Origin of the sequence: Paludisphaera borealis (genome assembly GCF_001956985.1) — a bacterium.
Taxonomy (GTDB): domain Bacteria; phylum Planctomycetota; class Planctomycetia; order Isosphaerales; family Isosphaeraceae; genus Paludisphaera; species Paludisphaera borealis.
This window is the reverse complement of the sequence record NZ_CP019082.1, coordinates 6,680,574-6,795,916: the sequence shown is the minus strand read 5'-3', so window position 1 is coordinate 6,795,916 and position 115,343 is coordinate 6,680,574. Positions and strand designations below refer to the sequence as shown.

Sequence of the window (115,343 nt, the reverse complement as noted above, 5' to 3'; positions counted from 1 at the left end):
CCAACTGGGAGGGGGCGTTTCGCGTCCCTTGCATGATCCGGTGGCCGGGCAAGATCAAGGCCGGGGCGGTCTCGAACGAGATCGTCAGCGGGCTCGACTGGCTGCCGACGTTCCTGGCCGCCGCCGGCGAACCCGACGTGAAGGAGAAGCTGCTCAAGGGACACGAGGCCGCCGGCAAGACCTTCAAGGTCCACCTGGACGGCTACAATCAGCTCCCGTACCTGACCGGCGAGCAAGAGCGGAGCGCCCGCAAGCAGTTCTTCTACTTCAACGACGACGGCGAACTCGTCGCCATGCGTCACGAGAACTGGAAGGTCGTGTTCCTCGAACAGCGCGCCCCCGGCACGATGCGGATCTGGGCCGAGCCGTTCACGTCGTTGCGACTTCCCAAGCTCTTCGACCTCCGCGCCGATCCCTACGAGCGGGCCGACGTGACGTCCAACACGTATTACGACTGGCTCATCTCCCAGCCGTATCTGATCTTCGTCGCGCAGGAAGAAGTGGCGAAGTTCCTGGCCACGTTCAAGGAGTTCCCCCCCAGACAGAAGGCCGCCACCTTCACCATCGATCAGATGACCGAGAAGCTGAAGCGGAACCTCGACGAGAAATGACGCCCGCGTCGACGTCGTCGCGATCGCCTGGGGCGATTGTTGTGCTCGAAACAGGTCGCGAAAGCGCCGCTTTCTTCCATCGGTCCCGTGAGCGGCGGGGCGTTACGCGTTGACCCGGAATTGTGCAAGCAGTCCTTCTAAGGTGCGTCGCAGAGCCCCGAGATTGCCCTGTCGGCGGCCTCCCAGGCATGCGAATTCGGGCAAAAATTGAAGAGCTATCGCATGTGAGGCCTTGTCTCGACGAGAACTTGACATCGATTCTTAAGCCTGTACAATCTTGGTGTTCTTTAATGAGACGAGGGGGCCGAGGGCTGATGGCGAGCCGAAACGTGCTTAACCGAATTGTCTGCGTTGCGTCCACAGTCGCACTGGTGGCGGCTGTGATCGTTTCGCCGATTCGGTCGACTGGCACGATCGCCTGTTCGCTCCGCCCCGATTGTATCCGTCTCGACTTCGTCCTTCCTGCGTCCGCTTCGAGCCAGACGACTGCGAAGTCGGTTCCGTCGTCGCCGCTCCGGGTCAAGGCGATTTCCTCAGAGGATGAGGGTAAGGACGAACGAAACGGGGTGGCGGATTCGGCCTCCTACTTCGTATTCATCCCATCTCCCGCCGTCTCTTCCGAGCCCGTTCGGGCTTCGGCCGTCTCCGGCCTCATTCGCGCGATTCACCCGCTCCGCTGTTGAGCCCAACCCACGCCCCGCGTCGACGCGCGCCTTGAAGGCGAGTCAGCCTCGCCCATTCCCTTGGCGCGTTGCGCTGAACCGGCCCAGGCGACGCGAATCGACGCTCCGGTAGTAAGCTTTCAACCGTCGCAACGGACGAGAACTTGACCATGGCGAGCCCACGGCTCGCGACATGCGATGGACGTGAATTCCATCACGGTCCCAGGCGTCGCCGTTGTGTATTCGACGTGTCGAGCGCCTCCCCTCGTCCCCGGCTTTGCGCCTGACGGGCGCTTTCGACGCCTCGTCCATTCCCAATTGGTCGGAGCGACTCGGGAGAGAAAGCCGTTCCACGAAACCCCGCCGCGTTACGTGGCGGCGGTTGAAATGATGTTGACATGCGGTAATTGGTGAACCGGAGCTTCGGCGTCCGGCGTCGCGGGTTCAGGGCCGCATCACGGCAGGGAATTAGGTTTTTAAGCGTCTTTGGCCTGGGACTTCCATACGAAGTCTCGATGTCGGGCCCGCCAGGAATCGACCGGAGTATTGGGACATGAATCCAAGCGTATTCGCGATGCGTCGACCCGTCACGACTCTGATGATGGTCGTGGCCCTGATCAGCGGCGGCGCCCTGGCGTTCAACCGGATGCGGGTGGACATCTTCCCCACGATGAACACCCCGAAGATTTACGTGTTTCTCGATTACGTCGGCATGAGCCCCGACCAGATGGAAGGCTTCATCGTCAACCAGCTCGAGCTGTATTTTCAGTACGTCGACGGGATTCGCGACATCAACTCGCGAAACATCCAGCAGGTCGCGTTGTGCGACCTGTCGTTCTTCCCCGGCACCGACATGGGGCAGGCGATGGCGCAGGTCGTGGCGATGTCCGACCGGGCGATGTCGTGGATGCCGAAGGGCACGTTGCCGCCGATGATCATGCGGATGGACGCCGGCAGCGTCCCGGTCGGCTATCTGGTCTTCGAGAGCGAGAAGACCTCGCTCGGCATGATGGGCGACCTGGCGCAGAACATCATCCGGCCGTTGGTTCAGAAATACGTTCCCGGCACCGTCGCGATCTCGCCGTTCGGGCCGAACATGCGGTCGATCCTCGTCAACGTCAACCCCGACAAGCTCCGTGACTACAACCTGACGCCGCAGCAGATCAGCGACGCGCTCGCGGCGGGGAACATCGTCGTTCCATCCGGAAACGTCTATATAAAAGACGCGATGCCGGTCGTCGCCAACAATTCGACAGTGGTCGACATCAAGAAGCTGGGCAACATCCCGCTCCGGCTTGAGAAGAACGTCTATCTGCGCGACGTGGCCACGTTTCAGGACGACGTCGACATCACGTACGGGTACGCGCTCGTCAACGGCAAGAAGTCGGTCTATCTGCCGATCATCAAGAAGGACACGGCGTCGACCTTAAACGTCGTGGCCGACATTCACAAGTCGATGCAGCTGTTTCGCGACGTGGTGCCCAAGGACGTCAAAATCAGTTTCGAGTTCGACGAGTCGCCCACCGTGGTGGCGGCGGTCGAGAGCGTCGCCACCGAAGGCCTGATCGGTGCCGGTCTGACGGGTTTGATGATCCTCTTGTTCCTCGGCGACCTCCGCAGCGTGGTCGTGGTCGTCTCGAACATCCCGCTCGCTTTGCTCGGCTCGTTGTTCGGCCTCTGGATCACGGGAAACACGATCAACATCATGTCGCTGGGCGGCATGGCGCTCGCGATCGGCATTCTCGTCGACGAGGCGACCGTGACGATCGAGAACGTGCACGTGCAGATGGGACACACCGACAAGGTGGCCACGGCGGTGCTGCACGCGAGCAACGCCACGGCGGTGCCGCGACTTCTGGCCCTGCTCTGCATCTTGTCGGTGTTCATACCGGCGTTCATCATGGGCGATCCGCTTCGGTCGCTGTTCATGCCGCTGACCCTGGGCGTCGGTTTCGCGATGATCGCGTCGTATTTGCTGTCGAGCACGTTCGTGCCGATCCTCTGCGTGGCCTTGATCAAGCACTCGGGGCACGCTCACGACGCTAACGCCAAACCGGGGCTGTTCGACCGATTCCTCAAGCATTATACGAAGGGAGTGGGCTGGCTCGTCCACCTGCGGTACCTCGTGGTGCCGATCTACCTCGGTTGCTGCGTATTGGCCCTCTGGCTCCTGGGGATGCAGGTCGGCACCGAGCTGTTCCCGCAGATCGACTCGGGGCAGTTCGTGCTCCGGTTCCGGCCGCCGCCGGGTTCGAGCTTCGAACTGACCCGGGAGATGGCGGTGAAGTGCCTAGAGGAGATCGAGAAGGAGGCGAAGCCCGAGAACATCGACATCAGCATGGGATACGTCGGTCAGGTGGCCCCGAACTTCGGCATCGACAACATGCTTCTGTTCATGCGAGGGCCTGACGACGGCCAGTTGCGGATCGCGCTCAACGAGGAGAGTGGAATCAAGCTCGCCGAGTTCCGTGAGCGGCTCCGGACGATCCTCCCCGAGCGGGTGGTGCCGTGGCTGGCACAGCGGCTGGAGAAAGGCGGGCTCAGCAAGGTGGACGCCGAGCGGCAGGCCAAGACGTCGACTTTCGGCTTCGAGCCGGGCGACATCGTGACCTCGGTCATGAGCTTCGGCGCCATGACGCCGATCTCGGTCCGGGTCGTCGGCACCGACATGAAACTGATCCGCCAGCATGCCGAGAAGATCGCCGGCGAGATGAAGAACATCCCCTCGCTCCGCGACATCCAGTTCGAGCAGACGCTCGACTACCCCACCGTCGAGATCGAGATCGACCGCGAGAAGGCGGGGTTGAGCGGCGTCACGGTCGAGGACGTAGGCAAGGCGCTGGTCATGTCGACGTCGTCGACCCGGTTCACCAACCTCAACTACTGGATCGACGTCAAGACGGGGTTCGACTACCTGGTCGAGGTGCTGATCCCCCCCGCGCGGATGACGAAGGCCGAGGAGCTTGAGAACTTGCCGATCGAGTCGGTCAATCCGCTGGTCAACCTGATGGTCCGCGACGTAGCGACGGTCCGCCAGGGCACGCGGCCGGGCGAGTACGACCGATCAATGTCGCAGCGCTATCTGACCTTGACGGCGAACGTCGAGGGCGAGGACATGGGCCGCGCCTCGAACCACGTTATCGCCGCGATCGCGGCGGCCGGCGAGCCGCCCCGCGGCGTGCGGGTGCTCCCGATGGGCCAGTTGCCGCCCATGGTCGAGATGTTCCAGTCGCTTGGGATCGGGCTGGCGGTCGCCGTGTTCGTGATCCTCGTGCTCCTGACGGCCTACTTCCAGTCGCCTCGCATGGCGTTGATCTCGATCGGCGCCGTGCCGGGGGTGCTCGCCGGCATCGCGACGATCCTGTACACGACCCACACGTCGCTCAACATCGAGTCGTTCATGGGCTCGATCATGTGCCTGGGCGTCTCGGTGTCGAACTCGGTCATGATGGTGACGTTCATGAACGACCACTGGAGGAGCGGGGCGTCCTCGATCGAGTCGGCCGTCGTCGGCGCAAGCGACCGCCTGCGGCCGATCTTGATGACCGCCTGCGCCATGACGGTCGGCATGGTGCCGATGGCGTTGGCCCTTGAGCGAGGCAGCCAGATGCAGGCCCCGCTCGGCCTGGCGGTCATCGGCGGCCTGGTGATGTCGACGTTCGCAACCTTGCTGGTCGTCCCCTCGATCTTCGCGGTCGTCATGGGCCGAAGCGTGCCCCGCTCGCCCTCGATCTATCCCGACGATCCCGAGAGTCTCCATTACGACCCGCTGGTCTTCGCTCCGGTCGACCATACGGGCCACGCGATCGCGGCCGATGAAGAGGTCGCGCATCACAGCGAAAACGGGTCCGCCCACCCTGATGCCGCCGTCGAATCCGACGCACACCAGTCCGACTCATCTCAATCGCATGACGATCCCAACCCAGACGGCGGCCAAGCGCCGGAGTCCGCACCTTTCTTACATGGAGATCGATGATGTCGCTCGAAATTGAAAAGCCCTCCGGGGCGGCGGTTCGCCGGCGTCGTCCCATTACCTGGAGATCACTGATGCCCCGCGTCCTCTGGACTTCGGTTACGGATCGTTTCGCGGGCCGCCTCGTGGCGATCGGAATCCTGGCCTCCGTCGCCTTCGTGGCGTCGGGGTGCCATGGGGAGAAAAAGGCCGAGGTTAAGAGCGTTACAAAGCCTCCGGTCGTCAAGGTCGTCCATCCGGAGAGACGGAACATCGTCCGGGTGGTCGGTCAGCCGAGCTTCATCGAGAGTTTCGAGCGGACGTCGATCTATCCCAAGCTCACCGGCTATATCGAGAAGTGGAACGTCGACATCGGCGACAAGGTGAAGAAGGGCCAGGTCATGGCCACCCTGTTCGTGCCCGAGCTGGTCGAGGATTTCGAGACGAAGAAGGCGACCGTCGGACTTGACGGCCAAAAGGTCGATCTGGCTCTCAAGATCGTCGACGTGGCCGCGGCCGACGTCCAGGCGGCTGAGGCCCGGGTCGTCGAGACCAAGGCGATCCTGGCCAAGTACACGGCCGAGGTCGAGCGTTGGAACTCGGAGGTCAAGCGGCTTGACGACGAGGTCCGTCGAGGCGTCGTCGATCCCCAAGTGCTTCTTGAATCGACCAATCAGTGGAAGTCGGCCGCCGCGTCACGCGAGGCGGCTCGGGCCGACATCATGAAGGCCGAGGCCGAACTGCTCTCGGACAAAGCCACGCTTGCCAAGTCCAAGGTCGCCGTCGAGGTCGCCCGCGCTGATCTGGCCGTCGCCACCAGCGAGGCCAAGCGGATCGAGGCGTGGGTCGGCTACATCACGCTCCCCGCCCCGTACGACGGCGTGGTCGTGGCTCGCAACGCCAACACCGGCGACTTCGTCCTCCCCGCCGCGGGCGACCCCACGGCCATGCAGCGTTCCCCTCACCTCGCACCCGGCGGTAACGCCGCGCCGATCTACGTGGTCGATAAGACCGACGTGGTCCGCATCTTCATCGACATTCCCGAGCAAGACGCCAACTACGTCAAGATCGGGACCAAGGCAAGCGTGCTCGCTCGAGCGTATCGCGATGAGCCGCTTCAGGGCTCCGTCACTCGCACGTCGTGGGCGCTCAACATCAAAAGCCGCACGCTCCGCGCCGAAATCGACCTGCCCAACCCCGGCAGCCAGCTTCTGCCCGGCATGTACGCCTACGCCAACGTGATCATCGAGCGCCCCGGCGTTCGCGCCCTCCCCTTGTCCGCACTGACGCACAGCGGTGAAAAGACCTATTGCTGGAAGCACGAGAACGGCCGCGCGGTCAGGACCGAAGTCCAGACCGGCGTCAGCGACGGCGAGTGGATCGAGGTCACCAACCGCCGCGTTCCGGACCCCAAGACCCTAGCGGCGGGAGCCCACGCCGGCGAACAGTGGACGTCGTTCGACGGTTCGGAGCAACTGATTCTCGACGAGCAGTCGATCCTCACCGACGGTCTCGTCGTGGAGGTTGAGCCGGCGACCGACGGAACGAAAGTCACCAGCCCGACTCCCGACGCCGGCCATCCCACGACGGCCGGCCGGCCCGACAAGCTGGCTCGCGTTCCCTAAGCCTTCCTCGGTCACGGAGGCCGGGCTTTTTCCCGCCCGGCCTCCGTTCAAAATGAGGCGAGGCGTCCGACGTCTCGATTCCCTCGTAACCGGCGAGCGAATCGCCGCGCTGGGGGCGTCGCGCGCCATGGATCGGCGCCGGCGCAGCCCGCGTGCGCCGATGGTCGAGAAATCGAACTTTGACTCTGGTGTCAAGCTTTGCGGATTTGGCAAGAGCCTTGGAATGTCAAGCGAAGATCTTTCAATCCGGACGGCCCTTATATGCCGATGAATTCTTAGACTCGGCACGTCCGGAGTGGTCGGCGCCGTCGTAACGCCGGGACCCATGGATGGAGTAGCTTGTAACATGATGGATCGAACGGCCAGGGCATGGACGCCCCTCATCGCTTTGCTGGTTTGTTGGCTGGAGCCCACGCCGGTCGCGGCCCAGACGTCGCCGTCGTCGCCGGCTTCCGCGACCATGGCGACGCAGGAGGGTCGGAGCACGCTGCCGACTTTGCCTCAGGCGCCGACGCCGACCGACGCTCCCCTTGCAAGGCCGGCGTCGCCTCCCGGTTTGCCTGCCTCGTCGCCGGCCGCGACGCCAGACGGCCGCGGCCTGCCACCGGCCTTGCCCTCGGGGACGCCGGCCCCGCCGGACAGCGGCGGCTCGGCGATGGCGAGCGCGTCGATCCTCGGTAAAGACGTGCACCTGAAGACCGCGCCGTTGGAGCCGACGGATCTTCGGTTCCCAATCAACTTGGCCACGGCGCTACGGCTCTCCGACGCACGGCCGCTGATCGTGGCCGCCGCCCAGGCCAGCGTCTGGGTCGCCGAGGCCCAACTCACCCGCGCCAAGGTCCTTTGGGTGCCGACGCTCAACATCGGCGCCGACTACATCCGTCACGACGGCGGAGGCCCCGACTTCAACAAGGGGATTATGACCGCGCCGAGCGTCAACTTCTTCTACGGCGGCGTCGGCGCCATCCAGAGCGTCGCTGTGACCGACGCCTTCTTCGAGCCCCTGGTCGCGCGGCAAGTTCTGAACTCGCGGCAATGGGACATCCAGGCGGCCAAGAACGACGCCTTGATGATGACCGCGAACGCCTACTTCAGCGTCCACCAGTATCGCGGGATGTACGCCGGCGCCCTTTACACCGTCGAGCGCGGCCACGACCTCGTGGAGCGAATCAACCAGCTCAGCAAGGAGCTGGTTCCCAAGGTCGAAGTCGACCGGGCGCGGAACATGGTCGCCGACCTAGAACAGCAGGCCACCGCCGCTCGCGAGGCCTGGCGCGTCAACAGCGCCGATCTCACGCAGGTGCTTCGGCTCGACCCCCGCGCGGTGATCGTGCCATTGGAACACGACCACCTTCAAATCACCGTGATCGACCCTGGGCGGCGGCTTGACGACCTGATGCCGGTCGCCCTGGTCAACCGTCCTGAACTCGGTTCGCAGCAGGCGCTCGTCAAGGCGGTGGTGGAGCGGATCGGCCGCGAGAAGTTTCGCCCGCTCACGCCCACCATCATGCTCAACGGCTTCCAGACGCCTTACGAGCAGATTCAGGCCGGCATCTTCGGCATCGGATCCAACAGCAAGCTCAACCAGTGGAAGGGACGCGCCGACACGAGCTACCAGGCCCTCTGGCAGCTCGACGCGTTCGGCGTGGGGAACCTCGCGCGGATCAAGGAGCAGCGCGGCGAGCAGTCGCGGGCGATCATCGACTTCTTCCGGTATCAAGACATGATCGCGGGGGACGTGACGCGGGCCCAGGCGCGGCTCCAGTCCGCGGCGGCCCGGGTCAGCCAGGCCGACCGCGCCCTCCGAACGGCCGTCATCACCTTCAACGGCAACTTCGAGGGTCTGCGCCACACCACCCGTTTCGGCGATGTCCTGGTGCTGGTCAACCGGCCGCAGGAGGTGGTCTTCGCGCTCCAGCTCATGAAGCAGGCCTTTGACCAGTATTTCACGACGGTCGCCGAGTACAACCGGGCGCAGTTCGAGCTGTTCCACGCGCTCGGCTACCCGGCTCGCGAACTGGCCGACCTCCGGCCGCCGGGCGAGGTTCTGCCGGTCGACACGACGCGGCCCGCGTACCTGCCCCCGGTTGGCAACGGACCGCCCCCGGCGACTCGCTGAGCGCCGAGGTTCCGTGCCGAGGGTGTAGGTTTCGATTTACTTGGATTCGGAGGGGGGCCTCGTTCATGCGCCATCGCCCGATCGTGAAATTTCATCCCGACCTCGAACTGTTGGAGAAGAAGCAACTGATGAGCGTCCGGGGGCTGGCGCCTCCCTCCGCGGCCCTCAGGCCCGGGGCCCGCGCCGCGGCCCTCCGCCAGGCCAGGGCGGAGGCGGCGGCCGGGAACGTCGTCGACGCCTCGGGGAACCCCGCCGACCAGACTCAGGCCGCTGCGGCCGACCCGACGACCGCGGATCCAAATCAGACGTCATCACAATCCCCGAGGTTCCTCGTCTCCCGTATCACCAACCCGACGCCGATCAACCACGTCTTGACCCCACCGTTCGCCCAGGTCGCCGTCCAAAACATTCCGCCGATCCCCGGCCAGACTTACAACGTCTACGCCGTCAGCATGCGGAACAGCACGAGGCTGACTTTCGACGTGGACAGCGGCTTCAACGTCAAGTTCAGCGGCCAAACCAAGGAACACTCCTACCCCATCCTCACGGGGGACCAGAAGTGGCTGCCGAATCAAGTCATGGTCTTCTACGTCCTGACCAAGTCTTACTATCCGGCGCGTCCGATGGTGTCCGGGGGATTTGAATTCGACCTCGCCGGTTCGCGGGGGATCGCCATCGGGGGCCCGTCGGCCATCTTCCTCAGGATCAAATACGACCCTGCGAAGTTTCCCGGCATGCTCGACTGGATCACAGTCCACGGCCCGGGAGCGTACGGACATCGAACGGGCATCGCCGACACCTCGATCTGGCAGTTCACGAGGGTTCCATGAGCGGTCCAGCGATCGTGTCGCACAGGATGACTCGACGCCGTCCGCACAATCCTACCCGACGCAGAGAGCCGCGGAGCGGCTCGGTCGGGGCGGTCGAGACCGTCGCCACGCCGAGGATCACGTTCTGGGGAGGGGAGGGAATGACGAACCGATACGCATGGCCATGGATGGCCGTCGTGGTCCTGGTGATCGCCTGGGTCGAGCCCGCGCCGTGCTCGGCCCAGACGCCGGCGAAGCCGATCGCCGCGCCTGGGCAGCCTGCAACTCCCTCGACTTCGGCCGCCCCGCGCGTCCGGTCGGTGATGGCGATCCAGCCGAATTCGCCGGGGCTGCCGACGCTGAACAACGAAATCGACAAGTTGAAGCTGAGGACCGCGCCGTTGGAGCCGTCGGATCTTCGGTTCCCGATCAACCTGGCCACGGCGCTGCGGCTCTCCGACGCCCGCCCGCTGATCGTGGCCGCCGCCCAGGCCAGCGTCTGGGTCGCCGAGGCCCAGCTCACCCGCGCGAAGGTCCTCTGGGTGCCGGTCTTCACGTTCGGAGCCGACTACATCCGTCACGACGGCGGCGGCCCCGACTTCAACAAGGGCGTCATGACCTTTCCGAGCGTCAATTTCTTCTACGGCGGCCTCGCTGGCAACCTCTACGTCAGCCTGACCGACGCCTTCTTCGAGCCCCTGGTCGCGCGGCAAGTTTTGAATTCGCGGCAGTGGGACATCCAGACGGCCAAGAACGACGCCTTGATGATGACCGCGAACGCCTACTTCAGCGTCCACCAGTATCGCGGGATGTACGCCGGCGCCCTTTACTCCGTCGAGCGCGGGCACGACCTGGTCGAGCGGATCAACCAACTCAGCCACGAACTGGTCCCCAAGGTCGAGGTCGACCGGGCGCGGAACATGGTCGCCGACCTCGAACAGCAGGCCACCGCCGCTCGCGAGGCCTGGCGCGTCCAGAGCGCCAATCTCACGCAGGTGCTCCGGCTCGACCCCCGCGCGGTGGTTGTGCCGCTGGAGCACGACCACCTTCAGGTCACGCTCATCGACCCCAAGCGACAGCTTGACGACCTGATGCCGATCGCGCTGGCCAACCGCCCCGAGCTGGCCTCGAATCGGGCGCTCATCCAGGCGGCGGAGGCGCGAATCCGTCGCGAGAAGATGCGCCCTTTGCTTCCCGCCGTCCAGATCAACGGGTTCCAGAGCGCCGGCATGTTGATCCAGGCCGGGCTGTTCGGCCTCGGTCCCAACAGCAGCATGGGGCCGTACGCAGGTCGCGTTGACATCAGTTATCAGCTTGTCTGGCAGCTCGACGCGTTCGGCGTGGGGAACCTCGCGCGGGTCAAGAGACAGCGTGGCCAAGAATCGCAGGCCATCGTCGAGCTTCGGCGCACGCAGGACACGGTGGCGGCGGACGTGAATCGAGCCCAGGCGCATCTCCAGTCGGCGACCGCCCGGGTCAGTCAGGCCGACCGCGCCCTCCGAACGGCCGTCATCACCTTCAACGGCCATCTCGAAGGTCTGCGCCACACCACCCGCCTTGACAACGTCCTGGTCCTGATCTTTCGACCGCAGGAGGCGGTCTACTCTCTCGAACTCATGAAGTTGGCCTTCGACGAGTATTTCACGACGGTCGCCGACTATAACCGGTCGCAGTTCGAGCTGTTCCACGCGCTCGGCTACCCGGCTCGCGAGCTGGCCGACCTCCGGCCGGCGGGCGAGGTTCTGCCGGTCGACACGGCGCGGCCGTCTTACCTGCCCCCGGTCGGCAACGGGCCGCCCCGGGCCACGCGGTGACCGCGGTTTTCAACTGATACGCCAAGCGTTGAATTCACATGCCCGATATCTCTTACGGGAATACCCAATATGATCTCGATGGAACGGAGCGGTGGCGGACTCCCCTTGAAGGCGCTGGCCTTGGGATTGGGGCTCTGGGTTTTCTCCGGTTCGTCGGCCCCGGCCTGGGGACAAGCCCCCGGCCCGACGCCCACTGAGCCGAGCATTCTGGGCAGCCTCTTTTCGAGTAAGCTCGGACTCGGAGAGCTAGGGTACGGCAAACCCGGCCTCCTCCCGGGCTTCTCCGGTTTCGGGCTCGGGTTTCATCCGGGTTATGGCTACGGCGGTTCCGGCCTGGGCGTCGGCGCCCACGGCGGCTACCCCTACTACGGCGGCCCCGGCTACCCGCACGGTGAGCCCCGCCTTCGTCGGTTCGGCCCTGCCACGCCGTTCCCCTATTACGGCGGTCCCGGCGATTCCTGCTACGGCCCCACCCACCGCTATGAGGCCACTGGCCCGCTCGTCGTCGACCGACCCGTCGCCCGAGTCGACGACCCCTACGAGCAGGACTTCGGCTCGTACAGCGGCGCAATCCCCTACCCCGAGACGGTTTTCGCCACTTATGCGAGTGCGGCCGCGGCGACCGGATCGTCGGCCGGCGGAGTGGGCTCTCCTTCCCCGACGACCGGTTCCGGCTATGAGCCGGAGACCTTGCTCGACCGACCGTCGACCTCCACCTCTCCCAATGGAGATGGTGCCGGCGGGACGCTCATCCAGGCGGCCGAACTCGGGTTCGAGCAGGAGCCGATTATCGAGGCTGGCGGCGTGCACGTCATGAAGGTCACCAACGTCCATCCCGGAACCGAGGCTCAGAAGGCCGGTCTCAACGTCGGCGATCTGATCCACTCGATCAACGGCTATCACACCGATCAGCCCGGCAACCTGCCGTGGATCACGGCCAACGCGGCGCCCGACCGCGTCCTCAAAATGATCGTCCGCGCCGCTGGAGACGGCAAGGAACGCACTGTTTCGATCCAGCTCCCTTGATGGTTAGAGCACGAAGCGACGGCGAACGGAAAGAGCCGCTGGGGATCGCTCCCAGGCGGCTCTTTTCCCTGTCATCATCTTCCGGCCGTCCGCTCAAGCGGCGGCCGTCCTCTTCAGCATGGCGTCGACGCAGCCCGCGACCAGGTGCTGAGTGAGGTTGTAGACGATGATCGGCAGCATCGCCAGCGGCTGCGAGCCCAGCGCGAGCGAGGCCAGGACGAGTCCCGTGCCGTTGTTGTTCATCCCCAGCCCGAACATCAGCGCGGCCCGCTGGCCATGGTCGGCCCGCAGCAAGCGAGCCAGCACGTAGCCCGCGGCGAACGTCGAGACGCAAAGCCCGGCGACGAACGTCAGGACGATCCCCAGGAAGTCCCAGTCGGGCTGTCCGAGGGCCTGCGGCAGACAGGCCGAGGCATTGGCGTAGCAGAGCACCAGGAGCGTGAGCGGTGCGACGATCCGCAGCCGCCGCTCGACCGCCCCCGCCCTGTCTTCGCCCAAGAGAAAGCGGGCCGCGACGCCCATGAGCGACGGCAACAGCACCCAGGCCGCCAAGAAAGCCCCGGTGTCGCGACCGGCCAGGCGATGCAGTTCCTCGCCATAAGGGCCCGGGGCGATCGACCCGAGAGCGTGCAGCGACGCGGGGGTCGTCAGCGGGCTCAGCAGCGTCGAACCCAGCACCAGGCCGAGGCTCAACGCCATGTCGCCGTCGGCCGCTTGGGCCCAGCCGGTCGACGAGCCGGCGATCGGCATCGCGGTGACGAGGGCCAGCCCGACCAGGACGATCGCCGCCTCGTCGGGGTTGTGCCAGGCCTGCATGGCAGGGACCATCACGGCCAGGAAGATCAACGGCACGGCCAGGTTCGCCGCCAGCCCGGCGAGCATCATGCCGGGGCGGCGGGCGATCTGACCGACCCGCGCGATCTTGACCCGCATGCCGGCGTTGAACAGCAGGAGCGCGAGCAAGAGCTTCGGGAGCGTCATCGTCACCCGTCCGTCCGCCGTTCCAAAATCCACGATCGCCGCGTCCTTGATCCACAATCCCAACGCCGGAAACGCGGCGGCCAGAACGTAGCTCAGGACGATCAGCTTGAGAAGATGGTGATGTAGAAAGTGTGACACGTTCGACGCCAGGCTCATCCGTGCGGTCATCGTTCCGGCCCTCGATTTCCCTGGAAAACACGTCGGGAGCACTGTCACTCCCACGACTCAAAAGCATAGGGAGCGACGCTGAGACCGCCGTGAGGCGAAGATAAGATCGTTCTTATCCTCGCCTCACCGTTTCCTCATGGGCTCGCGGTAGATTGTCGCCGGAGAAGGGGAATGGTGTCGTGCGTACCGGACCATCCGCCTCTCGATCCCGACGCGAAGGAGTTGCTGATGAGATTCGCCGCCGCTGCTGGTGCGTGCGTTCTTCTTGGACTGGCCGCGTTCTCGACCGGCGCTTGCGCCGACGAGGAAAAGATCCCGCTCAAGGACGTGCCCAAAGCCGTGCTTGACGCCGTGAAGGCCAGGTTCCCCAAGGGCGAGATCAAGAGCGCCGAGAAGGAAGACGAGGACGGCAAGACGACCTATGAAGTCGCCCTCAAGGACGACGGCCACACGCTCGACGTGGCGCTGAAGGCCGACGGCACGATCCTCGAGATCGAGAAGAAGGTCGCCGCCAAGGACCTGCCCAAGGCCGTTGCCGCCGCCGTCGAGGCCAAGTACCCCAAGGGGACGGTCAAGAAGGCCGAGGAGATCGTCACGTTCAAGAAGGGCAAGGAGCAGAAAAGCTTCGAGGTCGTCGTGACCGAGACGGGCAAGAAGTCCGTCGAGGTGAAGCTGTCGGCCGACGGCAAGATTCTCAAGCAAGAGGAAGACGACGATGACGATGAGGACGACGACTGACCCCGTCCGCGTCGAACCAGCGAACATCGACTAGAATGGAAATGGTCGGCGTCTCCTGTACGGTCCTCGAATCTCCGGTTGAAATGCCATGGGTATCCGCATACTAGTGATTGAGGACGACGAGGAGATCGCCGATTTCGTTGTGCGCGGTCTGAGAGAGGAAGGCTTCGTCGTGGAACGCGCCGCCGACGGCGACGCGGGCTGGCACGCGCTTCAGAACGGCCCCTGGGACGTGGTGGTGCTCGACTGGTGGCTGCCGGGGCCGGACGGTCTGACGCTCCTGCGCCGGTTCCGGCAATCGGGCGACGAGTCGCCGGTCCTCTTCCTCACGGCCCGGGACGCTGTTTCCGACAAGGTGCGCGGCCTCGATCAGGGGGCCGACGACTACCTCTGCAAGCCGTTCGACTACGAGGAATTCCTGGCCCGCGTCCGGGCCCTGTCGCGTCGTCAGGCGAAGTCGACGGGCACCGTGCTCGCCCATGCCGACGTTCGGATCGACCTGACGACTCACCGCGCCGAGCGCAACGGTCAGAGGCTCGACATGACGGCCAAGGAGCAGGCCCTCCTGGTCTTCTTCCTGCGGCACCCCGACGAGGTGCTTTCACGCACCCGGATCTACGAGCAGGTCTGGGATGAGCGGTACGACGGTATCTCGAACACGCTGGAGTACCACGTGATGGAGGTGCGTCGGAAGCTCGAAGCGCACGGCCCCCGGCTGATCCACACGCTGCGAGGGCGCGGCTACCTCTTCGGCGAGCGGCCCGACGTGGGACCGACCTCATGAGGTTGAGCACCCGTCTGTCGATCTTCTTTCTGGGCACCGTGGCGCTCATCCTCGTGGGCTTCTCGGCGACCCTCTATGCGGCGGCCTCGAAGTACCTTCACCGCCAGGCCGACGAGCGGCTTGACGCCGCGTTGAACACACTGGTCGCCGCCGCCGAGTTCAGCGACCACGGCGTGGAGTGGGAGCCGCAAGAGCGCCGGCTGTCATTCGGCCGCCGCACCGTCGAAGGCCAGTTCCTCTGGATCGTCTGCGATGCGCGGGGCCGTCGCCTCGATGGCTCGTCTCCGACCGATCCGGAGCCTTCTTGGACGGATTCGATCATGACGGCGACGCCCGCCGGGCGACCGAGGAGGGTCGAGGACCGGGGCGGTCAACTCTGGCGCGTCATGGCTCGACGGCTCGAAGCCCCGCGAACCGGCGGTTCGGACGGAGCGGACGAACCGAGCGTTCACGAGGTCCTGATCCTGGGCGCGGCTGTTTCGCTCTCGGGAGTTGGGGAGACGCTTCGCAACCTCGCCTTGATGCTTACCGCCCTGTCGTGTGGGACCTGGACCCTGGCCTTGCTGGTCGGCGGTCGACTCTGCCAGCGGGCCTTGAAACCCGTGTCCGAGATGGCCGAAGCCGCGCGCGCAATCGCCGGTCATGAATTCGACGAGCGGCTTCCGATCGCCGCGACGGGCGACGAGTTGGAAGACCTCGGCCGGGCCTTCAACGGGCTGCTTGACCGCCAGCACGAGTCGCACGACCGCCAGCGCCGATTCACTGGTGATGCTTCGCATCAGCTTCGCACCCCGCTGACGGCGATCCAGGGGCAAGTTGACCTGGCGCTCCGGCAGACGCGCTCGGCCGAGGAGTATCATCGCGTGCTGACGGTCGTTCAAGGGAAGACCCGCCACCTGCGCCAGATCGTCGAGGCGTTGCTGTTCCTGGCTCGCGCTGACGCTGAGTCGCAACAGCCTCCGCTCGAACCCATCAAGCTGACCGACTGGCTGCGTGAACACATGGCGGCCTGGACCGGCCCCCGACCCGACGATGTGCGGTTCGAAGCCGAGGGGGGCGACGCGCCTTGCGTCCTGGCCCATCCGACGTTGCTCGGCGAGCTGCTTGACAACCTGCTCGACAACGCCTGCAAGTACAGTGAGCCCGGCACGCCGATCATCGTCCGCGCCAGCCGCGACGGCGACTCGGTCCGGCTGTCCGTCGAGGACCGAGGCGTCGGGATCGAGGCGGGGGCGGTTTTGCACGTCGCCGACCCGTTCTTCCGCACTCCACAGGCCCGGTCCCGCGACTCCAAGGGGCTTGGCCTGGGCCTTTCGGTGGCCGCGCGGCTGGCGAAGCTGTTCGGCGGCCGGCTCGACGTCGAGAGCCGTCCGGGACGAGGGAGCACGTTCTCTGTCGTCCTGCCGACCGCGACGGCCCGACCGCCGCTCGATCAAAAGTCGGTGAGCATCTGAAGCTGGAAAAGCGTGCCGCTCTCGCCGGCGCGGTAGCCGGTCAACTGGTTGTCGGCCGGCGAATGGTTGATCCGGGTCACGTCGAAGGTCATGCGCCAGCCGCGCGTGCCGAGCACGTACCAGTTGAGGCCGCCGCTCCACTCGTCGCCACCTCCCTGGCCGCCGGTCACGAACGAGTAGCGGCCGTAGCCCTCCAACCGCTTGGGGATAACGAAGTATGACGTCTGGGCGTAGGCCCCGTGGGTGAACAGGCTGCGGACGGACAACGGGCCGCCGGTGTAGCTGAAGTCGCCGAGCCAGCGGAGGTAGTATTCGCCGGAGAGGCTGAACCCCCGGTACTTGGCCGCCGCGTCGATCGCCAGGAGCTGAACGCTGGTCGTGTTGACCTGGATCCCTGGACCCAACGAGCCGAGTAAGGCCAGCGGCGTGCCGTTCGAGAGTCGAAACAGCGTGTCTTCCGGGTTCGTCTGGACCGCGTTGACGGCGAGCGGCTCTCGCGACACCGTCAGGCTCGATCCGATCCGCGCGACCGGCCGCTCGTGCCACTCAACGTCCGACGGCCCTCCGCCGAATTTACCGAGCGGCTCCCACCAGAAGGTGCCCCCGAAGCCCAGGTCGTTGCCGATCCGGTTGTCGGCGAGGTTCAGGCCGTTGAACGAGTTGGCAATCATCGCGACGTAGTGGAAATTGTCGATCGGTTCGCCCGAGGCCCAGACGCCCGGGCTCATGTTGGGCCGGAAGAAGGTGGTCGCCATGGTGCGATCCGCCCCGAGCGTGTAGCGGAACGAGTCGGACCACTCGCGGCTCCCGGGGACCTTGAAGTACCCCCCGGAGAGGGTGAACGCCTTGCTGAATCGATAGTCGAGCCAACCGAGAAACACCGTGGAGTTGGTCGTCGACGAACTGAAGATCACCGCCATGAACTGGAGTTTGGGGTCGAGTGCGTAACCGCTGAACTGGAACCAGTTGCGATTGACCGCGAACATATTGTCATTCCTGACCGGCAGAACCGCGCCGGTGCTGTCGGTCCAGGTGCGGGCCGACCGCGAGAACCCCGTGTAACGCAACTGAGTGATCAGGTCAAAGTTTAACGCGAACGGCATATCCGCCGACGACCGCGGCTTGACGAGTTCGAACTGTCCCTTTTCCTTGTCGTAGCCGCCGACGAGGAACTTCGATTCCGTCGAGCGAGGAGCCTGGAAGGCGTCGACCTGTGGCGGGGACGCGTCGTCCTGGTAGAGAGCGTCCAGCGCCGGCGTGGGGTTGGCGGCATCCGGCAACGGAGCGGCACGCGGGATCGACTCGGCGGCGTTCGTGGTCACGCCGTCGAACCGGCGCTCCAGTTCATCGTGACGGCGGTTCACATCTTGAAGCTGTCGCGTGAGCCCTTGATTTTGCTCAGCCAGACGGCGATTTTGCTCGGTCAGTACGCGGTTCTGCTCGAGCACGGCGGCGCCGAGCCCCTCCAGCTTCCGCAGCCGATCTTCCAGGTCGGAAGGAGACCCACCCGCCCCTGCCGTCGAGGTCGCTGCGGCTGCGGGCTTTCCGGCGTCCGCACCCGGCGGCTGGTCGGCCCACGCCCGGGACGCGAGCAAGAGCGGGACGATCAGAGCGGCCAGCACCCCCCTCGCCCCCGAAGGCAAGCAGGGCCGCCGACTCTTCGGCTCCCAAAGGGTTCGGGCCGCATTGATCATGGTTTCCCGACAGAGGGGGAAGAGAAGCTGACGGGTGCCCGAATCCAGTACGCCTCTTCCGATTATCGGACGCGTAGGGGCTGGTTCGTGAGAAAATGCAAAGAATGGACATCAGTCGGATACGCGAACGCAATCAGCGCGCTCCGAACGCGGGCGGCGGACGTCTTCGGCTGGATCATCAGATTTCTGGCCGAAGCCTCGACTTCCGAGTCCTCGAGCCAAGTAATTGCACAAGTGAAAGATTGACTCTGGTGTTCGTTTCGACTGTCGTGCTGGTGCTGACGTCGAGCCAAGGATGCTCGGTGACGTGCAGGAACTTCCGGAGGACGCCTTGGACGTCGACCGGCGACCAGTCGCCCATCGAATCCGCGCCGGCGAGCTTCCCCTCGGCGGCTTCGAGAAAGCCGCTCAGGACCCGTTCCAGTTCGTCGAGATCAAGGAAGCCCGAGTCCCAGTTGACGACCGCCTCGGTCGCTTGCAGCGCATCCTTGTCGATCGAGACGTAGAGCGGCCGGGCGGACAACTCGCGATGGTGGGGCTCGATGAGCTTCGCGAGCCGGGCGGGATCGACCGGGATTTGCGGCTCGACCCGGAGCGGATCGACGGCGATCCGGTTCCAGCCGCCACCCCGAAAGCGGCGGATCGCCGGGATGACGCGGACCTTGCCGCTCCTGAGCCATGGCCAGGGGGCGAGCGGGCGATAGGCGTTGTCGAAATCAAGATCGCCGCCGACGTGGAAGATCGTCCGGACGTTCGGCAGCCGCCCGGCATGATACAGCCAGGTTCCGCAGTGCAAGACCGGAATTCCGCGCATCCAGTCGGGGTGTTTGTCGATCACCAGCAGGTTGACCGGCTCGGTCAGCCTCCGCAGGAGCGCCAGGCTGACGTGGTGGAAATCGCCCGAGCCGTAGAGTGTCAGGCCGGGGCGCGTGTCGAGCGGGCTTCCTAGCGTCTCGGTCAGGCCGGCTTCGAACCTCGCGAACGAGCGGAACCCGCAGGCCATGCGGATTCGAGGCCCCCACGCTCGCAGGTCGTGAACGACGGCGTCGGGACGGGACGCGATCTTCTCCTGCGCGATCACGCCGCCGTCGAGATCGAGAATCCGAAGCTCCATGGCGTTTCTCTTTCAGCCCGCCAGCCGCTTCGATTGCTCGCGGTCCGATCGGCGGGGAGTCGGGATGACGTCGCGCATGGCGGCGAAGGCCGCGAGCAGGCCGTCGACGGCCTCGGCCGAGTGGTTGGCGTTGCATTGAACGCGGATCACGCCGCCGTGGTAGGGAACGGCTGGGAACAGCACCGACTGGACGTAGTAACCCTGGTCGAACAGGAACTTGCCCGCTCGCAGCGTGTCGGCCTCGTCCCCCACGAGCACGGAGACGATCGGCGTCAGGCCCCCCATCACCACCAGGTCGAGATCGAGGAGTCCTCGGGTCAGTTGGGTGACGCGCTGGTCGAGTCGCCCGCGAATCGCGATGTACTCGTCTGATTCGAGGATGTCGATCACCTTGATGATCGCATCAAAGTACGCTGGGACGACGGGGCCGCCGAAGATATACGTGTTTGAACGAATTTTGAGGAGTTTCTGGAACGTCTTCGAGCAGGCGACGAACCCCCCGGCGCACGAGAAGGCTTTCGAGAGCGAGCCGACGACGAACGCGTTTTCATAGCTGCCGAGCGCGTCGAGCACCGTGCCGCGGCCGTTTTCGCCCAGCACGCCGGTCCCGTGCGCGTCGTCGATGTAGAGGACGGCTTCGTTCGCTCGGGCCACGCGGTCGAGGTCGGCCATCGGCGGGACGACGCCGCTCATGCTGTAGACGCCGTCGATGCAGACCAGAGCGACGCGGTACGGCCGCAAGGTTTCGAGGACTCGGCTGAGGTCGTCCGGGTCGTTGTGCGCGAAGGTCGCCACGCGCGCGCCGCCGGCCAGGGCGAGCTTGGCACCCTCCTGGATCGAGTTGTGGGCGTGCTCGTCGAGAACCACGACGTCGCCGCGGCCGACCAGGCCCGGGATCGCTCCCATGTTCGCCAGCGTGGCCGAGGGGTAGATCAGGGTCGCCTCGACTCCCAGCCAGGCCGCCAGACGCTCCTCGGCCTCGATGTTGGCGGCGACGCTCGCGAACGCCCGCGAAGCGCCGTTGTGCGTTCCCCAACGATCAAGGCCCTGACGCACGGCTTCGATCAAGCGCGGGTCGCGATCGAGCCCGAGAAAGCTGTCCGAGCCGAAGTTCATCACCCGGCGCCCCTGGATCACGATCTCCCGCCCCGGTCCAGCCTCGTCGACCCTCAGGTCCTTGAGATGCACGTCGGCGAAGTCGCGGTCGAACTCTTCGTAGATTCGGACCAGCGTGTTCTTACGCATGGCCTGCATCAGCCTATCCATAGGCGGAGTGGCGGACATGGGCGCTCCTGCACGGTCACGGGTGAAAGCGTCGCGGCGCATCCTGATCGCCGGATCGGGCTGGTCAGACTAGCCGAAAAACCGTAAATCGTCATCATCATGATTGCGAGAAAACCGAGCATGGATGCGGCTTGGGTTGTTGCGATCACTCACGACTTCGAAGATGATCATCGGTGATCTCCTCGGGAAGGGAAAGGCTGGCGACGTGTCGACGAGAGACGGAATGGATTCCGTGAGCCTCCTCCGGCGAGCGGCTGCGCCTCGGGTGCTTCTCGACGCCGCGGTCGTCGCGCACGGCTCGGCGCGGCTGACGCGCGAGGAGATCGCGGTCCAGCGACGCCTGCGGGATCCGTTGGCCGAAGGCTGGAACCCGATCGGGCATGCGACTCTTCGCTCCTCGGACGATCAGACGGTCGCGGCCGTCACGGCGTTGCGAGCGGCCATCGCGCGCGCGGACGTTCCGTCGTCGGCCTACGACGGCTGGGGCGTGTTGGCCGCCCCTCGGTTTCTGGGACGGTCGAAGCTGGTCGTCGTTCTAGACCGCTTCAAGGCTGAAGGGGTCTGGGGCGTCACGCCGCACCTGATCCCGCACTTCGCCCTCCACGCGCAGGCCGGCACGCTCAGCCTCGTTCTGGGCGGCCACGGCCCGAATCTGGGGATCGGCGGCGGTCTGTATTCGGCGAGCGAGGGGGTCCTCTCGGCGCTGACGTGGCTCGCCTCCGGCGTTGCGCCCGGGGTCTGGCTGGTGCTCACCGGCTGGTCGCCCGAATACCAGCCGGACCTGAACGGCGAACCGCGCGCCGTCACCCATTGCGAGGCGCTCGCGCTGGCCCTGACCCCGACTTCGGACGACTGCGCGAGCCCGATCAAGCTGCGCATCGTCGAGGCCGAGACGGCGCGTCCGCCGTTTCCGCCGACGCCCGAAGTTCTCACCGCGCGGCTGGAAAGCTTCGTCGCTCCGTCGGTGGCCAGCCCGCGCCTGATCGGTCACGAGGTGCACGGAGGCCGGGGCTATCCGCGTCCTCACCTGCCTGGCGAACCGAGGCGAGACGGCCGGTTCGCGACGATCGGCACGGACGCGTCGGGCCGCCTCCTGATCGAGCTGGCGGCCCCCCGGACATCCCCTCTCGGAGAAACCTCATGAGCGACAACGACCCGGAGCGCGCCGTCTGGATCACAGGCGTCGGACTCGCCTCGCCGTTGGGCTGCGACCTCTCGACCCTCGAAGCGAACTTTCTCGCCGGCCGCTCGGGCGTGTCGGCCGTGAGCGGGTTTCCGACCGCCGACTACCCGAGCCGAATCGCCGCGAGCCTGGGCGCGGTCCCCTGCCCTCCCAGCCTCGACCCGCAGGCTTTCGCTCGTCTGCCAAGGCTCGAACAGGCGGCCCTCTGGTCGGTTGAATCGGCGCTCCGCGACGCCGGTTGGTGGGAGCGTCGGGGCGACGTCCGCGTCGGCCTGGTTCTGGGGTTGGGCGCGGAGTGGCTGGAACTCTGGGAAGTCGATCGACTCGCTGGGGGCGACCGCGTGCAGGACCCCGCGCGCGACCACGAATCGACGCTCGAACGCGTGCGCCGGGCGTGCGGGCTCGACGGCCCCACGCTGACGCTCTCGGCGGCGTGCGCGTCGAGCAATTTCGCGTTCGAGATCGGCCGGACGTGGCTGCGGCGAGGGTTGGCCGACGTTTGCGTAGTCGGCGGCTGCGAGCTGGCCGTGACTCCCGTCGGCCTGGCGACCTTCGGCAACCTCCGCGCCCTCTCGCGCCGCAACGACGATCCGGCCCGCGCGTCGCGCCCTTTCGACAAAGACCGCGACGGCTTCGTGCTGGGCGAGGGGGGCGTCGCCTGTGTGCTGGAAACGGCGGACCGCGCGTGTCACCGAAGCGCCCGCGTTTACGCCGAGGTCGCCGGCTTCGGGGCCAGCAGCGACGCTCACCATATCGTCATCCCCAGCCCCCACCCCGAGCCCGCCGGCCAGGCCGTTCGCCGCGCCCTGACCGACGCCCGGCTTGATCCTGGGGACGTCGATCACATCAACGCCCACGCGACGAGCACGGCGGTCGGCGACGCTTCCGAGGCGGCCGTCCTGCGACTGATCTTCGGCGACGCCCTCGACCGCATCCCCGCGACCTCGACCAAGAGCATGACGGGCCACATGCTCACCGCCGCCGGCGCGATCGAGGCCCTGGCCTGCATCACCGCCATGAAGCACGGGGCGATCCCGCCGACCGTCAACCTCGACGAACCCGACGTCGACCTCTGCCTCGTCGCCCACGAGAGCCGGCCGCATCGGGTCGCGACCGCCCTCTCGAACTCGTTCGGCTTCGGCGGCGGCAACTCGTGCCTGGTCCTCCGGTCGGTCTGATCGATCCGCATGCGATTATCGATTCGAGAACACCTGTGATGCCCTCGACCTCATCCTCATCGCAATCGAGCCGCCGGACTCGAATCGACGCCCGGCCGATGGTCGTCGTGACGGGGGCCTCCGGTGGCATCGGCCGGGCGCTCGCGATCGAGTTGGGCGCGGGTGGATGCCGTCTGGGCCTGATTGCGCGCCGGGGGCCTGAACTCCAGGAGACGGCGGCTCTGGTTCGATCACAAGGCGGCGAGGCGCATGCGGCGACGGCCGACGTCGGCGACCGCAGGGCGCTGCGCGAAGCGATCGGGGCGCTCGAGGAGGCCCTTGGGCCGACGCAGGTGCTCGTCGCCAACGCGGGCTTCGGTGCGCCGACTCGTCTCGATCCGCTCAACATCGACGACGTCGAACAGACGTTCCGCGTCAACGTGATGGGCGTGATCTACTCGGTCGAGGCTGTCTTGCCTGGCATGCTCGCGCGCGGCGACGGTCATCTGGTGGCCGTTTCGAGCCTCGCCGCGCTCAAGGGGTTGCCCGGCGAATCGGCCTACTGCGCGAGCAAGGCGGCGGTCAACACCTACATGGAAGGGCTGCGGATCGCGCTCCGGAGCCGGGGCGTGGCGGTCGCCACGGTCTGCCCGGGGTTCGTGGATACGTTGATCGAGCCGATGGACACGGCGGCGACGCCGTTCCTGATCTCGGCCGAGGCCGCCGCGAAGAAGATCGCGCGGGTGATCGACGCCCGGAAGTCGGGCGTCTTCGCCTTCCCCTGGAGGATGGCCGCGCTCACCGCCTTGATCGCGCGGCTCCCCGATTTCCTGGTCGCACGCCTCATCGGCGAGGGCGGCGCCGGTCCCTGACGGATCGGCTTGATGCCGTCGAGCGGGGGACGAACCTCCCAGGATCTGAGACCGACGGTCTCCAGACCGACGCACGGAAACGGTCTGCGTTGCATATAGGATATCGGTAGAAACAACAAGGCGCGGAGCAAGTCGCTCTGGAATCGCCGTTTCGCTTTTCATTAATTGTGACTAATCTTCGCATTCTCCGAAGCCTGCCTAACTTGCCCCGGCCGAAACCCGCTTCTCCGAAGTCATTAAGAAATCAGAAGTTAGCTATGGAGGCGTTAGACGCCGGCCTCGCCGCCGCCCATCCTGGCATGGCAAAGGCGTGTGATCATCGATTCCTGAAAGACCGATAAGTGAAAGCCAAGCAGGCGCGTCCTCCCCCAGAAACGCGTTCAGCGATGTGGGGATGAGCATGTCGGCTCAGGATGATGCCTGTTTGCGAGGAGATTTCGGAGAGGACCCAAGGCTCCTTCTCCATAAGCAATCAAGGACGATGAATAATGGGTAAGACTCTGGCGGAAGCCTCGGGCGGCCGTGCAAACAACACTGCTTTTGCTCGGTTCCTCCTGACGAGCACCGTTATTTATTCCCACTCATTCGCCCTTATGTGGGGCTCGAACGAATTCGAACCCGTCGCGATGTTAACGCAGCGGCAAGCGAGCGCAGGTGGATTGGCCGTCGAGGGGTTTCTGATTCTGAGTGGGTTCCTGATCACGCGAAGCTGGTTCTTCTCACGAGGCGTGAAGGATTTTCTGGTTCGTCGGACTTTGCGGATCTATCCGGCGTTTCTAGTTGCGGCGGTTCTGTGCGGGTTGATCGCGGTCCCCTGGCTGGCATGCTTCGATCCCGAACCCGGCTCGCTGGGGTTCTGGAACGATCTGGTGTTTCCAGCTCTCCTGCTGAGATACACGCCGCTCTGGTCGAACGGCTCCGTCTGGATCTTGCCCTTCGAGTTCGCCTGCTACTTGATCGTTACGCTCTTCGGTATATTCGGGGCTTTTTCGAACAGACGACTCATTCTCCTGCTGTGGGTCTTGAATTGTTGCATCATGGTGGGACAGCTCAAGCAAAACATGTTTCCGTCCCATAGTGTGATGCTCTCAAGAATCCTCAACAATTATCTGGCGGGGATGGTTTTCTTCCTCTACCGCGATTCCGTCCGGCTCAGTCGTTCCCGGTTTGTGGGGGCCGTTCTGGGATTGACGCTCATTGGCGCCACCATGGCGTCGTGGCGGCTTTTGCCATTCGTTTCCCCGATTCTTTGGGGATACGTCCTGCTCTTCGCCTGCTACGACTCTGTCGGCCGCCTTCAATACTTCTCGCATTACGGCGACTTTTCCTACGGCACGTTCCTCTACGCTTATCCGACCCAGATGGTCTTGGTCATGTATTTCAGGCCCTGGCTGCACCCCCTCACTCTCTTTGTGGCCGCCTGGCCGGTCGCAATTGCATGCGGCGTCTTGAGCTGGTTCTTCGTCGAACGGCCGTTCCTTGGGCTGAAGCGTTCCTCATCCTCATCCGCGGTTCCTCGGACTGCTCCGGCCGCGACGGCCTTGGTCGCTCCGAACAACGCGTCACTTCATGAGTTGGGGGCCGAACGCTCTTCCCGAGGGTTTCGGATTGGAACGGGGGCGAGCCTTCTGTTCAGAGGACCGATCCGTCCTCGCTCCGTTCAGCGGTCGACGTCCGACTGACCTCGTGCGGCTCAGGCGGATTCGGCGGCGGCGTTGAAGTCGTGCGTCGGTTCGTCGCCTTCCCCGTGAAGATGGCCGTCCACGGTGTGAATCGCGAGATCGCTCGATCTTAAGTTGCGCGCCTTGCCCGGGACGGCGGCGGCTTGATCTCGGCCGTCTCCAAGGGCGGTCAAACCATCCTCTGATCGGACTTACTCGCTCGGCGCCGTGGGCGTCAGCGGCTCGGCCGTCGCGTGCGGCGGCTCGATCGCCAACTCGGGTCGATCTTGGGACGGCCGCGAAGACCGCTTAAGACGCAGAAACGGGCTCTCGACGAAACGCCAGCTTGCGGCGGCGAAGACCGCGGTGACCGCCAAGGCGATCAGGAAAAGCGATAGGGGATTCAGCCAGGGTTGAAACGCTTTGACCAAGAGTAGCTGAATGGGATAGGCGTACAAATACAAGCCGTAGGAGAGGTCTCCGCGACGGGCGACGTGTTGTAGCCTCCCCATCGGCAGGTACGACGCGAAGAAGAGGACGTACCCTCCCAGCACGGGAACAGCCAGCGGCAGCGCCTGAAGCGAGGGAGCCACGACGCCCATGGCCAGCAAGCCCATGACGGCGCCGATGGCGAGCGGCCAAGAGAGGACGATCCGATCGCGGTAGCAGTAGAACAGGACGCCCGCCAGGAAGTCGGACATCAGCCTCGGCCAAGAGTCCGGAGAGCAATAAAGCCAGCTCAACCGACTGCCAGGCAGGCGCAGGTTGAAATAGATCTGTCCCGCATACACCGACATGCACGCCAGGAAGGCGAGCGCCACGAAACGCCGACGGCTCAAGATCCCACAAAGGCCGAGTCCGGCGACGGCCAGATAACACAGGAATTCGTAGCGAATCGACCAGAGTGAAGCGTTGATGGACACCGACTTGATCGGCTCGACGAAGTTCAGATTCGCTCCGCCGATGAGGAATGCGCGCCAGGGGAAATTCTTCCAGTACGCCGCCGGGCTTCTGTGCAGCAAGGGGCCGGCGATTAGTCCACTGACGGCGACCGCCATCAGAAACCCCGGGTAGATCCGCAACGCGCGACGGCGCAGATAATCACCCAGCCCACGCGACGACGTCCAGCTCCTGGCGATCAGGAAGCCGCTGAGAATGAAGAACCCGTCGACGGCCAGATCGCCGCCGGTCCGTTGGCCCCCCGTGGCCAACAAGAACGGTTCTCGATCATTGTTTCCGAACAAGAGAGGGTAAGAGTGAGACCAAATTACTGCTGTCGCCAGGCAAAGTCGCCAGAAATCAATGTTGTTCTCTCGACCTAGAGATACATCGCCCAGCTTCAATCCCATGTTTGTCGAGCCCATCACAAATGGTGAAGCATTGTAAGAGGCTATCCCGTAATGATGTCCTGGTTTTTATGGTACTTGAACGGGATCGCCGGCCTTGAGCGATCGGGCTTCAAGAACTTGAGCATGCGATGAATAGAGCTGATGCGGATCATCGACTCGCTGCTCTCGGCGTGGTGCTCGTAATTCCGACTGTGTCGCCGATGCCGCCCCAGCCAGGCGAACGTCCGCTCCACCACCCAGCGCCTCGGCAGCTTCACAAACCCTTGGCTTCCCGGCGGCCGCTCCACGACCTCGATCCTGTACCCGGCCGAGGCCTCCGCCAGCCAGCCGTCGAGGTGGTGGTTGCGATACTTGCCGTCGCCCCAGACCAACGCCAACCGGCTTCGATGCTCGGCCGTCAGCCGCCCCAGCACCTGGGGGGCGTGCGTCCCGTCGTCGGCGGACGCCGCCGAGACCGCCACGACCAGCAGCAACCCCAGCGTATCCACGATGATATGTCGTTTCACGCCGGTCAGCTTCTTGCCGCCGTCGTAGCCCCGTTCGCCCCCTGTCTCGGTCCCCTTGACCGTCTGGCTGTCGATGCTCCCGGCGCTTGGGGACGGCTCCCGCCCGGCCGTCGTGCGGACCTGGCGGCGCAGGGCGTCCAGGATGAGTTGCCATGTGCCGTCGTCCCGCCACTGGGCGAAGTGGTTGTAGACGGTGCTCTTGGCCGGCAGGTCGTGCGGCAGCATATCCCACTGGCACCCCGAGCGGTTGAGGTAGAGGATGGCATTGAGCACCTCCCGCATGTCGTTGGTCCGGGGCCGTCCGACCTGGGGAACGGGGATCAAGGGCTCGACGATCGCCCACTGTTCGTCGGTCAGGTCGGACGGGTAGGGCTTACGCATCGAACGGTGCTCCTGCGGCGATGAATCCTGCGAACCTCCTGGGAGGACAAGAGTTTACGATCTTCTAGAATTACGGGATAGCCTCTAAGAGCAAGATCTTTGGTCGCATTATGTTTCGATGGAATCCTGGGGCGTCGCGTTCGCGGCCCGACACGCAACCCCAACCCCATGTTCCTTGCTATGGCTGAGGCGACCATGAGTTGAACGTGATAGACATCGTGGTGTGCGCACCCATCGGACGTTGGCGATCGCCAAGCTCCATGACGCGGCCGAGCCGGCTGTCTTCCGAGATTCAGCCGGCGGCCTCGGACGTCGGCTCAGGCCGATTCGACGTCGGCGTCGAAGATGCGGACTTGCTTCCAGTTGTCCTTGTTTTCGGCGATGAACGTCAAGTGGGTGGGGGCGGTCTGGTAGAGGTCGTGCGCGGGCTTGCCGTCGAAGACGACGTGCAGGGCGACGTCGAATGCGCGGTCGTTGACGGCCCGATCCAGCTCCTTGTTGAGCGTCCCCGCGCAGAAGAAGACAACGCCCGGGTGGTCGGCGAGGTATTTCTTGCATGAGGCGACCAGCTTGTCGATCGCGGCGGGAGAATTGTCATGGAGCGAAAAGAAGACGCTGTGTGCCAGCATGGCGAGCCCTGTGGGGAAGAGGTCGAGGAGGACGGATGGTCGGTAGGGATCAGCGAGTCGCGTTGGAATCACCGATGAGCGAGCGGATCGTCTCGGCGTCAACCGGCTGGACGACGCCTCGTTCGGTGATGATGCCGGTGATCAGTTCGGCGGGGGTGACGTCGAACGCGGGGTTGTACACGGCGACCCCTTCGGGCGCGGTCCGGCGTCCGAAACCATGGGTGATTTCGAGCGGATCACGCTCTTCGATCGGGATGCCCGATCCGTCGGCGAGCGACAGATCGAAGGTGCTCGACGGCGCCGCGACGTAAAACGGGATACCGTGCGCCCGAGCGAGCAAGGCCACGCCGTAGGTGCCGATCTTGTTGGCGGTGTCGCCGTTGGCGGCGATCCGATCCGCGCCGACGACGACCTTCTGGATCTTCCGTTCCTTCATGACCTGGGCGGCCATGTTGTCGCAGATGAGGGTGACGGGGACGCCGCGGTTTTGCAGCTCCCAGGCGGTGAGCCGGGCACCCTGGAGCAGCGGCCGGGTCTCGTCGGCGAAGACGTGGACTGACTTGCCTTGCTCATGGGCCGAGAAGATCACGGCGAGCGCCGTGCCGTAGTCGGACGTGGCCAGACCGCCGGCGTTGCAGTGGGTCAAGACGCCGTCGCCGGGCACCAGCAACTCGGCGCCGTGGCGGCCGATGGCCCGGCACATGGCGCGGTCCTCGGCCGCGATCGCCTCCGCCTCGGCCAGGAGTCGTTCAAGCAACGGCGAACCCGGGGCGCGCCCCGGGTCGTCGGCCGCCGCTTCCATCCGATCGAGCGCCCAGAACAGGTTCACGGCGGTCGGTCGGCTGGTTCGAAGGTAGGCCGAGGCCTCCTTCAAGGCGGTCCGGATCGCCTTGGGATCGTCGGTCCCCCGCGCACGCGCGCCGATCACGGCGCCGTACGCGGCGGCGACGCCGATCGCCGGCGCGCCGCGGACGCTCAGCCGCTTGATCGCGTTCCAGACCGCGGCCGAGTCGAGGCAGTCGATTTCGACGCACTCGGTCGGCAGTCGGGTTTGGTCGATCAAGCGGAGGAAGCCGCCGGACGCGTCGCCGATCCATGACACCGTCGGAAATGGGCTGGTCTGATGGATTTCAGGCATCAGCGGTCGACTCCCGTTCGAGAGCCCTCAGCCCAGTTCGTTTCGGTGCTCATTCTTCGTCCTCGTCACCTTCGTCCTCTTCATCGTCGCCCTCGTCCTCTTCCGGGTCGACCCACGAATAGAACTCGGCGAAGACGTCCCAGATGTTCCGCAGCGCGTTGCGGACGTCGCCCGGCTTGAGCGGGCCGTGATTGCCGCCGTAGCCGGCGACCTCCGAGGCGATCCGCAGCAGATCCAGGTTCTGACGCCTCATCTCCAGGAAGATCTGGCTCTGGGTGTCGAGCTCGAGCGCCTCTTCCAGGGCCTCTTCGACGTCGTGCTCGTGGTCGTGATCGTGGTCATGCTCGTGTTCGTCGTGTTCGTGTTCGTCGTGACCCATGGTCGTCTGCTCTCCCTTTAAGGAAAAAAGAAATTGGAAATACCGGTCCGGCGACCGCCTGACTTATGCGTCCCGCGTCGCCGGCCGACGTTGCAAGTGGATCGTGATCGCGACCTCATCCCGTGACGATCGGGGCCGAAGTCGCCGCGGGGGGGCGATCGGTCCATTCTTCGTAGGGAAGGTCGAAAGTCCTGGCGACGGCCCGGTTGGTCACTCGGCCCTGGTCGATGTTGACGCCCTCGGCGACGCCGGGGTCGCGGCTTGCGACGCTTCGCCAGCCGTGCTCCGCGAATTGGAGAACGTAGGGAAGGGTGACGTTGCACAGCGCGTATGTGCTGGTCCGCCCCACCGCGCCGGGCATGTTCGTCACGCAATAGTGGACGATGCCGTCAATGACGTAGGTGGGGCTGTGGTGCGTCGTGGGCCGGCTGGTCTCGACGCAGCCTCCCTGGTCGATGGCGACGTCGACGATCACCGCGCCGGGCTTCATCCGCCGGAGATCGTCGCGACGAACCAGGCGGGGCGCCCGCGCGCCGATGATCAAGACCGCGCCGATGACGAGATCGGCCCGCTCGATGGCCTCGCGAATCGTGTGCCGGTCGGAATAGAGCGTCGTCACGTTCGGGGGCGAGATGTCGTCGAGATACCTGAGCCGATCGAGATTGACGTCGAGGATCGTGACGTTCGCTCCCATGCCGGCGGCGACCTTGGCGGCGTTCGACCCTACCACGCCCCCGCCCAGCACGGCGACGTCGGCCGGTGCCACGCCCGGAACCCCCGAGAGCAAGATCCCTCGCCCTTCCTGAGGCCGTTCGAGGAACTTGGCACCCTCCTGGATGCTCATCCGGCCGGCGACCTCGCTCATCGGCGTCAACAGAGGGAGCCCGCCGCGCGCGTCGCGCAGGGTCTCGTAGGCGATGGCCGTCGCGTCGCTGGCGAGGACCGCGCGAGTCAACGCCTCGTCGGCCGCGAAGTGGAAGTAGGTGAAGAGCACCTGCCCCGGCCGGATGTGCGGCCATTCCGTGGGCAAGGGTTCCTTGACCTTCACGATCAGCTCGGCCTTCGACCAGATCTCGGCCGGTGCGCGAACGATCGACGCCCCCGCGGACTCGTACTGGGCGTCGGCGATGCCGCTCCCCAGCCCCGCGCCGGCTTCGATGAGAACCGAGTGCCCCGCGCCGGTGAGTTCCTCGACGCCGACCGGGAGCATCGCCACCCGGTACTCGTCGGCCTTGATCTCCTTCGGCACCCCAACAATCATCGGCTCGATACCCCCACCCTCGAAACCTCCCCCCGAAATCCGCGCGCCGCCTCCGGACGCATTCCGAGGGCGGTCATAAACATTCGATCAGACCGAGCCTCTCGAATCAAGGGAGAGTCCGCGATTCGGCCGCCCGTGCGACCAGTGAGTGCAGTCAGGCGGCGGTGATTGCTCGTGCGTAATGCGTTTGTGCCACTGGCGTTCCGCGCCAGACGGTTGTGGCCGGGTTTCGGGCGGCCCTACAATGAGGCTCTCTGGGGAGTCGGGCGACGAAGCGCCGGCCCCGCCTCGAAGTCTGCTGGAGGAGACCGTCCGATGTTTGATTCTCGCGCGCGGAAACGGCTTGCGATCGTCGCTTGCCTGGCGACCCTGGTCATGTCGGGCGCTCAGAACGCCAAGGACGTCCCCAGCGCGCTGGAGAGCGACGGCGGCGGCTGGAGCGACTTGCTGGGGGCGACCAGCGCGGGGCTCGACGCCTGGACGCGCGAGCCGATCCCCGCCGGCGGCGAGCTGCCGGAGGATTCGCCCTGGAAGCTCGATTCGGCGTCCGGCGTCCTGTCGTGCGCCCCGGCCGGTGGAGGCCGGGAATGGCTCCGGCTCGACCAGGTGCTGCTCGACTTCATCCTTCATGTCGAGTGGCGGTTCCGACCGGAGCCGGGCGCGACGGCGACGAACGACCGCGCGGGGATCTTCGTTCGCAACTCGAACGACGCCAGGATGTGGCACAAGGCCGAGTGCGGCGACGCGAAGGGCGGATACCTCGTCGGCGAGACGTTTGCGGCCTCCGCCATCAAGCCGTTCAACCTGGAAAAGGAGGTCGCCGAGAACCGGGTCAAGCCGGCCGGCGAGTGGAATACCTACGAGCTGACCTGCAAGGGGCGACTGGTGACCCTCTGGGTGAACGGCGTGGTCGCGAACCAGTGGAAGGGCTGCGGCGTCCCTCGGGGATACCTGGGCCTGGAAGCGGAGCGCGGTCGGATCGAGTTCCGCAACATCAAGCTCAAGGCGCTTTAAGCGACCGGCTGAAGTCGGACGAGTTTTCAAGAAACGTCGATCTCGACGCCCAGCGTTTTCAAGGCGGCCCGGAGCTGATCGACGCAGTCTTCGGGGACGACGGCCGAGACCGGGCCGAGCCGATCTCCCAGCAGCGAGCGCGTGGCCGGATGCTGGAGGACCCCCTCAAGCAGCTCGGCGGTCGGGACGTTGAGCACGAGCCGCCGCTGGGCCTTCCACGGCTTGGCTCCAAGCAAGGCCGGCCGAACCATCAGGCCGACGGCGGGCGGGAGGTCGCCGCCCGTCCGCCTCTGGAACCAGTCGGATAGCAGCGCCGCGGTCATGCCGATGTCGAAGGCCCGCGCCAGCGACGCGGCCGTGACCTGGAACCGCCGCGCCGACGGTCGCGATCCGCCTGGGCGATCGGCGTCCGGGGTCGGTTCTTCGTCGGCGAATCGGGCCAGTTCGGCGTCGATCAGAAGGTCGGACCGCGACGGATCGAGCGCGAGCGTCACGCCGTCGGCCTCGACGGAGACGCAGCGCTCGGGAGGAAGCCGATAGTCGCGCACCGCCGTGGTGCTGATCCGGCTGGTTGGAACGTGCTGAGCGTTCTCGACCAGGAGAAACCGATCGCCGACGGGGATGAACGCCTTGCCCTCGCCGTCTTCGGTCCACGCGGTCGCGGCGCGGTCGCGGTCGGCCTGCGCGCTGAACTCCATGAGGGTGGCGGCCGTGTACATCGTGACGCGCTCGCGGCGGCTGGCCCAGCGGTCGATGGCGTCTTTCACGCTCCCCGGAAGCGCGCGCTGACTGTGCCGTGCCAGGATCTCGAGCATCAGCGAGGGCGAGAGGTTCCATTCGAGGCCGAGCGCGACCGATTCCTGCGTCAGCTTCAACTCCATCGCCGCGCCGATCTTGGTCCACCAGGCGAACCGACTGAGCCGGCCGATCAAGGGCGGGGTGAGCCCCTGCCGGTAGGCGATCACTTCGAGGTTGGGCTGCACGAACAGGAAGTGCTCGAACGTCGGGCGCGGCGGTGGCGGCGGGCCGAGGCCCAGGACGTAACGCCCCAGTGGTGTGAGCTGGACGGCCCTGCGGTCGGTGGATTTTTCTTCTCCCACGCGCACCAGGCCCATCGCGTATCCCCCGCCGAGCAAAACACGGCCGAGCGCGCGACTGGCCGGGGATTCGCGGGGCGCTTGCGGTCCTCGCTTGGCGGCCGACTTCGAGGCGCGGCGGGCGGTCGCCGCGGACGCGCCGGGAGTTTCGGTGAACGCCGTCCGGTCCCATCCGTGGGCGATGGCGGTCAAGTGCTCGGCCAGGTCGTCGAGCGTCACCCAGGTGTCGGGGGCCAGGCTCGCCAGCCAGAGCAAGAGGGCGGGGCGAAGGAACACGAGGGGAAGGCCGGCCGACGGCGCTTCCGCGGACGGTTCGGCCCATTCGAGCCAGGTGCGCAAGCCCAGCCAGCCGGAGGCGATCATCTGCGGCAGGTGGACCGCGTTTTCGGTCCAGAATTCAGCGGACGCGGCCAGGAAGAATTCGCCGCCCGGGTCCAGATGGACGAGGCCCACGCGTCGAGCCAGGCCGAGCCAGAGCGTCGCCATCGCAGGGAGTTCCGCGAGTGCGTCGCTGACGGGGCCGGAGAGGACGGGGTCTTCCTCGATTCGTTCCCGGTCGCGTTTGTAAAGGGTTCCTTGCTGGGTTCGGCGGAGCGGCTCGGCGCCGGTCCGCTGCCACAAGGCGGCCAGTCGCAAGATCGGTTCGAGGCCGTCGGGCTCGCGGATCTGGCCGACCGGACCGGCGGCCGGCAGGACGGCCCGCGACGGCGGCCGGATGCGCACCCCGTGCGACAGCGCCGGATGGACCCAAAGCTCCAACTCGTCCGACCCGACCGAAGCCATGCGGGCGGCGAAATCGAACGGCTGCCCGGGCCCGGCTTCGACTCCGGGGTCAAGCGCGAGCAGCCCGCGCTCGAGGAGCCCGACGACGACGCTCTCGGCCGTCGCCCCCAGGACCGACAGCGCGTGCTTCAGGCCCGACAACGGCCAGCTCGGCGAGTCGGTCAGGCCGAACAGCGACAAGGCCAGCCGGGCGTCGTCGTCCAGATCGGCCCGGATCGCCGAGAGGACGGCCGGCGAATCAAGCTCGTCGGTCAGCTCGCCGGCCAGCGTGCTGGCGCGGACGGCCTCCGATTCGAGGCCCCGACGCGCGGCGATCGCCCGGAGCGTGGCGAACGGGTGTCTGGCCAGCAACGACCGAAACGTGAAACGCGGGTCGGCGTTCGCGTTCGCGTTCGCGTTCGGGGAATTCGGATCGGCCGTCGGCCGGTGGACCGTTGCGTTGATGCTGGAATTCGAGGCCATGACGTCGTTTTCCTCGCCTCAGCGCACGATCCGGGGTGTCTGGCCCATTTTTCTCAGCTCGTCGACGGCCGCGTCGGCCTCGTCGGGCTTGACCAGCAGGATCGTCTCGGAGAGCCTCGCGAGGATTAGCCGCGCGAGCGTCTTCCTGGCCAGTAACTCTTCGGCGAGCACGGGCTCGGACGTGCGTATCAACGTCACGTTCTTATGTAGCTTGACAGGAATCCGGGCGATCGCTCGTGTCATCAGGGCGGGTCCAGGTCGGGGTCAGGGTCCAGTGGTGAGCTTCGCGGCGGTCCGCTCGAGAACACGGTGAGCCGTCATCCGGCCGGTTCCGACGCGGCCAGCAGCCGCGCGGAAAGCTCGGATTCGTCGACGATCTCGTAGCTGTAGCCTTGCTCGGTCAAGAAGAGCTGGCGATGGTGCGCGAAGTCCATCTCGCGGGTGTCGCGCGTTACGAGTGTATAGAAACACGCGGGCCGCTCGCCCTCCTTGGGACGGAGGATTCGGCCCAGCCGCTGCGCCTCCTCCTGTCGGCTCCCGAACGTGCCCGACACCTGGACCATCACGTTGGCGTCGGGCAGGTCGATGGCGAAGTTGCCGACCTTCGACAGCACCAGCCGGCGGATCGCCCCGGCGCGGAACCGGCCGTAAAGGTCTTCACGCTCGGAATTCGTGGTCGAGCCCGTGATGATCGGGATGTCGAACCGCTCGGAGATCCGGCGGAGCTGCTTGATGTACTGGCCGATCACCAGCACGCGATCCTCAGGGTGATTGTGGTGCTCGAGCAGCAGTTCGACGAGGTCGTCCTTGGTCGGGCTCTCGCTGGCCAGCCGGAACTTGTCGCGCCACTCGGCGATGGCGTATTCCATGCGGAGCGCCGGCGGCAGCCCGAGCCGGACTTCGTGGCACTGCGCCTCGGCGATCCAGCCCTTCGATTCGAGCACGCGCCAGGGGACGTCGTACTTCTTGGGGCCGATCAGGCTGAAGACGTCTTCCTCGCGATGGTCTTCGCGGACGAGGGTGGCGGTCAGGCCGAGGCGTCGCCGCGCCTGGATGTCGGCGGTGATCCGGAAGACGGGCGCGGGCAAGAGGTGGACCTCGTCATAAATGATCAGGCCCCAGTCGCGCTGGTTGAAGAGGCCGAAGTGCGGGAAGTCGCCGTCCTTCTTGGGTCGGTAGGTGACGATCTGGTAGGTCGCCAGGGTCACCGGGGCGATCCCCTTGGAGTCGCCGGTGTAGGTGGCGACCTGCGACTCGTCGAGGTCGGTCTTGTCGAGAACCTCGCGCTTCCACTGCTCGACGGCGGTGGTGCTGGTGGTCAGGATGAGGGTCTCGGTCTTGATCGCCGCCAGGGCCGCGATGCCGACGATGGTCTTCCCCGCGCCGCAAGGCAGGACGATCACGCCCGAGCCCCCCTTGACGTCGCCGCCGGCGTGGAACGTGTCGACGGCGCCGCGCTGGTAGTCACGAACCACGAACTTGCCGCCCGATCGCATCGTCTCGCGAAGCTCGACCGCGAGGGCGGCGCCTTGCGCGTAGCCGGCGAGGTCTTCGGCCGGGTAGCCGACGGCGATCAGCCCTTGCTTGAGTACGCCGCGGTCGAGGTCTTCGACGGCGAAACTGACGGCGTCGAGCCGCTCGCCCAGGTACTCGCGAACCCCGCGCTGGCGCGAAAGCTCCTCGATGAGCGGCTGGTCCGTCGTGATCAGCCGAAGCTGGCCGTCGATCCGCTGAAGCTTCACCCGCCCATACCGGCTGACCATGTCGCGGAGGTCGGCCGGAAGGTTGGGCGGAAGCGGAAACTTCGAGTAGGTTTCCAGGCCCGCGATCATCTCGTCGGCGCTGACGCCGGCCGCGGCCGCGTTCCAGAGCGAAAGCGGCGTCAGCCGATACGTGTGGATGTGCTCGGGGCTCTTCTCCAGTTCGGCGAAGGGCGCGATCGTATCGCGGGCCTCGGCGTGCAACGGATTGTCCACTTCCAGGAGGATCGTCCGATCCCCCTGCACGATCAGCGGGTTGGCCGGGTTGTACTGCATGGGCTCCTTGCCGGATCAGGTGGCGTGGCGGACAGGCCGTCGATGTTCCGTCGTTCCGTCGTCCAGAACGCGAACGCTCCATGTTAGACGCCGCCTGATCGACTCGCAAGGTCACGATCGAAGGGGATTGCGTTCGTTATTCCGTCATCCTATCGTTTCATGATGCTCGACGGCGCAGTAATTGCCTGCAACTAAGGGCGCGGCTGACGAACCGAGCGTTCGTCATGTGCAACGAGTGCGTGATCCCGCCATCTGGATTTTGGAACAGCCATGTCTCAGGACGTCACCAACGGCGAATCATCACGCGAGCCCGCGTCTGGAGTCGGGCGGACTCAAGAAGAAACCGCCGCGAGTACCTACGACGACGCGGTCCGCAGCAGCGAAATCTGCCTGAGGTTGGCGGCCGAAGCCGCGGGGGTGGGCGTCTTCGAGTGGGACGCCCGGACAGACACAGTCCACTGGGAAAACGACCAGATCTACCGGATCTTCGGACGCACGCGCGAAGACAGCCCGATCAACGCCGCCGAGTACGCCGCCAAGGTTGCGCATCCTGACGACGCGGCCGCCTATCAGTGGGCCCTGGCGGAGGCGGCTCGCACAGGGCGGTTCTACTACACGGGCCGGTTCCATCGCAGCGACGGCTCGCTTCGTTGGGTGGAGATGATCGGCCGGATGAGCCGTGCGACGGACGGCACGCCGCTGCGGATGGCCGGGATCGTCTCCGACGTCACCGACCGAAAGAACGCCCAGATTGAGAGCCAGACGCTCGCCGCCATCGTCGCCTCCTCGGACGACGCCATCGTCGGCAAGGACCTCAACGGCGTCATCACCAGCTGGAACCGATCGGCGGAGCGGATCTTCGGCTATTCCGCCGACGAGATCATCGGCCGGCATATCACCCTTCTGACGCCGCCCGGTTACGACGACGATATCGCCCGTATCCTGTCGAAGATCCGCCGAGGCGAGCGGGTGGAGCATTTCGAGACCCGACGTCGGACGAAGGACGGCCGGATCCTCGACCTGTCGATCACCGTCTCGCCGATCCGGAACGGCGAGGGCATGATCGTCGGGGCTTCTAAGGTCGCCCGCGACGTCACCGAGCGGAATCGCACGGCGGCGGCGCTGAAGGAGAGCGAGGAGCACCTGCGGCAGCTCACCGACGTCCTGCCTCAGCAGGTCTGGACGGCTCGGCCCGACGGCGCGCTTGATTACGTGAACACCCAGACCCGCGAGTTCGCCGGCGATATCCCCGTGGAAAACGGAGTCGTGCAGTGGACGAACGTCGTCCATCCCGACGATCTACCGAGATCGCTGGAAGCCTGGGCCCGGAGCGTCGACTCCGGCGAACCGTTCGAAGTCGAGCAGCGCGTCATGAACAAGCGTAGCGGCGAGTATTGCTGGCATCTCTCGCGGGCAAGGCCGGTCCGCGACGCAAAGGGACGAGTGACCAAATGGTTCGGGACCAACACCGACATCAACGACCGGAAGCGATCGGAGGTGGCGGAACGGGCGGCCCGCAGCGAGGCCGAGACCGCCAACCGCGTGAAGGACGATTTCCTCGCCACGCTAAGCCATGAGCTTCGTACGCCGCTGAACGCAATCCTGGGTTGGGCCAAGATCCTCCGCTCCGGCCGGGCCGGCGAGGAAGACGTGCGGAACGGGTTGGACGCCATCGTGCGCAACGCGGTCTCACAAGTCCAGATCATCGAGGATCTGCTCGACGTCTCCCGGATCGTCTCCGGCAACCTCAAGTTGGAGGTCCGGAGCGTCGTCATCCAGGAGGTCGTCGAGGCGGCGATCGCCTCCGTGTCGCCCATTGCGGCGGCGAAGAGCGTCTCCATCCGAAAACTCCTCGACTCGCTCGCCGGTCGGGTCTCGGGCGACCCGGCGCGGTTGCAGCAGATCGTCTGGAACCTGCTGTCCAACGCGGTGAAATTCACCCCGGGCGGCGGCAAGGTCCAGGTGCTGCTCGAACGCGTGAACTCTCACCTTGAGATCAGTGTCGTCGACACCGGGGTGGGGATCAGCCCGGAGTTCCTGCCGTACGTCTTCGACCGATTCCTTCAGGCCGATTCCAGCACGACGCGACGTCACGGCGGCCTCGGACTGGGGTTGGCCATCGTCAAGCACCTCGTCGAGTTGCACGGGGGCGCAGTGCGTGCCAAGAGCCAGGGGGAAGGACAAGGGGCGACCTTCATCGTGACCCTGCCGATTACGGTCGTGCACCCGGAGCAGCCCTCACACTCCGAGACCCGGCCGAGGTCCTGGGACCAGGCCGAGGAACTGTGCAAGGATCATATGCTGGAGGGCGTCAAGGTTCTCGTGCTGGACGACGAGCCGGACGCTCGCAACTTGATCCGGAGGGTGCTCTCGGATTGCAAGGCGGAGGTCGCCCTGGCCTCGTCGGCGCAGGAGGCGCTCCAACTCGTCGAGGAGTTCGGCCCGGACGTGATCGTAAGCGACGTCGGCATGCCCGACGAGGACGGCTACGACTTCATCCGCCAGGTCAGGGCGAAGCGGTCGCCCCGGGAACTGCCAGCCGCCGCGCTGACGGCGTTCGCCCGCGCCGACGACCGGAGGCTGGCGCTGTTCGCGGGGTTCCAGACGCACGTGGCAAAACCGGTCGACCCGGAGGAACTCGTGGCGGTGGTCGCGAGCCTTGCGGGGAGAACGGAGACCGCCTGAGGCCGCAGCGCGAACCGCACGCCCGGACTCGCTGCGCAAGGCTGTGACGAAAGCCCCCAGCACGGACGCAATCCGGACGTGAATATCGGCTCAGATCAGATCGCGCAGTTGCCGGGCGTATCGCGGGATCGCGGTGAGGGGGTCTTCCTCGGCCTCGTATTCGAGCACGACGTAGCCCGAGTACTGGGCGCGTTCTAGGATGTTGATGATCCGGCGGAGGTCGGCTTCCTCCTTGGTGGAGGCTCCTTTGCGTAGGATCTCGGTCTTGACCTGGACGTTGACGGCGTAGGGCGCGATCTCGGCGAACTCGGCGTAAGGGTCTTCGCCGTGGAAGTTGCCGGTGTCGAGGTTGACGCCGAAATTCGGGGCGTCGACGGCTTCGACCAGCTTCAAGAGCTGCGCCGGGGTCGCCGTGATTCCGCCGTGGTTTTCGAGCGCCAGGACGACGCCGCGCTCGGCCGCGTACGGCAGCGACGCGCGAATCCCCTCGACGGCCCACCTGAACGCGTCTTCCTCCTTGGCGTCCTTGGGGACGTTGCCGGCGAAGATCCGGATGACCGGGGCGCCGATCGCCGCGGCGCGGTCGACCCAGAGCCGCGTGTGGGCCAGCTCCTTGTCGCGCTTCTCCCCCGGCGGCAGGCAGAAGTTGTTGCCGATCGCCGTTCCCGAGACGTCGAGGCCCGCGAGGAACGCGTGCTGCTTGAACCGGGCGAGGTACGCGGCGTCGACGTCGGCGGGGAAGTAGTACGAGGTCGGCTCGACGGCGTCGAATCCCAGGTCGGCCGCCAGGTCGACGAACCCGAACAGGTCCATCTTCGGCGGCTTGGCGGTCAGGTACTGGCGATACGAGTAGGCGGCGACGCTCAGCTTGAGGTGGCTGGGCCGCCTGTGAGCGATCGGCGGAATCGCCCAGGCGGTGGAAGACCCGGCGAGCGTCGGGCCCGCCGCGGCCAACATCATGCGTCCCAGGAATCCACGTCGGTGAGTCGTGTTCATGGCGGTGAGGTCTCCAGGCGAGAGGCGCCATCGGGACGGCGCGCGAGCGGCGCGGCCGTCTGCCGAAGGCGGGACTTACCGGATCTTAACGCCCCGCAGGTCGTCACGCCATGTTCGGCCCGGTGCAGAACGAAGGAAGCGGGCCACCCCCTCGGCTCCGAGCCGGTCGGCTCAGGAGTCGAGGTCGGAGAGCAGTTCGTTGACTTCGCGGTTGATGTACCGGACGTCCTCGACCTCGCCGCGGGCGCCCCTGCTGGGCGTCGCCATTTCGTCCGTGAAGTCGTCGTCGAAACCGTCCCAATCGTCGTCGCCGCCGACCACGCCTTCCCCGAGTCGGCGCTCGGCCCGCGCGGCCCCTCGCTCGTCCGGCGCGGTCTGCGTTCGGGCGCGCATGTAGAGCTTGATGGGGATGTCGCGGAACGGCAGCTTTTCGCGGAACACGTTCAGGAGGTAGCGCTGGTAAGTCGGATCGAAGAGTCGCGTGCTGTTGACGAAGAGGACAATGGTCGGCGGGGCCGAACCGACCTGGGTGGCGTAGTAGATCCGCGGCGAGCGGTTGTCACGCGTGGCCGGCGGATGGGCCGCCACGGCCTCGCGAAGAATCCGGTTCAGGCTCCCGGTGCTGATTCGACGGTTGGCCTGCTTGAACAGCGATTGCGAGAGGTTGAGCAGCGCCTTGACGTTCCGGCCGGTCTTCGCCGTGATGAACGCCAGGGGCATGTAGCTCATGTTCCGGAACGCGTGCTGGACCACGTGGGCGAACTTGCCCATGTTGCCCTGCGATTCGTCGCTCACGTCGGCGACCATCAGGTCCCACTTGTTGACCACGAAGATGCAGGGCTTGTATTCCTTGGCGATGTAGTCGGCGAGCTGCTTGTCGAGCCGGGTGATCCCCTGGGTCGGGTCGAGGAACAGCAACACGACGTCGGCGCGGCGGATCGACCGCTCGGCCCGGTGGACCGAGTAGAAGTCGAGGTTGTCGTTGATCTTGGCCTTGCGCTTGACGCCCGCCGTGTCGATCGCCAGGAACGGCAGGTCGTCGAGCTCGAAATGGACGTCGACCGAGTCGCGGGTGGTGCCGGGACGTTCCGAGACGATCATCCGCTCGGCGTGGGCCAGCATGTTGATGAACGTCGATTTCCCGGTGTTCGGCCGGCCCACGCAGGCGACCTTCATCACGGCTTCGGCCGGCCGATCGGGCTGCTCCCAGGGGAGCAGTTCCTGGATCAGCTTGAGGAGCTGCTTCTTGTTGCGGTTCTGCTGGGCCGAGACCGCCACCGGCTTGCCGCGGCCGAGTTTGTAGAACTCGCCGCCGCGGTCGTCGATGCCGGGGTAGTCGGCCTTGTTCATGACCAGGATCACCGGCGTCTTCAGGTAGCGGAGCCGCTGGGCGACCTCCTGGTCGAGCGGCATCAGCTCCTCGCGGATGTCGACGACGAAGAGGATCAGGTCGGCCTCGTTCATCGCGGTGTCGATCTGCCGCTCGACGTCCTCGCTGAGGTCGTCGCGGTCGACCATGCCGATGCCGCCGGTGTCGATCAACTCGAAAAACCGCGCGTGGTCGTCGTCGCCGAGCTGCACCAGCGCGCCGACACGGTCGCGGGTGACTCCGGCCACATCGTCCACAATGGCGATCCGGCGTCCTGCCATCCAGTTGAACAGGGACGATTTGCCGACGTTCGGTCGGCCCACGATCACCACTTTGGGCAACGCCATGACAAACACCCCGCGAGAATATTCGAAAGCGGCGCGGCGTGCGTAGTTGCGGAGGGAAAACACCAGGAGAGACCGTCGGAGAGATCAAGCCAAGGCCCGGTCGCGCACGTCGTCCGATTCGCCAGATTCTTACTGTACGTTTTGAAAATCCGAAGTATCAGCTTATTGTACGATATTACGCGCGGTTCCGGCAAATCCAAGGCCGAGTGCAGCCACGTTTCGCATCGAAAAAGATAGGTCGACCGTTGCCGTCGGCACAGGATGAAGTTGCATGGATTCGAGAGAGCAGAGAGGCCGGTTCACCGTGCTGGACGGCGCGGCGCTGGTGATGGGCTCGGCGATCGCCTCGCTTCACGTCCTGCGGGTGATGCGGAGCGGGTTGTCGATCGCCGGCTGGGCGATGATGGTTCTGACCTTCACCTGGCTGGCCGTAACCGCCACGGGGCCGTTCCTGTACGTCGCCCGCCGCTACATCCGCCGGCCCCCCGGCTATCCCGCCATCGGCGACCGCCTGTGGGCGTTGCTGGGGCTCCCCTGGCTGCTGACCGCCGTCCTCCAATCGCTCTCGCTGGGCGACCGCCGCGACGCACTCGTCTCGATCACGCTCATGGGGGGGCTGGCCGTCGCCTCGCTGATCGCCGTCGTCGAAGTCTGGTCGACCTGGGTCATGGTCCCCCCGGAACAGGCCGAGGAGGTCGAGGCCGGCCCATGGACCAGTCGCGTCGGCTTGATCCTGGCGATCGCCTGGCCGATCCAGTGCGGCCTGGGAATGGTGGTCTTGGGCTGATTGACCCGACCTCTCAGTCGCCGGCTGGAATGGCGAGGTCGATCTCCGGCAGATAGGACGGTCCACGGTCGAGCCGGTCGAGCCGGCGCGCGTCGGGCCTGCCGGCCATGAGGCCGCCGGCCAGCTCGTGGAACATCGCGAGGTGCCGTCGCGCACGCTCCAGACCGACGTCGGGTCCGACGCCGCGGCCGAACGGCAGCGACCAGTCGACTTGCTGCGCCCGCAGCAGGCAGCGGATCATCCAGGCGGTCGTCCGCCGCTCCAGGGAGCGGAACGTCCGGCGCTGTTCGAGGATGAAGGTCAAGAGGTCGGCGGCGGTCCGGCAGCGGTCGAACAGGTCCGAATCGGCGGGCCGGGCGGCGAGCATTCCTCCAGGGCTGACCCCGGGACGGCCGAACGGCCCGACCGGGTTTCGCGCCAGGTAGCGATCGAGTGACGACGCGGAGGCGCCCTCGACGGACTTCAGCCGCTCCAGAACCTGCGAAAGCCACTCCCCCGCCCCTCCAGACTGCCAGCCCTGGGCGAGGTCGTGGGCCGAGAACGCGACCACGCGGATCGGCTCGATCGGCGCGTCCTCGCCCGTGGGGGCGGAGAACGCCTGGTCGCGCCAGGCGTCGACGAAGTGTTTCGAATGCTCGAACGCCGCCCGCACCGCCTTGGCCGGATCGACGTAACGGGGATCGCGGCCGTAGCCGGTCTGAGGGTCGAAAGCCTGCGACGTTGGACCTGGCTCGACCCCGAAAGCCGCGACGCCCGGCGGCGTGACGAGCGGGCCGGAGGTTCGTCCCGGCGGCAGAACGGTGCCCCGCACGAAGACGTCGGCCGCGACGCCGAAGAACCGCAAGCCGCTGGCGGCCATCGCCGTTTCCAGCCCCGGCGCGTAGCCGAGGAACGGCAGCCAGACGCCCGTCGGCCGCGCTTCGAGCCGTTGGGCGCAGTCGGCGGCGGCCAGGCCGATTTGAGCCCGTGCGATTATCGGGTCCTGGGCGACGCTCGGCAGCCACGTGTGGCTGGCCGACGTCGGGATCACGTCGATCGCGCCGGCGGCGTTCCAGCGGCGGAGCGACCGCAGCGCGTCCCCCTCGCAGGTCGTCGCGATGAACCGGTGCAGAGACGGATCAACCGTATCGAGCTTTGCCCGGGCATCGAGTTCGACCCGCACCCGCGCCTGGGCCGTCGGATCGGCCGCCAGGGCCATCCAGCTCGGACTCACGGCGAGCGTCAACGACGACCCGCCGGGATTTTCGGCGAACCGATGGAGCGCCCGGAGAATCGGCCAGTAGGTCTCGATCGAGGCCCGCGCCCAGTCGGCGCCGACGGCCGCGCCGGAGTCGGGCAGCGGGTGGTGGAGTTCGAGGACGAGGGCCAGACAGGGCATAGAAAGATCCGTTCCATGAGCGAGGGGCGATCACGATGACGGCGGTCGATCAGGTCCAGGTGCGACGAGGCATGATCCGCAGCCGCCTCCCGTCCGACACCGGCGCCAGCCCCTCGCGCGGCAGGTGGCAGATCCGGGCGTGGGCCAGCGGATGGAAGTAGCCCCACTGCGACCGCGCCCCCAGACAGGCCGCCAGCGACCGACCCTCATAGGGCGCGGCGATCACGCGATGGTTCTCGCTGAGCGACAGGTCGACGTCGAAGACGCTGTGGGCATTCATGCCGTCGTACGCCACGTCGGTCACGTCGAACAGGCGGATCGTCAACACCGCTCGCACCGCTTCGGGGCCCATCCACTGAAGCGCCGACCGCCAGTCGTCCGGGCGCACCGACCACGACGCCAGCACCTCGCGGCTCGAAACCGGAGTCAAAGTCAGCCGCGACCGCAGGTCGGGAAACGCCAGCGTCCGGGGGGCGTCGGATTCATCGGCCGATGTCGGACGGCCGGTCGGCTCGGGCGACGGCGCGGTTCGTTTGCGGTCGAGAAGCATGAGGTAGGCGCGGAGACGGTCCGCGGCGACCGACTCCGGGGAGAGCCTCCGACCGGCCAGCGCGGCGCACGCCCGGACGTCGTGGTCGCGGCGTTCGGGGCAGAAAACGGCGTCGGCCAGGGCGAGCGCGAGGGCGTCGGAGTCGTCGGTGAGCAGCCCGACGACGGGAACACCGGCCAGCCAAGCCGCGTGGGCCGTCGGGTCGTCGACGGGATTGCGCGACGCCACGCCAACCACCGCCGCCTGGGCCACGGCGGCGTTCCAGAGGTCGGGAGTCGGCAGCGCCATCCCTCCCCATCGCGTGGAGGCGAGGCCCGATCGGTCCAGCCACCGCTTGAGCCGGCCGTAACGTCCCGCAGCGTCAAACAGCGCGACGACCAGCCCCGGCACGCGCTCGCGGGCGGCTCGCACAGCCCGGATCAACGTCCGCGACGAAACCCGCGTTCCGGAGCCCAGCGAGAGCACGAGGCACGGACCTGTCGCAAGCGGCTCGGCGTCGGCCTCGGGGGCCGGCGTCTTCTGGGTCGCGAGGGCGTGGGCGGTCGGGACGGTGAAGACGAGGGGTTCGCCGGTGATGCGCGCATGCAGCCTCTCGGCTCCCCACGGGTGGTCGCAGATCCAGGCGTCGGGCGTTTCGCGGGGACCGAACCCGATATGCTCCGCGAGGTCGTCGTCGCCGGCGGCGTGCGAGGCGACGACGATCGAGCCTGGGGCGCGGGCGGACAGCTCGCCGGCCGCAGGGCGGGTCCGCCAGTCGAGGGCGTGGACCACGTCGAAGTCGAAGCCGAGCCCCGACGTGCTCGCCTCGCGAACCACCGCCACGCCGAACGCCAGGGCCTCGTCGCGCGGACTGCCGCCGATGTTATGAGGACAGCGCACTTCCAGCCAGCCGTGATGCGCCTCGCGGGCCGGCAGGTCCGGGAACCATCGCGTGAAGCCGACGACCTCGACCCCGAGCCCGCCCAGTTCGGCGACGGTCTCGTCCTCCAGATCCCACCCCAGCAGGGCGACCCTCATCGACGGCCTCTCCAGTCATCTGATGCAAGACCCATCGGCACCTTCGAGCCCGAGCGCCCAGGCTCTCAGCGACTATATCACGTCCGAGAAGCTGGGAAGGATGATCCCAACCTGCGATCCGCGCATGAAACACGAATTGGCGCGATTGAAGTGATTCCCCCGGTCGGGGGATCGTATCGAAGTCATGCTCTCAGGCGAGGAGGACTTCGACGCGCGCGGCCGGTCGTACATTTAAAGAAGAAAGGAGAAGGCCCCCCGCTCTTTCTCAATTCGGGTCGCAGTGGTATCGCGAAAAGGGGGACGAACGAATCGTCATACCGCCAGTTTTGGCACCCCACTCCATGAAAATGGTGGTTCGGGGTGGCGCGGGTCCGAATACAAGCTCGAAGCGCCAGCGAGTGAATCTCCGTTGGGCCATTGGAAGCATCCACTCGCTGGCGCTTCGAGCTTGTATCGGGGCAGGCCTTCGCGAGGCCATTTTCAGAGCAAACGAACCCAAATCTCGCGGACAGCCGAGGCGAGTGGTGAAGACCACGAAACGCCGTCGTGACGGACTTCGGACCAGCGAAAGGGACGCATAAAAGCGACAAACGAACCCAATCTCGCGGACAGCCGAGGCGAGTGGGTGAAGCCCACGAAACGCCGTTGTGACGGACTTCGGACCAGCGAAGCGGCGGGGGTTTTCGGCCGATCGAAGCCAAATCATCCAGACGGATGAACTCTGTGCGAGGTAAGGACTTGTGTTTCGTATTCGGTTCGTTTGCGGGGAGCGAACGAACCCAATTCGAGAGCCCGGGGCGCGGTCGGAATGGACCGGCCCCGGGTCGTCGTGAGGGGGGGGATCAGCCGTTGGCGGCGAGGTCCTTTTTGGCTTCGTCCGCGGGAACCCAATCGGCGGGGAGGCCGGCTTGCTTGCGGAGCCAGGCCATCCAGTTGTCGTCCTGCCGGCGGCCGGCTTCCTCGGTGGTGAGCATCTTGAACCGGAACTCCTCGCCCTTGATCGGGTCGTAGAGCTGGGTGAAGTTGGCCGGCTCGCGACGGTCGAGGGCGACGACGTAGTAGACCGTCTTGGGGAGGTTCGGCGCGACGTCGGTCTCGCCGGGCTTGACGCCGAAGTAGGCGTCGCGGAAGGCGTCGCCGGCGAGCGGGACTTCGGGGATCGTGGTTTCGACCTGGGGCGTGGGCTCGAACGGCGAGGACGGCATGCCCCCCATCTGGGTCCGGGTGATCGGCGGGATCGAGATCACGCGGTAGCCGTCGACCTTGTCCTCGGCGATCTTGCCCCCCTTGTCCTTGATCTGGGCGGCCAAGGCTTCGGCGGCCTTCTCGGCCAGCGGGCGGGCCTTCGACTGCTTCCAGGCGAGGATCACGTCCGACTTGACCTCGTCGAGCGGCGGCACCCGGGGGGCCTCGTCCTTGACCTTGCGAGCCAGGAACCGGGTCCCGAGGATGTCGGTCAGCTCGACCGGCTCATAGAGGCTGATCTTCGGATCAGTGAACTCGTCGGAGAACTTTCGACCGCCGCTCAGCCGGGTCGTGCCGACCTCGGCCGTGGAAATCTGGCCGTACCGCTCGGCTTCGTCGCGGGAGAGCAGCGGCGTGATCTCGTAGTTGACCCCTGCTTTCTGGGCCACGGCCTTGAGATCCAGGGGATCCGGGAACTTGACATCGACCTTCGCCCCCTGCTTCTTGGCGTCTTCCTGGTCGTCGAGGGCCGAGAGGTATTCGTCGGCGAACGGGATCAAGACCTCGTCGCGAATCCGATTGAAGGTCTCGTTGATCTCGGTCTGAGCCTTTTCGTCGGCGAGCCGAGGGGCCAAAAAGCCCTTGACCTCGGAGAACGGCTGGAGCACCGGCGGGGTCAACGAGGCACCGTCGGCGAACAGGTCGTCGGGCAATTCGGAGGGGACCTTGAACTCGGTCTTATGATTTTCGTAGTACGTCTGCAACTCGGCGTCGGTCAGCTTGTCGCGGTATCCCCGGGCCTTGGCGTTGCCGTCGAGGGAAAGGAACTCGACCTGCACCTGGCGCGGGACCTTGAATCCCGGCGTCTCGCGGCTGGGGTCGGGCAGGACGTCCTTATATTGGTCGTAGAGGGTTTTGATCTCGGCGTCCGAGGGCTCGCCGACCTTGGTCAGGAAGTTCTCGACCGGGACCTCGACGATTTTGTCGGCGACCCGTTCGGTCTGATCGCGATAGGACTCATAGACGTCGTACGGTGTGACCATGGGGTAGCCGAGCAGGCCGCGAACCTTGCGGATGCGGACCTGGTTGGCGATATCGGTGAGGAGCTGCTCTTGGGAGATTTCGCTGCTGAACCGGCTGTAAAGCATCTCGAAGAGGTCGCGGTTCATGCGGCCTTGCGTGATCGTCTTCAGCCATTCGCGGCCGACGGCCGGCGTGGCGGTCATCCCCAGGCGGTCGGCCTCGTGTTCCAGAATCAGGGCGTCGACCAGCTCGCGATCCTTGAGACTGCCGAACTGGTCGCGCATGTAAGGCATCAGTCCATTAAGGAACTGGTTGGCCCGGCTCCGCTGGCGAGCCATCTCGTTCAGCTCGCTCCGATACACCGACTTGCCGTACAACTTCGCCACTTCCTGGTCGCGTCCTCCATTGCCTGCGTTGAGCAATCTTGGGAGGCTGTCAGAGAGGACGAAGCTGATCATGGCCATAATGCCGAAGACGGCGATCAGCACACGCTGGTTGCGACGAAAGACCTCGAAAGGCATGGGGATCCTCGGGTGCTAGCGGAGAGGCTTCGGAAGGGACCTCCTCGGCATCCCCCCCTTGACAGACCCCGAATACCCTAGCTATGCCGCTAATGGGAAGGATGCGGGGTCAAATGATGGCCAACCCAACCCTCATCGTAGCATCTTTGTCTCCCGGAGCAACCTCAAAGAGGCGTGAGCCGGACTCGAGTCGAACGGAGACGGATCGACCGAAGCTGTGCCATGGAAAGACGATAGGATAGGATACCACTGTGCCGCGAAAGTCCTCCTCCACGACGACGCCGAAGAATGGCAAGGCCGCGAAGCCCAAGACCGCCAAACCCGCCGCTCCGCGCTCCAAGGCGGCGACGGGCAAGGGTTCTCGGACGAAAGCGGCCGAAGGTCCGCCGGCGGGCGGTTACGGCCCCGCGCTGGTGATCGTCGAAAGCCCCAAGAAGGCCAAGTCGATCAACAAGTTCCTGGGCTCCAAGTTCATCGTCAAAGCAAGCATGGGCCACGTCCGCGACCTCCCCAAGCGCAAGCTCGGGCTCGACGTCGCCGATGGCTACACGGCCTCTTATGAGATCGTTCCCGCTAAAAAAGACACGATCGGCGACCTCCGCCGCGACGCCGCCCGGTCCGAGATCGTCTATCTGGCGACTGACCCGGACCGCGAGGGGGAGGCCATCGCCTGGCACCTCCAGCAGGCGCTCGACCTTCCGGACGACCGGGTCCGCCGCGTGACCTTCCATGAGATCACCGAGCGGGCCGTGCGCGAGGCGTTCAATAAAGTCGGTCCGATCAACATGGACATGGTCAACGCCCAGCAAGCGAGGCGGTTCCTCGACCGGTTCGTGGGGTATCAGCTCAGCCCCCTGCTCTGGAGCAAGGTGGCCCGCAACCTGAGCGCCGGGCGGGTGCAGTCGGTGGCCGTCCGGCTGATCGTCGACCGCGAGCGGGACATCCGGGCGTTCATCCAGGAGGAGTTCTGGAAGATCACCGCGGCCGTCAGCCCCGCCGGTTCGACCCTTGAGAACGAGCGGTTCGAGGCCGGCCTGACGGAATTCGAGGGCGCCAAGTTCGCGGCCAAGACCGAGGCCGAGGCCCAGAAGATCCGCGACGTGCTCGCCTCCGAGCCGTACGTCGTCTCCAAGGTCGACGAGACCGAGAAGCTTGACAAGGCCGACCCGCCGTTCAAGACGAGCACGCTCCAGCAGCAGGCGGCCATCCGCTTGCGGTTCCCGGGCAAGAAGACGATGAAGGTCGCCCAGGAGCTTTATGAAGGCATCGACGTCGACGGCTCGGGGCCCGTCGGCCTTATCACCTATATGCGTACCGACAGCCTGCGGGTGTCGGAAGAGGCCCTGACCAGCGTCCGCGACCTGATCAAGACCCAGTACGGCGATCGGTACGTGCCCCCCAAGGCCCTTCGCTACTCGGCCGGCAAGAACGCTCAGGAAGCTCACGAGGCGATCCGGCCGACCGAGCTGAGCCTCACGCCCGACAAGGTCCAGAAGCATCTCAGCCACGATCAGAACCGTCTGTACGCGTTCATCTACTGGCGGTTCGTCGCCAGTCAGATGACGGCGGCCGTCTTCACCGTCACCGACGTGGCGATCACGGCCGGGCCGGGGCTGTTCAAGGCCCAGGGCAAGATCCTCCGGTTCGACGGCCACCGCAAGATCTGGCCGCCGGGCGGCAAGCAGGAAGACGCGCTTCTGCCGGCGGTGTCGGTCGGCGGGAAGCTCGACCTCCAGAGTCTCGACGCCACCCAGCACTTCACCCAGCCGCCCCCCCGGTACAGCGAAGCCACGCTGATCAAGGCCCTTGAAAAGGAGAACATCGGCCGCCCCAGCACCTACGCGCCGATCATCCAGACGATCCAGGACCGCAAGTACGTCGAGCACACCGACCGGCGGTTCTTCGCGACCGAACTGGGGATGGTTGTGACCGACGTGCTGGTCAAGCACTTCCCGAAGATCCTCGACCTCAAGTTTACCGCCCACATGGAGGATGAGCTCGACGACGTCGCCCAGGCCAAGGAAGACATGGTCAAGGTGCTCGACGAGTTCTATTACCCATTCCAGGAGGCGCTCAAGGCGGCTGAGACCCAGATGGAGCGGGTGCAGATCGCCACCAACGAGATCTGCCACGTCTGCGGCGCTCCGATGGTGATGAAGTTCGGCCGGACCGGCGAGTTCCTGGGATGCTCCAAGTATCCCGAGTGCAAGGCCACCCGTCCCAAGGACGGCCCGCCCCGGGCCGAGGCCGTCGAGAGCGGCCACGTCTGCGCCAAGTGCGGGAAGCCGCTCTTGATCCGCGAGAACAAGAAGGGGGAGAAGTTCCTCTCGTGCTCGGGCTACCCCGAGTGCAAGGAATCGTTCGACATCGACCCGGAGGGCAACCCGGTCCAGAAGATGGTCGAGACCGAGCACAAGTGCGAGAAGTGCGGCAAGCCGCTGGCCTTGCGGCAAGGCAAGCGGGGGCCGTTCCTGGGCTGCACCGGTTATCCCAAGTGCCGCAACATCGTGGCGGTCGACGTCGAGGGCAACCCGCTGCCGACCATCAAGATCGACAAGAACTGCGAGAAGTGCGGCAAGCCGTTCGCCATCCGGCAAGGCAAGCGAGGGGCCTTTCTGGGATGCACGGGCTACCCCAAGTGCCGCAACGCCGTGCCGGTCCCCGACGAGCTGAAGGACGAGGTCGCCAAGATGGCGCCCCCGCCGGCCGCCGCCGCGGGCCCCGACCTGAAATCGATCCAGATCGACGAGATCTGCGACGACTGCGGCGGTCCGATGATCCCCCGCAAGGGGCGTCGCGGCTACTTCCTCGGCTGTGCGAAATACCCCAAGTGCAAGGGGACCAAAGAGCCCAGCGAAGGCACCCTGGAGAAGATTAACGCCGTCATGGCCAACGCCGCGGACGCCGCGGCCGACGCCGCGACGACCTGATCGACGATGCATCAGCAATCGCCGATCGAATCCAGGCGGGCGAGCCGTGGAGGCTCGCTACGCCTGGTCGGCCGGCGGGGCCGATTTGGGACGACCGACCGCCATGGCGTAGGCCGTGGCGTAGGTCCGACAGTGAGCGATCGAGACCAGGACGTCGCCGACCCCGCGCTCCGTGGCGACGTCCTTGGCCGCCCCGCGGATCATCACCCGGAGGGCCCCCTGGGAACCGTTGCGAACCTCGACGTCGCTCCAGCCGACGCCGTCGCCCCGACCCGTCCCAAGCGCCTTGAGGATCGCCTCCTTGGCCGCCCAGCGACCGGCGAAATGCTCGATCGCGTGCTTGCGAGACTGGCAGTAGCGGATCTCCCGCTCGGTGTAAATCCGCCGCAGGAAGAGTTCGCCGTACTGCTCGATCATCTTGCCGATCCGAGGGCACTCGACGATGTCCGTTCCGATTCCGACGATCTCCATGCGTGCGATTCTCCTGGCGGTATCCGGGTGATTTCCCCCAGTTTATCGTCCGACCCCGCAAGCGAGTAGGATGCGCCCGGTTGCGCGGGGGCGGCCTGCTCGCGGCCTCGAAAACCGATCGCCGCTCGGGGGGCTCGCCGGTATACTTTGGGAGTTGACACGACGACCGCACCAACCCACTCCGTCAGGAGCCGCGAGCCGCCCCAATACGGCCCCGGCGGCTCGGGATGAACCGACCGCGATGGATCTTCTCGCCGACCTCACGACCCCCCAGCGCGAAGCCGTCATGCACGTCGACGGCCCCATGCTCGTCCTCGCCGGCGCGGGCTCCGGGAAGACCCGCGTCATCACCCGCCGGGTGGCCTACCTGCTCAAGCAGGGGATCGCCGCCGACAACATCCTGGCGCTGACCTTCACCAACAAGGCCGCCGGCGAGATGCGCGAGCGGATCGAGGCCCTCACGCCGGGGGCCCGGGTCTGGGTCGGCACGTTCCACGGCTTCTGCGCCCGGCTCCTGCGCACCCACGGCTCGCTCGTGGGCCTCGACAAGGCGTTCACGATCTACGACCAGTCCGACCGCCTGAAGACGGTTCGCGAGGTCCTCGACGCGCTCGGGATCGAAGACCCGCCGATCACCCCCGAAAAGATCGAGTCGGCCATCAGCAAGGCCAAGAACGACCTGGCCAGCCCCAAGTCGCTCGCCTTCCGCGCCCGAGACGACAAGGATCGCCTGGTCGCCAAGGTCTACGCGGCTTACGAAGAACGCCTGAAGGGTGCCTCGGCCGTCGATTTCGACGACCTCCTGGTCCACGTCGTCAGCATTCTCAAGAATCACAAGGACGTCCGGGCGAGCCTCGACGCCCGGTTCCGCTACGTCCTGGTCGACGAGTACCAGGACACGAACATGGCGCAGTACGCCATCGTCCGGGCCCTTTCGGTCGACCACCCCAACCTGTGCGTCACCGGCGACCCCGACCAGTCGATCTACGGCTGGCGCGGGGCGAACCTCTCGAACATCCTCGAATTCGAGAAGGACTACAACTTCGTCAAGGTGGTCAAGCTCGAGCACAACTACCGCAGCACCAAGAACATCCTCAGCGTGGCCGACCACCTGATCCAGTTCAACACCAACCGCAAGCCCAAGGCGCTGATCACCGAGAACTCGCGCGGTGAGCCGGTCGATCTGACCGTCTACGGCCGCGAGAGCGACGAGGCCGAAGGGGTCGCCGGCCGGATCCAATCGCTGGTCCGCGACGGCTCGTACAACTACTCCGACGTTGCGGTCTTCTGCCGAATCACGGCCCTGACCCGCACCTTCGAGCAGGCGTTCCGGTCGGCCCGCATCCCCTACCAGATCATCGGCGGCGTCTCGTTCTACGAACGGCAAGAGGTCAAGGACGTCGTCTCGTATCTCAATCTCATCAACAACCCCAAGGACGACCTGGCCTTCACCCGGGTCGTCAACGTCCCCCCTCGGGGCCTGGGCAAGACGTCGTTCGAGCACCTGATCAGCGCCGCGCGCGAGCGCGGCGAGACGCTGCTGGAGACCGCCCGGAAAGCGAAGAGCGTGCCGGGGCTGAAGGACAAGGCGATCCGCGCGTTTCTCGATTTCACCCAGCTTTACGACGAGTTGGCCGCGCTCCGCGATGACTCGGTCGAGAAGGTGATCCTCCAGCTCATGGAGAAATCGGGCTATCGCCAGCACTTGAAGGACGAGCCGGGCGACAAGGGCGAGGACCGGCTGGCGAACCTTGAAGAGCTGATTACTGCGGCACGCGAGTTCGACGCGGAGCACGCCGGCGCCACGATCCAGGAATTCCTGTCCGACATCACTCTGGCCTCGCCGATCGACCGCTGGGACCAGCAGACCGGGGCCGTGACCTTGATGACGCTGCATGCGGCGAAAGGGCTGGAGTTTCCGGTCGTCTTCATCGTCGCCCTGGAGGCGGGCATCCTGCCTCACAGCCGGGCTTTCGACAACCCCAGCGAGATGGAGGAAGAGCGCCGGCTGCTGTTCGTGGGCATCACCCGGGCGAAGCGGGAACTGTTTCTGAGCCGTTGCCGCATCCGGAGCTTTCGGGGCCAGCAGCAGGCCACAGCGCAGTCGCAATTCCTGACCGAACTTCCCAGGGAGTTCATGGTTTACGAAGACCGCTCGGGCGTCGTCACGAGCGAACGGGGATGGTCGCCCTCGTCGTCTTCGTCCTCGGGCTACGCGTCGCGTCGACCGGAGCCGCGTCCGAATCCGACGCCGTCGCCCGCCGCGTTCCGGCTCACGACCGCGGCGCAGCTCGGGGGCGGGTCGTTTCCAACGACCACCCCGACCAGCGATCTCGACGCCTTCCGGCCGGGGGCGTCGGTGCTTCATCCCGAATACGGCCTGGGACGGATCGTCTCGGTCGACGGCGCCGGGCCCAACCGCAAGGGGAAGATCGCGTTCACGCTCTCGGGCGAGAAGACGTTCGTGCTCGCCAAGTCCCCCTTGAAGGTCGTCGGCAAGGCCGGCGGCCGACCGACCCGCTGAGCGTGCCCGCACACGCGAAGAGATTCGAGAAGGAGGTTCCACAATGCCCCGACTGGGCGTCAACATCGACCACGTCGCCACGCTCCGCCAGGCGCGGAAGGGGCGCGAGCCCGACCCGGTCTGGGCCGCGGCCATCGCCGAACTCGGCGGCGCCGACGGGATCACGATCCACCTGCGCGAGGACCGTCGCCACATCCAGGATCGCGATCTCCGCATCCTCCGCGAGACCGTGCAGGTCGTCCTCAACCTCGAACTCTCCATCGATCCGGCGATGGTCGCGCTGGCTCTGGAGTACCGGCCCGACCAGGTGACGCTCGTTCCCGAGCGCCGCGAGGAGATCACGACCGAGGGGGGGCTGTCGGTCACCGCCCACCGCTCCCGCACCGCCGAGGCCGTGGCGCGGCTGCGTGACGCCGGCATCCACGCGGCGCTCTTCCTCGACGCCGATCCTGCCGAGATCGACGCGGGGATCGAGCTGGGGGTCGTCGCGATCGAGCTGCACACCGGCCGCTACGCCAACGCTCGCGAGGGGTCCGACCGCGACGTCGAACTCGACGCCCTGCGGCGGGCCGGGGCCCGGATCGCGGCCGCGGGCGTCGAGCTGCACGCCGGGCACGGGCTCGACTACCGCAACGTCCAAGCCGTGGCCGCGCTCGATCGGATGGCCGAGCTGAACATCGGCCACAGCATCGTCAGCCGCTCCCTCTTCGTGGGCCTGGAGCGCGCCGTCCGCGAGATGAAAGACTGCATCGAGGTCCGGGCCTGATCCCCCTCCGTCGACTCGACCGCGAGGGAAGCCCATGTTTTCGAGCCGCAACACTCCTGCATGGAGCCATGTCGTATTTCCGGTCGCGACGGAGGTATCCACTTCCCTTGCGGCGAACTGATCACTAATATATTCATTGATCGTATGCAGTGCTGCATAGATTAAAATTTCACATGAAATCGTGATCGAGACGTTTACGCGTGGCCCGGCCTGCGGGTTGGAGTGGAAACTCCGGCGAACGTCGCGGTCCGATAATGGAATCAAGACATGGCGACGAAGGGTCGAATGTTCGCCGGATGCACGGTCGCGCTGGCGACTCCGTTTCGCGACGGCGCGGTCGATGAGCCGGTTCTGCGTGCGTGGGTCGAGTGGCAGATCGCCCAGGGGACGCCGGTGATCAGCCCGGTGGGGACGACGGGCGAGGCGCCGACGCTTTCGCACGCGGAGCACGAGCGGGTCATCGCGATCGTGGTCGAGACGGCCGCGGGGCGGGCGAAGGTGCTGCCGGGGACGGGGTCGAACTCGACGGCCGAGGCGGTCCGGTTGACGAAATTCGCGGCGAATGCTGGGGCCGACGGCGCGCTGCTTGTCGCTCCTTACTATAACCGCCCGAGCCAAGAGGGGATCTACCGGCACTTTGCGGCCGTCGCCGAAAGCGTCGATCTGCCCATCGTGCTGTACAACATCCCGGGACGGACCGGCAGGAACGTCGAGGTCGACACGGTCGAGCGGCTCGCGGGTCTGGGGCCGATCGTTGCGATCAAGGAGGCGTCCGGTTCACTCGACCAGGTGAGCGAGATCCTCGTCCGGACCGACTTGACGGTCCTCTCCGGCGACGACAGCCTGACCTTGCCGATGCTCGCCGTGGGAGCCGAGGGAGTGATATCCGTGGCCGCCAACCTGATTCCCCAAGACATTGCCGCGCTGATCCGCGAATTCAACGCCGGCGACCTTCGCGCCGCCCGGGAACGCCACGCTCGGCTCTTTCCGCTGTGCCGGGAGCTGCTCGGACTGGCGCCCAACCCGGTGCCGCTCAAGGCGGCCCTGGCGCTCTTGGGCCGCGGCAACGGCGAGCTTCGGCTCCCCTTGTGCCCCCTCGATGAGGCGGCTCTCGGTCGGTTGTCTCAGGCGCTGAACCAGTACGGCCTCTTGAACCGCTGATCCCGCTTGCGCATCCCGGCTCGGCTTCCGATTCCATTCCACTTAGATATTGATTATCATGCGTAACGGCCGAGTCTCATCGAGGCTCGCCGATTTTTCCGTCGGTTGCACGCGGTCATCGTTCGACCTCGCCTCGTCCCGCTCGCGCCCGATCTCATCCAGAGATCGAGATCTGCAATTATTAATTCCGTTTCATGATGAGCCGTGGTGGGACTGCGCGCGATCGTCCCACGACGGCCCTTCGGTTCCTCGTTTTTAATCGCTGACATCCCGACCATCACCGTTACTTACTCCGACTTCAAGAAGAAGGATTTCCACTCATGGCTCGCAAAGACGCGAAGCAGTCCACGGAAACCAACGGCAAGGCGGCGGAGGCCGCGCCGGAGGTCTCCGACCAGTCGATCCGCGAGCTCGCCCAGGTCTTCAAGCTCCTGAGCGACGAGACCCGGCTCCGCATCCTGTTCTATCTGGCGCTGTCGGAAGACGGCGAGCTGCACGTCACCGAGCTTTGCCAGCGTCTGGGCCAGAGCCAGCCGGCGGTCAGCCATCATCTGGCCTTGCTTCGCGTCTCCGGCCTGATCGAGTCGCGGCGCGAGGGCAAGCATAATTTCTACAGCGTTCGCACCGACCACTTCGGCGACCTGCTGCTGAGCCTGTTCTCGGCCGCCGGCGAGACGCCCAAGAACAAGAAGTACCGGTTCCACGACTTCGTCCTGACCTACGCCGGCGCCTGATCCGAGCGGGGCTTCGCCGCCGGCTCGATCGGCTTCCCCCCTCCCCCGCGCGTTTCGACGTTGAACCCGCGCAGTTCGCCTTGACCCTCGCCGCGCTTCCGCGCAGAATGCCGACGTTGGCCTGCCGGAGCAGCGGAAAGACCGACGACGACCCTCCTTCGAGGGCTCTCGGTCATTTCCGAGCCGGACTCGATTTCCCCCAGGATGTACGGGAAACGAGTCGGGCCCCGGCGGCCGCTCGACTCGAGCACAAGACAGGCGTACGGCCTGTTACCACCAGCGGTGAAAAGGAGTGAAGCCGATGGTTCTCTCTTCACGTTTGATCGCGGCCCTGGGCCTCGGAGCCGCGGGGATGGCCTTCCTCGCCGCCCCCATCCAGGGACAGGGACAAGGGCAGGCTCAGCAAGACGGCGGCGTCCGCCGCACCGCCGGCAACGCCGGTGCCGCCGCGCCCGCTGGTTTCAAGGCCCCGATCCCGCCGGTCATCGGCACGGTCGACCTGGAAGCCGTCTTCAAGGGCTACGAAAAGGTCAAGGCGCAGGCCGAGGAATTCAACGCCGCCGCCATGGCCAAGAAGAAGGATCTCATGAAGATCCAGGGCGAGATGGCCCAAGAAGCCGAGATGCTTCAGAAGCTCAACCCCGGCAGCGACGACTTCAAGAAGCGCGAGAACCACATCACCGAGCTGAAGGCGAAGATGGAAGCCGGCCGTGAGTCGGCCGAACGCGAGTTTAGCTCTCGCGAGGCCGAATCGATGGCCACGCTGTACAAGGAAATCCAGGTCATGGTTCAGAAGATCGCCGAGCAGCGGCGAATGAACTACGTCGTCCGGGTTTCCAACCAGCCGATCTCGGGGAGCAACCCGAATTCGGTGATGGCCGCGATGTCCAACACGATGATCTACGCCGATCCGCGCAACGACATCACCAACGACGTCGTCCACAACCTCAACAAGTGGTACGCCGCCGTGGGCGGGCACGTTGCCAAGCCCGCCGCCGGAGCCGCCGTTGGTGGCGCCCCCGCCGCCGCTCAACCGGCCGCCGCCGCCGCCGCCCAGCCCGAGGTTCACTGAGTCGGGGCCGAGCCGAGCCGGCGGATCGACCGCCGCGGCGCATCGCGAACCGCCCGGCGAGACCGCCGACCGCCGGGCCGCCGTTCCCGATCACAAGACCGATCGGGACACTTTGAGGTGACATGGCTTGGCTTTCGAGCCGCGACGCCGCGGCTCGAACCGTCATGAGATCAACCGTCGCGCGGCCGACCCTCGCCTCGAGGCCGATCCGCCCGCGCCGGCGAAAGGACCAGGGTAGGAATGCTCATCGCCAAGCGTCCGCAACGAACTCTCGCCCGCGCGGCGGAGGTTCGTGGAGTCGGATTCTTCCACGGCGCCGATGTGACCATGCGGTTTCTCCCGGCCGATCCCGACACGGGGGTTCGGTTCATCCGGACCGACCTGCCCGACCGCCCCTCGGTCGCGGCTCGGGTCAGCCAGGTGATCCCCACCCAGCGGCGGACGGCCGTGCAGGATGGTCCGGCCGTGGTCGAGTTGATCGAGCACGTCATGGCGGCCCTCGCCGGCTTGCAGATCGACAATTGCCTGATCGAGATCGACGCCCCCGAATGTCCGGGGTGCGACGGATCGAGCCGGGTGTTCGTCGAGACCCTCGACGCGGCCGGCGTCGTCGATCAGGATCGGCCGCGCCAGACGCTCACGATCGAACGCTCGTTCACCGTTCGCGAGGGCGACGCCGTGCTTGCGGCGCATCCCAACGCCACCGACGGGCTGACGCTCTCGTACCACCTGGACTACGGCCAGGACTCGCCGATCGGCAACCAGAGCTTCCTGCTCTCGCTATCTCCCGAGTCGTTCCGCTCCGAGGTCGCGGCCAGCCGCACGTTCCTCCTGGAGCACGAAGCTAAGTCACTCCGCGCGGCGGGGATCGGACTTCGCGCCACCGAGAAGGACGTCTTGCTGTTCGGCCCCGACGGCGTGGTCGGCAACACGCTTCGGTTCCCCGACGAGTGCGCCCGCCACAAGGTGCTCGACATGATCGGCGACCTGGCGCTTTTGGGCATGGACCTTCACGGGTTCGTCGTCGCCCACCGCTCGGGGCACCACGCCAACGCCTCGCTGGTGCGCAAACTGCTTCAGTCGATCGAGAAAGAAAAGGAGAAGGAGGCCGATCCCTGGGCTCCTCCCCTGCCCCTCCGGAGCGACGGCACGATCGACATCCAGGGAATTCTCGAGATCCTTCCGCACCGTTACCCGATGCTGCTGCTGGACCGGGTTCTGGAACTCCAGGCCGGCCGGCGCGTGGTCGGGCTCAAGAACGTCAGTTTCAATGAGCCGTTTTTTCAAGGCCACTGGCCGGGACGGCCGATCATGCCTGGCGTCTTGATCATCGAGGCCATGGCCCAGGCGGCCGGGATCTTGATCGCGTCGAGCGTCAATCGGTCAGGGCGAGCCGCGGTCATCGCGTCGATCGACGACGTGAAGCTCCGCCGGCCGGTCGTGCCCGGAGACCAGCTCCGCATCGAGATCGTGGCGCACAAGATCAAGACGACCTCGGCGAGCGTCACCGGAGTCGCCAAGGTCGGCGACGCACTGGCCGCTCAGGCGAAGATCCGGTTCGTGATGATCGACGCCCCGGCGGCCTAGGCGGCTCGCCGCGGCCTCTCGCCCGGCCGATCGCTCGGGCGCCCAAGTCACAGCCACGTCTTTCCCTATCCCGCAAACCGGCTGTAGGAACCGTCACTCATGGCCACGATGATTGCTGACACCGCGTGCATCGACCCTCGCGCCGAGATCGCCGACGACGTGGAGATCGGCCCGTACTGCGTGATCGGACCGGACGCCAGGATCGGCCGGGGAACCCGGCTGATCGCGCACGTCTGCATCCTGGGCCACACGACCCTGGGTGAGAATAACGTCGTCCACCCCAACTCGGTCCTCGGCGGCGATCCCCAAGACTTCAGCTACAAAGGGGAGCCGACGCGCCTCGAGATCGGCGACTCCAACACCTTCCGTGAAGGCGTGACCATCCATCGCGGGAGCTGCAAGGAAGAGAGCCTCACCCGGCTTGGCTCGCACAACTACTTCATGGCGAACGTTCACGTCGGCCATGACTGCGTGCTCGGCGACCGGATCTTGATCGCCAACAACACGATGCTCGCCGGCCACATCCACGTCGACTCCTACGCCACGATCTCGGCCGGCGTCGGCCTGCACCAGTTCGTCTCGGTCGGCAACTACAGCTACATCGGGGCGCTGACGCGAGTCTATCACGACGTGCCGCCGTTCATGCTCGTGGAAGGGAACCCTTCCAAGGTGCGTTGCATCAACATCGTCGGCCTCAAGCGGCACGGCCTGAGCGCCGAGGCGATCGCATCGCTGCACGAGGCCCACAGGTTGATCTACCGCGCCCGGATGATCGCCAAGCAGGCTCGCGAGGTCCTCGACGCGCACGGCCACATCGGCCTGGAAGTCCGGCGACTGCTCGACTTCATCGAGATCCAGCAGCAGGGCCGCCACGGCCGCGGCCGCGACCGCGCCAAGCTGTCGGCTTCGGCCTGACCAGGTCGCGAAACGGCGATGAATGACAACGGAACGTCACGGAGACTTGGATCGATGAAACCGCTGCGCGTCGGAGTCGTCGGGGTCGGCCATCTCGGCCAGCATCACGCCCGGATCTTGGCCTCGCTGCCGAACGTCGAGCTGGTGGCGGTGGCCGATTCGCGCCCCGAGCAGGCCCAGGCGGTCGCCGCCAAAGTCGGGACCCGAGCGGTCGACGATTATCGCGAGTTGATCGATCAGGTCGACGCCGTCTCGGTGGCCGTCCCCACAGTGCTTCACCGCGAAGTCGCCGGCGCGTTCCTCTCGCGAGGGATCGCCGCGATGGTCGAGAAGCCGCTGGCCGGCTCGCTCGCCGAGGCCGAGCAACTCGTCGCCCTCAGCCGGTCGACCGGCGCGGTCCTTCAGGTCGGGCACATCGAGCGGTTCAACCCCGCGCTTTCGGTCCTCCAAGACGCGCCGATCCGTCCCAGGTATCTGACCGCCGAACGGCTCTCGATCTACACGTTCCGCTCGACCGACATAGGCGTCGTCTTCGACCTGATGATCCATGACATCGATATCGTGCTGAGTCTGATCTCGGCCCCTGTGCGGTCGGTCGCCGCCGTCGGTGCCAGTCTGTTCGGCGATCACGAAGACGTGGCCAACGCCCGGATCGAGTTCGAGGACGGCACGGTCGCCAACCTGACGGCCAGCCGGGCGAGCGAAGCGGCGACGCGGAAGATGCGGATCTGGGGTGCCGAGGGCTACGTCTCGCTCGACTTCGCCGCCAAGCAGGCGACCGTGGTCAGGCCCTCGGATGCCTTCCTGGCCGGTCAGCTTGATCTCGAAGGGGTCGACCTTTCCCAGGCCGCTGAGATCAAGGAACACCTGTTCGGTAAGGTCCTCCGCGTCGACAAGCTCCAAACGACCGGCCGCGAGCCCCTGGCCCTCGAACTCGAAGACTTCGTTGCGGCCGTGCGCGGCGACTCCCGCCCCCGCGTCTCTGGCGAGGACGCCCTCCGCGCCGTCCGGGTCGCCGATCAGATCCTCCGCAGCCTCGACGCCCACCGCTGGGACGGCGACAACGCATCGGTCGCCCCCCTCTCGCACGCCTCCGAAGCCGCATCGGTCCTCCGTGGCCCCCACGCCCTGCGGCTCAACAAGTCCGCCGCCGTTCGTAAGCATTCCGAGCGTTGATCCCGCTCCCCACTCTCACGCCTCCACTCATTTCTTCGTTCTGATCGAGCCGCACTCTTTGCGATGCTTGTGAGCTTGCGTGTGCGTTTCGCTTGGAATGTGTTCGTGTGCATTACGACTCACGGTCGCGTAATCGCAACGATTTGACATTAAAAAATGTAGATTTTCGGCGTTCTCGCCAAGAATCTCCACTAGTGAGTTCGCGCATTGGACTCCGATGTCCTAATGGTTTGATGTGATCAGGCGATTTGCGGGCCTTGCGGCCCCTACTTCGTCGACCAGCGACTCCAGCGCGGACGATCCGCCCGCGGAGTCGCGCCTCCTTCGTCGGACCAAGCCGCCGCCGAAGAAGCACGCCAGGCTGCGCTCGGCGGACGCGAATCCGCTTGGATCTCGTCGCCGAAACGATTGAGCGAGTTCGCGCCCAACCTCTCTTACACCCAAGAGAACCTCACCATGAGCAACAAGCGTCGCGACCGACACGTTTCGAAATCCCGCATTACGGCGCCGGATCGACGACGGCGTTTGAATATAGACCTGCTCGAGGACCGCCTCGCGCCGGCCGTGTTCCCGGTGATCAGCGCCTTGGACGCGGGACCGGGCACGCTTCGGCAAGCGATTCTCGACGCTTCGGGCAACGCGGAGGCGGACACGATCGTGTTCGACCCGTCGCTTGCCGGCCAGACGATCACCCTCACCAGCAACAGCGCCAACTCGGCCTTCGGCCCGACGGCCCTGACCATCGTCAACGACGACATTACGATCGACGGGTCGGCCGCCCCGATGCTGACGATCAGCGGCAACGACGCCCATCGCATCTTCGCCGTGGGGAGCGGCGCCTCGCTGACTCTCCAGAACATCACCCTGACGGGCGGTCGCGCCCAGGGCGGCGATGGCGGATCGAGTGCGCCGGGACCGGGTGGCGGTGGAGCGGCGGGATTGGGCGGTGCGGTCTACGTCTACGCCGGCAACCTAACCCTTGTAAATAGCACACTGACCAGCAATACCGCTCAAGGCGGTGCCGGCGGTGCCGGTAGCATCAGTCCGAATATCGCTGGCGGTGGAGGTGGTGTTGGCGGAAGCGGCGGATCAGGCACGTTATTGAATGTGGGTGGCGGCGGTGGCGTGGGTGGCCCGGGCGGTTCCATGATCGGGATTGGCCCGGGCGGTGCCAATGAGAATGGAGACCAGGCCGCATCCGGCAACGGAACACTCGGCGGCGGCGGGGCGGGAGGAACCGTCGGCGGCGATGGTCTCGCGCTGAGCAGCGGCGGCTTCGGCGGCGGCGGCGGCGGCGGCTCCGGCGGTGCCGGTGGTGCCGCCGGCTTCGGTGGCGGTGGCGGCGGCGGCACGAGTTCGGGTGGTGTGGGCGGCTTCGGCGGTGGCGGCGGCGGCGGCACGAGTTCGGGTGGCGTCGGCGGCTTCGGCGGCGGCGCTGGCGCTCTCGGCGGCGGCGGCGGTGGCGGTGCCGGCATGGGCGGCGCGATATTCGCCAACGGCGGCGTCGTCACCATTGAGAACTCGACGTTTACCGCCAATTTCGCCATCGGCGGCGCAGCGGGTGTCGGCGGAACCCCGGCAGCCGGATTGGGTTACGGCGGAGCCCTCTTCGGCTACAACAGCACGATCACCGTCAACAGCACGACCATCTCAGCGAACTCGGCCACAGCCGGCACGGGGATTTTCAACCTCGGCGACGGCACGACCGCGACGATCGTGCTCAACAATTCCATCGTTGGGCAGGCGGCCAGCGTCGGCCCCGACTTCATCGGAGACACGACCAATTCCGGCACCAACACGAGCAGCGGCGTCGGAAACCTGATTCGATCGGCGGTTGGATTCGGCGGAACCATCGCCGAGACCGCCGACCCCGAACTCGGAGTCCTGGCCGCCAACGGCGGCCCGACCATGACGATGCTCCCGAGCGGCACCAGCCCTGTGCTCGCGGGGGGCGACGTCGCAGCCAACACCCTGCTCACTGACCAGCGGGGACTGGCTCGCGTGTACGCCGGGGTCATCGACATCGGAGCGGTGCAAGCGACCCAGGCCATTGCTCCGGTCATCACCACCGCTGACAACGCCTCGTTCGCGACTGGCAGCCCGGGGACGTTCACGATCATCGCCACGGCCTCCCCGGACGCCACGATCACCTACACGGGGGCCTTGCCCACCGGTCTGAGCTTCATCGACAACGGCGACGGCTCGGCGTCGCTGGTCGGTACACCGGCCGCCGGCCAGGTGGGGGTGTACAATCTCGTTGTCACGGCTGCCAATGGAGCCTTGCCCGACGCCATTCAGAACTTCACGTTGACGGTCAGCCCGGCGATCACGCTCACCCCGAGCACCTTGCCGGCCGCGGCCGTCGACAGCGCGTACAGCCAGCTATTGACGGCGTCCGGCGGGTCGGGAAGCGGCTACGTCTTCTCGGCGACCGGGCTTCCCGACGGGTTGTCGATCGACGCCAACGGCTTGATCACCGGCACGCCCACGACCACCACGGGCTCTCCGTTCAGCTTCGACGTCGAGGTTACGGACAACGCCTCGACATTCACCATGTCATTCACCCTCGCCGTCAACCCGGCGCTGGCGATCACCCCCGGAACCGTGCCTCAGGCGGCCCTGGGGAGCCTGTACAACCAGCAGTTGACGGCGACGGGTGGCTCTGGAGTCGGCTACGTGTTCTCGGCCTCGGGTCTTCCCGCCGGTCTGTCGATCGACGCGTCCGGCCTGATCACCGGCACGCCCACGGACAACTCCGCCTCGCCGTACACAGTCGACGTCACCGTCACCGACGACAGCGGGGCTTCCACGGTCCAGTCGTACACACTGACGGTCAACCTGGCGTTGGCGATCACCCCCGGAACCGTGCCTCAGGCGGCCCTTGGAAGCGCATACAGCCAGCAGTTGACGGCGACGGGCGGCTCGGGAGTCGGCTACGTGTTCTCGGCCTCGGGCCTTCCCGCCGGTCTGTCGATCGACGCCGCCGGTCTGATCACCGGCACGCCCACGGACAACTCCGCCTCGCCGTACACAGTCGACGTCACCGTCGTCGACGACCAGGGTGCGAGCTTCACTCACCAGTACTCGATCGTCGTCAACCAGGCGCTGGCGATCACGCCGGCCGCCGTGCCTCAGGCGGCTCTCGGCAGCGTCTACAGCCAGCAGTTGACGGCGACGGGCGGCTCGGGAGTCGGCTACGTGTTCTCGGCCTCGGGGCTTCCCGCCGGGCTGGAGATCGACGCCGCCGGCCTGATCACCGGCACGCCCACGACCAACGCGGGGTCGCCCTACACGGTCGACGTCACGGTCGTCGACAACAACGGGGCGAGCTTCACCCAGCAGTACTCGATCGTCGTCAACCAGGCGCTGGCGATCACGCCGGCCGCCGTGCCTCAGGCGGCTCTCGGCAGCGTCTACAGCCAGCAGTTGACGGCGTCGGGCGGCTCGGGAGTCGGCTACGTGTTCTCGGCCTCGGGTCTTCCCGCCGGTCTGTCGATCGACGCGAACGGCCTGATCACCGGCACGCCCACGACCAACGCCGCCTCGCCGTATACGGTCGACGTCACCGTCGTCGACGATCAGGGGGCGAGCTTCACTCACCAGTACTCGATCGTGGTCAACGCGGCGCTGGCGATCACGCCGGCCATGGTCCCCAACCCGACCGTCGGCAGCGCGTACAGCCAGCAGTTGACGGCCACGGGTGGTTCGGGCGTCGGCTACGTGTTCTCGTCCGTGAACCTGCCCACGGGTCTGTCGATCGACGCGGCCGGCTTGATCACCGGCACGCCCACGACCAACGCGGGGTCGCCGTTTACGGTCGACGTCACCGTCGTCGACGATCAGGGGGCGAGCTTCAGCCAGCAGTATCTCGTCACGGTCAACGCGGCATTGGCGGTCACCCCCGGAACCGTGGCGCAGGCGGCTCTTGGGAGCGCGTACAGCCAGCAGTTGACGGCGACGGGTGGCTCTGGAGTCGGCTACGTGTTCTCGGCCGTGGGTCTTCCCACCGGGCTGGAGATCGACGCGAACGGCCTGATCACCGGCACGCCCACGACCAACGCGGGGTCGCCCTACACGGTCGACGTCACGGTCGTCGACAACAACGGGGCGAGCTTCACCCAGCAGTACTCGATCGTGGTCAACGCGGCGCTGGCGGTCACCCCCGTCACCGTGGCGCAGGCGGCCCTTGGGAGCGCGTACAGCCAGCAGTTGACGGCGTCGGGTGGCTCTGGAGTCGGCTACGTGTTCTCGGCCTCGGGTCTTCCCGCCGGTCTGTCGATCGACGCGTCCGGCCTGATCACCGGCACGCCCACCGACAACTCCGCGTCGCCGTACCTCGTCGACGTGACCGTCGTCGACGACCAGGGCGCGAGCTTCACTCACCAGTACTCGATCGTCGTCAACCAGGCGCTGGCGGTCACGCCGTTGACGCTTCCCAACCCGACCGTCGGCAGCGTGTACAGCCAGCAGTTGACGGCGACGGGTGGCTCTGGAGTCGGCTACGTGTTCTCGGCCTCGGGTCTTCCCACTGGCCTGGAGATCGACGCGTCCGGCCTGATCACCGGCACGCTCACGACCACTGCGGGCTCGCCCTATAGCGTGCTCGTCACCGTCGTCGACGACCAGGGCGCGAGTTTCACCCAGCCGTATTCGCTCGTGATCGATGGGCCCCTCGCGATCAGCCCGGCCAGCGTGCCGCAGGCGGCTCTAGGCAGCGTCTACAGCCAGCAGTTGATCGGTTCCGGCGGCTCTGGAGTCGGCTACGTGTTCTCGGCCGTGGGTCTTCCCGCCGGGTTGTCGATCAACGCCGCAGGCCTGATCACCGGCACGCCTAACGGCGTGGTCGGCGCCTTCAATTTCGACGTCACGGTCACCGACAGCCTGGGCGCGGACCTCAGCCAATCCTACTCGATCACCGTCAACCCGGCCCTGGCGATCACGCCGTCCACGATCCCCAATGCGATCGTCGGCAGCTTGTACAGCCATCAGTTGACGGCGACGGGTGGCTCTGGAGTCGGCTACGTGTTCACGGCCGCGAGCCTGCCCGCGGGTCTGTCGATCGACGCGGCCGGCCTGATCACCGGCACGCCCACGGACAACTCGGGCTCGCCCTACACGGTCGACGTCACCGTCGTCGACGACCAGGGGGCGAGCTTCACCCAGCAGTACACCCTCACGGTCGAACTGGCCCTGGCGATCACCCCGGCCAGCGTGCCGCAGGCGGCTCTGGGGAGCGCCTACAGCCAGCAATTGACGGCGACCGGCGGTTCGGGATCGGGCTATACGTTCACGGCCGCGAACCTGCCCTCGGGGTTGTCGATCGACGCCGCCGGCTTGATCACCGGCACGCCCGACGGCGTGGTCGGCGCCTTCAATTTCGACGTCACGGTCACCGACAGCCTGGGCGCGGACCTCACCCAATCCTACTCGATCACCGTCAACCCGGCGCTCGCGATCACGCCGGGGACGCTGCCGCAGGCGGCCCTGGGAAGCCTTTACGCCCCACAACTGACGGCCACGGGTGGCTCTGGGGTCGGCTACGTGTTCTCGGCCGTGGGTCTTCCCGCCGGGCTGTCGATCGACGCGTCCGGCCTGATCACCGGCACGCCCACCGACAACTCCGCGTCGCCGTACCTCGTCGACGTGACCGTCGTCGACGACCAGGGCGCGAGCTTCACTCACCAGTACTCGATCGTGGTCAACGCGGCGTTGGCGGTCACGCCCGGCTCCGTGCCGCAGGCGGCCTTGGGGAGCGCGTACAGCCAGCAGTTGACGGCGTCGGGTGGTTCGGGCTCGGGTTACATGTTCACGGCCGTCAACCTGCCCGCCGGGCTGTCGATCGACGCCGACGGCCTGATCACCGGCATGCCCGACGGCGTGGTCGGCGTCTTCAATTTCGACGTCACGGTCACCGACGGCCAGGGGGCGAGCGTCGTCCAGCCGTACACCGTCACGGTCAACGCGGCGCTGGCGATCACGCCGGCCACGCTCCCCAACCCGATTGTCGGCAGCGCATACAGCCATCAGTTGACGGCGACGGGCGGATCTGGAGTTGGCTACGTGTTCTCGGCCGTGGGGCTTCCCGCTGGGCTGACGATCGACGCGTCCGGCCTGGTCACCGGCACGCCCACGGACAACTCCGCTTCGCCCTACACCGTGGACGTCATCGTCGTCGACGACCAGGGCGCGAGCTTCACCCAGCAGTACATCGTCACGGTCAATGCGGCCCTGGCGATCACCCCCGTCACCGTACTGCAGGCGGCTCTCGGCAGCGTCTACAGCCAGCAGTTGACGGCCACGGGTGGTTCGGGCTCGGGCTACGTGTTCTCGGCCGTGGGCCTTCCCACCGGTCTGTCGATCGACGCGTCCGGTCTGATCACCGGCACGCCGACGGACAACTCGGGTTCGCCCTACACCGTGGACGTCACCGTCACCGACGACCTGGGCGGATCGCTCACCCAGCAGTACTCGATCACCGTCAATTCGGCGATCGTCTTCGGCGCCGTGAGCTTCCCGCCGGCGACGGTGGGCAATGCGTTCAGTTACCAGTTCTCCGCGATCGGCGGCTCGGGTTCGGGCTACACGTTCAGCTCGAATTCCGCCCTACCGGCCGGCTTGACCCTGAGCCCGGACGGTCTGCTCTCCGGCACGCCCACCGACAACTTGGGGTCGCCCTATATCATCGACGTCGTCGTCACCGATGGTCAGGGCGCCTCGGTCGCCTCCGGACCTCTTTCGTTGGCGGTTCTGGCCGCGGTCACGATCACCCCGGCGAGCCTGCCGATCCCCACCGTCGGCAACGCTTACAGCCAGCAGTTGACGGCCACGGGTGGTTCGGGCTCGGGCTACGTGTTCTCGGCCGTGGGCCTTCCCACCGGGCTGTCGATCGACGCGTCCGGTCTGATCACCGGCACGCCGACCACCAGCGTCGGCTCGCCTTTCAACGTGATCGTGACGGTGACGGATAGTAACGATGCCACGGGCGGCGGAACGTACACGCTCGTCGTCAACTCGGCGATCGTCGTCGACCCGGCCGTTCTCTCCGCGGCATACGCCGGCGTCGCCTTCAGTCAGCAGTTCACGGCGTCGGGCGGTTCGGGGTCGGGCTACACGTTCGCGGTCGACAGTCTGCCGGCGGGACTCACGCTCAGCGCGAGCGGACTTCTGAGCGGGACGCCGACTTCCACGTCCGGATCGCCCTTCTCTTTCCTCGTGACGACCACTGACGGCAACGGTGCGAGCACCAGCCAGTCGTTCGTCCTCAACATCAGCCTCTCCAGCAGCTCGACCGGCTTGATGACCTCGGGGTCGCCCGGCATCTGGGGGCAGTCGGTGACCTTCACCGCCTGGGTTCAGTCGGGTGGCCCGGTCGTGGCGACGCCCACCGGTACGATCACGTTCATGGACGGCTCGAACGTCCTTGAAGTCGTGCCGATCTACGGCGGAGCCGCCTACCTGAACACCTTGGCCCTCGCGCCTGGCTCGCACAACATCACCGCCGTCTACAGCGGCGACGCCCTGTTCCAGGGGAGCACGTCGTCCATCGTCGTGCAGGCGGTGAAGATCGAGGCCGCGACGACTTTCACGTCGTCGTCCACCACGCCGAACTACGGCCAGGCCGTCGTCTTCACGCTGACCATCGCGTCGCAGGATTCGCTGGTTCCTACCGGACTGGTCGGCTTCTATGACGGCGATACCCTGATCGGCACCGCGCAGGTCGACCCGACCGGCGCGGCTTTCATCACCGTCTCCGACCTCAGCGTCGGGGCGCATTCGATCAAGGCGATCTACGCCGGCGATACTTACTTCCTGGCGGTGGCGTCTCAGACGATCGATATCGGGGTAACCCAGAACCAGTCGACCGCTGGCAACGTCGTCTCGTCCGCACCGCAGATCTTCTACGGACAGACGGTGACTCTGACCGCCTCGTTCGCCGCGGATTCGGGAGGCTCCCCGATGACCGGTACGGTCGCCTTCTACGACGGCGATACGTACCTCGGATCGACGAGCCTGGTTCCGTTCTCTCCCAACACCGCGACTCAGCCAGGGTTCGCGTCCCAGACCATCCCGCTCGTCTACGGTCGAGCAACCCTGCCGAACGTCAGTCTCTCCGTCGGCAGCCACGTCATCCTGGCGGTCTACTCGGGCGACGCCAACTACGCCTCGGCCAGCACGGTCTCCCCGGCCTCGGTCGCGGTCTCCCCGGCCCAGACGAGCACGTCCCTCACCGCGAACACCCTGGCCGACGGAGCGACGATCCTGACCGCCACGGTGGTCGCCACCACCCCCGGCAATCCGCCGATCGCCGGTTCGGTCGCTTTCTACGACGGCGACGCGCTGCTCGGGACGGTGCCGGTGAACGCCGGCGCGGCGAGCCTGAACATCGGGACGCTTTCGAGCGGCTCGCACGTTCTCAAAGCGGTGTATTCGGGAGGCGGCACGACTTCGGCCAGCAACGCCTCGCTGGTCATCAACTCGTCCGGTCCCCAGGTGGTGGGGCTCAGCCGATACGGTTTCCACTACTCGGCCACGACACTGATCCTGAATTTCAACAGCCCACTTGATCCGGCCGCCGCGCAAGCGGTCTCGAACTACCAGATCACGGGGAGCAATGGCCGTGGGATCGCGGTGTCGCGGGCCGTCTACGACGCGTCGTCGTGGACGGTGACGCTGTACCCGTCGCAGAGGTTGAACCTGCACTGGACTTACACGCTGGTCGTCAACGGCAAGACGCCGAACGGCCTGACGGGCGCTTCGGGCATTCCGCTCGACGGCTCTGGGCAAGACCAGCCGGGCACCAACTTCACGACGAGCATCACCTGGAAAGCCCTGGCGGTCGCTGGCGACCAGCCGGCGGTCGTTTACGCTGGTGGAACCGCTCAGACCACCACGGCACGGTTCAACGCCTACGTCAACAACATCGTCCGACGGACCCAGCAAGCGGCGGTGCGGCTGGTCCGCTCTCTGCCGGTGGCCCGCGTCGCCGCCGCACGGCCGCCGGTGGCTCCCAAGGCCGTCGTCGCACGGCCGGTGGCGGCCCGTATCGTCGCCAAGGTGTGGCGAGGCGGGCGCTAAGCTCTTAAGTTCTCACGGCTCGCCGAGAGGCCATGGCAAAACCTCGATCGATCCGCGAACCGCCTCGTTCCCGAGCGGTTCGCGGATCGCGTCGGTTTTCGGTCCCATCTCCTGCGCTTGCCAGGAAAGCCGTGTTTGGATTAGACTTGCACGGTCAAACTTGCGCTCACTGTCTGGCCGTTTCGCCCGGCCGCGGGCGTGCAAGCTGCGTTTCGGCCGCCGTCGGGCGGTCTTTTCCTTTTCTTTACCGTGCGACGTCGTTGCAGGATCTGTTCGATGGCCAAAAAAGACGCGGACAAGGACAAGAAGGCCAAGCCCCACGGCCAGGCCAAGGATCACAAAGACCACAAGCCGCCCAAGTCCGAGTCGAAGGACAAGGACAAGGAAAAGGCCAAGAAGGCGAAGGACAAGGAAAAGGCCGCCGCCGAGGCCGCTGCTCCGGTCGAGCCCAAGGTCGAAGCCCCTCGTCAGCCGGCCGACCCTCGGCTCAAGTTCGTCAAGAAGTTCCACGGCCGGTTTCTGCCCCGCGGCCCGCTACGTGACCGCCACACGGTGCTGTTCGATCGCTGGAACAGTGGTGAGGACCACGGCGGCGTGACCGTCGACGAGCTGAAGTCGCTTTACAGCGACTGGATGGTCTCGCGCCAGAAGCCGGTGAAGAAGAAAGCCGCCGTCTGAACCTGAGACGGCGAATCCGTTCCATGGCGAGCGGGGGGCGTCAGCCCCCTGACCTCGTGGATCTCGATCAGCGGGGGGCGTCGGCCCCCCGTTCTGCGTTTCGCTCGCCCGCGAACCGGCCGACGGCTGAGGCGATGGCGCGGGCCGAGACGCGAGCGGCGTCGCTGGGGGCGCAATCAACCGCCGCCAGGGCTTGCTCGTAGGCGGCGCCTGCCCGGCCGGCATCTTGCTCGACTACCGCAAGACCATAACGCGCCTCGAAAAGGTTCGGCTCCTGCGCGATCGCCTGCTGATAGAGCTGGCGCGCCTCGGCGAATCGACCCTGGGCCAGTTCGCAGACCGCGAGCCGAGCGTTGCGAACCGCGGGACGGGGCACGGTGCCCGCCTTGGTCAGGGTCGCTCGTGCCTGGGCGGGGTCGCCCAGGTGGAGATAGAGGTTCGCCAGCCGCTCGACCGTCTCCCAGGGCGCCTGCCCTGGCGCATAGGCGCGTTCCAGAAGCGCGGCCGCGGATCCCGCGCGACCGTGCGCGAGCTGTTGCTCGACGAGCTGGTCCAGCTCGCCTAGATTCCGCCAGGTCGTCGCCGGCGGCGGGTCTAGCTGCTGCCGGACATTGTTCCGTATGGCGTCGGTGCGGATTTGCTGGTCGACCTGAGCTTGATTGATCGGGTGCAACGAAACGATCTCATCAACCACCGGCGCGAGCGGCTCGAACAGGAGCCGATCCTGGTAGCATTGCTGAAGGCCGATCAGCGACAGGAAATCGCGCGGGGCGATCTCGACCGCGCGCTTCAACGCGTAGGTCGCACGGATCGGCGACAGGTCAAAGATCGGATCGAACGGCAGCCGAAAGCGGGGCGCTGGCCGAGACAGCGGGTCGCGCAGCATTTCGATAAGACCGATCGACTTCCAGCCCTCGAGCGAGTCGGGTGCGGCTTCCACGACGCGACGGGCATAGTCGAGGCCCAGCCAGATCATCGGCCGCGCGAGGTCGCCTCGACTCATGCTGTGAAAATTCACATAATTGCGCAGGCCCTTCGCCGCGGCGATCAGGGACGGCGTCCCGTGAGGTTCAAGGGCGGCGTCCGGGTGAAAGTGCCGTGCGCCGAAATCGACTTGATGGGCGGCGACTGCGGACTTGTACGAATCATGAACGAAGACGGCGGCAAGCTCGTCGAACCACACGCACCGCCAGTGGTCGCTTCCGAGAAGGACGGAGCCGATCTGAGAGCTTTGTTGATGATCGACCATCATCGTCGGGCGGCCGATCGCGTCGAGGTCGCGCTGCCACCCTGCCTGCTCACCCGCGAGCCGCTTCTGAAGCTCGATATAAGTATCGTAAAGTTCGGGCCCGGTGATCTCCAGTCGGGCGTCGGTGTAGACGGTTTTTCCGGGGCCGCCGGGCCGCTCCGGGCTGTTGTAGTAGATGAAGAGCGAGGCGAGTCCGTTGTGGTAGCTGAGGAAGCGGTCGGGCATATCGGGACCGCCGGCGAATCGCGCGGCGGCGTGCGGGAACCAGAGCCGTTCCTCGCCCCAGCCGATCTCGCGGCCTTCGCCGGCCCATGTATAAAACTGACCGCTCCCCACCGCGAAAACGAGCAAGATCAACGCGACAAGGGCGACGAGTCGCGGCCGGATTCCGTCCGAATCGGAAGCCGACGCATCGGACTTGCCGGCCGACCGTCGGGCGTTGCGCGCGCCAACCCACTCGGCGAAGTTCCAGGCCGTCACCGTGCCGACGACCGCTGCGAACTGGTGACTGTTCCGCGTCGCCCGAAAACTCAGCATCGTGAAGGCCGCGAACAACAGCAGTCGCAACAAGCTGATCCGCCATCCGGCCTCGTCGGGGTTGACGGCCACGGGCCTGCGCCGCGGCTTCCGGCTCGCAGTAGCCGATTTGATGGCGACCTTTGAAGACGTCGACTTTCGAAGTTTTCCCGCCGCGCCTCGCTCCGAGGGCTCGCGGTCCAGTTCTGCGACGGCTCGGGACGGCAACGCCGAGTGGACCCGGGCCGCGACGGCCGCGAGGATCGGGATCAAGAAGCTGAGCGCTCCCAGGGCGATCGTCGCGAAATGGAGCTGGAGCGGCAGCACCCAGATGCCGGCGCTCTTGATGAAACTGGGGATCGACTGCAACTCGGCGATGCTGTTCGAGAAGACCGGATTGCTCATCGTCGAGGCGAGTTCGAGCGGGTAAAGCGCCCCTCGAATCCCGTACGGATTGAGCAGGCACGCCAAGCCCGTCGCGGCCGACGCCGACATCGCGATCGCCCACCATCGCTTCCGGTCGCCGCCGAAGTTCCGCGACCGCAGCGCCGCGTCGATCAAACCGAACCCCAGGACGATCGGTCCGAGCACGAATAGCCCGTGCGAGTTGACCCACGCCACCTGGACGAAGGGCAAGAGCCAAGCCAGCCAGGGACGCCGGTCCCATCGGCAGAGCACGGCCAGATAGATCGAGAGGTAGAAGAGGCTCAGCGTCTCCGGGCGGACGTACATCCGTCCTGAAAGGACCAGGAGAGCCGGTATCCAGGCCAGAATCATCGTCCAGACCGGCCAGGTCCGGCGTCGAGCCGTGATCAGCAGCAGCAACGCCGCGCAGGTGATCACGCATTTCGCCAGGGTCAAGGCCGGCACGCCGCCGCGTTCGTAGATCCAGCTCACGCCGACCTGGAACATCCAGTGGAGATCGATCCACGGGGTGCCGGCGCGGGTGAACGTGTAGAAATCGACGCTGGGAACCTGGCCGGTCTGTCGGATCAAATCGCCGGTCCGCAGGTGCCAGTGGAAGTCGGTGTCCTTGAGGGGGAAGACGCCCAGCAGGAAGGCCAGCGCCAGAAAGAGCCCGATCAGGGCGACGTCGAACAACCGCAATCCCCAAGACGGCCCGGCCAGTCGGCTCTTGCCCGCCGACGGCGACGGCCGGGGCCTGGTCTGAGGAGGACTTTCCGTGGACATCAAGCGACTCCCTGCGCGGCGGTCTGCGGCTTCGGCATCTCTCGGCGAGCGGCCGAAAGTCCAAGTGTAACACCCTCATGCGACCGGGGTCGAGGCTTCCAGGAGCCCGCGACGTGGGGCCGGAACGGAGGCTGTCGCGACGAGCCGCCGGCGTCATCGTTGAAACCAGGGCTTCTCACTGCTAACGTGCTAGAGGTCCGAAGGATTTACCACACCAATGAACTGTTTCGCGGTCTGGAGCACATCATGAATCGTCGCATCGGCCGGAAAGTTTCGTGGTTCGGGATCGGAATCGTGCTGGCTTCGGGGATGACGCTCGCAAGCGCCGCCGAGCCGAAAGTCGGCGACCCGGCCCCGGCGTTCAAGCTTGAGGGGTCGGACGGCAAGACGTACGAACTCTCCGATTTCAAGGGGAAGTCGGGCGTCGTCCTCGCCTGGTTCCCCAAGGCGTTCACCGGGGGCTGCACCAAGGAATGCAAGTCGTTCGCGGCCGCGGGCGAATCGCTTCGTGGGCTGAAGATCGCCTACTTCACGGCGAGCGTCGATACGTCCGAGCTGAACAAGAAGTTCGCCGAATCGCTGAGCTGCGATTACCCGATCCTCAGCGATCCCGACAAGAGCGTCGCCAAGGCGTACGGCGTCGTTCATGAAGGCCGCGCCGTGCCCGAGCGGTGGACGTTCTACATCGACAAGGAAGGCGTCATCAAGGCCATCGACAAGCAGGTCAAGACCGAGCAAGCGGCCGAGGACGTCGCCGCGAAGGTCAAAGAGCTGGGCATCGCCGCCAAGTGAGCCGAGTCCGCGAGCGATCGCGGAGCGCAATCAACCGCAACGCCGACCCGGCCCGACAGTCTTCTTCAAGGCTGGCGGGCCGCGGCGGCTTGACGTTGCAAGATCACCCAGCGGTACTTGATCTCGCCGAGGATCTTCCAGAACAGGCGGCTGTGCATCCGGCCGGGCACCCGGCCGCAAGCGCGGGCCGAGAACGAGGTCGGCTCGGTGTATTCCAGGTGATGAGCCACTTCGTGGAGGAACGTGTCGAACAGCTCCTCCAACGGCCGGCGGCCCAGTTCGGTGTCGTTTACGTACACCCGAACCAGCCGGCGGGTCTTGTAGTAGCCGCCGAGAACCCGGGTCGTCGCCCGAGTGTTGAGGTCGAGGTCGAACGCGACCCGGCATCGATAGATCCGTTCCAGGCGGGTCCGGAACAGCGGGGCGAGGGCCGACACCGGCACATCGAACCGGCTGGGAAGCTGCGCCGGCCTGCGGATCGACGGTGCCGAGGACGGTCCCGCGACGACCTCGGGGTGAGGCGTCAGGACGTCGCCGTCATGGATCTCGGTGCGTCGGCCCGGGGTGGGGCTGGAGTGTTGCGTGTGGTCCATGCGTCCTTCTGAACCCTCAACTCAAACGGATACGGCCCGTTTCTCTCACGTCCGTGAGACCTTCTGATAGGACGTCTTGTCAATCGATTCAATACGTCGCCCGGCCGCCACTGATGTCGTAGCACTGGCCGGTGGTGAAACTGGATTCGCGACTGGCGAGGAAGTGGACCAAGGCGGCGACCTCCTCGGGAGTTCCCGCCCGACCCATGGGGATCTTCGAGAGCATGTACTCGACGGTCGACGGGGACATGCCGTCAAGGATCGGCGTGCGAATCACGGCGGGGGAGATCGCGTTGACCGTGACGTCCCCCTTGCCTGCGAGTTCCTTGGCCAGCGATTTCGTCATCGCGATGACCGCGGCTTTCGAGGCGGAGTACGGCAACAGAGTGGGGTTGCCCTCCTTGCCCGCAATCGAGGCCACGTTCACGATCCGCCCGTAGCCGCGATCCATCATTCCCGGCACGACGGCCTTCGAGAACAGGAACGGACCGATCACGTTGACCTCGAAGACCGTACGGACTTCGTCGACTTCCAGGTTCCAGCTCAGATCGGTCCGGCCCGTGATTCCGGCGTTGTTCACCAGGATCGAGACGGGGCCGAGCCGGGCCTCGACCTTCGCGATCGCGTCGCGGACGTCGGACTCGGAGCAGACGTCGCCGCCGATCGCCAGGCCGCCCAGTTCTTCGGCGATCTCGTCGGCGTGCTTGTCGTCGCAGTCGAACACGGCCACCCGCGCTCCGGCCGCGTGCAGCCTCCGCGCGATCGCCGCCCCGATGCCCTGGCCCCCGCCCGTCACAAGCGCAATCTGGTCTTTGAGTTGGAAGAAATCGGCCATCTGCATCACTCTAGCAAGGGTCGGAGGTCGTCGAAAATCAGTCGCCGTCCGAAAAAACCTGGCGATTACGAGAATTTCGGACCATCGAAGCATAGCTTCAGCGTCTTGCCGGGCACAAGACGGGACTCCATGCCGAGTTTGACTTCGTGACCCAAAGCGCCGACAATCCGGGGCGGGATCGTGGGCCCGGCCGAGCGCGGGGCTCGGCCGTCACTCAGGAACGGGGCGTGGTGAATCGATGTCGATTCGAGAATCGCCGATGCTGCTGCTGACGAACGACGACGGTTACGATGCGCCAGGGCTCCTGGCGTTGCGGCGGGCGTGCGACGGCCTGGGCGACTCTCGGGTGATCGCCCCCCTCACGGCCCAGTCGGGCTGCGGCCATCGCGTGACGACTCACGAAACGCTCGAAGTGAGCACGCACGAAAATGGCGTTCTGGCCGTATCGGGCACGCCGGCCGACTGCGTCCGGCTGGCGATCGACCACCTGGCGCCGGACGTCGCGTGGGTGCTCGCGGGCGTCAACGCAGGGGGAAACCTGGGGACCGACGTCTTTCATTCCGGGACCGTCGCCGCGGTGCGCGAAGGAGTCATTCACGGCCTGCCGGGGATCGCCGTCTCGCATTACATCGCCCGCGGCCGGTCGATCGACTGGGAGCGCGCCGCGCGGTGGACGCACGAGGTGCTTCACGACTTGCTCGCGAGGCCTTGGAGGCCCGGGACGTTCTGGAACGTGAACCTGCCCCACCCCGCGCCGGGCGCGGCCGATCCCGATATCGTGTTCTGCCCGCTCGACCCGTCGCCGTTGCCGCTACGGTACGAGGTCGAGCCCGGCCGGGCGCTCTATCGAGGCGACTACCAGCAGCGCCCGCGTCGCGACGACGGCGACGTGGCCGTCTGCTTCGGAGGGGGGATTGCCGTCAGTCTGGTCCGTGTGTTCGACGCCGATCTGGACGGAACCGTCGGCGGATTGAGCGGATAAGCGCATTCGACGACCGCCTCGGGACTGGTCGAAGCTCCCGTGGGCGTGTCATAATCGAATCACTCTGAAGACTCCAGCGGCGCGACACGGAACGTCCCACGTTTCGGGGCGCGCGCCGGGTTGGCGGCTTGATTCATCTCGTCTTCATTCGAGGTCCGGTTCGCTTGGGAGATCGATCGATGAGGCTTTGGTTGCTGGGTGCATTGGGCTTGCTCTCGCTCTCGCTCGCGGGTTGCGATTCTGATCAGATTCAGGTCATTCAGGTCGCGCCTCCGGGCGCCGTCATTCCTCGCAAGCCCCCAGAGGGCGACGACGTCGCCCAGGCGCAGGGTGAAACGGTCACCGCCTCGGCGCGCAACGCCGAGAGGGGCGGCGAGGTGCAGAAGGCGCAACCGACCCCGGTGGGCCAGTCCATCACGCTCGAAGGCGGCTTGAATTACGAGACCGTCAAGGCTGGGACCGGCGAGGAACTCACGCCCGGCCGGGTCGGCGTTATCAATTACGAGGGTACACTCGACGACGGCACGGTCTTCGACACCACGAAAAAGCGGGGGACGCCCGCCGAGTTCACCTTCGGAACCAACAAGCTCATCCCGGGCTGGGAGCGAGCCGTCCCCGGTATGAAGGTCGGCGAGATTCGCAAGCTGACCATTCCCCCGCTTTTGGGCTACAAGGACGAAGACAAAAAGGGAATTCCGCCGAATTCCACCCTCCACTTCGAGATCGAACTTGTCGGCGTGAAGTAATTCACGTGGTCGGCCCTTCGACGGACGAGCCGGGCGCTCCCGGCTCGTCGCGTCACGCCGGTTCCGCGCGAACGTACGCGAATTCAAGCAATCGTTGTGGAAATCGCCCGGACCGTCCCGTTCCAGACGACGTCCGCGGAATCGTTCCGACAATCGGATCGACGCAGATCTTTCCCCGCCGCGAGGCGACTCGCGACCGATGGTGACGTTGAAAGTCTCCCGGCTGATTCCGTATCCCCATCCATGAGGCAGAGAATGGCAAGCGCGTCGACCACGCCCAAGCTCTCGCAAATGAAGTATCGCGTCGTCAATAACCTCGGCGGCGGCGCGGGAAGCACGATTCTCCTGATCAGCGACAAGAACTCCGGGGGCAAACGGTACGCGCTCAAGGTCGTTCGCAAGCAAGAGCCGGAAGACGAAATCTATATCGAGCAGGCCAAGAACGAGTACGAAGCTTCGCAGAAGCTGAATCACCCGACGATCGCCAAGATCTACGACTACCGACTCAAGAAGTCATGGTTCCGGGTCACCGGCGTCGAGTTGCTCATGGAGTACGTCGACGGCAAGGCGCTCGACGAGATCGAGGCCCCGGAGTTGAACCAGCTCATCCTCCTATTCTCGCAAGTCGCTTCGGCTCTCGCCCACATGCACCGGCGCGGCGTCTACCACGGCGACCTCAAGCCGTCGAACATCATGCTGTCCAAGAACGGCCAGGTGAAGCTGATCGACTTCGGCACCGCCTGGGTTCGCGGCCAGGAGAAGAACCGCGTCCAGGGGACACCTCAGTACATCGCGCCCGAGCAGGCCTCGGAACGCGTCGTCAACGAGAAGACCGACGTCTACAACTTCGGCGCGACGATGTACCGGATGTTCACGGGCCGGTTCGCCCAGTCCGACATCCCCAAGCCCGGTTCCGACCGCAAGCTGCCGGCCGTCAACAAGATCAACCCGCGCATCCTCTCGAAGCTCAACAATCTGATCTTGGCTTGCCTCGAACTCAATCCCGAGAAGCGCCCAGCCGGCATGTTCGAGATCCGCGAGACGCTCTCGGCGGTCATCAAGGAGATGGGGCTCGAAGAGGTCGAACTCAAGGGTGCCGACGACGAATAATTCCCGCCCGTCGGCCGCTCGTTAGCGCGAGGTCGGGTCGAACACGGCCCGGTAGTTGAACCGGTCGTTGGGCGCGACGTCGCCGTTGAGCGTGAAGTCCGACCAATCCCCTGTCTGGGCGATGCCGTCCGCCCACTTGAAGTCGAGTGATCGAGGCGCGGTCTTCAGGCCTAACGCCGAGAGCGGAATCGCCAGCTCTCGTCGGTTCCCCACGGTGGCGGCGGCGACCTCGGCCGCTGACCCCCATTCGTAAGCCCCACGCACGTTGCGCTCGAGCACGGCCCGCCCGGCGGTAGCGGGTTTCCGGCCGACGACGAAGTCGTAACCCAGCCATCCAGTTTTGGGATCGCCGTCAACGTCCAGGAACAGAAGCAAACCGGCGTCGTCGGGCGACGTTTTCAGGTCGGTCCGCGTCTGGACCTGGAACGAGACGTGCTCGGCGTCAAGGCTCGCCTTGGCCGTGACGATGTCGTTGCGTCCGGTCGTGTTGGTGTAATGCAGGATCGTCCCCCAGCCGGCGAAATCGCGCTGGACCGGGTCGCCGATCGTGTCGCGAAACTCGGGCGCGACGGGTTTCCAGTCGTCGAACCGGCCGTCGATCTGGATCGGCGCCGACTGCACGACCGGGACCGGCCGCGCGCCCTTGTAACGGCGGACGTTGGCGACGAGCTGGTAGTAATAGGCGTCGCCGTGCCCCCCTTTCATCGGCTCGATGTCGCGGCTGAATTCCTGATTGAACTGGTCGCAGAACGTGACCGGACCCGAGCCAGCGAGCGGGAACTTCGCATCGAAGCGGCCGGCGATCCACTCGTTCCAACCGGTGACGAACACGAGCGCCGGGTCGATCGCGAGCGCCCGCCGCCACTGCTCGTTGAAGTTCTTCCCGGTGTCGTTCCGCCCTTCCGGCCCCGGCTCGCGGCCGTTCTCGAAGCTGCGCCCGTGGGATCGGGGGTTGCTGAGCACACCGAGTTTGCCGTCGACGGCGTTCTGGCCGACGCCGACGGAGACCTGCTCGGGCACGCCTGGTTCGGCGTAAAACGCGTGCTGGGGATGGACCTCCAGCCAGCTCCATTGACGAGGTCCGTTCGGCCCCTGGAAGTAGTCGGGCTGCGGTTTTCGGAAGGTGAAGGTTTGGAGGATCTTCGCCATGGTCTCGTCGTGGCGCTGGACGCGGAGGGTGAAGTCGCCTGCAACGCTCGAGCGGTCGACCTGGGCCTCTCCCGTGGGCAGGCTGTCGCGCTCGCTCTTCCACCACCCGATCCGGCCGCGAGGTTCCGACATCTCCAGCGTGTACGTCCCGGCCGGCGCGGGCTTGTCGAGAGTGAGCGTCAACCAGGCGTTGTCCTCGACATGCTCGGACGCGCGGCCGGCAAGCCGCTCTCCCTGCGCGTCCTTCCGATACAGCGTCAAGATCGCGCCTGAATCCTTCGTCTCCCACGTCGGGGTTGCGATCGACACCGCGTCGAATGGGTGGTCGACGGCGAACGTCTGGCCGAGGGTTCGCCCCGCTTCGAGGGCCAACGGGGTCGTCCGCCGGGTCTGTTCGATGACGTCGTTGGTCAAGAGCGCGGGGTCGGCGAGGATCACCGGCTTGCCTTCCCATTGGAACCACAGCTCGGGGTAGAGCCCCGGCTCGTAGAGCTGTTCCCAGAGTTCGCGGACGACCTTCTTCGGGTCCCAGAACGGGCACAGGAAGGCGATCTTGGGGACCCTTTCGCCGTTGCGGCGAGCCTCGTCGAACACCCGGCAGAGGGCCTTCCAGCTCTGTGGGTAGGTCACCTGGTTGGTGACGTCGAAGACGACCGCGTCGACCCCCGCGTCGGCGAGCATCTGCGCGTGCTTGCGAAGCACGCCGTCGTCGTCGTTCCGGTAATAGCCGAAGATCGATTCGCCCCAGTGGTGAGGATAGTGAATCGGCCCCCACAGTGGGCTATTCGGGTTGGTCATCGCGGTCGGATCTTGAGCCAGGATCTTGGTGATGTCGAACGGCCCGAGTTCGCCTGATCGGCCCAGCCAGAGGAAGTAAAACATGGCGACCGTCTTGTTGGGGCGAGGCGGCCCGACCTCGACGGCGTCCGGCAGCCGTCGGCCGAGCCCGTCCACCGCCGTCCAAGTGTCGGCGAAGAGGTCGCGGACGTCGTCGGCCCCGCGCGTCGACTGACCGAACACGGCGACGCAGAAGACTAGCGCTGCCGCGAGCGGAATCGAGTACTGGTGTTTCATCAAGGCGTTCTCCCTGTCGCGTGGAGGAAAATCGGCGGGCTCGGTCGGGGCGGGCGCGTGGGCGGAAGACTGGCGGAGGGGCGGGTTATATGCAATCGAGCTACGGGCAGACCGGAGCCGGAGATCCTTCTCCCGCAAGGGGAGAAGGTATGATCACGACGGCCTGCTTTCATGGATGTCTGAGACTCAACTGCAAACAGCGCTCGTCATTTATCGATCTCGGGATCGACGACGACCGAGCCGTCGTCAAACCGCATGAGCGATCCCCATCGCCTCGAATTGTGGGCGTAACCCAGTCCGTCGGTCTCGACTTCCTCGACGGAATAGCGGCCGGGAGGCAGGTCGGCGGCCAGCCCTCGGAAGTAGGAGATCGTGTCTCCCTTGGCCATTTCTCGTCCCTGCGCGTCGATGAGCCGGTACACGGTAGACATATGCGAAGTCCCCTGGACGAAACCGGCGGTGGTCGATTCGGCCGATCGCGAGCGAAGCGACGAACCGCATAAGGATTATTGTACTCCGCCGGAGTTCCGCGATCACGTCCCGCCGGCGGCTTCGGCTCAATGACTTGTTTTCAGGTCGACGGTCTTGTCGCCGTCCGGCTTCTCATCGACCGGCGCGGGGATCTTCTTCGGGGCTGCTTCGTCCTGGGCCGTCTTCCAGCCGAGGCGGAACGCGGCGCGGGCGACGTGGGCGGCTTTTTCGAGGTCGGCCTTCTCGAAGTCGTCGGTCGGTCGGTGGTAGTCTTCGTGAATGCCCGAGAAGAAGAAGACGATGGGAATCCCCTTCTTCGCGAAATTGAAGCTGTCGGTCCGGCCGTAGAACGGATCGGTGTCGAAGACGGCCTCCAGCCCCTCGATCTTGCAGGCTTCGCGAGCGGCGGGGATCAGCGAGTTGTAATCGGCGTGCTTCGGCGACGGAGTGACTCCGATCTTCTTGGAGTCGTTGCGACTGACCATGTCGAGATTGATGTCGGCGACGATCACGGCCCCGTCGGGGAGAATCCGATGGTCGGCGTACCACTCGCTGCCGAGCAGTCCCTTCTCCTCGCCCGAGACCCAGAGGAACGCCACGCTCCGCGCCGGGCGGGGCGACAGTCCGAACGCCTCGGCGATCTCCAGCACGGCGCTCGTGCCCGACGCGTTATCGTCCGACCCGTTGAAGATCTCGCCCTTGGCGTTGACGCCCTCATGATCGTAGTGGGCGCTGAAGACGACGACCTCGTTCTTCTTCTTGGGATCGACGCCCGGCATGAAACCGAGAACGTTGCGGTCCTCGCGAGCCTCGCGCTTCACGGCGTGACGGAATCGGACCCGGAGGGCGTTGTGCGGGGCCTTAGGCCGGCTGTCGCCCTCGGTCTGGAGCTTCAGCGAGCTTTCGAGCAGGTCGCGGATCGGGTCGGCCAAGGTGACGACCGGCACGACCGAAGGGGACGGGGCGAGTGAAAGGTTCGGCTCGTCGAACCCCAGATTGCGAGCTGAAAACGGAATCCGCGGCGGAGTCGAATTCCTTCCCGGTGGTTGGATGACCAGCACGCCGAGAGCACCGTGCTTCCGGGCCGCCTCGCGCTTGGCGAACGGATTCGTGAACGGGGCCGTTTCGCCGGGCTTCGCCGGTGCGTCGCCGGGGTTTCCCTCGAAAACCAGGACGAACCGGTCCTCGACGATGAGGCCGGCATAGTCGTCGATCTTCTTCTCGGGGTCGTCTCGCCCGTAACCCACGAAGACGACGTCCGCCTCGATTTCGCCGCCGATCACGCCGTGCGGACGCAGCACGTAATCTTCCCCCAGCTTGCAGGATACGACGCGCTTCGCGCCGCCGAGATCGAGGGTCAGCGTCAGCTCGGACCCTTGGGAGAGCGGCGTGACGACTTCGAGTGGGAACCGCTGGAAATAGGTGCGCCCCTTGGGGCTTTGATCGCCCAGGGGCTGCGCGCCCGCTGCGTAGAGGTGCGCCGCCAGATATTCCCCGGCCAGCCGGATCTCGGGCGAAGCCGTGTCGCGACCCTTCATCAGGTCGGAGGCCAGGAATCGCAGGTGGCCGCCGATCTCTCGGGCCGTTATCGACTCGATCGAGGCCGGCGGCGCATCGAGCTTAGGATCGATCGCGAAGACCTGCGCGACCGTCGACGCGAGGCCGACGAGGAGTACCCACAAGAATAAGCGTCTCATGAACGGTCCCTGATTTTGAGGGCGGTTGGCGAATCGGCTCGGCCGAGCCAGGGGCGTCATCGGCCGGCGACCGACTCCAATTTCGTGAGGATCGACGACGGCACACGCACGACGCTGCCGTGCCGGAAGCCGGGAGGGAAATGGACGCGATCCGACTCGTCCTTCCATTGCGTGAGATCGGTCGAGGTCACCAGCCCGTAGCGGTGTTCGGTGTAGCGGTCGAAGTAGACGTGCCAGACGCCGCCGAACTGGATCGCCGTCGGCCCTTCCGCCCAGTACGCGCCGGTGATCGGCGGCGAAGGAGGGCCGAACGGACCCAGCGGCGAGGCGCCGAACGCAACGCGGAGGTTCTTGGCGGGCGGATTGCGCGTCTCGTCCTTGATGAACAGCACGTACCGATCGCCGTCTCGGGCCATCGTCGCATCGATCGTGTTGAAACCCGGTTCATACAGCAGGCGAGTCGGCGTGAACGTCTCGAAGTCGCGGGTCGTCGTCGCGTAGATCCGATGGTTGTAGTCATCGTCGCCGGCCGCGTCGGTGTCGGGAAACCGCCCCGGGATCGTCGAGGACCAGAACAGCACGAACCGCGCGCCCGCCTCATCGTAAAACACCTCGGGCGCCCAGACGTTGCGGGCTTTGGGCTCGGTCTTCATGACGTCGAGCAATCGCGGCTCGGACCAGTGGATCAGGTCTTTCGAGTGCGCGTAGCCGAGGCCGTGCTTGCTCCAGCCAGTCGTCCAGACGAGCTGAAACGTCGCATCGGGCCCCTGGATCAAGTGAGGGTCGCGCATCAGGCCGTCGCCGATTTTCGATTTCAGGAACGGTTTGTCGTCGTTGATCGGCGTCCAGGAGTATCCGTCCTTGCTCGTGGCGAGGTGGAGGCCGTCCTCGCCGTTGCCTCGAAACGAGGTGAACAGGAGGGCCGAGTCGTCCGACTTCGGGTCGTCGGCAGGGCTCGCGCCGGCGAAGGCGATCATCGCCGCGAGCGCGGCGAGCACGGGGGCGGATTTCATGGCGCGGGAACCTTCGATGCTCTCAGCCGAACATGGTCGTCGCGCGGCTGTTCGGGTATTGTCCTGGCGTCGATCGTCGCGTCATCGAATTGAGCAGGCTCGACCCGCAAAAACAAGTGACGTCGCGGGATTCGAAACGACGCGATCGGCGCCGGGGGCCGGCGCCGATCGCGTGCAAGCGTGGTTTTCTTGGGTTCGAGACGACAGTCCCGCTTCGCAGTCTCAGCGGGCGCCGACGCTGGACGACCTCGACGGCCGCCAGCCGGAGGGTTTGCCGGCGACGGGCTTGCGGACCTCGGTCTGCGGGGCGACGTCCTCGGTGTTGAGGCTGGCCTTCGAATCCCGGTCGTCGTCGTCGCGGTCCCAGTCGGGGGGCGGGAAGTGGTCGTTGTCGGTGGCGGAGTCCATGCCGATGTCGGTCGGCTCGATCGTTTCGATCGACGCCAGCTTCGGCGTCGGAGCGCCGCCTCGCGGATGCCAGGCCAGCCGCCGGTCGCCGGTCGAGCTGGCGGCCTGAACCCGGCTGTTGCGCCCGCTCTGGAGCGGGGCCTTGATGCCAAGGACGATCTCGGGATCGGGGATCGTCACGTCCCCTTCCTTGGTGGCGGCTCGGACGGGTTCCTCGTGATCGGGCGACTGGCCGCGGGCGATCGACATCGGGCCTTTCCCGCCACGGTCGGCCATCAGGGTTGATCCCGAACCGATGGAGGGCGACGCGTACAGCCCGGCGAGCTTGTTGCGGTCGAGGATGCTGTAGATCGAGTTCGGCGTGGCGTAGAGGCCGCGGTCGCCGCGCGGCTCGGCGAAGTTGCAGACTCCGGCGATGTAGCCGTTGTCGGTATAAAGGCCGCCGCCGGAACGCCCCTGTTTCGGAGCCTTCATGCACTCGATCGCTTCGTAGGCCGTATTACCTGAAAGCCCGCGCATCTTGGGATCGACGATCTGCGTCCTCCAGGTCGTGGCGTCGGCCCCCTCGGAACAGCCGACCGACGTCATGCCCATCCGCTGGAGGGGCTCCCAGTGGGGAGGGACGACCCGCGACGCCTTCAGCCGGCGGCCCGGACGGATGCGGATCAGGCCCACGTCGAGTTTGAAGTCGTAGTCGACTGCCTCGCCGGCGAACGTCTCGTTTGTTGAATGCACCTGCTTCTCGCGGCCCTGGGGACGGCCGTCGAACAGGTCGATCGTGATCTTCCGGGGGAACTTGTTCGGGGGCGCCTGCCGCGATCCGTCGAGTTTGAAGATGTGCGCGCAGGTGAGGATCAGCGATTCCTCGGGCGAGCTGTAAATGATCGTGCCCGAGCCGTAACCGATCGAGCCGTTGGCGTGGACCTTGATCCGGACGACGGTCTCCCAGGGCTTGGGATTGACGTGAGGCTTGGGGGCCGGCCGCTCGTTCTCGGGTTTGGCCTGAGGTTCGTCGTCGGCCGGGGCCTTGGCGTCTGCGTCGTCTTCGGTCGGTGCGGCTGCTTCGTCTTCTTCGTCGCCTCGCGACCGAGCGGAGGCTTTGGCCTTGTCTTTGGCCTTGATGTAGAACTGAGCCAGTTGAGAAGCCGGCTGAGCGCCGGAGACGCGGTCGATCTCACGGCCGTCGGCGTCGACGACGACGAAAGTGGGAATGGGGCCGATGCTGTATTTTTCGGCCATTTCGGGTGATCGGTCGACGTCGATCGACTTGATCGGGTAGCCCTTGTCGGCCAGTTTTTGGACGGCCGGGCGCATCTGGCGGCATGGGCCGCACCAGTCGGCGTGGAAATCGAGCAGGACCGGCTGCGAGGTTCCGGCGGCGGCCTGCGTGACGCTGACGAGCACGAGCAGCAATGGAGCGAGTTTCATGCCGCAAGGACTCCTTTCCCTCGGGTTCGGCCGCGAGCCGGATCTGCGATAGCGCAGCCTGAACTCGGAACCAGCTTGATGCCACGCACCTCGACCGAAGCCGAGGAACACGGAAGCGGCTGGGCCTGCCCTCGCGAGGTGGAATGCCGCACCGTCCCGTCGGGTCGGCCCTCAGCCTGGGCTGAAAGCGACCGGCGCGAAGGTTCGACGCCCGGTTGAGTGAGCGTCGCGGCCAAGTGAAGAGGTTGAAATTCGAGGTGGAGTGCGATGTGCCGGGGTTTTCTCCCGGACCTTCCTTGGGCGGCGGGCCTCGCGAAATCGGCCCCGCGACGCGCCCTCTTGGCGTGCCGCGTCCCGCCGGTCGAACCGTCTCCGATGTGCAAAGTCTCGCCTTCCCGACAGTCGGAGGACGAGGCCAATGCGCCGAAGCGGCTGGCCGACAGTCCCGTGACGCCCGCGTCCTCCCTGATACTCGACATCCCCGAGCGTCCTGCTCGGAGCATACGAAAATCGGAGGGGATCGCGTTCACCGCGGTGAGCCCCTTGTACTAGGAGTGGAGAAGGAGTACCAGATCAGTTATCGGCGATTCGCGCGGGCCCCTTGAGGAATCCTCGCAAGTTCGCGCGACAACCCTTCTCACTTCTTTTCAAGGCGTTCTCCGCTCTTTGTTTTGCTTGTTCCGAGGCGACCTCCCAACACCTGTTCCGCCAGGCCCTTGCAACGTTCAATTCGCTCACGGGGCGCGCAAAAAGGGGCGGGCTGACGACCCGAAGATCGTCCCCCGCCCCGCGCTGAATCGGCTCGTTCGTCAGTCGATTTCCTTGATCGAGACGTCCTTGTACCGAACCTCCATGGGCGGTCCCACGTGGACCTGAAGGGCGATAACGCCGTCGTCGGCGAATTCCTTGTCTTCGCGGTCGATTACGCGGGTGCCGTTGATGTCGATCGTCAAATGCTTGCCCTTGCACGATACTACGAAGTCGTTCCAGTCGCCGTTCTTGATGAGCTTGGCGGCCTTATCTTTGTCGTATTGTTCGAGGATGCCCCGGCCGCGCTCCTCGTAGAGCAGCCCCCAGTAGCCGTCGGCGACGTCGGCCTGCGGGCCCGAGACCACGCCGTCGTCGGCCCGCTTGCTGCGGACCTGGATGCCCGAGTTGCCGTTGCGGAGCTTGACCTTCGCCTTGAGCACGAAATCCTTGTACGGCTTGTCGACGACCAGGAATTCGTTCTTCTTGAGATCCCCCTTGGTGCGGCCGACGATCTCGCCGTCCTCGACCGTGAACAGGGCCTTGTCGGCGGGCGTGATCCAGCCGGTGAGGTCCTTGCCGTTGAACAGCGGCTTGAAGTCGGCGTCGTCGGCCGCGGCGGCCGAGGCCGCGATAAGGGCGGACAGCGCGAGCGTGGTGGAAAGCGTTCGGATCATCGATTTCATGGTTGGTTCCTGGCGTGGAGCATTGGACGACGCGACGGGGCCGCCGCGCCGCGGGTCGAAAAAGTCGACCCGGAAGCCGCGTTGATTTTCGGGCCGACGGCCCGGGGGGTCAATGCAGTGCCCGGCCCGACTGGCGGCGGGGTGCGACCACTTGTAGAATCGAGGCCGATCACGTCGGTCCACGGATGCGGAGTCTTTGAGAATGTCATTCGAGGCGGATCTCAGGCGGTACGGCCCCCCGGTGTGCGAGCCCGTCTCGCGCCAGGAGGCGCTCGACTACTGCGCCCGGCTCACGGCGACGCACTACGAGAACTTCAGCGTCGTGACCTGGCTGACCCCTCGCGAACATCGGCCGGCGTTCCAGAGCGTCTACGCCTTTTGCCGATGGTCCGACGACCTGGGCGATGAGATCGGCGACCCCGCCCGTTCGCTCGAACTCCTCGACTGGTGGCGCGACGAACTGCGGGCGATGTACGACGGTCGCGCCAAGCATCCGGTGATGATCGCTTTGAGGGAAACCGTCGAGCAGTACGGCATTCCTCCCGAGCCGTTTCACGCTTTGATCGACGCATTCATTCAAGATCAGACGGTCACGGATTACCAGTCCTACGACCAGCTTCGCGACTATTGCACGCGATCCGCCGACCCGGTCGGCCGCCTCGTTCTGTACATCGCGGGCGCTTTCGACGACGACAACGCCCGCCTTTCCGACGCCACCTGCACCGCGCTTCAGCTCGCGAACTTCTGGCAGGACGTGGCGCGCGACCTGGCCATCGGCCGCGTCTACCTGCCGCGCGAAGACCGCGAACGGTTCGGCTACGGCGACGACGATCTTCGCGCTTTGCGGTTCACCCCCGCGTTCGCCGACCTTTTGAAGTTCGAAATCGAGCGGACTCGCGGTCTGTTTGAGATCGGCCGCGCGCTAATCCCGAGGATTCCGTCCGAGCTGGCCGTCGACATCGACCTATTCTCCCGGGGCGGTCTGGCGATCCTCCGGCGGATCGAGGAGTGCGGTTACGACGTGCTCTCGGCTCGGCCGTCGCTGAGCAAGGCCGCGAAGGTCCGGCTGTTGGGGCGCGCGGCGCTCGGGCTGACCTGGGCGAAGCTGCGAGGAAAACGATCGACGCGACGTTCATCGGCTTCGACCCTCGAACCGGCGGCGTCGCCGCGCTGGGAGAGTCCCCGGTGACGATGGACGAGACGCTTGACGCCAGTTATCGCTTCTGCGGCGAGATCGCCCGGCGCGAGGCCCGCAATTTCTACCACGCCTTCCGGCTCTTGCCCCCCGAGCCGCAGCGCGCGATGTGCGCGCTCTACGCCTTCATGCGCCACGCCGACGACCTGGCCGACGGCGACGAGCCGGCCGCCGAGAAAGAAACGGCCCTCGTCGCCTGGCGGCGCGACCTCGACGATGCGCTCGAAGGTCGCCCGCCCGCCTGGCCGGGGCTCGCGGCCCTGGTCGACACCGTACAGCGGACGTCGATTCCGCCGAGTTTGCTCCACGAGGTGATCGACGGCGTCGAGATGGACGTCGTGCCCCGGCGGTTCGCGAACTTCGACGAGCTGGCCGACTACTGCCACCACGTCGCCTCGGCCGTCGGGCTTTGCTGCATTCATATCTGGGGATTCGATTCCGACGACGGCAGGGCGGAGCGCCTGGCCGAGCGCTGCGGGTTGGCTCTCCAGTTGACGAACATCCTCCGCGACGTAAAAGAGGACGCGAGCCGGGGGCGGATCTATCTCCCCGAAGACGACCTTCGGCGGTTCGACGTCGATCCGCGCGACTTGCTCGCCGACCGGCCGAGCGAACCGTTGCGCCGGCTGCTGACGGAGTACGCCGGCAGAGCTTACGCCTACTACGAGGAGGCCGCGGGCCTTGTCCCGCTGGTCGATCCGGTGGGCCGGCCGGTCCTCTTGACGATCGTCGGAATCTACCAGGCGCTGCTCGACGAGATCGTCCGCCGCGATTACGACGTGTTGAGCGCGCGGGCGTCGGTGCCCGGCTGGCGGAAGCTGGCCATCGCGCTGCGATCGCTGCCCGCGCGTTACGTCGGTCGCAACGCGCCCGCCAAGTCCGATCTCGTCTCCTGAGCCGGCGCTTCGACCGGAGGTCACGTTTCGTTGGATCACAAGCCCCCCCCTCCTCACGTCGTCGTCGTCGGCGGCGGTCTCGGTGGTTTGGCCGCGGCTTCGGCCCTCGTGAACCGGGGACTGCGGATCACGCTGCTGGAGAGTCGGCCACGGCTAGGCGGTCGCGCCAGCTCGTTCAACGACCCCAAGACCGGCGAGATGGTCGACAACTGCCAACACGTCAGCATGGCTTGCTGCACGAACCTCGCCGACTTCTCCCGCCGCGTCGGGATCGCCGACCTGTTCCGGCGTGAGTCGGTGATCACGTTCCTCAGTCCCGAGAACCGGATTTCAAGACTCCGAGCCGGGATCGGACCGGCTCCGTTCCACCTGGCTGAGAGCTTCCTTTCCGCCAATTACCTGACCTGGAATGACAAGCTGCGGGTGGGCTACGGGCTGGCCTGTCTGGCGCGGAACCACGACGTTCGGCCCGGCGAATCGTTCGCCGACTGGCTCTGGCGGCACAAGCAAAGCGTGCGGACGATCAACTTGTTCTGGGCGACCGTCCTCGTTTCGGCGCTCAACGAGCGGCTCGAACAGATGGACGTCGGCCACGCCCGGCGGGTGTTCGTCGACGGCTTCCTGCTCAACCGTTCGGGCTTTCAGATGGAGTTGCCGATTGCGCCTCTGGGCGAGCTTTACGGTGCCCGGCTGGAGACCTGGCTGCGCGAGCGCGAAGTCGAGGTTCGGCTGACGACCGGCGTGCGGAGCATCGACTGCGGCGACGACGCGGCGCTTCAAGGCGTGACGCTTCGCAACGGCGAGCGCATACCAGCGGATTTCGTCGTGCTGGCCGTCTCGTACGACCGCGTCGCCGGCATGCTCGGCGAGACGACCCTGGCCGGGATGCCCGCGCTCGCCGGCTTGAACCGGCTTGAATCGTCGCCGATCACCGGGGTTCATCTCTGGTTCGACCGCCCGGTCTGCCCGTTCGACCACGTCGTCACTCCCGGGCGCTTCATTCAGTGGGTCTTCAATCACACGGCGATCCAGGGGCGGACCGCGACGACGTCGACCTCGGAAGACCCGGACGGCGGGCAATATCTGCAAATCGTCATCAGCGCCGCGTACGACCTGCTGGCGATGGACAAGACGGAGATCCGCGACGCCGTGCTGGCCGACCTGGTCGAGATGTGGCCGGCGGCACGCGACGCGAGTCTGGTTCGATGGTGGGTTGTGACCGAGCACGGCGCGACGTTCGCGGTTCGGCCGGGGGTCGACGCCTTTCGCCCCCCGCAACGGACGCCGATCGACGGCCTGTTCCTGGCCGGCGACTGGACCGACACCGGCTGGCCGGCGACCATGGAAGGCGCCGTGCGCAGCGGCTATCTGGCGGCGCAGGGAATTCTCGACGACCTCGACCGCCCTGCCCGCCTGATCCGTCCCGGCCTCAAATCGGGCGTTCTGGCGAAGTGGCTGCTGGGACGATCGAGCCGTCCGTCGGTGCCGCCCGACCCGTCGCGATTCGTCCCCCAGCTCGACGCGCTCAACCCGGCCGACGTTGCGACCTGACCTCGCACGCCGGGGAGAGGTTCACTCGCCGGACGCCGTATCGTCGTCGACGAACTCCCGACCGTCCAGCAGCGCCCTGAGCCGCGTGGTCGCGGCGCGGGGACGCGAAGCCCGGACGACCGCAGCGCTGACGGCGATCCGCGACGCCCCTGCCTCGACGACGCGCTCGACATTCTCCTCGGTGATTCCGCCGATCGCGAACCAAGGCAGCCGGGTCATCTCGGCGACAGTTCGCGCGAATGCCAGGCCGGCCAGTTCAGGCTCGGAGAACTCCTTGGTCGCGCTGGGGAAGATCGGCCCGACTCCCAGATACCCCGCGCCGGCGAGGACGGCGGCGTCGACCTGGGCGCGCTCGTGGGTCGAGACGCCGATGAGCAGATGGGGGCCGGTGATCCGCCGGGCGTCGCGGACCGTCACGTCATCCTGCCCGAGATGCACGCCGTCGGCGCCGGCCAGGCGGGCCAGGTCGGGCCGATCGTTGACGATGAACCGCGCCTTGGCCTGGGCGGTGAGGATGCGGACCTCGCGGGCGCGGGTCAGCAGCTCGCGGTCGGGCAAGTTCTTCTCGCGAAGTTGGATCACGTCGGCGCCGCCGGCCAGGGCCTCGCCCACGATCCACGTCAGGTCGCCGAGCGTCGGCAGGCCGCCGACCAGGACCATCAGCCGGGCGTCGCCCAGGGCGCGATAAGACTGAACCGCCGTCAGGACGAGCTTTTCGAGCGTGTAGACGTCATAGCGAAGGACCTCGAACCGTCCGGCGAGCCAGACGTTAACGAGCTTGCCGTACTCTTCGAGCGACCGCAGCGCCTCGGCCGTCCGCTTGAAATTGGCGACGAGCACCGCGCGGGGGTTCTCGCGGATCTGCTCGGAGTGGGTCATGATGTGGGCGCCGACGTCGTCCGGCGTGTCGCGCGAGCCGATGAGCAGGTCGGGATCGAACCCACGCAGGGTCTCGGCCAGTCGGTGCCGCGTCTCCTTGAGACGGCGCGTGAGACCGGGATCGTCGAGCGCGAACCGCGCGAAGTCTTCGACGACCCGCAACCCTTCGCGGGCGCGGTTGGCCGAGGCGTCGAGGATGCGTCCGATATCGACCGAGCGGGCCGAGTCGGAGAGGTCGAGCGGCGCGACGTCTTCAAGCGGCAGCACCGGGTCGGCCGCCACGAGGGCCGGGCGCGACAGGTATTCCCGCAGCCGTTCGAGGTCGAGTCCGGCCGATCGCACGGGTTCGAGGGCGGCCGCCGCCTCGGTGGTCAGGCCGGCCAGCAGATGCTCGGTTCCGACCATGCCCGAGCGCTCGGCGGCCCGGGCCTGAACCATCGCCTCGCCGACGACCGCCCGGAGGGTCCGCGAATGAGGCACCGGGGGCCGGTCGGCGGCGACGAGGTCGTAGCCGCGCTCGTTTTCGCCCGGAGCGGCGGGAAGCGAGGCTTCGACGGGGGGCGCCCCGAGCGCCTGGCGGACGTCGTCGGGGGTTGATCCGAACTCGACCACAAGCTCGGCGGCCCGGCACTCCGGCTCGTCGACCAGGGCGACCAGGAGGTCTCTGGGCTCGACAGCCGCCGCGTCCCGCTGTCGCGCCCGGACCTCGGCTCGATCCATGGCTCGCTGAGCGCCTGGTGTGAACATCTCGTTCATCAAAACTCGCCTCTCGCCTCGTCTGGCATTGAGCTGTCGACGTCGACCGGCCGGAACCGTCACGATTCGCGGCCGAGGTTCCCGTGTATTCCCGGATGATCGCATGGGCCGACCCGGTCCGCGACCACCGAAAGAATTAAACTCTTGATCGACTTCACTTGAAATTCCTGTCAAGCCGTCCCAAGATAATTTGAGATGATTGCACAGCCGCGGTCACAAGCTGTAAAGCCGAAGTACCCTGGCTTTTCCGATCCCCGACTTCGTGTTGGTCCGCCCCCACCCCCCGACTAGCCCCAGAGGACTCCCACCGTGCTCGGCCGCATACTGACCGTTAGCTCTCTCGCCCTGGCTGCCGGCGTCGTTTTGGCCAGCCATGCGACGACCGCGTCCGCGGGCTCCGCCGACAAGAAGCCTTCGTCCGTGCTCGATTTCCACGTCAAGGACATCGACGGCAAGGACGTGGCCCTGTCGAAGTATCAAGGCAAGGTCGTCCTGATCGTCAACACCGCCAGCCAGTGCGGCCTGACCCCGCAGTACAAGGGCCTCGAAGAGACCTATAAGAAGTACAAGGCTCAAGGGCTTGAGATCCTCGCTTTCCCCGCCAACGAGTTCGGCACGCAAGAGCCGGGCAGCGACGCCGAGATCAAGGAATTCTGCAGCACGAAGTACAATGTGTCGTTCCCGCTGTTCTCGAAGATCGTCGTCAAGGGCAAGGGCATCCATCCGCTCTACGAGTACCTGACCAGCGAGTCGACCAATCCGGGCCACGGCGGCGAGATCGACTGGAATTTCGCCAAGTTTCTGGTGAATCGCAAGGGCGAGGTCATCGCCAGATTCCACCCCAAGATCACTCCCGAATCGCCCGAATTCCGCGCCGCGGTCGAAAAGGCCGTGACCGAGAAATAAGTCGACGCGCCGCACGTCGGGACGTCGAACGAATCGGAGTGCTTCCTTCCTCAGGCTCATGGGCCGAGGGGGGCGCACTCCGTTTCGCCTTCGAAGCCGGCGCGATTCACGTTCAGATTTCTTCCGGGCTTGCTTGCCGCATTGAAACCCAACCTCCGTTTCGAGAGTACCAGACTCGACGACCGCGAGGCGACCTGCGCGACGGCGCTTGGTTCGGCCCGCTTCCTCTTCAACGTGGAACTTCATGGATCTCGCCCCACCCCGTGAATCGACCGGCGGACGGAGCACGGCCGAGCTGCGATTCGGCGCGATCCTCTGCGTCTGGATGGTTTTGATCCTGGCGTTGAACGGGGCTCGATGGATTGCGGGCTTCCGTCCCGTCCTGCTCGCCGTCGCCGTCGAGCGCGGGGTCCAGAGGATCGAGGCCGACGGCAAGGGCGAGACGGGCGACGACCTCGTACGCAAGGCGATCCGGACGCAGCGGGATTCGCTGCCGTTCTGGACGGTCGTGTTCGTGTTCGGCGACTTCGTGATCGAACCGTTCGCGCTGGTCTTGAGGGCGGTATGCGTGGCGATCGGATTCACGGCGATCGCCGCGATGACTGGCCGGCCCCTCCAGTTCGAGCGGGCGCTGTCGGACAGCGCCTGGATTCAGGGCTTCTGGGTTCTCGGCCTGGCGGTCCGAGTGGGGCTTCTGGTAGTGCTGAGACGCGGCGAGGACGATCTGGACACCTCGCTGGGCCTGCTTCTGCCGCCGGGAACGTATCCCGCGGCGACCTGGCTGATGCTCCGGGAATGCGACGTCTTCGCGCTGCTGGGTTGGGTGAGCCTTGCCACATCGGGCTGGCGGCGCGGCGACGCGAACCTCGCGGCGGCGGTCGTCCTGTGTTCGGGGCTGGGTTTTTTCGAGATGAGTCTGAGGACGGCCGTCGGACTTGTTCTCGGATCGGCGATGCGACTCTCGCTCATCGCGAGTTGACGGAAGGCGGGACGCGACCATGATGCGCGGCGTTCTGGTGAGCTTCGGAGTCGTCGCCCTCGTTGCGGCGGTCGTGGGCGTGAACCTGTCGCGCGAGCCGGGGCGGATCGACCTCGACTGGCGATTGATCCAGGAGCCCGCGCGGAAGATCCTGGCTGAGCCCCTGTCGCATGGGGCGATCGTCCAGACGATCACCGCGCCCGGCAAGATCGAGTCGGTCGAGGAGGCCGAGATCGCCAGCCAGATCATCGGCCGGGTGACCGCCGTCGGCTTTAAGGAGGGCGACGCGGTCAAGAAAGGCGACGTCCTCGTCCAGATCGACCCGACCGACGCTCAGGCTCGCCTCGATTCGACGCGGGCGCGGATCTCGCGCTTGAAGTCGGCGATCGACCAGGCCGATTCGGATCTCAAGAAGGCCCGACGCGACGCTGGACTATCGACCAAGCTGGCCGACCGAGGCTTCTCCACTCCGACCGAACTTGCCGATTCGTACACATCGCTGGCCAAGGCTGAGGCCGCATTGGAGATGTGCCGCAACGAGTTGAACGAGTCAGAGGCCATGCGGCGGTCGAGCGAGGAAGACGTGAAGCGGACGACGATCCGGGCGCCGATCGACGGCGTCGTCTCGGGCCTGAACGTCGACGTCGGCGAGATCGTGATCGCCGGCACGACCAACCTGCCCGGCTCGGTCTTGATGAAGGTCTGCGACATGAACCGGATGCGGGTCCGGGCCGACATCGACGAGACCGACGTCCTCCTCGTCCGATCGAGTCAACCCGCCCGGATCTTCCCACAGGCCGACCAGTTGCACCCAGTTGCGGGCCGGATCGACCGCGTGGCGCCGCAGGGCAAGATCAAGAAGGACGACGTGGTCAGCTTCGAGACGTTGGTCGACCTCGCGCCGACGTCCAACGGCGACGGCCAGCCCCCCGTTTCAACGCTTCGGCCGGGGATGAGCGTGACAGTGGAAGTCGAAGTCCGCCGCGCCGACGAGGCGCTTTCGGCGCCCGCCCAGGCCGTGGTGCATCGCCGTCGCAAGGATCTCCCCGACACCCCGTTGATCCGAGAATGGGCCGAGCGCGCCGTCCGGGCGCCAGGCGAGAAGGCCCGCGATTCCGAGGTTCGCTACCTCAAGGTGATGTTCGTGGTCGACGGCGATGTTGCGCGGGCGAGGCCGATTGACGTTGGTTTGAGCGACGAGCGCCGGGTCGAGGTGCGATCGGGGGTCGAGGCCGACGAGCGGGTGATCGTCGGGCCGTTCCACGCACTGGACGAGTTGAAAGACGGCGACCCGGTCGTCCCCGTCGCCACCGCGGCCGAACTCGACCAGCCGAAGTAATGAAGGACCGCTCATGACGTCTCAGGCGATCTCGAACGAACCTGGCGAGACGCGCACGGCGGACGCACCCGCGCCGGTGATCCTGCTTGAGGGGATCACCAAGGTCTACCCGATGGGTGAGGAGACGGTCCATGCGCTGCGCGGGGTTGATCTGACGATCCGATCGAACGAGCTGGCGGCGATCATGGGGCCTTCGGGATCGGGCAAGTCGACGCTGATGAACATCATCGGCTGCCTCGACGTCCCCACGGATGGCCGCTACTGCCTCGACGGCCGCGACGTCGCGCGGCTGTCGCAATCGGAGCTGGCCCAGGTTCGTGGGCGACGGATCGGCTTCGTGTTCCAGACGTTCGAGTTGCTGGCGCGGCAGTCGGCTCTGCGGAACGTTGAATTGCCGCTTATCTACTCGGGTACGTCGGCTTCGGAGCGTCGCCGACGGGCGACCGAGGCGCTGTCCCGAGTGGGACTCGCCGATCGGATGGGCCATCGACCCAACCAGATGTCGGGCGGCCAGCGACAGCGGGTGGCCATCGCTCGGGCGCTCGTCCAGCGCCCGGCGCTGCTTCTGGCCGATGAGCCGACCGGCAACCTCGACACCCAGACCGGCGACGAGATACTCGAACTGTTCGCCGACCTCCATCGCGAGGGCCAGACGATCGTGATCGTCACCCACGAGCCCGACATCGCCGCGCGCTGCCGCCGCGTCGTCCGCATCCGCGACGGCCGCGTCGAATCCGACGAGGAGCACGAATCATGACCCCTCGCACGTTCGATGGACGCCCCCACGGTCTTCTGGGACAATCAAGGACGACCACAAGTCCTGGGAGACCTCGCCATGGCAACCGCTGAACAGACTCTTCTCAACGCCGAGGAATTCGGCCTGCGCCCCGACATCGGACGGCCCGAGGAACTTGTGAGAGGGAAAATCGTCATGTCGCCGCCTCCGAATCGAAGGCATGGGTATACGTGCGCAGAGATAGTGTTCCATCTCAGGCGATTCCTCGAGGATCAGAAACTCGGCCGAGTGTACAGCAACGATTCAGCGATCGTCACCGAGCGCAATCCCGACACTGTGCGAGGTGCCGATGTGGCGTATTACAGCTACGAGAGGCTTCCCGAAAGCTCGCGATCGACCGGGTACGGGCCGGAGATTCCCGAGCTTGTTTTCGAGGTGAAGTCGCCGAGCGATCGCTGGTCGGACGTCTTGAAGAAAATCGCCGAGTACCTGAACGCGGGTGTTCTATTCGTCACCGTGCTCGACCTCGACGACGAGATCGCCGTCGTGCACGGCGCCGAGAGCGCGCCTCGGACCTTGGGGCGAAACGACGAGTTGACGTATCCAGAGATTCTTCCGGGATTCTCCGTCGTGGTTGGTCGGCTGTTCGAGTGACGCAAGCTCCAGGAATTCAGGGGACGACTTCGCCGTGAGGATCGCACTGGCCAACGTCTGGAACGCCTTCGAGCAGTTGTGGGCGCATCGGTTTCGGTCGCTGCTCACGGTGCTGGGGATCGTGATCGCGGTGACGTCGACGATCACGGTCGTCGGAGTCGTCCAGGGGTTCACGCGGTATGTCGCCGAGTTCTTGCAGGGGCTGGGGACGAACGCCATGTGGGTCTGGCCCGAACGGCCCGGGGGGGAGGCGGGGAAGCGGCTGGGGCGGATCGTGCTCGACGAGCGCGATATCGCGGCGATCGAGGACGGCTGCCCCGCGTTGCGGCGGATCTCGCCGCTGGTGAAGCCCCCCGACGCCTTGCTGCAATACGGACGCGACGAACTTCGTGTGCCGGTCGAGGGGGCGTCGGCCCCGTACCACGCGATCCGCAATTTCCACGTCGCGATCGGCCGTCCCTTCTCGATCGTCGACGTCGAGGAGCGACATCACGTCTGCATTCTGGGTCGCGAGGTCCTTCGTAAGCTCAACCTCGATGAAGGCGTCGTGGGCCAGACGATCTTGCTCGCGGGCCGGCGGTTTCAGGTGATCGGCGTTCTCGAAGAGAAAGGGAGTTTCTTCGGCAACAGCCAGGACAACCTGGTTTTGATCCCGTACACCATGGCTCTCAAGATGTACCCCGCGCTCCAGCGCAAGATCGCCATGACGGCCCAGGCGACGTCGGAACTGGCGGTTCCCGAGGCCCGGGCGCAGATCGTCAACTTGCTACGCCGCCGTCATCGGCTCGACGCCTATCAGCCCAACGATTTCAACATCGTGACCCAGGACGAGATCCTCGAAGCTTTCAACAGCCTCAGCCTCGTGGCGACGGCGGTGCTGGCGGGGATCGTCGGGGTCTCGCTGCTCGTCGGCGGCATCGGGATCATGAACGTCATGCTGGTCAGCGTGACCGAGCGGACTCGCGAGATCGGCCTGCGTAAGGCCGTTGGCGCGCGCCGACGCGACATCCTGTTGCAATTCTTGATCGAGGCCGTATTCCTTAGCTTGCTGGGTGGTGCGCTGGGGATCGGCCTGGGCTACGCGATGAGCGCCCTGGCGAGCCTTCATCCCCAGATGGTCAACGTCGTCATCCCGTGGTGGGCGGTGGCGCTGGGCTTTGGAATCTCGACGGGAACCGGCGTCGTCTTCGGCCTCGTGCCGGCGATCAAGGCCGCGCTGCTCAACCCGATCGACGCACTACGGCACGAGTAACGATCGGCCGCCGTCGAGGCTGATCAAGGCCGAGGCGAGCCAGCGGGCGGTGCTTCGAGGGCGGGGGCGTCGTCTTCGGCGTCGTGGTCGAGGCTCGGCTTGTCGTACAGCCGCAGGTAGCGGTAGTAGACTTCGAGCGAGAGCGCGGCGAGCGTGGTACAATAAATCCGCCCTCCGCGCTCGCCATAGACGCTGGCGTCGGGGTCCCAGCTTCCCGCCTGATGCCCCGACTTGCGCTGAAGTCCGACCAGGCGGTTGCGGACCCGGTCGTTCCACTGCTTCCAGGGTTGGCCGCCGTGCTGGTACATCGCGAGCGTGGCGTAATACCAGTAATAGACGTTCGTGTCGCCCTTGTCCGATTCGTGCTTGAGCAAGTAGGCGGCGGCCTCGGCGCTGCTGGGGCCTGGGCCGCCGAGTCCGAGGAACTGGCGGCAGGCCCAGGCCTCGGCGGTCATCGTCGGCGTGACGTCGTCCCAGGGTTGGTAGCGCCCCAGCCCCTTGGCGTCGCCGCTCGCGACCTTGTCGAGCCAGAGCGCGGCGCCCTTTTCGAGCGACGCCTGATTCGCGATCGGGATGCCGATCTCCTTGGCCGACTTAAGCGCCATCACGACCCAGCCCAGGATACTCGTGTCGCCGACGCCCGCGCCGGGCGCATATCGCCATGCCAGGCCGTCGCGGGCGCGCGACCGTGCGAGGAAGCCGATCGCGCGCTCGGCTCCCGAGAGCAGCTTGTCGTCGAGCGACAGCGCGTACGCTTCGCAGAGAGCCAGGGTGGCCATCGCATGGCAATACATGCCGACGGTCCGGCTCGCGCCTCGGAGGTCGCCGTCGGGCTTCTGCTGGCTCAGCAAGAAGTCGAGGCCCTTGGAGACCGTCGTCGCGTACTTGCCGTCCTTGTGGGTGTAGCCCGCGCCGAGGTAGGTCAGGAGGGCGAGGCCGGTCAGCCCGGTGTCGGCTTCCCAGTATGCGCACTCACCGAAACAGGTCTGACCAGCCGGGCAGTGAACTGTGAAATCGTCGTCGCCCTCGACGACCACGCCGTCGTCGTAGCGAGCCGTGCCGCCGTCCCACCGGCCGTCCGCGTCTTGATGGCGGGCCAGCCAGTCGAGCGCGCGCTCCACGGCCTGCTCGCTGGCGTTGCTTGCTCCGCTGCGTTCGGCTCGCGCCGAGCGGTCGGCGTCGAGCCGCGAGCGGTAGATCTTGGGAACCTCGGTGATCGTCGGCCGTCCCGTCGCGCCGAGGAGGTCGGCCAGCACGGGCGTCGACCGATCCGGTGGGGCCGGTCGGAGAGTCGTCATCGCCAGGGGGACCGGCCTGGCGCTCTCTTTCGCGTTCTCCGACGGCCTCGGGGTCGCCGGTCGGGCGTGAGGCGACGGCGGACGGAGGCGCGAGTCGGGAAGGAGCGATGCAGCGACGCGGGGCGTGGTCGAGGCGTCGTCCTTGCTGCGCGGCGGCGGGGGGACGTCCGGGGCTTTCAGCGTTTCGTCGCCCGAGACGTTGAGCGCGGAAGCCGGCGCGGCGGCCGACAGAGGCGGACTGGTCGCCGATCGCGTTTCCGGCTCCGCGGAGGTCGGGGGGAGCGGCGCGTCGGGGGTGGCTTCATCGATCGCCAGCGGCGGCTGCGGCTGCGACTCGGGGAGCGGCGCGCGGACGGTCGACGCTTCCTGATCGGGCCGGCTCGTGGGCAGCCGTTGCATTGCCAGGACGACCGGTTCCTCAAGCCGATCGACCGGACCGACGACCGCCGGACGGGACGCATCGCCCACGCTGGCGGTCGACTCCGCGCCGCCCGATCGGGTCGATGCGTCCGACGGCGACGGCGAGACCTTGATTCGTCGGATGTGCGGCTCGGACTCGGCGTCGATCGGCGTCGGGTGGAGCGCCTTCATCACGGCCGGCATGCTGGTTCCGCCGACCAGAAGTCCCGCGTGCGCGGCGATCGACAGCGCTAGACACTTGCGGAGCGCCTTGCGCGATCCCCAACTCACCCAGACCAGGATCGCCAGCAGCAGCGAGACCAGGCCCAGGAAGGCCCAGGCCCCCAGGTCGGCTCTCAGCAGCAGCAGGAACGATTCCAGATCTAGACCGTCGGTCATCGGCTCACGCCCAGGTTCGAGGATCGCCGTGCGTTACGGGACGACGGATCGTGTTCAGCATAGTCGAAACGCCTGATTCTCGCACCAGGCCGCGCTCGCTCGGTCGTCATGACCCGGAGTTTGGAACGCGCCGCGACTCCGACGGGCCGGCGCCGATCCGGACGTGAGGCGTCGAGGGGAAGGTCGGGGCCGATACGGGAGTTGTCATTGCAACGGCGTCGACGGTCTCGGCGCCCAATCGGTCGAGGGCGCCGCCCAGCCGCTCGATCCGCACCATCATGAGGTCATAGGCGACCAGGGCCGCGGTCGCGATGCCCACGCCCAGGATCGACGGCCGTAGCGCCTCGGCCAGGGCCGGCCACGAGAGCGGCGACGCACCGGCTTCCGTCATGATCCGGTCGAAGGTCAGCAGGGTGCCCAGCAAGCCCAGCAGCGGTGCCAGGATTGTGATTCGTCGCAAGGTTCCGACGTTGCTCCGCAACCGCTCCGACTCCCAACGGTGGGCCAGGGCGACGGCGCGTTCCAACTCGATCGCCGGTCGTCCCCAGCGGCGCACCGCGGCCAGAGCGACGCGGGCGGCCGGGCTCGGGTTCATCTCGCAATAGTCGAGCGCCTTGCCGCCGTCGAGCTTGCCCTCGTGCAGGCGGTCGAGGAACCGGGCGGTGAAGTCGTTGGGGACGACCGATCGCCTCCGCAATCGAAACGATCGTTCGGCCACGACGCACAGACCCAGCGGGATGCACGCGGCAAGCCCTCCCCAGGCGATCCGCTCGCCGGCCGGAGTCTGCTCGTACCAGATCAAGACTTCGCTGACGACGCGGGCGATGCGCCGCTGGATGACGATCGACTTTCCGTCCTCGGCCGCGTCTTCCGCGCGGGCCGTCGGCGCGAAGGCCAAGAGCCCGATACAGAGCAAACCCGACGTCAAGGTCCGACAAGTCCATGGGCCTGTCCGCTGCTTGGGCTTCATCGACGGGTTCCTTCCCAATTTGTGGCGATGGACGTCTACTGCATCGACATGCGCGATCATGATCGGCTCGACTTGATCACTTCGCTTCGCCATCGCTCGGCTCTTTCACTTTATGCTGATCGAGGACCGCCGCGCGGCGCTTCCGAGCTTCGTTCTTAGCCTCGACGGTGGACGGGTCGTCGGGGAATCGATTGAGTAAATAATTATACGTCTCGACGGCGTCGCTCCACTGGCTGAGACGCTCGTCGACCTTGCCGGCTTCGAGCAGCGCCGCGGCCTGCCAGCGCGGAGCGTTGAAGAGGCTGTCGACCCTGAGGTACTCCAACTTGGCTTCGCGAAGGCGGTCCTCGTGAAAGTACGTCTCGCCCCGCATGAGCTGGGCTTGCGCGGCGAGTTCGCTCCCCGGGTGCGATTCGATCACCGCCTGGAAGGCGGCGCGGGCGTCGTCGGGCCGGGCCAGGCCCAGGAGAGCCCGACCGCGTGCGAATTCGACGACGTCGCGCGCGGAGTCGGTTTTCTCGGCCTTCAGGGCGTCGGCCTCGGCGAGCGCGTCCTTCCAGCGTTTCAGGCCGAGGAGGCTCTGAAGCCGACGCTCGCGCACGACGCTCGCGAAATTCGGCGGATCGTCGGGGCTCGGCGGTCCGGCCGTCAGGGCGGAGAGATCCGACTCGGCGGCGTCGAACCTATCTTGCCGCAGCGCCGCCTCGGCGCGGAGCAAGCGGGCTTCGCGGAGATGCCGGTCGTTGGCGAATTCGGCGATCAGCCGATCGAGAGTCGACGACGCGGCCGGCCAGTCGCTCAGTTCGATCTGAGTTCGTCCCAGCCGGTAGAGGACGGCGGGAAGCAGTCGGTCGGGCGTCTTCGGAGCGTCGGGCTTGTCGGGTTTCACGAGCGGAACAAGCAGCCGCGCCACCTCGGCGAAATCCTTCTTCTGGTTGGCCGATTCGGCCAGGTTGAAGCGGGCGTCCGCGGCGTATTCGCTGTTGGGAAAGGTCTTGAGCAACTCGCCGAACGCGTCGTCGGCCTCGGCCGTCTTCCCGGCGTCGGCGAGGGCCCAGGCCCGCTCGGCGAGCAGCGCGTCGATCGGCTGGCCGATCGTTGTGAGCCGCTTGCGGGCGGCTTCGTCGGCGACGAGTTTTCCGATCAGCTCGGCCGCGGCCTCCGGACGTTTCGACTCGGCGAGCAGCCGCGCCCGGGCCAGGCCGGCGTGAAGGACCGAGTCGTCCGCCGCGAAGCGAGTCTCGAGCTGTTCATAGGCGGCGATCGCCTCATCGATCTTGCCGGCGGCTTCGAGCGATCGGGCGCGTTCGAGCGTCAGGCCGGCCGCCTGGGGCCCGTCCTTGGTGCGGGCGATGATCGTGTCGAAGATTGCCGCGGCGGCGCCGGCGTCTCCCTTCTTCGACAGCGCCCGCGCCAGCCCCAGCTCGGCGCGTTCGCGAACAGCCTGGGGGACTTCCACCTTGGCGGCGGGATTGGGGCCGACAAGGATCTGGAACTGCTCGATCGCCTTTGGGAGATCGCCGGCCGCGAAGGCCGATTCCGCCAGCCGCAGCCGCGCGGGGGGAAGCGCCGGGCTTTCGGGGAATCGCTCGGCCAGCACGCCGAGCGACTTCGCCGCGTCGTCGCGCTTGCCCAGCCCGAGATACGCGGCGGTTTGATGGGCCAGAGCGTGGTCGGCCACCTGTCCCTTGGGCGAGGAATTCAGGTAGCGTTCGAACTCCGCGAGCGCCTCGGCGTATCGCCCGGCTTCCAGGTGACTCTGACCGAGTAAGAAACCGGCCTCGGCGGAGGTCGTCAACGACGCCAGGATCGCGTCGGCCCGAGCCCCCTGGCCCGTTGCTCGATAAGCCAACGCCAACTCGTACCGGATCGCGGCGGCCAGATCGGGAGCGAGCACGGCGGACGGCTTGGCTTCCGGGCCGACCAGCGGTTCAAGGAGCCCGACGGCCGCCTCGGGCTGACGGCCGCTCATCGCCGCGCGAGCCTGGATCAGCACGACGTCCGGGCCAAGCTTGGACTTCGGGAACTTCTCCGGAAAGGCGGCGGCGAGCTTGCCGGCCTCGGCGTGGTCGCCGGCGTCGAGGGCGAGCCGGGCGGCTTCGAGCCACGCGTCGTCGGCCCAGGGATCAGCCGGGGCGACCTCCGCGACCTTGAGGAACCGCGCCTTCGCTTCGTCCGGACGCTTGAGCGCGCGGAGGGCTTCGGCCGATCGGTACAGCAGGGCCGGTTCGAGAGGCGATTTCGCCGCGCGAGCGAGGGTCGCGTCGAGCGTCTTCAGCGCCTCGTCGGCGTGGCCCTGACGCAGCTCGATGCTGGCCAAGGCGAGCGAGGCGTCGGCGGCGAGCGCTTGCGACGGGTCGGCCGCCAGCGGCTGGAGCAGACGCAGGGCCTCGTCGTGGCGATCGAGTCGCAAGAGCGCCTCGCCGCGGCGAAGCTGAGCCTCCGACTGGAACGAACTCGGCGGGACGAGGCCGGCGAGCTTGTCGAACGTCTTCTCGGCGTCGGCGAATCGGGCGGCGTTGACCTCGATCTTGCCGATCTGGAGCAACGACTTGTCGACCCAATCCGAGGCCCCTCGACGCACGACCTCGCGCAGAACGTCGATCGCCGGCTGGGTCTCGCCCAGGCTCGCGAGCGAGCGCCCGAGACCATAGCGGGCGCGGTCGGCCAGGCGGGCGTCGGGCGCCATCGCCAGCGATTTCTCGTAGGCTTCGCGGGCGGCCTTGGGATCGTCGAGCGACGATCGGACGTCGCCCAGATAGGTCCAGGCGGTCTCAAGATTGGGATGCGGAGCGGGATCGGCCGTGAATCGTTCGAGCGCCTCGCGGGCCGAGGGGAGATCGCCCAGCATGTAAGAGAGCTCGCCAAGTCGATACCAGGCGGTTCGCGCCCTCGCATGCTTCGGGGCGAGCCGCAGGAACTCCTGAAAGGCCGACCGCGCCTCCTTGTAGCGTCCTTGAAGCAGCCGCGCGCTGGCCAGGCCGAACCGCGCGTCGTCGGCGTCGACGACTGCTGGATCGGTCTCCAGGAACCGCTGATACTCCTCGGCGGCGAGATCGAACTTCCGTTGTCGGAAGAGCCCGTGAGCGAACCGGAGCGAATCCGGGATCACCCGAGGGGCGGGCGTGGAGTCGTCCGACCCCTTTTGACCGAGAGTCGAGCCGGGCATCGCAACCAGAAAAAGCAGCAAGCCGACGGCGCAGGCCAGCGCGCAGCGCGAACCGGCTCGCGCGGTCCGATCCCGGTGTCTCGCCGAGATGATGGAGATCAATCGACCTGCCCCTCCCTGAGATCCCGCGCGACGCTCGCTGAAACCACCATCCTATGGCTCTCGAGCTTGGCACGGCCTGGAATCGATAAAGTCGGTCTGGCTTCGCAGCCCTGCCCGGCCGTCGGCGTCCCTCCTGAAACCGCGCGGGTTTCGGGTGCGACTTTCCGACCTGAACTCTAGATCCTACGATTCGAGCATAGTCGATCAGTCGCTCAGACCCAAACCGCTTCTTTTGAGGAATCGGCTTCGCGAGTCGCGGAAATGATTACGGCTCGACCAAGTTGATGAACCCCCCCGCCTGATGCGAGTTCGAGTCCTATACTCAGACAATCCTTCGCCTTGTTTGATGCAGTCAGCCGAAGCGTTACAGATCCTACAGATCGGCGATAGGCGCCAATTTTGCCAATCATGTAGGCCTGAAGCCTGGACAAGGCGAAAGACTCGATTTAATCTACTAAAAATTCGCAAAGCTCCCAGAACTCGCAGACCGTGATCTCGTATACTAGGTGAGTCCTAGACGGGATCACGTGCCCGGGACGTCCCCAGGCATCTGTTTTTTTGATGATCCGGCTACCGTGGAGAATGCACCTATGCTGCGCACTCGGTTGTTCAGCGCTGCGACCGTGGCCGCCCTGGCTACGTCCGCATACGCTCAAGTTCCCTCCAAGCAGGTTCCGACCGCCGTCGCTCCGGCACCCCAGGGTGTCGTGTACGCTCCGGCCAAGACCTTGCCGGCCGCTCAGGCTCCGGCCCCGATGAAGACGCTGCCGGCCGCTCAGGCTCCGGTTCCGGTCAAAACGCTGCCTGCCGCTCAGGCGGCTCCGGCCTACGCTCCGGCGAAGATGCTGCCGGCCGCTCAGGCTCCGGCCCCGATGAAGACGCTGCCGGCCGCTCAGGCGGCTCCGGCCTACGCTCCGGCGAAGACCCTGCCGGCCGCTCAGGCTCCGGCCCCGATGAAGACGCTGCCGGCCGCTCAGGCGGCTCCGGCCTACGCTCCGGCGAAGACCCTGCCGGCCGCTCAGGCTCCGGTTCCGGTCAAGACGCTGCCGGCCGCTCAGGCGGCTCCGGCCTACGCTCCGGCGAAGACCCTGCCGGCCGCTCAGGCTCCGGTTCCGGTCAAGACGCTGCCGGCCCCGCTCAGGCGGCTCCGGCCTACGCTCCGGCGAAGACCCTGCCGGCCGCTCAGGCTCCGGCCCCGGTCAAGACGCTGCCGGCCGCTCAGGCGGCTCCGGCCTACGCTCCGGCGAAGACCCTGCCGGTCGCTCAGGCTCCGGCCCCGGTCAAGACGCTGCCGGCCGCTCAGGCGGCCCCGGCCTACGCTCCGGCGAAGACCCTGCCGGCTCCCCAAGGCGGCGCGTATGCTCCGGCCCCGGCCAAGGCCGCTCCGGTCGTTTCGGCTCCTGCCGCTCCGGCTGAGGCCGCCCCTGCCGCCCCGGCTGAGGCCGCTCCGGCCGCTGATGAGGCTCCCCCGGCCCCCGCTCCCCCGGCTCCGGCTCCTCCGGCTCCGGCTCCCGCCGCCGAGAACCCGAAGAAGGCTTGATCGTCCGTTGAGTTCGAGCCTGCTTGAGTCCCCGGTCATCGACCGGGGATTTTTTTTGCGCCCAGGTTTTTCGAGCGGGGCCAACGCCCGGGCCTTCGAGTCGTGCATCGGACTTGATCCGTCGACCAATCTCCTCATCGCGCAAGGCCAGGCGAGTTCCGGCCGCCGTTGGCGTGGTTTGCGTGTTGGATTGCTGAAAGTCATCAAGACAGGCTGCCGCGAGCATGTCTTGCGAGGGTGGGCGTCATAGGAATTCGTCGAACGCCTCGCCGACCAAACCCCATCATCCGGCTCTTGGGGCGCCTGCTCCCACGCCATGGGTGGAGACGAGAATCCAGCTCCGGCCCGTCTGCAACGCTGGCCGGCCGAGCAGGCTGTTCAGCGGGTAAGGGCCGTTTGATCGGCGGCGCCCGTCGGGCCGGCGTTCCTGGCGTCGAATCAACGAAAACGACCGAGCTGCTCCTGCTCGGCTTGCTTGCAAGCCTCGTCGAGAACAGCTCGGTCGTCTTGGGAATCGTTCCCACCCAGTCAGGCGAGCCTGGAGAGTGAGATGCTACGGCTGGAACAGTCCGCGAGGTGCTTTCAGCGAACGCTCGTCTTACGATCGCGGGCGGCCTGGGGCGAAGCCAGCGGGGCGGAGGCGGGGGCGGCAGGGACCGTCACCGGCACCAGAACCTGGCGCGTGACCGGAACCTGTCGGGCCACCTGCCTCTGCTGCTGTTGATAGGTGGTGACGGGGACCGTGTAGGGGACCTGGACGGCGTACTGCTGGGTGACGTTTTCGGTGACCTGCTTCTGCTGCTGCTGATAGGTGGTGACGGGGACCGTGTAGGGGACCTGGACGGCGTACTGCTGGGTGACGTTTTCGGTGACCTGCTTCTGCTGCTGCTGATAAGTGGTGACGGGGACCGTGTAGGGGACCTGGACGGCGTACTGCTGGGTGACGTTTTCGGTGACCTGCTTCTGCTGCTGCTGATAGGTGGTGACGGGGACCGTGTAGGGGACTTGGACGGCGTACTGCTGGGTGACGTTTTCGGTGACCTGCTTCTGCTGCTGCTGATAGGTGGTGACGGGGACCGTGTAGGGGACTTGGACGGCGTACTGCTGGGTGACGTTTTCGGTGACCTGCTTGTACTGCGTGATCGGCACCTGCTGGGTCCGCTGCTCGGCGACGTACACCGTGGTGGTGACCGGAACCGTCTCACTGACCTGCGACGCCTGCATCGTCGTCACGGGGACGTCGATCGTCGTGACTTCCTGGGTCGGGACGTTCTCGGTGACGCTGACGGGCACCAGTTCGGTCGTTGTCGTGGGCACTTGAACGACCTGCTGGACCGGCACCGCCTGCGTCCGCGTCTGGGCGACGTACGTCGTTTCCGGAACGCAACGGACGACCGGACGAGAAACGTAGACTTGCTGGGTGGCGTAAGTCGTCTGGCACGCGCTGGCGCCGCCGACGGAGGGTGAGCCGCCGAGAACGCCGCTGAAGAGGCTGGCGCTGCCGAAGCCGCCGTGGTGACCGTGCTTGAGGCCGAGGCCATGGCCCAAGAGACCGTGGCCGTGGCCCACGCTACCGCCGGTGTAGCCGCTCACCGGATTGCCGCAGGCGTCGACCGCGGGGGCCGGAGTGTTGATCGCGACGGTCTGCGTCACGTAACCGCCCGTCTCCTCGACGACCTGGCGATTCGTGGTCACCGGCACGTTCTCGGTGTAGGACTGGTTGACGTAGCTGGTCTGAACCTGCGACGTGAGCACGGTCTTGGTCTGAGGCTGGAGAACCGTCCGGGTCACCGGCTTGAGCACAGTCACGTACTGCTGCTGCTTCTGAGTCGTGGTGACCGGCTTGTAGACGGTCTTGGTCACGGTCTGGTTGACGGTCTGCTGCTTCGGCACGTTGACCGTATACGTCTGGGTGACGTTCACCACTTCGGCGACGGTCTTGACGACCGGGACGGTCTGGTTGCGGAGTTCGGTCTTGTACTGGGTCTGGTTGACGGTGACGGGGACGTTCTCGGTGACGACCCGAGTGACCGGGACGGTCTGGTTGCGGAGTTCGGTCTTGTACTGGGTCTGGTTGACGGTGACGGGGACGTTCTCGGTGACGACCCGAGTGACCGGGACGGTCTGGTTGCGGAGTTCGGTCTTGTACTGGGTCTGGTTGACGGTGACGGGGACGTTCTCGGTGACGACCCGAGTGACCGGGACGGTCTGGTTGCGGAGTTCGGTTTTGTACTGGGTCTGGTTGACGGTCACCGGGACCTGCACGCACTGGAGGTCGTACACGGTCTCATAGGTCACCTGAGTCTGAGGCACGAGCACCGTGGTCGTCCCCGCGGCCGCAGCCTGACTGCTCGGAGCCGGTGATTGCGGCGACGGCTTCGCGTCGTCCGCGCCCTGGGCGAAAGGCGGCAGCAAGAGGCTCGTCGCCAGGCTCGCCCCTGCGATGCCGCGGATGTTCCGCCTGTTGAAAATCATGTCGGTCATCTCCTTGGACTGCCTAAAAAAGCCTGACTCCGTTCGCCATCGAAGTCACTCCCTTGATGGAATCCCCCGATTTCACACACAATTTCGTGCGACGTGCTTCGTTTGCCTATAGCGTCTATTCTCTCTAGATAGCTCAGGCGATGTAAATCTACTGGGCCGGCAAGCCGATTTCCATGGCTCAGGCCTCATGTTTTCACACATTTGATGCCGACTCTTCGGCGATCTATTTTGGGCAGACCCCCCTGGATCGCAGGGCCGTGCAAGAATCGGACCAAGTATGCAAACCTGTTTCTATGGGAATGGATTAGATTTAGGGGCTGTCAAGGAGCCCAGCGATTGGGAACGGAGGATTCTTTCGATTCTTCGGCAACAGAAATGTAAAGCGCGTTTCCGGTTTCGTCGTCAGTCTGACGAATTTTTTAATGCGCTGAGGTTTCTGGTGGGCATGCAAGGGCGAGAGTGTGCTGGGGCGGGTGTTTTGGTGCGTGATGGAATGTGACTCGATCGGATGTGTGTTGGGTTGAGCGAAGGAACGAATTGCCGTAGCATGAGACGGTGACAAGGGCCTTGATCTCGGGTCGTCGAACAGCGCGCGGAGATCGATGGATTCCCATGCAGTTTCCGGACCCAACCGTTGCTCGGCGCGAGTGCCTCCTCCCATGACCAAAGTTGATCGTGAACGCGAACGCAACCTGGCTGTTTTCATCGACCTGGAGAACCTCGCGATGGGTTTTCAGGGGCAACGGAAGATCAAGTTCGACGTCCAGAAGGTGCTCGAGCGGCTGGTCGAGAAGGGCAAGTTGATCGTTAAAAAGGCGTACGCCGACTGGAGCCGCTATCCTAACTACACTGCGCCGTTTCACGAGTCGGCGATCGAGCTGATCGAGATCCCCAAGCGTTCGCAGACCGGCAAGAATTCGGCCGACATCCGGCTGGTCGTTGATGCGATGGACTTGGCCTGGAGCAAGCCGCACGTCGACACGTTCGTGATCGTCTCGGGCGACTCCGATTTCTCGCCGCTGGTCTCCAAGCTCAAAGAGAACGGCAAGCACGTCATCGGGCTGGGTATGAAGGGGTCGACCTCGGAGTTGCTCCGCGATAACTGCGACGAGTTCATCTATTACGAAGACCTCGAGCGTCAGGAACAGAACGAGCAGCAGCTCGCGATCGACCTGAACTCGTTTCTGCCGGCCAGCCTACCCGAGAAGCAGCGCGAGGTTTTCAGCCTCCTGCTCGAAGCCTGCACGGCGCTCCGCCGCGAGAATCACGAAGTGCTCTACGCGTCGATGATCAAGGACACGATGAAGCGGAAGAAGCCCTCGTTCGACGAGAGCTACTACGGCTATCGCAGCTTCACCCACCTGCTGGAAGACGGCGACAACCTCAGCCTGGTGGACATCGAGCGCAACCCCAAGAGCGGTACGTACATGGTGACGCGAGTCGTCGGCGAGGGCACCGCGCTCGCGGCCGGGGCCGAAGGCCAGCCGGCCATTCCCGGCGGACGGCGGCACGGGCCGCCCGGCAAGCGCGACAGGGGGCCCGGCGGTTCGCACCGCTAAGCGCCTCGGATCGGCCCGCGTCCATCAGGTGGTGATTCTCCGGTCGGTTGAACTGGATGCTTTCCGACTTCTACCGGGCGTCGTAAGATAGTCTTGGCTGTAAGCCGTTCGGCTGAGCACGGGTTTCTTGCGCGCCGAGGTCCTCCGGAGAGTCGAAAATGATCACGCGGCGAATCGCTCGTATGACCGGACTCGCGTGCCTCCTGGTCGGATCTGCGACTGCTTCCGTCCGCGCCCAGGCTGTCCCCGCGGCCGACGCCACGCTCAAGACGCACGAGCTGAAGCGCTCCGGCGGGACCTACGTTCTGCCGGAGGAGGCGAAGGTCCTCAAGAGCATAAAGGAACTCGCTGCGCTCCATCAGAAGGTCGGCGAGGGACTCGACTACCTCAACATGATCGAGGCCGGGGCCGAGGAGCGCAAAGCCTATCTCGAGGAGCTTTCGCAAAACTACCAGGCCTCTCAACAGCAGATCCAGGCGTTCGACCAGGAGATCGCACAGATCGAGCAGGCCGGCGTCAACAGCATCGTCATGAACGCGCAGCGAAACCAGATCGTCGCCCAGCGCAATTCGGTCGTCGCGACGTCGAATCAGATGGCCGAGCGGTTGAACTCGCTCCGCCGGATGGACCGCGACACGGACCAGAAGCATCAGGTCCTCGGCGAGGTGACGCAACGGCGCGAGCAATTCCTGGAGGCGATGCTCGAACTGAGGCGGCTGGTCGACGCGACCCTCGCCAAGTATCAGGGGCTGGCCAAGGACGACGAAATCGTTCGCGCCTTGAATGACGTCTCGACGGCCTCGAAATCGAAGATCAAATACAAGCTCGGCCCCTCGCGCGACTTCCTTGCCGCCGTCCAGCGGTTGGAAAAGGCCGAAGGGGCCGTCTCGTCCGACACGATCAAGTGTCGCCGCGAGGGGGGCGTCTTCGTCGTCGACGCGATGCTCAATGGTAAGCTCGCCGTGCCCATGATCTACGACACCGGCGCGAGCGAGGTGGTGATCTCGTCCGAGCTTGCCGACGAGCTGGGGATGAAGCCCAAGGATACCGACCCCGTCGTCAAGCACCGGATCGCCGACGGCAGCGTCGTCGAGGCGCGGAAAATGACGCTGCCGTCAGTCCGTGTGGGAAAAGTAACCGTCAAGAACGTCGTCTGTTCGGTGATGCCCGGCAACAAGGCCGACCTGGCCCCGTTGCTCGGCCAGGCGTTCTTGAGCCGGGTCGATCACAAGATGTCGAGCGACGGCCGACTGGCCGTCGCCAAGGTCGAGCAGGACGAGGCTGCCGCCAAGGTCGGACGCGCGAGTCGTCAGACCAAGGCGCCGGCCAAGGCCACGACCCGGAATCGACGTACCCGAGGCGCAGCCCGGAAACCCGCGACCACCCAGGAGCCCGACCCCGGGGCGGACCTCGCCGACCCCGAGTGAGCCGTGAGCCGGATCGAACCGATCGGACGGGCGGGCTCCGCTCCACGTCTAGCTTGAAGGAGCCCCGGATCATGCAACCCCTGCTCGTGATGCTTCCCTTTCTCCTGGCCGCGGCGGCCGCGTTGGAGACTCCCATGCCGGATTCGGACGCGCCAGCGCGCGAGGCGAGCGATCCCAAACTGGCCTCGGCCACGTCGCGGTTCGCGCTCGATCTGTACGGGGAACTGCGGCGGCGCGAGGGCAACGTCTTCTGTTCGCCCCTGAGCATCACCACCGCCCTGGCGATGACCTCGGCCGGCGCGCGGGGCGAAACCGCCGAGCAGATGAACCGAACGCTCCACCTCGACCGCCTTGGCCCCCAGGCCCACGCCGACCTTGGACTTTGGATCGATTCGCTGCGGGCGTCGATCAAGGACGCGCAACAGCAGCCTGGTGAGAAGGATCAAGCTCTCCAAGAGGCCGGGCTGTGGATGGCGAACGCCGTCTGGATCGACGAGCGCGAGAAGCTGGTCCCGGATTTCGTGGCGCTGCTCGATCGGTCGTTCCGTTCCAAGGCGCGGGCCGTCGACTTCGCGCACGCGGCCGCCGCCGCCCGCGAGACGATCAACCGGTGGGTCGAGGACCAGACCCGCGACAAAATCAAGGATCTGCTGAAGCCGTCGGTCGTCACCTCGGACACGGTCGTCGTGCTGACGAGCGCGATCTACTTCAAGGGCTACTGGGCGCACCCGTTCTCGGCCCAGGCGACTCAAGACGACGACTTTCGGCCCGCGAAGGGCGACCCCGTCCGGGTGAAGATGATGAACCAGACGACCCGGCTTCCCTACTTCGAAGGCGAGGCGTTCCAGACGCTCGAGCTGCCGTACAAGGACGGCTCGCTGGCGATGGTCGTGCTGCTGCCCAAGCAGGCGGACGGACTGGAAGCTCTTGAGGCGTCCCTATCGGTCGAAAATCTCGACTCCTGGCTCGCCGGGCTGAAGTCGAGCCGGGTCAAGGTAAGCCTCCCCCGTTTCACGTCGACGGTCGAAGCCGAGCTGAAGGACGTCCTCACGAAGCTCGGCATGCCGCTCGCGTTCCAGGGTGGCGCGGACTTCTCGGGCATCACCGGGTCGCGCGACTTCGCGATCTCGGCCGTCGTCCACAAGGCGTTCGTCGAGGTCGAGGAAAAGGGGACCGAGGCTGCTGCCGCGACCGCCGTCGTCGGCGTCCGCTCGTCGGCGTTCGCCGCCAAGGAGATCGTCTTCCGGGCCGATCACCCGTTCCTTTACCTGATCCGCGACACGAAAACGGGCGCGATTCTTTTCATGGGACGGCTGAGCCGTCCCTGAGAGTTACGCCGCCCGTCTTCGGCGCATCAAAATACGAGCCCGAAGCGCCTGCGAGTGCATTCCCTGTCGGCTGACGGTGGATGCACTCGCTGGCGCTTCGGGCACGTATACAATCGCCCGCGCGGGGTCGAAGCGAATCCGGCCCCGGCCCGTTTTCTACGTCAACCTCAGCGGCGGTTCTTCTCGATCTGTTCCTTGGCGGCGGCCACGACTCGATCGGCGGTGAAGCCGAACTCGTGAAGCAGGTCCTTGAGCGGGGCCGAGGCGCCGAACGAATGCATGCCGACGGTCGCGCCGGTGCGTCCGACGTACTTCGCCCAGCCGAAGGTCGAGGCCTGTTCGACCGACACGCGGGCGTTGACGTCCGGCGGGAGAACCTGGTCCTGATACGCCTGGTCCTGGTCGTCGAACAGTTCCCAGCACGGCATGCTGACGACGCGGGCCTTGATCCCCTCGGCCTTGAGCTGCTCGTACGCCCCGATGCAGAGCGAAACCTCGCTGCCGGTCGCGAGCAAGAGCACGTCGGGCTTGCCGTCGGCCGCGTCGGCCAGGATGTAGGCGCCCTTGGCGAGCCCGGACGCCGCGCCGAACTGCGTGCGGTCGAGGGTCGGGATCGCCTGCCGGGTGAGCACTAGCGCGGCGGGCTGATGGCGAAGCTGAAGGACCACTCGCCAGGCTTCAACGACCTCGTTGGCGTCGCACGGCCGGAAAACGAGCAGGCCGGGGATCGCTCGGAGCGACGGGAGCTGCTCGACCGGCTGGTGGGTCGGCCCGTCCTCGCCGACCCCGATCGAGTCGTGCGTGAACACATAGACGACCGGCAATTCCATGATCGCGGCCAACCGGATCGGCGCTCGGCCGTAGTCGCTGAAGATCAGGAAGCCCGATCCGTAGGGTCGCACCTTGACGGTGGACATCCCGTTCAGGATGGCGCCCATCGCGTGTTCGCGGATCCCGAAGTGGAAATTTCGGCCGCCGTAGTTCTCGGCCTCGAACGACCCCGCGCCGTCGAAGGTCAACATAGTCTTGGTGGAGGGAGCGAGGTCGGCCGCGCCGCCGATCAGCCAGGGGATGTTCTTGGCGAAGGCGTTGAGCGTCTTGCCCGACGAATCGCGCGAGGCCAGCCCCTTGGCGTCGGCCGGGAAGGT

General features: G+C 66.1%; 78 protein-coding genes (2 of these 78 cut by a window edge). 44 read left to right on the top strand and 34 right to left on the bottom strand.

What is annotated here, in order from left to right:
• The 7 genes from BSF38_RS26285 to BSF38_RS26245 all read left to right on the top strand — a co-directional run.
• Positions 1-611 carry the 3' portion of an arylsulfatase gene (locus tag BSF38_RS26285; protein WP_076350014.1) on the top strand. It extends 1,072 nt beyond the left edge of the window, so only the last 611 of its 1,683 coding nucleotides appear in the window; its start codon lies off the left edge, out of view; its stop codon occupies positions 609-611.
• 1,215 nt (positions 612-1,826) lie between these two features.
• Entirely contained in the window at positions 1,827-5,249 is a 3,423-nt protein-coding gene (locus BSF38_RS26275; RefSeq protein ID WP_083713533.1) for an efflux RND transporter permease subunit, read from the top strand.
• A 71-nt stretch (positions 5,250-5,320) separates the two neighbouring features.
• Positions 5,321-6,850 carry an efflux RND transporter periplasmic adaptor subunit gene (locus tag BSF38_RS26270; protein ID WP_076350011.1) on the top strand — a complete coding sequence of 510 codons (1,530 nt, stop codon included), beginning with the start codon at positions 5,321-5,323 and terminating at the stop codon, positions 6,848-6,850.
• A 346-nt stretch (positions 6,851-7,196) separates the two neighbouring features.
• Positions 7,197-8,969 (top strand): TolC family protein, encoded by a 1,773-nt coding sequence (locus BSF38_RS26265; protein WP_145952334.1) that lies wholly within the window; start codon positions 7,197-7,199, stop codon positions 8,967-8,969.
• Between the two features lie 65 nt (positions 8,970-9,034).
• A complete protein-coding gene (locus BSF38_RS26260; protein WP_076350009.1) occupies positions 9,035-9,799 on the top strand; it encodes a hypothetical protein in 765 nt (254 codons plus the stop codon).
• Between the two features lie 140 nt (positions 9,800-9,939).
• Positions 9,940-11,592: a TolC family protein gene (locus BSF38_RS26250; protein WP_168189467.1), complete on the top strand. Its 1,653-nt coding sequence runs from the start codon at positions 9,940-9,942 to the stop codon at positions 11,590-11,592.
• A 69-nt stretch (positions 11,593-11,661) separates the two neighbouring features.
• A complete protein-coding gene (locus BSF38_RS26245) occupies positions 11,662-12,618 on the top strand; it encodes a PDZ domain-containing protein (RefSeq protein WP_076350006.1) in 957 nt (318 codons plus the stop codon).
• A gap of 93 nt (positions 12,619-12,711) precedes the next feature.
• Here BSF38_RS26245 and BSF38_RS26240 read toward each other — a convergent pair whose 3' ends face one another.
• Complete coding sequence (locus BSF38_RS26240; RefSeq protein ID WP_083713518.1) at positions 12,712-13,767, bottom strand: bile acid:sodium symporter family protein; 1,056 nt, start codon at positions 13,765-13,767, stop codon at positions 12,712-12,714.
• Positions 13,768-13,995: 228 nt separating this feature from the next.
• On the opposite strand from BSF38_RS26240, the gene BSF38_RS26235 reads away from it, so the two are divergent.
• The 3 genes from BSF38_RS26235 (at position 13,996) to BSF38_RS26225 (ending at position 16,743) form a co-directional block, all read left to right on the top strand.
• Positions 13,996-14,505 (top strand): PepSY domain-containing protein, encoded by a 510-nt coding sequence (locus BSF38_RS26235; RefSeq protein ID WP_168189466.1) that lies wholly within the window; start codon positions 13,996-13,998, stop codon positions 14,503-14,505.
• Positions 14,506-14,593: 88 nt separating this feature from the next.
• Positions 14,594-15,289 carry a response regulator transcription factor gene (locus BSF38_RS26230; RefSeq protein WP_076350003.1) on the top strand — a complete coding sequence of 232 codons (696 nt, stop codon included), beginning with the start codon at positions 14,594-14,596 and terminating at the stop codon, positions 15,287-15,289.
• Entirely contained in the window at positions 15,286-16,743 is a 1,458-nt protein-coding gene (locus BSF38_RS26225) for a sensor histidine kinase (RefSeq protein ID WP_076350002.1), read from the top strand. Before BSF38_RS26230 ends, BSF38_RS26225 begins: the two co-directional genes overlap by 4 nt.
• Here BSF38_RS26225 and BSF38_RS26220 read toward each other — a convergent pair.
• From BSF38_RS26220 to BSF38_RS26210, 3 genes are all read right to left on the bottom strand, one after another.
• The gene (locus tag BSF38_RS26220; protein WP_083713515.1) at positions 16,722-18,365 is read right to left on the bottom strand and encodes a hypothetical protein; all 1,644 of its coding nucleotides are present in this window, start codon (positions 18,363-18,365) and stop codon (positions 16,722-16,724) included. The genes BSF38_RS26225 and BSF38_RS26220 overlap by 22 nt on opposite strands.
• Positions 18,366-18,615: 250 nt before the next feature.
• Positions 18,616-19,551, bottom strand: a complete 936-nt coding sequence (locus BSF38_RS26215) for an arginase family protein (protein ID WP_076350000.1) — start codon at positions 19,549-19,551, stop codon at positions 18,616-18,618.
• 12 nt (positions 19,552-19,563) lie between these two features.
• Positions 19,564-20,805: an aminotransferase class I/II-fold pyridoxal phosphate-dependent enzyme gene (locus BSF38_RS26210; RefSeq protein WP_076349999.1), complete on the bottom strand. Its 1,242-nt coding sequence runs from the start codon at positions 20,803-20,805 to the stop codon at positions 19,564-19,566.
• Positions 20,806-21,058: 253 nt separating this feature from the next.
• Here BSF38_RS26210 and BSF38_RS26205 point away from each other — a divergent pair, with 253 nt between their 5' ends.
• From BSF38_RS26205 to BSF38_RS26190, 4 genes are all read left to right on the top strand, one after another.
• The gene (locus tag BSF38_RS26205) at positions 21,059-21,979 is read left to right on the top strand and encodes a hypothetical protein (RefSeq protein WP_145952333.1); all 921 of its coding nucleotides are present in this window, start codon (positions 21,059-21,061) and stop codon (positions 21,977-21,979) included.
• Complete coding sequence (locus tag BSF38_RS26200; protein ID WP_076349997.1) at positions 21,976-23,196, top strand: beta-ketoacyl-[acyl-carrier-protein] synthase family protein; 1,221 nt, start codon at positions 21,976-21,978, stop codon at positions 23,194-23,196. Before BSF38_RS26205 ends, BSF38_RS26200 begins: the two co-directional genes overlap by 4 nt.
• 98 nt (positions 23,197-23,294) lie before the next feature.
• The gene (locus tag BSF38_RS26195; protein WP_168189465.1) at positions 23,295-24,047 is read left to right on the top strand and encodes an SDR family NAD(P)-dependent oxidoreductase; all 753 of its coding nucleotides are present in this window, start codon (positions 23,295-23,297) and stop codon (positions 24,045-24,047) included.
• A gap of 488 nt (positions 24,048-24,535) precedes the next feature.
• Entirely contained in the window at positions 24,536-25,729 is a 1,194-nt protein-coding gene (locus tag BSF38_RS26190) for an acyltransferase family protein (protein WP_076349995.1), read from the top strand.
• 191 nt (positions 25,730-25,920) lie between these two features.
• On the opposite strand, the gene BSF38_RS26185 is transcribed toward BSF38_RS26190, so the two are convergent.
• From BSF38_RS26185 to ald, 6 genes are all read right to left on the bottom strand, one after another.
• On the bottom strand, positions 25,921-27,057 hold the full coding sequence (locus BSF38_RS26185) for an acyltransferase family protein (RefSeq protein ID WP_168189464.1): 1,137 nt from the start codon (positions 27,055-27,057) through the stop codon (positions 25,921-25,923).
• Between the two features lie 41 nt (positions 27,058-27,098).
• A complete protein-coding gene (locus BSF38_RS26180) occupies positions 27,099-27,944 on the bottom strand; it encodes an IS5 family transposase (protein WP_076342952.1) in 846 nt (281 codons plus the stop codon).
• A gap of 317 nt (positions 27,945-28,261) precedes the next feature.
• Entirely contained in the window at positions 28,262-28,573 is a 312-nt protein-coding gene (locus tag BSF38_RS26175; RefSeq protein ID WP_076349993.1) for a Dabb family protein, read from the bottom strand.
• 49 nt (positions 28,574-28,622) lie between these two features.
• Positions 28,623-29,711 carry an S-methyl-5-thioribose-1-phosphate isomerase gene (gene mtnA, locus BSF38_RS26170; protein WP_076349992.1) on the bottom strand — a complete coding sequence of 363 codons (1,089 nt, stop codon included), beginning with the start codon at positions 29,709-29,711 and terminating at the stop codon, positions 28,623-28,625.
• Positions 29,712-29,760: 49 nt separating this feature from the next.
• Positions 29,761-30,090: a hypothetical protein gene (locus BSF38_RS26165; RefSeq protein ID WP_076349991.1), complete on the bottom strand. Its 330-nt coding sequence runs from the start codon at positions 30,088-30,090 to the stop codon at positions 29,761-29,763.
• A gap of 115 nt (positions 30,091-30,205) precedes the next feature.
• Positions 30,206-31,351 carry an alanine dehydrogenase gene (ald, locus tag BSF38_RS26160; protein WP_076349990.1) on the bottom strand — a complete coding sequence of 382 codons (1,146 nt, stop codon included), beginning with the start codon at positions 31,349-31,351 and terminating at the stop codon, positions 30,206-30,208.
• Between the two features lie 315 nt (positions 31,352-31,666).
• Here ald and BSF38_RS26155 point away from each other — a divergent pair, with 315 nt between their 5' ends.
• Entirely contained in the window at positions 31,667-32,365 is a 699-nt protein-coding gene (locus BSF38_RS26155; RefSeq protein WP_076349989.1) for a 3-keto-disaccharide hydrolase, read from the top strand.
• A gap of 26 nt (positions 32,366-32,391) precedes the next feature.
• On the opposite strand, the gene BSF38_RS26150 is transcribed toward BSF38_RS26155, so the two are convergent.
• The 3 genes from BSF38_RS26150 to BSF38_RS26140 all read right to left on the bottom strand — a co-directional run bounded on the left by BSF38_RS26150 (position 32,392) and on the right by BSF38_RS26140 (position 36,743).
• Entirely contained in the window at positions 32,392-34,707 is a 2,316-nt protein-coding gene (locus BSF38_RS26150; protein ID WP_076349988.1) for a hypothetical protein, read from the bottom strand.
• Between the two features lie 18 nt (positions 34,708-34,725).
• The gene (locus BSF38_RS26145; protein WP_076349987.1) at positions 34,726-34,950 is read right to left on the bottom strand and encodes a hypothetical protein; all 225 of its coding nucleotides are present in this window, start codon (positions 34,948-34,950) and stop codon (positions 34,726-34,728) included.
• A gap of 74 nt (positions 34,951-35,024) precedes the next feature.
• Positions 35,025-36,743 (bottom strand): DNA repair helicase XPB, encoded by a 1,719-nt coding sequence (locus BSF38_RS26140; RefSeq protein ID WP_076349986.1) that lies wholly within the window; start codon positions 36,741-36,743, stop codon positions 35,025-35,027.
• Between the two features lie 270 nt (positions 36,744-37,013).
• On the opposite strand from BSF38_RS26140, the gene BSF38_RS26135 reads away from it, so the two are divergent.
• On the top strand, positions 37,014-39,428 hold the full coding sequence (locus BSF38_RS26135) for a hybrid sensor histidine kinase/response regulator (RefSeq protein ID WP_076349985.1): 2,415 nt from the start codon (positions 37,014-37,016) through the stop codon (positions 39,426-39,428).
• A 90-nt stretch (positions 39,429-39,518) separates the two neighbouring features.
• Here the strand turns inward: BSF38_RS26135 and BSF38_RS26130 are convergent, their stop codons facing one another.
• A complete protein-coding gene (locus BSF38_RS26130) occupies positions 39,519-40,424 on the bottom strand; it encodes a sugar phosphate isomerase/epimerase family protein (RefSeq protein WP_076349984.1) in 906 nt (301 codons plus the stop codon).
• Positions 40,425-40,595: 171 nt separating this feature from the next.
• On the bottom strand, positions 40,596-42,140 hold the full coding sequence (gene der / locus BSF38_RS26125) for a ribosome biogenesis GTPase Der (protein WP_076349983.1): 1,545 nt from the start codon (positions 42,138-42,140) through the stop codon (positions 40,596-40,598).
• 271 nt (positions 42,141-42,411) lie between these two features.
• Between der and BSF38_RS26120 the strand changes: the two genes are divergently transcribed.
• The gene (locus BSF38_RS26120; RefSeq protein ID WP_076349982.1) at positions 42,412-42,927 is read left to right on the top strand and encodes a hypothetical protein; all 516 of its coding nucleotides are present in this window, start codon (positions 42,412-42,414) and stop codon (positions 42,925-42,927) included.
• A 13-nt stretch (positions 42,928-42,940) separates the two neighbouring features.
• On the opposite strand, the gene BSF38_RS26115 is transcribed toward BSF38_RS26120, so the two are convergent.
• The 3 genes from BSF38_RS26115 to BSF38_RS26105 form a co-directional block, all read right to left on the bottom strand.
• On the bottom strand, positions 42,941-44,305 hold the full coding sequence (locus tag BSF38_RS26115; RefSeq protein ID WP_076349981.1) for a 1,4-alpha-glucan branching protein domain-containing protein: 1,365 nt from the start codon (positions 44,303-44,305) through the stop codon (positions 42,941-42,943).
• Positions 44,306-44,354: 49 nt separating this feature from the next.
• Positions 44,355-45,872 carry a DUF4912 domain-containing protein gene (locus BSF38_RS26110; protein WP_076349980.1) on the bottom strand — a complete coding sequence of 506 codons (1,518 nt, stop codon included), beginning with the start codon at positions 45,870-45,872 and terminating at the stop codon, positions 44,355-44,357.
• Between the two features lie 842 nt (positions 45,873-46,714).
• Positions 46,715-48,601 (bottom strand): SurA N-terminal domain-containing protein, encoded by a 1,887-nt coding sequence (locus BSF38_RS26105; RefSeq protein ID WP_076349979.1) that lies wholly within the window; start codon positions 48,599-48,601, stop codon positions 46,715-46,717.
• 251 nt (positions 48,602-48,852) lie between these two features.
• Between BSF38_RS26105 and topA the strand changes: the two genes are divergently transcribed.
• Positions 48,853-51,531 (top strand): type I DNA topoisomerase, encoded by a 2,679-nt coding sequence (topA, locus tag BSF38_RS26100; RefSeq protein ID WP_237170614.1) that lies wholly within the window; start codon positions 48,853-48,855, stop codon positions 51,529-51,531.
• Between the two features lie 57 nt (positions 51,532-51,588).
• Here topA and acpS read toward each other — a convergent pair whose 3' ends face one another.
• Positions 51,589-52,002, bottom strand: coding sequence for a holo-ACP synthase (gene acpS / locus BSF38_RS26095; protein WP_076349978.1), 414 nt, complete (start codon positions 52,000-52,002; stop codon positions 51,589-51,591).
• Between the two features lie 241 nt (positions 52,003-52,243).
• On the opposite strand from acpS, the gene BSF38_RS26090 reads away from it, so the two are divergent.
• From BSF38_RS26090 to BSF38_RS26030, 10 genes are all read left to right on the top strand, one after another.
• Complete coding sequence (locus BSF38_RS26090; RefSeq protein WP_076349977.1) at positions 52,244-54,526, top strand: ATP-dependent helicase; 2,283 nt, start codon at positions 52,244-52,246, stop codon at positions 54,524-54,526.
• Between the two features lie 43 nt (positions 54,527-54,569).
• Positions 54,570-55,292, top strand: a complete 723-nt coding sequence (locus tag BSF38_RS26085) for a pyridoxine 5'-phosphate synthase (protein WP_076349976.1) — start codon at positions 54,570-54,572, stop codon at positions 55,290-55,292.
• A gap of 267 nt (positions 55,293-55,559) precedes the next feature.
• On the top strand, positions 55,560-56,453 hold the full coding sequence (gene dapA, locus BSF38_RS26080; protein WP_237170613.1) for a 4-hydroxy-tetrahydrodipicolinate synthase: 894 nt from the start codon (positions 55,560-55,562) through the stop codon (positions 56,451-56,453).
• A gap of 320 nt (positions 56,454-56,773) precedes the next feature.
• Positions 56,774-57,187: an ArsR/SmtB family transcription factor gene (locus BSF38_RS26075; protein WP_076349975.1), complete on the top strand. Its 414-nt coding sequence runs from the start codon at positions 56,774-56,776 to the stop codon at positions 57,185-57,187.
• A gap of 301 nt (positions 57,188-57,488) precedes the next feature.
• On the top strand, positions 57,489-58,259 hold the full coding sequence (locus BSF38_RS26065) for an OmpH/Skp family outer membrane protein (protein ID WP_076349973.1): 771 nt from the start codon (positions 57,489-57,491) through the stop codon (positions 58,257-58,259).
• Between the two features lie 240 nt (positions 58,260-58,499).
• A complete protein-coding gene (gene lpxC / locus BSF38_RS26060; RefSeq protein ID WP_076349972.1) occupies positions 58,500-59,846 on the top strand; it encodes a UDP-3-O-acyl-N-acetylglucosamine deacetylase in 1,347 nt (448 codons plus the stop codon).
• 99 nt (positions 59,847-59,945) lie between these two features.
• Positions 59,946-60,761 (top strand): acyl-ACP--UDP-N-acetylglucosamine O-acyltransferase, encoded by an 816-nt coding sequence (gene lpxA / locus BSF38_RS26055; protein WP_076349971.1) that lies wholly within the window; start codon positions 59,946-59,948, stop codon positions 60,759-60,761.
• 54 nt (positions 60,762-60,815) lie between these two features.
• Positions 60,816-61,937: a Gfo/Idh/MocA family protein gene (locus BSF38_RS26050; protein WP_076349970.1), complete on the top strand. Its 1,122-nt coding sequence runs from the start codon at positions 60,816-60,818 to the stop codon at positions 61,935-61,937.
• Between the two features lie 525 nt (positions 61,938-62,462).
• Positions 62,463-71,012: a beta strand repeat-containing protein gene (locus BSF38_RS30470; RefSeq protein WP_168189463.1), complete on the top strand. Its 8,550-nt coding sequence runs from the start codon at positions 62,463-62,465 to the stop codon at positions 71,010-71,012.
• Between the two features lie 276 nt (positions 71,013-71,288).
• Entirely contained in the window at positions 71,289-71,690 is a 402-nt protein-coding gene (locus BSF38_RS26030; RefSeq protein ID WP_099092037.1) for a hypothetical protein, read from the top strand.
• Positions 71,691-71,757: 67 nt separating this feature from the next.
• Here the strand turns inward: BSF38_RS26030 and BSF38_RS26025 are convergent, their stop codons facing one another.
• Entirely contained in the window at positions 71,758-74,646 is a 2,889-nt protein-coding gene (locus BSF38_RS26025; protein ID WP_237170612.1) for a tetratricopeptide repeat protein, read from the bottom strand.
• A 246-nt stretch (positions 74,647-74,892) separates the two neighbouring features.
• On the opposite strand from BSF38_RS26025, the gene BSF38_RS26020 reads away from it, so the two are divergent.
• Positions 74,893-75,438 (top strand): peroxiredoxin family protein, encoded by a 546-nt coding sequence (locus BSF38_RS26020; RefSeq protein ID WP_076349965.1) that lies wholly within the window; start codon positions 74,893-74,895, stop codon positions 75,436-75,438.
• Between the two features lie 65 nt (positions 75,439-75,503).
• Here BSF38_RS26020 and BSF38_RS26015 read toward each other — a convergent pair whose 3' ends face one another.
• The gene (locus BSF38_RS26015; protein ID WP_076349964.1) at positions 75,504-76,031 is read right to left on the bottom strand and encodes a hypothetical protein; all 528 of its coding nucleotides are present in this window, start codon (positions 76,029-76,031) and stop codon (positions 75,504-75,506) included.
• A gap of 88 nt (positions 76,032-76,119) precedes the next feature.
• Positions 76,120-76,866, bottom strand: coding sequence for an SDR family NAD(P)-dependent oxidoreductase (locus BSF38_RS26010; RefSeq protein WP_076351482.1), 747 nt, complete (start codon positions 76,864-76,866; stop codon positions 76,120-76,122).
• Between the two features lie 238 nt (positions 76,867-77,104).
• Here BSF38_RS26010 and surE point away from each other — a divergent pair, with 238 nt between their 5' ends.
• The 3 genes from surE to BSF38_RS25995 all read left to right on the top strand — a co-directional run bounded on the left by surE (position 77,105) and on the right by BSF38_RS25995 (position 79,704).
• Positions 77,105-77,848 carry a 5'/3'-nucleotidase SurE gene (gene surE, locus BSF38_RS26005; protein ID WP_083713506.1) on the top strand — a complete coding sequence of 248 codons (744 nt, stop codon included), beginning with the start codon at positions 77,105-77,107 and terminating at the stop codon, positions 77,846-77,848.
• A gap of 179 nt (positions 77,849-78,027) precedes the next feature.
• Positions 78,028-78,594, top strand: coding sequence for an FKBP-type peptidyl-prolyl cis-trans isomerase (locus tag BSF38_RS26000; protein ID WP_076349963.1), 567 nt, complete (start codon positions 78,028-78,030; stop codon positions 78,592-78,594).
• 255 nt (positions 78,595-78,849) lie between these two features.
• Positions 78,850-79,704 carry a serine/threonine protein kinase gene (locus BSF38_RS25995; protein ID WP_076349962.1) on the top strand — a complete coding sequence of 285 codons (855 nt, stop codon included), beginning with the start codon at positions 78,850-78,852 and terminating at the stop codon, positions 79,702-79,704.
• A gap of 21 nt (positions 79,705-79,725) precedes the next feature.
• Here the strand turns inward: BSF38_RS25995 and BSF38_RS25990 are convergent, their stop codons facing one another.
• The 6 genes from BSF38_RS25990 to BSF38_RS25965 form a co-directional block, all read right to left on the bottom strand.
• Positions 79,726-81,927 (bottom strand): glycoside hydrolase family 71/99 protein, encoded by a 2,202-nt coding sequence (locus BSF38_RS25990; RefSeq protein WP_076349961.1) that lies wholly within the window; start codon positions 81,925-81,927, stop codon positions 79,726-79,728.
• A 206-nt stretch (positions 81,928-82,133) separates the two neighbouring features.
• Positions 82,134-82,358, bottom strand: a complete 225-nt coding sequence (locus tag BSF38_RS25985) for a hypothetical protein (protein WP_076349960.1) — start codon at positions 82,356-82,358, stop codon at positions 82,134-82,136.
• A gap of 126 nt (positions 82,359-82,484) precedes the next feature.
• The gene (locus tag BSF38_RS25980; RefSeq protein WP_168189462.1) at positions 82,485-84,095 is read right to left on the bottom strand and encodes a M20/M25/M40 family metallo-hydrolase; all 1,611 of its coding nucleotides are present in this window, start codon (positions 84,093-84,095) and stop codon (positions 82,485-82,487) included.
• Positions 84,096-84,151: 56 nt separating this feature from the next.
• Entirely contained in the window at positions 84,152-85,108 is a 957-nt protein-coding gene (locus BSF38_RS25975) for a glycoside hydrolase family 43 protein (protein ID WP_076349958.1), read from the bottom strand.
• 222 nt (positions 85,109-85,330) lie between these two features.
• Positions 85,331-86,944: a thioredoxin domain-containing protein gene (locus tag BSF38_RS25970; RefSeq protein ID WP_076349957.1), complete on the bottom strand. Its 1,614-nt coding sequence runs from the start codon at positions 86,942-86,944 to the stop codon at positions 85,331-85,333.
• 809 nt (positions 86,945-87,753) lie between these two features.
• Complete coding sequence (locus BSF38_RS25965) at positions 87,754-88,377, bottom strand: 3-keto-disaccharide hydrolase (protein WP_083713500.1); 624 nt, start codon at positions 88,375-88,377, stop codon at positions 87,754-87,756.
• A 202-nt stretch (positions 88,378-88,579) separates the two neighbouring features.
• Between BSF38_RS25965 and hpnC the strand changes: the two genes are divergently transcribed.
• The 3 genes from hpnC to hpnE are packed head-to-tail and all read left to right on the top strand — an operon-like array spanning position 88,580 to position 92,019.
• A complete protein-coding gene (hpnC, locus tag BSF38_RS25960; protein ID WP_076349956.1) occupies positions 88,580-89,566 on the top strand; it encodes a squalene synthase HpnC in 987 nt (328 codons plus the stop codon).
• Between the two features lie 2 nt (positions 89,567-89,568).
• Positions 89,569-90,468 (top strand): phytoene/squalene synthase family protein, encoded by a 900-nt coding sequence (locus BSF38_RS25955; RefSeq protein ID WP_076351476.1) that lies wholly within the window; start codon positions 89,569-89,571, stop codon positions 90,466-90,468.
• Between the two features lie 30 nt (positions 90,469-90,498).
• Positions 90,499-92,019: a hydroxysqualene dehydroxylase HpnE gene (gene hpnE, locus BSF38_RS25950; RefSeq protein ID WP_083713498.1), complete on the top strand. Its 1,521-nt coding sequence runs from the start codon at positions 90,499-90,501 to the stop codon at positions 92,017-92,019.
• A 21-nt stretch (positions 92,020-92,040) separates the two neighbouring features.
• Here the strand turns inward: hpnE and BSF38_RS25945 are convergent, their stop codons facing one another.
• Complete coding sequence (locus tag BSF38_RS25945; RefSeq protein WP_076349955.1) at positions 92,041-93,654, bottom strand: thiamine phosphate synthase; 1,614 nt, start codon at positions 93,652-93,654, stop codon at positions 92,041-92,043.
• A gap of 309 nt (positions 93,655-93,963) precedes the next feature.
• Between BSF38_RS25945 and BSF38_RS25940 the strand changes: the two genes are divergently transcribed.
• The 6 genes from BSF38_RS25940 (at position 93,964) to BSF38_RS25915 (ending at position 99,520) form a co-directional block, all read left to right on the top strand.
• On the top strand, positions 93,964-94,560 hold the full coding sequence (locus BSF38_RS25940; protein WP_076349954.1) for a glutathione peroxidase: 597 nt from the start codon (positions 93,964-93,966) through the stop codon (positions 94,558-94,560).
• Between the two features lie 244 nt (positions 94,561-94,804).
• On the top strand, positions 94,805-95,539 hold the full coding sequence (locus BSF38_RS25935; RefSeq protein WP_076349953.1) for a hypothetical protein: 735 nt from the start codon (positions 94,805-94,807) through the stop codon (positions 95,537-95,539).
• 19 nt (positions 95,540-95,558) lie between these two features.
• Positions 95,559-96,878 (top strand): efflux RND transporter periplasmic adaptor subunit, encoded by a 1,320-nt coding sequence (locus BSF38_RS25930; RefSeq protein ID WP_076349952.1) that lies wholly within the window; start codon positions 95,559-95,561, stop codon positions 96,876-96,878.
• 13 nt (positions 96,879-96,891) lie between these two features.
• Entirely contained in the window at positions 96,892-97,635 is a 744-nt protein-coding gene (locus BSF38_RS25925; protein WP_076349951.1) for an ABC transporter ATP-binding protein, read from the top strand.
• A gap of 15 nt (positions 97,636-97,650) precedes the next feature.
• On the top strand, positions 97,651-98,268 hold the full coding sequence (locus BSF38_RS25920) for a Uma2 family endonuclease (RefSeq protein WP_083713495.1): 618 nt from the start codon (positions 97,651-97,653) through the stop codon (positions 98,266-98,268).
• 34 nt (positions 98,269-98,302) lie between these two features.
• The gene (locus BSF38_RS25915) at positions 98,303-99,520 is read left to right on the top strand and encodes an ABC transporter permease (RefSeq protein ID WP_237170611.1); all 1,218 of its coding nucleotides are present in this window, start codon (positions 98,303-98,305) and stop codon (positions 99,518-99,520) included.
• A 23-nt stretch (positions 99,521-99,543) separates the two neighbouring features.
• On the opposite strand, the gene BSF38_RS25910 is transcribed toward BSF38_RS25915, so the two are convergent.
• The 4 genes from BSF38_RS25910 to BSF38_RS25895 form a co-directional block, all read right to left on the bottom strand.
• A complete protein-coding gene (locus tag BSF38_RS25910; RefSeq protein WP_076349950.1) occupies positions 99,544-101,616 on the bottom strand; it encodes a prenyltransferase/squalene oxidase repeat-containing protein in 2,073 nt (690 codons plus the stop codon).
• Between the two features lie 106 nt (positions 101,617-101,722).
• Complete coding sequence (locus tag BSF38_RS25905; protein ID WP_168189461.1) at positions 101,723-102,544, bottom strand: MotA/TolQ/ExbB proton channel family protein; 822 nt, start codon at positions 102,542-102,544, stop codon at positions 101,723-101,725.
• A 118-nt stretch (positions 102,545-102,662) separates the two neighbouring features.
• Positions 102,663-105,857, bottom strand: coding sequence for a tetratricopeptide repeat protein (locus BSF38_RS25900; RefSeq protein ID WP_076349948.1), 3,195 nt, complete (start codon positions 105,855-105,857; stop codon positions 102,663-102,665).
• 2,122 nt (positions 105,858-107,979) lie between these two features.
• Positions 107,980-109,872: a hypothetical protein gene (locus BSF38_RS25895; protein ID WP_145952330.1), complete on the bottom strand. Its 1,893-nt coding sequence runs from the start codon at positions 109,870-109,872 to the stop codon at positions 107,980-107,982.
• A gap of 668 nt (positions 109,873-110,540) precedes the next feature.
• Here BSF38_RS25895 and BSF38_RS25890 point away from each other — a divergent pair.
• The 3 genes from BSF38_RS25890 (at position 110,541) to BSF38_RS25880 (ending at position 114,195) form a co-directional block, all read left to right on the top strand.
• On the top strand, positions 110,541-111,440 hold the full coding sequence (locus BSF38_RS25890) for an NYN domain-containing protein (protein WP_083713489.1): 900 nt from the start codon (positions 110,541-110,543) through the stop codon (positions 111,438-111,440).
• A 182-nt stretch (positions 111,441-111,622) separates the two neighbouring features.
• Entirely contained in the window at positions 111,623-112,867 is a 1,245-nt protein-coding gene (locus tag BSF38_RS25885; RefSeq protein WP_076349946.1) for a retropepsin-like aspartic protease family protein, read from the top strand.
• Positions 112,868-112,938: 71 nt separating this feature from the next.
• The gene (locus BSF38_RS25880) at positions 112,939-114,195 is read left to right on the top strand and encodes a serpin family protein (protein ID WP_076349945.1); all 1,257 of its coding nucleotides are present in this window, start codon (positions 112,939-112,941) and stop codon (positions 114,193-114,195) included.
• Positions 114,196-114,362: 167 nt separating this feature from the next.
• Here the strand turns inward: BSF38_RS25880 and tkt are convergent, their stop codons facing one another.
• Positions 114,363-115,343 carry the end of a transketolase gene (gene tkt / locus BSF38_RS25875; RefSeq protein ID WP_076349944.1) on the bottom strand. The gene runs 1,122 nt beyond the window's last position, so 981 of the gene's 2,103 nt are visible here — the last part of the coding sequence; the start codon falls outside the window, past its right edge; it ends in the stop codon at positions 114,363-114,365.

Bases quoted from the DNA above. Each gene is read 5' to 3' on its own strand.
- BSF38_RS26250 (WP_168189467.1), top strand. From the start codon at position 9,940: ATGACGAACCGATACGCATGGCCATGGATGGCCGTCGTGGTCCTGGTG.
- acpS (WP_076349978.1), bottom strand. From the start codon at position 52,002: ATGGAGATCGTCGGAATCGGAACGGACATCGTCGAGTGCCCTCGGATC.
- BSF38_RS26245 (WP_076350006.1), top strand. From the start codon at position 11,662: ATGATCTCGATGGAACGGAGCGGTGGCGGACTCCCCTTGAAGGCGCTG.
- BSF38_RS26175 (WP_076349993.1), bottom strand. From the start codon at position 28,573: ATGCTGGCACACAGCGTCTTCTTTTCGCTCCATGACAATTCTCCCGCC.
- hpnC (WP_076349956.1), top strand. From the start codon at position 88,580: ATGTCATTCGAGGCGGATCTCAGGCGGTACGGCCCCCCGGTGTGCGAG.
- BSF38_RS26135 (WP_076349985.1), top strand. From the start codon at position 37,014: ATGTCTCAGGACGTCACCAACGGCGAATCATCACGCGAGCCCGCGTCT.
- BSF38_RS26190 (WP_076349995.1), top strand. From the start codon at position 24,536: ATGGGTAAGACTCTGGCGGAAGCCTCGGGCGGCCGTGCAAACAACACT.
- ald (WP_076349990.1), bottom strand. From the start codon at position 31,351: ATGATTGTTGGGGTGCCGAAGGAGATCAAGGCCGACGAGTACCGGGTG.
- BSF38_RS26145 (WP_076349987.1), bottom strand. From the start codon at position 34,950: ATGACACGAGCGATCGCCCGGATTCCTGTCAAGCTACATAAGAACGTG.
- BSF38_RS26000 (WP_076349963.1), top strand. From the start codon at position 78,028: ATGAGGCTTTGGTTGCTGGGTGCATTGGGCTTGCTCTCGCTCTCGCTC.
- BSF38_RS26265 (WP_145952334.1), top strand. From the start codon at position 7,197: ATGATGGATCGAACGGCCAGGGCATGGACGCCCCTCATCGCTTTGCTG.
- BSF38_RS26215 (WP_076350000.1), bottom strand. From the start codon at position 19,551: ATGGAGCTTCGGATTCTCGATCTCGACGGCGGCGTGATCGCGCAGGAG.
- BSF38_RS25925 (WP_076349951.1), top strand. From the start codon at position 96,892: ATGACGTCTCAGGCGATCTCGAACGAACCTGGCGAGACGCGCACGGCG.
- BSF38_RS25990 (WP_076349961.1), bottom strand. From the start codon at position 81,927: ATGAAACACCAGTACTCGATTCCGCTCGCGGCAGCGCTAGTCTTCTGC.
- BSF38_RS26210 (WP_076349999.1), bottom strand. From the start codon at position 20,805: ATGCAGGCCATGCGTAAGAACACGCTGGTCCGAATCTACGAAGAGTTC.
- BSF38_RS25945 (WP_076349955.1), bottom strand. From the start codon at position 93,654: ATGAACGAGATGTTCACACCAGGCGCTCAGCGAGCCATGGATCGAGCC.
- BSF38_RS26235 (WP_168189466.1), top strand. From the start codon at position 13,996: ATGAGATTCGCCGCCGCTGCTGGTGCGTGCGTTCTTCTTGGACTGGCC.
- BSF38_RS26090 (WP_076349977.1), top strand. From the start codon at position 52,244: ATGGATCTTCTCGCCGACCTCACGACCCCCCAGCGCGAAGCCGTCATG.
- BSF38_RS25965 (WP_083713500.1), bottom strand. From the start codon at position 88,377: ATGAAATCGATGATCCGAACGCTTTCCACCACGCTCGCGCTGTCCGCC.
- BSF38_RS26140 (WP_076349986.1), bottom strand. From the start codon at position 36,743: ATGCAGTACAACCCGGCCAACCCGCTGATCGTGCAGGGGGATCGGACG.
- BSF38_RS26065 (WP_076349973.1), top strand. From the start codon at position 57,489: ATGGTTCTCTCTTCACGTTTGATCGCGGCCCTGGGCCTCGGAGCCGCG.
- BSF38_RS26260 (WP_076350009.1), top strand. From the start codon at position 9,035: ATGCGCCATCGCCCGATCGTGAAATTTCATCCCGACCTCGAACTGTTG.
- BSF38_RS26270 (WP_076350011.1), top strand. From the start codon at position 5,321: ATGCCCCGCGTCCTCTGGACTTCGGTTACGGATCGTTTCGCGGGCCGC.
- BSF38_RS26110 (WP_076349980.1), bottom strand. From the start codon at position 45,872: ATGAGGGTCGCCCTGCTGGGGTGGGATCTGGAGGACGAGACCGTCGCC.
- BSF38_RS25895 (WP_145952330.1), bottom strand. From the start codon at position 109,872: ATGATTTTCAACAGGCGGAACATCCGCGGCATCGCAGGGGCGAGCCTG.
- BSF38_RS26120 (WP_076349982.1), top strand. From the start codon at position 42,412: ATGGATTCGAGAGAGCAGAGAGGCCGGTTCACCGTGCTGGACGGCGCG.
- BSF38_RS25975 (WP_076349958.1), bottom strand. From the start codon at position 85,108: ATGAAATCCGCCCCCGTGCTCGCCGCGCTCGCGGCGATGATCGCCTTC.
- BSF38_RS26115 (WP_076349981.1), bottom strand. From the start codon at position 44,305: ATGCCCTGTCTGGCCCTCGTCCTCGAACTCCACCACCCGCTGCCCGAC.
- BSF38_RS25955 (WP_076351476.1), top strand. From the start codon at position 89,569: ATGGACGAGACGCTTGACGCCAGTTATCGCTTCTGCGGCGAGATCGCC.
- dapA (WP_237170613.1), top strand. From the start codon at position 55,560: ATGGCGACGAAGGGTCGAATGTTCGCCGGATGCACGGTCGCGCTGGCG.
- BSF38_RS25890 (WP_083713489.1), top strand. From the start codon at position 110,541: ATGACCAAAGTTGATCGTGAACGCGAACGCAACCTGGCTGTTTTCATC.
- BSF38_RS26230 (WP_076350003.1), top strand. From the start codon at position 14,594: ATGGGTATCCGCATACTAGTGATTGAGGACGACGAGGAGATCGCCGAT.
- BSF38_RS26020 (WP_076349965.1), top strand. From the start codon at position 74,893: ATGAATCGTCGCATCGGCCGGAAAGTTTCGTGGTTCGGGATCGGAATC.
- BSF38_RS26275 (WP_083713533.1), top strand. From the start codon at position 1,827: ATGAATCCAAGCGTATTCGCGATGCGTCGACCCGTCACGACTCTGATG.
- BSF38_RS25920 (WP_083713495.1), top strand. From the start codon at position 97,651: ATGGACGCCCCCACGGTCTTCTGGGACAATCAAGGACGACCACAAGTC.
- BSF38_RS26010 (WP_076351482.1), bottom strand. From the start codon at position 76,866: ATGGCCGATTTCTTCCAACTCAAAGACCAGATTGCGCTTGTGACGGGC.
- BSF38_RS25885 (WP_076349946.1), top strand. From the start codon at position 111,623: ATGACCGGACTCGCGTGCCTCCTGGTCGGATCTGCGACTGCTTCCGTC.
- BSF38_RS25930 (WP_076349952.1), top strand. From the start codon at position 95,559: ATGATGCGCGGCGTTCTGGTGAGCTTCGGAGTCGTCGCCCTCGTTGCG.
- BSF38_RS26150 (WP_076349988.1), bottom strand. From the start codon at position 34,707: ATGGCCTCGAATTCCAGCATCAACGCAACGGTCCACCGGCCGACGGCC.
- BSF38_RS26180 (WP_076342952.1), bottom strand. From the start codon at position 27,944: ATGCGTAAGCCCTACCCGTCCGACCTGACCGACGAACAGTGGGCGATC.
- BSF38_RS25970 (WP_076349957.1), bottom strand. From the start codon at position 86,944: ATGAAACTCGCTCCATTGCTGCTCGTGCTCGTCAGCGTCACGCAGGCC.
- BSF38_RS26130 (WP_076349984.1), bottom strand. From the start codon at position 40,424: ATGAACACGACTCACCGACGTGGATTCCTGGGACGCATGATGTTGGCC.
- BSF38_RS26225 (WP_076350002.1), top strand. From the start codon at position 15,286: ATGAGGTTGAGCACCCGTCTGTCGATCTTCTTTCTGGGCACCGTGGCG.
- der (WP_076349983.1), bottom strand. From the start codon at position 42,140: ATGGCGTTGCCCAAAGTGGTGATCGTGGGCCGACCGAACGTCGGCAAA.
- BSF38_RS25910 (WP_076349950.1), bottom strand. From the start codon at position 101,616: ATGACCGACGGTCTAGATCTGGAATCGTTCCTGCTGCTGCTGAGAGCC.
- surE (WP_083713506.1), top strand. From the start codon at position 77,105: ATGTCGATTCGAGAATCGCCGATGCTGCTGCTGACGAACGACGACGGT.
- BSF38_RS26105 (WP_076349979.1), bottom strand. From the start codon at position 48,601: ATGCCTTTCGAGGTCTTTCGTCGCAACCAGCGTGTGCTGATCGCCGTC.
- lpxC (WP_076349972.1), top strand. From the start codon at position 58,500: ATGCTCATCGCCAAGCGTCCGCAACGAACTCTCGCCCGCGCGGCGGAG.
- BSF38_RS26015 (WP_076349964.1), bottom strand. From the start codon at position 76,031: ATGGACCACACGCAACACTCCAGCCCCACCCCGGGCCGACGCACCGAG.
- BSF38_RS26085 (WP_076349976.1), top strand. From the start codon at position 54,570: ATGCCCCGACTGGGCGTCAACATCGACCACGTCGCCACGCTCCGCCAG.
- BSF38_RS26240 (WP_083713518.1), bottom strand. From the start codon at position 13,767: ATGACCGCACGGATGAGCCTGGCGTCGAACGTGTCACACTTTCTACAT.
- mtnA (WP_076349992.1), bottom strand. From the start codon at position 29,711: ATGCCTGAAATCCATCAGACCAGCCCATTTCCGACGGTGTCATGGATC.
- BSF38_RS26050 (WP_076349970.1), top strand. From the start codon at position 60,816: ATGAAACCGCTGCGCGTCGGAGTCGTCGGGGTCGGCCATCTCGGCCAG.
- BSF38_RS25995 (WP_076349962.1), top strand. From the start codon at position 78,850: ATGGCAAGCGCGTCGACCACGCCCAAGCTCTCGCAAATGAAGTATCGC.
- lpxA (WP_076349971.1), top strand. From the start codon at position 59,946: ATGGCCACGATGATTGCTGACACCGCGTGCATCGACCCTCGCGCCGAG.
- BSF38_RS26185 (WP_168189464.1), bottom strand. From the start codon at position 27,057: ATGGGATTGAAGCTGGGCGATGTATCTCTAGGTCGAGAGAACAACATT.
- BSF38_RS26205 (WP_145952333.1), top strand. From the start codon at position 21,059: ATGGATTCCGTGAGCCTCCTCCGGCGAGCGGCTGCGCCTCGGGTGCTT.
- BSF38_RS26155 (WP_076349989.1), top strand. From the start codon at position 31,667: ATGTTTGATTCTCGCGCGCGGAAACGGCTTGCGATCGTCGCTTGCCTG.
- BSF38_RS26195 (WP_168189465.1), top strand. From the start codon at position 23,295: ATGGTCGTCGTGACGGGGGCCTCCGGTGGCATCGGCCGGGCGCTCGCG.
- BSF38_RS25980 (WP_168189462.1), bottom strand. From the start codon at position 84,095: ATGAGACGCTTATTCTTGTGGGTACTCCTCGTCGGCCTCGCGTCGACG.
- BSF38_RS26200 (WP_076349997.1), top strand. From the start codon at position 21,976: ATGAGCGACAACGACCCGGAGCGCGCCGTCTGGATCACAGGCGTCGGA.
- BSF38_RS26165 (WP_076349991.1), bottom strand. From the start codon at position 30,090: ATGGGTCACGACGAACACGAACACGACGAACACGAGCATGACCACGAT.
- BSF38_RS25880 (WP_076349945.1), top strand. From the start codon at position 112,939: ATGCAACCCCTGCTCGTGATGCTTCCCTTTCTCCTGGCCGCGGCGGCC.
- BSF38_RS26025 (WP_237170612.1), bottom strand. From the start codon at position 74,646: ATGTCCACGGAAAGTCCTCCTCAGACCAGGCCCCGGCCGTCGCCGTCG.
- BSF38_RS25935 (WP_076349953.1), top strand. From the start codon at position 94,805: ATGGATCTCGCCCCACCCCGTGAATCGACCGGCGGACGGAGCACGGCC.
- BSF38_RS26075 (WP_076349975.1), top strand. From the start codon at position 56,774: ATGGCTCGCAAAGACGCGAAGCAGTCCACGGAAACCAACGGCAAGGCG.
- BSF38_RS26030 (WP_099092037.1), top strand. From the start codon at position 71,289: ATGGCCAAAAAAGACGCGGACAAGGACAAGAAGGCCAAGCCCCACGGC.
- BSF38_RS25985 (WP_076349960.1), bottom strand. From the start codon at position 82,358: ATGTCTACCGTGTACCGGCTCATCGACGCGCAGGGACGAGAAATGGCC.